The organism is Desulfitobacterium sp. PCE1, from assembly GCF_000384015.1.
Taxonomy (GTDB): Bacteria; Bacillota; Desulfitobacteriia; order Desulfitobacteriales; family Desulfitobacteriaceae; genus Desulfitobacterium; species Desulfitobacterium dehalogenans.
The window spans coordinates 3373802-3489144 of the sequence record NZ_KB913023.1 but is presented as its reverse complement, the minus strand read 5'-3'; the positions used below and the strand labels follow the sequence as shown (position 1 = coordinate 3489144).

At 46.9% G+C, this 115343-nt stretch carries 118 protein-coding genes, 3 tRNA genes and 1 other RNA gene (1 of these 122 cut by a window edge); 114 read left to right on the top strand and 8 right to left on the bottom strand.

Going from position 1 to position 115343, the window contains the following annotated elements; translation table 11 throughout:
* Positions 1-329 precede the first annotated feature (329 nt).
* From dnaG to DESPCE1_RS0117440, 10 genes are all read left to right on the top strand, one after another.
* The gene (gene dnaG / locus DESPCE1_RS0117480) at positions 330-2234 is read left to right on the top strand and encodes a DNA primase (RefSeq protein ID WP_019851173.1); all 1905 of its coding nucleotides are present in this window, start codon (positions 330-332) and stop codon (positions 2232-2234) included.
* Entirely contained in the window at positions 2221-3405 is a 1185-nt protein-coding gene (gene rpoD, locus DESPCE1_RS0117475; protein ID WP_014795326.1) for an RNA polymerase sigma factor RpoD, read from the top strand. Before dnaG ends, rpoD begins: the two co-directional genes overlap by 14 nt.
* Before the next feature lie 109 nt (positions 3406-3514).
* Positions 3515-3589: transfer RNA gene (locus tag DESPCE1_RS0117470), tRNA-Asn, on the top strand.
* 10 nt (positions 3590-3599) lie between these two features.
* Positions 3600-3674: transfer RNA gene (locus tag DESPCE1_RS0117465), tRNA-Ile, on the top strand.
* Positions 3675-3684: 10 nt separating this feature from the next.
* Positions 3685-3760, top strand: a tRNA-Glu gene (locus DESPCE1_RS0117460).
* Positions 3761-3824: 64 nt separating this feature from the next.
* The gene (locus tag DESPCE1_RS0117455; RefSeq protein WP_019851172.1) at positions 3825-4622 is read left to right on the top strand and encodes a class I SAM-dependent methyltransferase; all 798 of its coding nucleotides are present in this window, start codon (positions 3825-3827) and stop codon (positions 4620-4622) included.
* Positions 4601-5767, top strand: coding sequence for a Nif3-like dinuclear metal center hexameric protein (locus tag DESPCE1_RS0117450; protein WP_019851171.1), 1167 nt, complete (start codon positions 4601-4603; stop codon positions 5765-5767). The genes DESPCE1_RS0117455 and DESPCE1_RS0117450 overlap by 22 nt, the downstream gene beginning before the upstream one ends.
* 380 nt (positions 5768-6147) lie before the next feature.
* Entirely contained in the window at positions 6148-6306 is a 159-nt protein-coding gene (locus DESPCE1_RS23425) for a hypothetical protein (RefSeq protein WP_019851170.1), read from the top strand.
* Positions 6307-6374: 68 nt separating this feature from the next.
* Positions 6375-6768: RNase P RNA component class A (gene rnpB / locus DESPCE1_RS22165), an RNA gene on the top strand.
* Between the two features lie 209 nt (positions 6769-6977).
* On the top strand, positions 6978-8108 hold the full coding sequence (locus DESPCE1_RS0117440; RefSeq protein ID WP_019851169.1) for a zinc-dependent alcohol dehydrogenase: 1131 nt from the start codon (positions 6978-6980) through the stop codon (positions 8106-8108).
* A gap of 77 nt (positions 8109-8185) precedes the next feature.
* Here the strand turns inward: DESPCE1_RS0117440 and DESPCE1_RS0117435 are convergent, their stop codons facing one another.
* Complete coding sequence (locus DESPCE1_RS0117435; RefSeq protein WP_019851168.1) at positions 8186-8557, bottom strand: YueI family protein; 372 nt, start codon at positions 8555-8557, stop codon at positions 8186-8188.
* A 73-nt stretch (positions 8558-8630) separates the two neighbouring features.
* Entirely contained in the window at positions 8631-8918 is a 288-nt protein-coding gene (locus tag DESPCE1_RS0117430) for a hypothetical protein (protein ID WP_014795320.1), read from the bottom strand.
* 252 nt (positions 8919-9170) lie between these two features.
* On the opposite strand from DESPCE1_RS0117430, the gene citD reads away from it, so the two are divergent.
* The 4 genes from citD (at position 9171) to DESPCE1_RS0117410 (ending at position 12240) form a co-directional block, all read left to right on the top strand.
* Positions 9171-9458, top strand: coding sequence for a citrate lyase acyl carrier protein (gene citD / locus DESPCE1_RS0117425; protein ID WP_014795319.1), 288 nt, complete (start codon positions 9171-9173; stop codon positions 9456-9458).
* Positions 9459-9531: 73 nt separating this feature from the next.
* Positions 9532-10236 (top strand): CoA ester lyase, encoded by a 705-nt coding sequence (locus DESPCE1_RS0117420; protein WP_014795318.1) that lies wholly within the window; start codon positions 9532-9534, stop codon positions 10234-10236.
* A 33-nt stretch (positions 10237-10269) separates the two neighbouring features.
* A complete protein-coding gene (gene citF, locus DESPCE1_RS0117415; protein WP_014795317.1) occupies positions 10270-11814 on the top strand; it encodes a citrate lyase subunit alpha in 1545 nt (514 codons plus the stop codon).
* A 234-nt stretch (positions 11815-12048) separates the two neighbouring features.
* Entirely contained in the window at positions 12049-12240 is a 192-nt protein-coding gene (locus DESPCE1_RS0117410; protein WP_014795316.1) for a hypothetical protein, read from the top strand.
* Positions 12241-12331: 91 nt separating this feature from the next.
* Here DESPCE1_RS0117410 and DESPCE1_RS0117405 read toward each other — a convergent pair whose 3' ends face one another.
* From DESPCE1_RS0117405 to DESPCE1_RS0117395, 3 genes are all read right to left on the bottom strand, one after another.
* Positions 12332-12631: a hypothetical protein gene (locus DESPCE1_RS0117405; protein ID WP_014795315.1), complete on the bottom strand. Its 300-nt coding sequence runs from the start codon at positions 12629-12631 to the stop codon at positions 12332-12334.
* 367 nt (positions 12632-12998) lie between these two features.
* Positions 12999-13793 carry a protein-glutamate O-methyltransferase CheR gene (locus DESPCE1_RS0117400; RefSeq protein WP_014795314.1) on the bottom strand — a complete coding sequence of 265 codons (795 nt, stop codon included), beginning with the start codon at positions 13791-13793 and terminating at the stop codon, positions 12999-13001.
* Between the two features lie 83 nt (positions 13794-13876).
* Complete coding sequence (locus DESPCE1_RS0117395) at positions 13877-14314, bottom strand: YaaR family protein (RefSeq protein WP_014795313.1); 438 nt, start codon at positions 14312-14314, stop codon at positions 13877-13879.
* Between the two features lie 39 nt (positions 14315-14353).
* Between DESPCE1_RS0117395 and DESPCE1_RS0117390 the strand changes: the two genes are divergently transcribed.
* Positions 14354-15394 carry a M28 family metallopeptidase gene (locus DESPCE1_RS0117390; protein WP_019851167.1) on the top strand — a complete coding sequence of 347 codons (1041 nt, stop codon included), beginning with the start codon at positions 14354-14356 and terminating at the stop codon, positions 15392-15394.
* A 4-nt stretch (positions 15395-15398) separates the two neighbouring features.
* Here the strand turns inward: DESPCE1_RS0117390 and DESPCE1_RS0117385 are convergent, their stop codons facing one another.
* Both DESPCE1_RS0117385 and DESPCE1_RS0117380 read right to left on the bottom strand, forming a co-directional pair.
* Positions 15399-16238, bottom strand: coding sequence for a flagellar motor protein MotB (locus DESPCE1_RS0117385; RefSeq protein WP_014795311.1), 840 nt, complete (start codon positions 16236-16238; stop codon positions 15399-15401).
* 49 nt (positions 16239-16287) lie between these two features.
* Positions 16288-17082: a flagellar motor protein gene (locus tag DESPCE1_RS0117380; protein ID WP_028305617.1), complete on the bottom strand. Its 795-nt coding sequence runs from the start codon at positions 17080-17082 to the stop codon at positions 16288-16290.
* Between the two features lie 480 nt (positions 17083-17562).
* Between DESPCE1_RS0117380 and flgM the strand changes: the two genes are divergently transcribed.
* The 74 genes from flgM to mobB all read left to right on the top strand — a co-directional run bounded on the left by flgM (position 17563) and on the right by mobB (position 87601).
* Complete coding sequence (flgM, locus tag DESPCE1_RS0117375; protein WP_014795309.1) at positions 17563-17838, top strand: flagellar biosynthesis anti-sigma factor FlgM; 276 nt, start codon at positions 17563-17565, stop codon at positions 17836-17838.
* 33 nt (positions 17839-17871) lie between these two features.
* Positions 17872-18351 carry a flagellar protein FlgN gene (locus DESPCE1_RS0117370; protein ID WP_014795308.1) on the top strand — a complete coding sequence of 160 codons (480 nt, stop codon included), beginning with the start codon at positions 17872-17874 and terminating at the stop codon, positions 18349-18351.
* A gap of 12 nt (positions 18352-18363) precedes the next feature.
* A complete protein-coding gene (flgK, locus tag DESPCE1_RS0117365; protein WP_019851165.1) occupies positions 18364-19962 on the top strand; it encodes a flagellar hook-associated protein FlgK in 1599 nt (532 codons plus the stop codon).
* A gap of 24 nt (positions 19963-19986) precedes the next feature.
* The gene (flgL, locus tag DESPCE1_RS0117360; protein WP_019851164.1) at positions 19987-20970 is read left to right on the top strand and encodes a flagellar hook-associated protein FlgL; all 984 of its coding nucleotides are present in this window, start codon (positions 19987-19989) and stop codon (positions 20968-20970) included.
* A gap of 71 nt (positions 20971-21041) precedes the next feature.
* Complete coding sequence (locus DESPCE1_RS0117355) at positions 21042-21593, top strand: DUF6470 family protein (RefSeq protein ID WP_019851163.1); 552 nt, start codon at positions 21042-21044, stop codon at positions 21591-21593.
* Positions 21594-21642: 49 nt separating this feature from the next.
* On the top strand, positions 21643-22101 hold the full coding sequence (fliW, locus tag DESPCE1_RS0117350) for a flagellar assembly protein FliW (RefSeq protein WP_019851162.1): 459 nt from the start codon (positions 21643-21645) through the stop codon (positions 22099-22101).
* Between the two features lies 1 nt (position 22102).
* On the top strand, positions 22103-22336 hold the full coding sequence (gene csrA / locus DESPCE1_RS0117345) for a carbon storage regulator CsrA (protein WP_019851161.1): 234 nt from the start codon (positions 22103-22105) through the stop codon (positions 22334-22336).
* Between the two features lie 112 nt (positions 22337-22448).
* The gene (locus DESPCE1_RS0117340) at positions 22449-22847 is read left to right on the top strand and encodes a flagellar protein FlaG (protein WP_019851160.1); all 399 of its coding nucleotides are present in this window, start codon (positions 22449-22451) and stop codon (positions 22845-22847) included.
* Positions 22848-23102: 255 nt separating this feature from the next.
* Positions 23103-24260: a flagellin gene (locus DESPCE1_RS0117335; protein ID WP_019851159.1), complete on the top strand. Its 1158-nt coding sequence runs from the start codon at positions 23103-23105 to the stop codon at positions 24258-24260.
* A 73-nt stretch (positions 24261-24333) separates the two neighbouring features.
* Positions 24334-26241 (top strand): glycosyltransferase family 2 protein, encoded by a 1908-nt coding sequence (locus tag DESPCE1_RS0117330; RefSeq protein ID WP_019851158.1) that lies wholly within the window; start codon positions 24334-24336, stop codon positions 26239-26241.
* Between the two features lie 76 nt (positions 26242-26317).
* Positions 26318-27112, top strand: a complete 795-nt coding sequence (gene rfbF, locus DESPCE1_RS0117325; RefSeq protein WP_019851157.1) for a glucose-1-phosphate cytidylyltransferase — start codon at positions 26318-26320, stop codon at positions 27110-27112.
* Positions 27113-27132: 20 nt separating this feature from the next.
* Complete coding sequence (locus DESPCE1_RS0117320; protein ID WP_019851156.1) at positions 27133-28047, top strand: glycosyltransferase family 2 protein; 915 nt, start codon at positions 27133-27135, stop codon at positions 28045-28047.
* An 18-nt stretch (positions 28048-28065) separates the two neighbouring features.
* Positions 28066-28884 (top strand): radical SAM protein, encoded by an 819-nt coding sequence (locus tag DESPCE1_RS0117315; RefSeq protein ID WP_019851155.1) that lies wholly within the window; start codon positions 28066-28068, stop codon positions 28882-28884.
* Positions 28885-28899: 15 nt separating this feature from the next.
* The gene (locus DESPCE1_RS24100; RefSeq protein ID WP_019851154.1) at positions 28900-29775 is read left to right on the top strand and encodes a CatB-related O-acetyltransferase; all 876 of its coding nucleotides are present in this window, start codon (positions 28900-28902) and stop codon (positions 29773-29775) included.
* A 2-nt stretch (positions 29776-29777) separates the two neighbouring features.
* Positions 29778-30782, top strand: a complete 1005-nt coding sequence (locus DESPCE1_RS0117305) for a radical SAM/SPASM domain-containing protein (protein ID WP_033422391.1) — start codon at positions 29778-29780, stop codon at positions 30780-30782.
* Between the two features lie 68 nt (positions 30783-30850).
* Positions 30851-32134 (top strand): polysaccharide pyruvyl transferase family protein, encoded by a 1284-nt coding sequence (locus tag DESPCE1_RS0117300; protein WP_207643856.1) that lies wholly within the window; start codon positions 30851-30853, stop codon positions 32132-32134.
* A 1-nt stretch (position 32135) separates the two neighbouring features.
* Positions 32136-33383: a glycosyltransferase gene (locus DESPCE1_RS0117295; protein WP_019851151.1), complete on the top strand. Its 1248-nt coding sequence runs from the start codon at positions 32136-32138 to the stop codon at positions 33381-33383.
* A gap of 265 nt (positions 33384-33648) precedes the next feature.
* The gene (fliD, locus tag DESPCE1_RS0117290; RefSeq protein WP_019851150.1) at positions 33649-35130 is read left to right on the top strand and encodes a flagellar filament capping protein FliD; all 1482 of its coding nucleotides are present in this window, start codon (positions 33649-33651) and stop codon (positions 35128-35130) included.
* Positions 35131-35144: 14 nt separating this feature from the next.
* The gene (gene fliS / locus DESPCE1_RS0117285; protein ID WP_019851149.1) at positions 35145-35537 is read left to right on the top strand and encodes a flagellar export chaperone FliS; all 393 of its coding nucleotides are present in this window, start codon (positions 35145-35147) and stop codon (positions 35535-35537) included.
* Between the two features lie 15 nt (positions 35538-35552).
* Positions 35553-35885: a hypothetical protein gene (locus DESPCE1_RS0117280; RefSeq protein WP_019851148.1), complete on the top strand. Its 333-nt coding sequence runs from the start codon at positions 35553-35555 to the stop codon at positions 35883-35885.
* A 38-nt stretch (positions 35886-35923) separates the two neighbouring features.
* A complete protein-coding gene (locus DESPCE1_RS0117275) occupies positions 35924-36301 on the top strand; it encodes a flagellar protein FlaG (RefSeq protein ID WP_019851147.1) in 378 nt (125 codons plus the stop codon).
* 728 nt (positions 36302-37029) lie between these two features.
* The gene (locus DESPCE1_RS0117270) at positions 37030-39225 is read left to right on the top strand and encodes a chemotaxis protein CheA (protein ID WP_019851146.1); all 2196 of its coding nucleotides are present in this window, start codon (positions 37030-37032) and stop codon (positions 39223-39225) included.
* A 64-nt stretch (positions 39226-39289) separates the two neighbouring features.
* Complete coding sequence (locus tag DESPCE1_RS0117265; protein WP_014795285.1) at positions 39290-39733, top strand: chemotaxis protein CheW; 444 nt, start codon at positions 39290-39292, stop codon at positions 39731-39733.
* Complete coding sequence (locus DESPCE1_RS0117260; protein WP_019851145.1) at positions 39720-40934, top strand: chemotaxis response regulator protein-glutamate methylesterase; 1215 nt, start codon at positions 39720-39722, stop codon at positions 40932-40934. The genes DESPCE1_RS0117265 and DESPCE1_RS0117260 overlap by 14 nt, the downstream gene beginning before the upstream one ends.
* Before the next feature lie 5 nt (positions 40935-40939).
* On the top strand, positions 40940-41470 hold the full coding sequence (gene flgC / locus DESPCE1_RS0117255; protein WP_019851144.1) for a flagellar basal body rod protein FlgC: 531 nt from the start codon (positions 40940-40942) through the stop codon (positions 41468-41470).
* Positions 41471-41477: 7 nt separating this feature from the next.
* On the top strand, positions 41478-41822 hold the full coding sequence (gene fliE, locus DESPCE1_RS0117250; protein WP_019851143.1) for a flagellar hook-basal body complex protein FliE: 345 nt from the start codon (positions 41478-41480) through the stop codon (positions 41820-41822).
* Positions 41823-41970: 148 nt separating this feature from the next.
* Positions 41971-43572, top strand: coding sequence for a flagellar basal-body MS-ring/collar protein FliF (gene fliF, locus DESPCE1_RS0117245; RefSeq protein WP_028305616.1), 1602 nt, complete (start codon positions 41971-41973; stop codon positions 43570-43572).
* Between the two features lies 1 nt (position 43573).
* Positions 43574-44578, top strand: a complete 1005-nt coding sequence (gene fliG, locus DESPCE1_RS0117240; RefSeq protein WP_014795280.1) for a flagellar motor switch protein FliG — start codon at positions 43574-43576, stop codon at positions 44576-44578.
* A complete protein-coding gene (locus DESPCE1_RS0117235) occupies positions 44562-45461 on the top strand; it encodes a FliH/SctL family protein (RefSeq protein WP_019851142.1) in 900 nt (299 codons plus the stop codon). The genes fliG and DESPCE1_RS0117235 overlap by 17 nt, the downstream gene beginning before the upstream one ends.
* On the top strand, positions 45445-46746 hold the full coding sequence (fliI, locus tag DESPCE1_RS0117230; RefSeq protein WP_019851141.1) for a flagellar protein export ATPase FliI: 1302 nt from the start codon (positions 45445-45447) through the stop codon (positions 46744-46746). The genes DESPCE1_RS0117235 and fliI overlap by 17 nt, the downstream gene beginning before the upstream one ends.
* Positions 46747-46764: 18 nt before the next feature.
* The gene (locus tag DESPCE1_RS0117225) at positions 46765-47208 is read left to right on the top strand and encodes a flagellar FliJ family protein (protein ID WP_019851140.1); all 444 of its coding nucleotides are present in this window, start codon (positions 46765-46767) and stop codon (positions 47206-47208) included.
* Entirely contained in the window at positions 47205-47417 is a 213-nt protein-coding gene (locus DESPCE1_RS0117220) for a flagellar FlbD family protein (RefSeq protein ID WP_014795276.1), read from the top strand. The genes DESPCE1_RS0117225 and DESPCE1_RS0117220 overlap by 4 nt, the downstream gene beginning before the upstream one ends.
* Positions 47417-47839: a flagellar basal body-associated protein FliL gene (gene fliL / locus DESPCE1_RS0117215; protein ID WP_014795275.1), complete on the top strand. Its 423-nt coding sequence runs from the start codon at positions 47417-47419 to the stop codon at positions 47837-47839. The genes DESPCE1_RS0117220 and fliL overlap by 1 nt, the downstream gene beginning before the upstream one ends.
* A gap of 108 nt (positions 47840-47947) precedes the next feature.
* Positions 47948-48943 (top strand): flagellar motor switch protein FliM, encoded by a 996-nt coding sequence (fliM, locus tag DESPCE1_RS0117210; RefSeq protein ID WP_014795274.1) that lies wholly within the window; start codon positions 47948-47950, stop codon positions 48941-48943.
* The gene (fliY, locus tag DESPCE1_RS0117205) at positions 48936-50216 is read left to right on the top strand and encodes a flagellar motor switch phosphatase FliY (RefSeq protein WP_019851139.1); all 1281 of its coding nucleotides are present in this window, start codon (positions 48936-48938) and stop codon (positions 50214-50216) included. The genes fliM and fliY overlap by 8 nt, the downstream gene beginning before the upstream one ends.
* A 53-nt stretch (positions 50217-50269) precedes the next feature.
* Positions 50270-50632: a response regulator gene (locus tag DESPCE1_RS0117200; protein WP_014795272.1), complete on the top strand. Its 363-nt coding sequence runs from the start codon at positions 50270-50272 to the stop codon at positions 50630-50632.
* A gap of 1 nt (position 50633) precedes the next feature.
* Positions 50634-51119, top strand: a complete 486-nt coding sequence (gene fliO / locus DESPCE1_RS0117195) for a flagellar biosynthetic protein FliO (RefSeq protein ID WP_019851138.1) — start codon at positions 50634-50636, stop codon at positions 51117-51119.
* On the top strand, positions 51116-51895 hold the full coding sequence (fliP, locus tag DESPCE1_RS0117190) for a flagellar type III secretion system pore protein FliP (RefSeq protein ID WP_019851137.1): 780 nt from the start codon (positions 51116-51118) through the stop codon (positions 51893-51895). The genes fliO and fliP overlap by 4 nt, the downstream gene beginning before the upstream one ends.
* A 17-nt stretch (positions 51896-51912) precedes the next feature.
* A complete protein-coding gene (fliQ, locus tag DESPCE1_RS0117185) occupies positions 51913-52185 on the top strand; it encodes a flagellar biosynthesis protein FliQ (protein WP_014795269.1) in 273 nt (90 codons plus the stop codon).
* Positions 52186-52203: 18 nt separating this feature from the next.
* Positions 52204-52986, top strand: coding sequence for a flagellar biosynthetic protein FliR (gene fliR, locus DESPCE1_RS0117180; protein WP_014795268.1), 783 nt, complete (start codon positions 52204-52206; stop codon positions 52984-52986).
* Positions 52983-54035, top strand: coding sequence for a flagellar biosynthesis protein FlhB (gene flhB, locus DESPCE1_RS0117175; RefSeq protein ID WP_019851136.1), 1053 nt, complete (start codon positions 52983-52985; stop codon positions 54033-54035). The genes fliR and flhB overlap by 4 nt, the downstream gene beginning before the upstream one ends.
* 18 nt (positions 54036-54053) lie before the next feature.
* Positions 54054-56120, top strand: a complete 2067-nt coding sequence (flhA, locus tag DESPCE1_RS0117170; protein WP_014795266.1) for a flagellar biosynthesis protein FlhA — start codon at positions 54054-54056, stop codon at positions 56118-56120.
* Positions 56110-57351 carry a flagellar biosynthesis protein FlhF gene (gene flhF, locus DESPCE1_RS0117165; protein ID WP_019851135.1) on the top strand — a complete coding sequence of 414 codons (1242 nt, stop codon included), beginning with the start codon at positions 56110-56112 and terminating at the stop codon, positions 57349-57351. The genes flhA and flhF overlap by 11 nt, the downstream gene beginning before the upstream one ends.
* Complete coding sequence (locus tag DESPCE1_RS0117160) at positions 57344-58228, top strand: MinD/ParA family protein (protein WP_014795264.1); 885 nt, start codon at positions 57344-57346, stop codon at positions 58226-58228. The genes flhF and DESPCE1_RS0117160 overlap by 8 nt, the downstream gene beginning before the upstream one ends.
* Before the next feature lie 39 nt (positions 58229-58267).
* Positions 58268-58912 (top strand): flagellar brake protein, encoded by a 645-nt coding sequence (locus DESPCE1_RS0117155; RefSeq protein WP_019851134.1) that lies wholly within the window; start codon positions 58268-58270, stop codon positions 58910-58912.
* A gap of 3 nt (positions 58913-58915) precedes the next feature.
* Positions 58916-59512, top strand: coding sequence for a chemotaxis protein CheC (locus DESPCE1_RS0117150; RefSeq protein WP_014795262.1), 597 nt, complete (start codon positions 58916-58918; stop codon positions 59510-59512).
* Complete coding sequence (locus DESPCE1_RS0117145; protein WP_014795261.1) at positions 59509-59991, top strand: chemotaxis protein CheD; 483 nt, start codon at positions 59509-59511, stop codon at positions 59989-59991. The genes DESPCE1_RS0117150 and DESPCE1_RS0117145 overlap by 4 nt, the downstream gene beginning before the upstream one ends.
* Positions 59992-59994: 3 nt before the next feature.
* A complete protein-coding gene (locus DESPCE1_RS0117140; RefSeq protein ID WP_014795260.1) occupies positions 59995-60426 on the top strand; it encodes a hypothetical protein in 432 nt (143 codons plus the stop codon).
* A gap of 28 nt (positions 60427-60454) precedes the next feature.
* Complete coding sequence (locus tag DESPCE1_RS0117135; protein ID WP_014795259.1) at positions 60455-61201, top strand: FliA/WhiG family RNA polymerase sigma factor; 747 nt, start codon at positions 60455-60457, stop codon at positions 61199-61201.
* Between the two features lie 63 nt (positions 61202-61264).
* Positions 61265-62749, top strand: coding sequence for a flagellar hook-length control protein FliK (locus tag DESPCE1_RS0117130; protein WP_019851133.1), 1485 nt, complete (start codon positions 61265-61267; stop codon positions 62747-62749).
* Positions 62750-62758: 9 nt separating this feature from the next.
* On the top strand, positions 62759-63310 hold the full coding sequence (locus DESPCE1_RS0117125; RefSeq protein WP_019851132.1) for a flagellar hook capping FlgD N-terminal domain-containing protein: 552 nt from the start codon (positions 62759-62761) through the stop codon (positions 63308-63310).
* A gap of 55 nt (positions 63311-63365) precedes the next feature.
* Positions 63366-64637: a flagellar hook protein FlgE gene (locus DESPCE1_RS0117120; RefSeq protein WP_014795256.1), complete on the top strand. Its 1272-nt coding sequence runs from the start codon at positions 63366-63368 to the stop codon at positions 64635-64637.
* An 85-nt stretch (positions 64638-64722) separates the two neighbouring features.
* Entirely contained in the window at positions 64723-65712 is a 990-nt protein-coding gene (locus tag DESPCE1_RS0117115; RefSeq protein WP_014795255.1) for a flagellar hook-basal body protein, read from the top strand.
* A gap of 5 nt (positions 65713-65717) precedes the next feature.
* Complete coding sequence (gene flgB, locus DESPCE1_RS0117110; RefSeq protein ID WP_019851131.1) at positions 65718-66119, top strand: flagellar basal body rod protein FlgB; 402 nt, start codon at positions 65718-65720, stop codon at positions 66117-66119.
* A 40-nt stretch (positions 66120-66159) separates the two neighbouring features.
* The gene (gene flgF / locus DESPCE1_RS0117105; protein ID WP_019851130.1) at positions 66160-66915 is read left to right on the top strand and encodes a flagellar basal-body rod protein FlgF; all 756 of its coding nucleotides are present in this window, start codon (positions 66160-66162) and stop codon (positions 66913-66915) included.
* Positions 66916-66933: 18 nt separating this feature from the next.
* The gene (locus DESPCE1_RS0117100) at positions 66934-67389 is read left to right on the top strand and encodes a chemotaxis protein CheW (protein ID WP_014795252.1); all 456 of its coding nucleotides are present in this window, start codon (positions 66934-66936) and stop codon (positions 67387-67389) included.
* A gap of 19 nt (positions 67390-67408) precedes the next feature.
* Positions 67409-68257 carry a lytic transglycosylase domain-containing protein gene (locus DESPCE1_RS0117095; protein ID WP_014795251.1) on the top strand — a complete coding sequence of 283 codons (849 nt, stop codon included), beginning with the start codon at positions 67409-67411 and terminating at the stop codon, positions 68255-68257.
* Between the two features lie 362 nt (positions 68258-68619).
* On the top strand, positions 68620-69699 hold the full coding sequence (locus DESPCE1_RS0117090) for a sulfate ABC transporter substrate-binding protein (protein WP_019851129.1): 1080 nt from the start codon (positions 68620-68622) through the stop codon (positions 69697-69699).
* A gap of 62 nt (positions 69700-69761) precedes the next feature.
* The gene (gene cysT / locus DESPCE1_RS0117085) at positions 69762-70610 is read left to right on the top strand and encodes a sulfate ABC transporter permease subunit CysT (protein WP_019851128.1); all 849 of its coding nucleotides are present in this window, start codon (positions 69762-69764) and stop codon (positions 70608-70610) included.
* Positions 70611-70625: 15 nt separating this feature from the next.
* The gene (gene cysW / locus DESPCE1_RS0117080) at positions 70626-71450 is read left to right on the top strand and encodes a sulfate ABC transporter permease subunit CysW (RefSeq protein WP_019851127.1); all 825 of its coding nucleotides are present in this window, start codon (positions 70626-70628) and stop codon (positions 71448-71450) included.
* Positions 71447-72520, top strand: a complete 1074-nt coding sequence (locus DESPCE1_RS0117075; RefSeq protein ID WP_019851126.1) for a sulfate/molybdate ABC transporter ATP-binding protein — start codon at positions 71447-71449, stop codon at positions 72518-72520. The genes cysW and DESPCE1_RS0117075 overlap by 4 nt, the downstream gene beginning before the upstream one ends.
* 102 nt (positions 72521-72622) lie before the next feature.
* Positions 72623-73843, top strand: a complete 1221-nt coding sequence (locus DESPCE1_RS0117070) for an ROK family transcriptional regulator (protein ID WP_019851125.1) — start codon at positions 72623-72625, stop codon at positions 73841-73843.
* 359 nt (positions 73844-74202) lie between these two features.
* Positions 74203-74988, top strand: coding sequence for a phosphoadenylyl-sulfate reductase (locus tag DESPCE1_RS0117065; RefSeq protein WP_014795245.1), 786 nt, complete (start codon positions 74203-74205; stop codon positions 74986-74988).
* Positions 74975-75856, top strand: coding sequence for a sulfate adenylyltransferase subunit CysD (cysD, locus tag DESPCE1_RS0117060; RefSeq protein ID WP_019851124.1), 882 nt, complete (start codon positions 74975-74977; stop codon positions 75854-75856). The genes DESPCE1_RS0117065 and cysD overlap by 14 nt, the downstream gene beginning before the upstream one ends.
* 1 nt (position 75857) lies before the next feature.
* Entirely contained in the window at positions 75858-77654 is a 1797-nt protein-coding gene (locus DESPCE1_RS0117055; RefSeq protein WP_019851123.1) for a GTP-binding protein, read from the top strand.
* Between the two features lie 146 nt (positions 77655-77800).
* A complete protein-coding gene (locus DESPCE1_RS0117045; protein WP_019851121.1) occupies positions 77801-78673 on the top strand; it encodes a 4Fe-4S binding protein in 873 nt (290 codons plus the stop codon).
* A 419-nt stretch (positions 78674-79092) separates the two neighbouring features.
* A complete protein-coding gene (locus DESPCE1_RS0117040; protein WP_019851120.1) occupies positions 79093-79692 on the top strand; it encodes an HD-GYP domain-containing protein in 600 nt (199 codons plus the stop codon).
* Positions 79693-79865: 173 nt separating this feature from the next.
* On the top strand, positions 79866-80375 hold the full coding sequence (locus DESPCE1_RS0117035) for a hypothetical protein (RefSeq protein ID WP_019851119.1): 510 nt from the start codon (positions 79866-79868) through the stop codon (positions 80373-80375).
* The gene (locus DESPCE1_RS0117030; RefSeq protein ID WP_019851118.1) at positions 80365-81468 is read left to right on the top strand and encodes a DUF362 domain-containing protein; all 1104 of its coding nucleotides are present in this window, start codon (positions 80365-80367) and stop codon (positions 81466-81468) included. Before DESPCE1_RS0117035 ends, DESPCE1_RS0117030 begins: the two co-directional genes overlap by 11 nt.
* 139 nt (positions 81469-81607) lie before the next feature.
* Positions 81608-82189: an adaptor protein MecA gene (locus DESPCE1_RS0117025; RefSeq protein ID WP_014795238.1), complete on the top strand. Its 582-nt coding sequence runs from the start codon at positions 81608-81610 to the stop codon at positions 82187-82189.
* A gap of 617 nt (positions 82190-82806) precedes the next feature.
* Positions 82807-84027: an LCP family protein gene (locus DESPCE1_RS0117015; protein WP_019851117.1), complete on the top strand. Its 1221-nt coding sequence runs from the start codon at positions 82807-82809 to the stop codon at positions 84025-84027.
* Positions 84028-84078: 51 nt separating this feature from the next.
* Positions 84079-85857 carry a DUF342 domain-containing protein gene (locus tag DESPCE1_RS0117010; protein ID WP_014795235.1) on the top strand — a complete coding sequence of 593 codons (1779 nt, stop codon included), beginning with the start codon at positions 84079-84081 and terminating at the stop codon, positions 85855-85857.
* Positions 85858-85894: 37 nt separating this feature from the next.
* Entirely contained in the window at positions 85895-87109 is a 1215-nt protein-coding gene (gene glp, locus DESPCE1_RS0117005; RefSeq protein WP_019851116.1) for a gephyrin-like molybdotransferase Glp, read from the top strand.
* On the top strand, positions 87110-87601 hold the full coding sequence (mobB, locus tag DESPCE1_RS0117000) for a molybdopterin-guanine dinucleotide biosynthesis protein B (RefSeq protein WP_014795233.1): 492 nt from the start codon (positions 87110-87112) through the stop codon (positions 87599-87601).
* Positions 87602-88341: 740 nt separating this feature from the next.
* Here mobB and DESPCE1_RS0116995 read toward each other — a convergent pair.
* Complete coding sequence (locus tag DESPCE1_RS0116995; RefSeq protein ID WP_019851115.1) at positions 88342-89259, bottom strand: Na/Pi symporter; 918 nt, start codon at positions 89257-89259, stop codon at positions 88342-88344.
* A gap of 140 nt (positions 89260-89399) precedes the next feature.
* On the opposite strand from DESPCE1_RS0116995, the gene DESPCE1_RS0116990 reads away from it, so the two are divergent.
* The 25 genes from DESPCE1_RS0116990 to murD form a co-directional block, all read left to right on the top strand.
* A complete protein-coding gene (locus DESPCE1_RS0116990) occupies positions 89400-89876 on the top strand; it encodes a GNAT family N-acetyltransferase (RefSeq protein WP_019851114.1) in 477 nt (158 codons plus the stop codon).
* 310 nt (positions 89877-90186) lie between these two features.
* A complete protein-coding gene (locus DESPCE1_RS0116985) occupies positions 90187-91680 on the top strand; it encodes a TldD/PmbA family protein (RefSeq protein ID WP_019851113.1) in 1494 nt (497 codons plus the stop codon).
* Positions 91677-93002 (top strand): metallopeptidase TldD-related protein, encoded by a 1326-nt coding sequence (locus DESPCE1_RS0116980; RefSeq protein WP_019851112.1) that lies wholly within the window; start codon positions 91677-91679, stop codon positions 93000-93002. Before DESPCE1_RS0116985 ends, DESPCE1_RS0116980 begins: the two co-directional genes overlap by 4 nt.
* Positions 93003-93017: 15 nt before the next feature.
* A complete protein-coding gene (locus DESPCE1_RS0116975) occupies positions 93018-93776 on the top strand; it encodes a histidinol-phosphatase HisJ family protein (RefSeq protein ID WP_014795228.1) in 759 nt (252 codons plus the stop codon).
* Between the two features lie 75 nt (positions 93777-93851).
* A complete protein-coding gene (locus DESPCE1_RS0116970) occupies positions 93852-94523 on the top strand; it encodes an HD-GYP domain-containing protein (RefSeq protein ID WP_014795227.1) in 672 nt (223 codons plus the stop codon).
* A gap of 78 nt (positions 94524-94601) precedes the next feature.
* Entirely contained in the window at positions 94602-95327 is a 726-nt protein-coding gene (locus tag DESPCE1_RS0116965; RefSeq protein ID WP_019851111.1) for a hypothetical protein, read from the top strand.
* Between the two features lie 67 nt (positions 95328-95394).
* Positions 95395-95769 (top strand): YlbF family regulator, encoded by a 375-nt coding sequence (locus tag DESPCE1_RS0116960; protein WP_014795225.1) that lies wholly within the window; start codon positions 95395-95397, stop codon positions 95767-95769.
* Between the two features lie 160 nt (positions 95770-95929).
* Positions 95930-96814, top strand: coding sequence for a MoxR family ATPase (locus DESPCE1_RS0116955; protein WP_019851110.1), 885 nt, complete (start codon positions 95930-95932; stop codon positions 96812-96814).
* Between the two features lie 13 nt (positions 96815-96827).
* Positions 96828-98162, top strand: a complete 1335-nt coding sequence (locus tag DESPCE1_RS0116950) for a VWA domain-containing protein (RefSeq protein WP_014795223.1) — start codon at positions 96828-96830, stop codon at positions 98160-98162.
* Between the two features lie 74 nt (positions 98163-98236).
* Entirely contained in the window at positions 98237-98392 is a 156-nt protein-coding gene (locus tag DESPCE1_RS23420) for a hypothetical protein (RefSeq protein ID WP_005809802.1), read from the top strand.
* Positions 98393-98528: 136 nt separating this feature from the next.
* Positions 98529-98699: a DUF362 domain-containing protein gene (locus DESPCE1_RS22750; protein WP_005809805.1), complete on the top strand. Its 171-nt coding sequence runs from the start codon at positions 98529-98531 to the stop codon at positions 98697-98699.
* 292 nt (positions 98700-98991) lie between these two features.
* The gene (locus DESPCE1_RS0116940) at positions 98992-99426 is read left to right on the top strand and encodes a Fur family transcriptional regulator (RefSeq protein WP_014795222.1); all 435 of its coding nucleotides are present in this window, start codon (positions 98992-98994) and stop codon (positions 99424-99426) included.
* A 138-nt stretch (positions 99427-99564) separates the two neighbouring features.
* Positions 99565-101688, top strand: a complete 2124-nt coding sequence (locus DESPCE1_RS0116935) for a beta-galactosidase (RefSeq protein ID WP_028305613.1) — start codon at positions 99565-99567, stop codon at positions 101686-101688.
* Positions 101689-102104: 416 nt separating this feature from the next.
* Positions 102105-102302 (top strand): DUF1858 domain-containing protein, encoded by a 198-nt coding sequence (locus DESPCE1_RS0116930; RefSeq protein WP_014795220.1) that lies wholly within the window; start codon positions 102105-102107, stop codon positions 102300-102302.
* A 214-nt stretch (positions 102303-102516) separates the two neighbouring features.
* Entirely contained in the window at positions 102517-103806 is a 1290-nt protein-coding gene (locus DESPCE1_RS0116925; protein ID WP_014795219.1) for a methyl-accepting chemotaxis protein, read from the top strand.
* Positions 103807-103819: 13 nt separating this feature from the next.
* The gene (gene lpdA / locus DESPCE1_RS0116920) at positions 103820-105205 is read left to right on the top strand and encodes a dihydrolipoyl dehydrogenase (protein WP_019851108.1); all 1386 of its coding nucleotides are present in this window, start codon (positions 103820-103822) and stop codon (positions 105203-105205) included.
* 248 nt (positions 105206-105453) lie between these two features.
* Positions 105454-106866, top strand: a complete 1413-nt coding sequence (locus tag DESPCE1_RS0116915) for an NCS2 family permease (protein ID WP_014795217.1) — start codon at positions 105454-105456, stop codon at positions 106864-106866.
* A 293-nt stretch (positions 106867-107159) separates the two neighbouring features.
* Positions 107160-107591, top strand: a complete 432-nt coding sequence (mraZ, locus tag DESPCE1_RS0116910) for a division/cell wall cluster transcriptional repressor MraZ (RefSeq protein WP_019851107.1) — start codon at positions 107160-107162, stop codon at positions 107589-107591.
* Between the two features lie 17 nt (positions 107592-107608).
* Complete coding sequence (gene rsmH, locus DESPCE1_RS0116905; RefSeq protein ID WP_019851106.1) at positions 107609-108541, top strand: 16S rRNA (cytosine(1402)-N(4))-methyltransferase RsmH; 933 nt, start codon at positions 107609-107611, stop codon at positions 108539-108541.
* 28 nt (positions 108542-108569) lie between these two features.
* The gene (locus tag DESPCE1_RS0116900; RefSeq protein ID WP_014795214.1) at positions 108570-109049 is read left to right on the top strand and encodes a septum formation initiator; all 480 of its coding nucleotides are present in this window, start codon (positions 108570-108572) and stop codon (positions 109047-109049) included.
* 53 nt (positions 109050-109102) lie between these two features.
* On the top strand, positions 109103-111151 hold the full coding sequence (locus tag DESPCE1_RS0116895; protein WP_014795213.1) for a stage V sporulation protein D: 2049 nt from the start codon (positions 109103-109105) through the stop codon (positions 111149-111151).
* 44 nt (positions 111152-111195) lie between these two features.
* Positions 111196-112683 (top strand): UDP-N-acetylmuramoyl-L-alanyl-D-glutamate--2,6-diaminopimelate ligase, encoded by a 1488-nt coding sequence (locus tag DESPCE1_RS0116890; protein ID WP_028305612.1) that lies wholly within the window; start codon positions 111196-111198, stop codon positions 112681-112683.
* Positions 112673-114139, top strand: a complete 1467-nt coding sequence (gene murF, locus DESPCE1_RS0116885) for a UDP-N-acetylmuramoyl-tripeptide--D-alanyl-D-alanine ligase (protein WP_014795211.1) — start codon at positions 112673-112675, stop codon at positions 114137-114139. Before DESPCE1_RS0116890 ends, murF begins: the two co-directional genes overlap by 11 nt.
* Positions 114140-114161: 22 nt before the next feature.
* A complete protein-coding gene (gene mraY / locus DESPCE1_RS0116880) occupies positions 114162-115169 on the top strand; it encodes a phospho-N-acetylmuramoyl-pentapeptide-transferase (protein WP_014795210.1) in 1008 nt (335 codons plus the stop codon).
* 60 nt (positions 115170-115229) lie between these two features.
* Positions 115230-115343, top strand: the beginning of a protein-coding gene (gene murD, locus DESPCE1_RS0116875) for a UDP-N-acetylmuramoyl-L-alanine--D-glutamate ligase (RefSeq protein ID WP_014795209.1). The gene runs 1251 nt beyond the window's last position; the window shows 114 of its 1365 coding nt (coding positions 1-114); the start codon lies at positions 115230-115232; its stop codon lies beyond the right edge, outside the window.

Sequence of the window (115343 nt, the reverse complement as noted above, 5' to 3'; positions counted from 1 at the left end):
TAGCCATTAATTCATTTTAGCACGAAAAGAAGAGGAGGAAAAGCGATCAGCCGCGGCTGGCGGTAAGAAGGAAAGAAAAAGTCGAAATGAAGGAGGAAATAGTTAAGGAAGGTAGAATAATATTTATAGACCCTAAATATATCTAGAATATATATTGTACACCAAAAAAGTCTGATTTTAAAGAAAGATTTTATAGAAAACTTGGCTGGTGGCAAGCCTCTGGCGCAGACAGCTGCCTAGTTGCACTTATGCAGGAGGAAAGTATGCAACGAAGTTATGCTTTACGAAAGTGAAAAAGAGGATTCTTGAGTTTTTTGGCGAAACAATAAATGTATTATTATCTTGACAATCTGTCAAAAATATGGCATAGGGGTGGCGAATTACAATCAGTGGACTATAGAATTCCTGAGGAAATCGTTGAAGAAGTCAGATTGCGTTCCGATATCGTGGATACAATTTCCGAATATGTACGACTTCAACGGAAAGGGAAGAATTACCTAGGCCTCTGTCCGTTTCATTCGGAAAAGACCCCGAGTTTTACGGTAACCCCGGATAAACAGATTTTTTATTGCTTCGGTTGCCATACGGGTGGTAATGTATTTTCTTTTTTAATGAAAAAAGAAAACTGGAATTTTGTCGAAACGGTGGAGCATTTAGCTCAAAAACACGGTATTGTTCTCCCGGAGAAAGAGCTTTCACCCCGTGAGAAAGAACAACAAACCCGTCGACGTCGTTGGGAAGAGATTCACGATTGGGCAACGGGTTATTTTCATGAAGTCCTATTGCATAAACCTGAAGGAGAGCCTGGAAGGCTGTACTTTAAGCAGCGAGGGATAGATGAAGAGACCATAAAGCAATTTCGTTTAGGGTATGCTCCCGAACGATGGGACGGACTGATTGAGGCACTCAGTGCCCGGGGAGTAAACCCCCAGGAGTTGGCTCAAGCCGGACTTGCCTTGGAACGAGACCATTCGGAAGGGAAATCCCGCGGCTTCTATGACCGTTTCCGGAAAAGGGTAATCTTTGCAATACTTGACTCGCGTCAAAAGACCATTGGCTTTGGAGGGCGAGTTTTAGATAATTCTACACCAAAATATCTGAATTCACCAGAGACTGCTTTTTTTAACAAGGGACATCATTTATATGGAATGCACCGAGCTCACCAGGGGATCCGGGAACACGGATTCGCTCTTCTGGCAGAAGGTTACATGGATGTTATCGCCTTACAAAAAGCAGGCTTCAAAAACGCAGTAGCCTCTTTGGGAACAGCCTTAACCCGGGATCAGGCAAAATTGATCCATCGCTACACTGGGCGGGTAGTGATCGTTTATGATTCGGATCAGGCTGGAACTCAAGCAACACTTCGAGCGGGTGAACTATTGCGGGATATGGGTTTTCGGGTAGATATCTTAAGTCTGTCCGGAGCTAAGGACCCGGATGAATACCTAAAAACCTTCGGAGTGGAAGAATTTAATAAAGCGTTAGCTCAGGCAGAGCCCTATATTCAGTTTAAATATCAGGTCCATGTCAAGACGAAACCAACTCTATCGGCTCCGGAGAAAGCAGAATTGGTCCGTGAATTAGCCTCGGATATTATAAAAGTGCAAAGTCCTGTGGAGCGGGAAGGGTATGAGCGGTTTCTGAGTCTGGAGTTGGGTTTAACTTTAGATAGGGTTCAAGCGGAAATTGCAGGATTTGACCGAAAACCTTCGAAAAGGGCCTCTGAAGAGGAATTATTTCCTAACAAACAGGATATTTCTGTAAAAAAAAGGGATAATATCAATAGGTGTGCAAATCCGACTCAAACTGGAGCATCAGTACCTGATGGAGTGATTCGAGCTGAGCAAGTTCTGTTACGTCTTTTGCTTGAACAATTGATTCCTGTCTCAGAATTCAAGGAACAATTCGAAGAGGGATTTTGGAAGGTAGCTTATCATCAGCAGATATTTGATTATATTGAAAAAGCACGCTGTATTGGAAAAGGAGCTATGCCCAGTATGGAATCCGACGCTTTGCAAAGCAAGGTTGCCCAACTCATGCTGGAAGATATGGAGCTATCTAATCCAGAACGACTTTTCCATGATTGTATTAAACAGATTCGTTCGATAAATGAAGAAGAAACTGTGGAAGAGCTTCAGGCTCGAATGGTTGAATTAGAAAAATCCGGCGATTTGACAGGTGCTTTAGCCCTGTTAAAAGAGATAGGAGAGCGGTTGAGAAGTGGCGAAAAGTAAGGTCATGAGCACACAGAAAAATGAAACCAAGAAGGGAGGGGAATCTATGAATGATGACCAATTAAAGGTCGATGCGGTGAAAGAACTGATACAAAAAGGCCAGAAAAAAGGTTCTTTGACCTACCGGGAGATCATGGATACCCTCCAAGGAATTGAGCTCACAGCCGAACAGATTGACGAAGTGTATGAACAGATCGGCCGGATGGGGATTGATATCATTCCTGAAGCGGGTGAAGTGGAAGCATTGGAAAAGGCCACTGATGAAATCCCCGACGATGTGGATGACCCTGATGCTGAGGAAGAGGTGGATGTGGATGTGGATCTTTCCATTCCCGAAGGGGTAGGGATTGATGATCCTGTCCGTATGTACCTTAAAGAGATTGGTCGAGTTCCCCTTCTTACGGCAGAAGAGGAGATTGAACTGGCCAAACGCATGGAACAAGGGGACGAAAGTGCTAAACGCCGTTTGGCAGAAGCCAATTTGCGTCTTGTTGTCAGCATCGCCAAACGTTATGTAGGCCGGGGGATGCTTTTCCTGGATTTGATTCAGGAAGGTAACCTGGGACTGATTAAGGCTGTGGAAAAATTTGATTATGTAAAAGGCTTTAAGTTCTCAACCTATGCCACATGGTGGATTCGCCAGGCTATTACTCGAGCTATTGCCGATCAGGCAAGAACTATTCGAATTCCTGTGCATATGGTAGAAACCATCAATAAGCTGATTCGGGTATCACGCCAGCTCCTGCAGGAATTAGGACGTGAACCAACCCCCGAGGAAATTGCTGTTCAAATGGATATTTCAGTAGAACGGGTCCGGGAAATTATGAAGATTGCCCAAGAGCCGGTATCCTTAGAGACGCCCATTGGAGAAGAAGAAGATTCCCACTTAGGGGACTTCATTCCTGATGAGGATGCCCCGGCGCCCTCGGAGGCGGCTTCCTTTATCCTGTTAAAAGAACAGCTGGAGGAAGTATTAGAGACTCTGACTCCCCGGGAAGAGAAGGTTCTGCGTTTGCGTTTTGGTCTTGATGACGGTCGTACCCGGACTTTGGAGGAAGTAGGCCAGGAATTCGGCGTAACTCGGGAACGGATTCGTCAGATTGAGGCCAAAGCCCTGCGGAAACTTCGTCATCCCAGCCGCAGCAAGAAGCTTAAGGATTACCTTGAATAAGAACCAAGGGGATAGGTCAAAGGCTTCTCACTATTTAGAACAAAAAAACATCAAATATAAGCTTGACTAGCTAATACGAATCTCGTATAATAAACTCTGCAAAGGGCATTCCTCGATAGCTCAATGGTGGAGCAACCGGCTGTTAACCGGTAGGTTGCAGGTTCGAGTCCTGCTCGGGGAGCCATTTTTTTATTGGGCCTATAGCTCAGCGGTAGAGCGGCCGGCTCATAACCGGTTGGTCCCAGGTTCGAATCCTGGTGGGCCCACCACTATAACAATGGCCCGTTGGTCAAGCGGCCTAAGACACCGCCCTTTCACGGCGGTAACACGGGTTCGAATCCCGTACGGGTCACCACTTAAGAACGAATGTAGCGAGATGTATTAAGCATCTCGCTATTTTTGTTGAAAGGAGTTAACCTATGGCTGTTTCCGTAAATTTGGGACCACGCCTTCAATGTGTGGCGGCATTTGTTCCTGAAGGTTCCCGGCTAGGGGATATCGGGACCGATCATGCTTATTTACCGATTTTCCTATGGGAGAATAAAAAGATTATAAAGGCTGTGGCAGTGGATGTTCATGAGGGACCTTATCGCTCCGCTTGCTCAGCTATCGAAAGCCGAGGGTTGCAATCGGTCATTGATGTCCGGTATGGAGATGGATTAAAGTCCATTCAGGTAGGGGAAGTGGATACTCTCACTTTAGCCGGAATGGGCGGGAATACGATGCTGGAGATTTTTGCCGCCCGGCCGGAAGTTTTGTCTCAGGTTAATGACCTCATTCTCCAACCTCAAGGAGCTGAGGGGAAAGTGCGCCTGACCTTGCTGCAAGCAGGCTGGCAGATGAAGCAAGAAGAGTATGTAGCTGAAGAAGGCCGAATCTATGGGGTGATGCATTTCTCGCGTCGGGAAGGATATGCCTTGGAGGAGCTGCAGCGCAAAGTACAAAAGTGGCAGGATCGGGTTTGTGAGGCGTTGGGTGATTCCCAGTGGAGTGAAAGCCTTCTTACAAAGTGGATCTGGGAATTTGGTCCCCTTGCTTTAGATTCTCCCAGTGAAGAACTTAGAGTGCTTATACTGGAGCAGATACAAACACTGCGGAGAACTAACCATGAAATGCAAAAGTCCAACCAGGAGAAAGTGCAAAAGCGCATTCAGGAGTACGTCATGTCCATCAAAGTATTGGAGGAGTTGGAAAAATGCCTGTTTCCGTTGGTTTAATTGCTCAAACCATTGAAAAGATTGCCCCCAAGGCTTGGGCTGAGGAATGGGACAATGTAGGGCTGTTGGTGGGGGATTTTGCTGCCCCTGTAGAGCGAATTCTGGTAACCCTGGATGCTACTCCGGAAGTCCTGCAGGAAGCCCGGGAAAAGGATGTACAACTGATCATAGCCCATCATCCCATCCTGTTTAGAGCCCTGAAAAATCTCCGCTCTGACAATCAAGGAGCAAGATTACCTATCCAAATGATTCAATCGGGAATCGCCTACTATGCAGCCCATACTAATTTGGACCAATCTTCCTTGTCCTCCAGCTGGAGTCTGGGAAGGGCTTTAGAGCTGGAAAAGATGGAGCATTTTAAAATATCACATACAGAAAAGCTTGTTAAATTGGTTGCCTTCATTCCTAAAGACCATGCCGAGGAGGTTCGCCAGGCTCTCGTGAAAGCAGGGGTTGGGGAAGGGATCACAGACGGCCCCCATGCTTCTGAGTATGCCGAGTGCTTCTTTGCCGGAGAAGGAACGGGAATGTTCCGGCCTCTGGGAGAGGCTCAGCCCATCATCGGTGAGATTGGCGAACTGACGCGAGTAGAGGAGATAAGGCTGGAGAGCATTATCCCTGAGCACCGCATAGACCGCGTGGTGAAAGCTTTGAAAAAAGCACACCCTTACGAGGAGCCCGCTTATGATTTAATCCCTCTCTATAACACGGGAGCAAGCCGGGGCTATGGTATTATGGGTTATTTAAAAGAGCCCGAGAGTCTGGGTAGTTTTTCTCTTAAACTCCCTACGAATTTAAAAAAACTTGCTCCTATCTCCTTGGCAGAGGAACCTACCGTACGCATTTCTGGAAGTCCTGAGCAGATTCTTCGCAAAATAGCCATTGTCAATGGGAGCGGAGGGAGCTTTATCTCCAAAGCACTATTCAAAGGGGTCGACCTCTTGATCACCGGAGATGTGGGTCATCATGAAGCGTTAGATGCTCTTGAAGCAGGACTGTCCATCATGGATATGGGGCACTTCTGGGGTGAAATCCCTATGGTGAAGGCCTTGGCAGAGTATTTAAAAGGGGAAAAAGCTTTGGCAGAGGTTGAAGTGATCATCAGTGAAAAAATGAAAAATCCATGGAGAACGCTGAATACTTAGATTTTGTAAAGGCATTTCTATTGTTAAATAGAAGTGTTTTTTTTAACTCGAAAATCTTCTGTAATTGCTTATAACTAAAAAGAAATAAATAGCAAAATGCGAAGCATTCTATCAGCAAGAAAAGAGGGATTATTCTGAATATAAATTATTGACACACAAAGTCTTTTGTTGTAGAATAATGTCGTAAGGAAGTCGAAGTTATTCCAAATGTTATAAAAAGAAAAGCAGTATTGTCTGGGTATTTTTAATAGAGTGATTGGAATCACGGATTTAAATACGAAAGCATGCTAAAGTGTAATTACTGAAAATTTCCTTTAATAACAATTCATTGTTTTCACTGCATTAAGTATATGGAATGGAAATATAAGGGGGACTACATTATGAGCCGTACAGAATTTTTACGTCTAGAACGGGACCGCATTTTGAAACAACTCTCTCAAGGTCCCGAGAATAAAGCAAAGTTGCTTACATCTCTGATGGATATTGATGCTGAAATGGAACAAATGCGTCAACCACAAAAGAGTTTTGCCAAAAGCTAAGTAGGTTGGAAATCAATCCATTTAAATCTATTTGACCAAAAGGTCAGAATCAAGTAAGATAGTTAAGCAAAGCCAATTGGATGGTCGCGGAAGTAAGAACCGAAAGGTTGCTTCTGAGGAAAGTCCGGGCTCCATAGGGCAAGGTGCTGGGTAACACCCAGTGGGAGAAATCCTAAGGACAGTGCAACAGAGATATACCGCCGATAGCGGAAGTTGGTCCCTGAGACTGACTTTTCGAGTAGGTAAGGGTGGAAAGGTGAGGTAAGAGCTCACCGGCAGCCTGGTGACAGGCTGGCCCTGCAAACCCCACTTGGAGCAAGACCGAATAGGGAGACTATGAAACGGCCCGTTTTTGTCTCCGGGTAAGGTCGCTTGAGGCCGTTGGTAACAACGGTCCTAGATAGATGATCATCACCTTCTGAAAGGAAGGTACAGAACCCGGCTTACAGATTGGCTTTGCACTGCATTTTGACCGATGAGTTTAAAAACTTTCGAAAATAGTCCTCTTCGTGAGATTTCACGCTGGAGGGCTTTTTTGTATTGGCATGCTTGATTGGCATGCTTAATTGGTATGGGTATAAATATTAAGGCGCAGAAGTTTAGGTCTTGAATAGATCCACGCCAGCGGGAGAAAGCTATGTGCAACTATCTTTCTGGAAGGTGTAATTAATATGAAAGCAATCGTCTATGAAGGAGTTCGAGATGTGAAGGTCAAGAATGTAGGGGACCCGGAAATACAAAAACCCGACGACATCATTGTCAAGGTTACATCCACAGCCATATGCGGCTCGGATCTCCATCTTATTCATGGTATGGTCCCTAATATGCCTGAGGGATTTGTCCTTGGCCATGAGACCATGGGTATCGTGGAAGAGGTAGGCAAGGATGTCTATAAGGTCAAAAAAGGAGAACGGGTCATCGTTCCTTTTCCTATCGCATGCGGGCATTGTTGGTACTGTGAGCATGACCTATGGAGTCAATGTGATAACGCGAACCCGGAAGTGGAATCGGGAGCGTATTTTGGCTATAGCAGCACCTTTGGGGGTTATGATGGAGGACAGGCAGAGTATCTGAGAGTTCCTTATGCTAACGTGGGACCCAGGGTGGTTCCGGAGGAGTTAACCGACGAGCAGGTCCTCTTCTTAACAGATATCCTACCGACCTCTTACTGGGGAGTGGAAATCGGTGGGGTAAAAAAGGGTGATACAGTGGTAGTTCTGGGGTGTGGACCGGTAGGTCTATTGACTATCAAATGGGCCATTTTCCAGGGGGCCAAACGAGTCATTGCTGTGGATCACATTAGCTACCGGTTGGATCATGCCTATAGGCATTACGGGGTGGAGACTATTAACTTTGAGGACCACGACAACACTGGAGAGTATATTAAGGAGATAACTCGCGGAGGTGCGGATGTGGTTATCGACTGTGTGGGTATGGATGGAAAAGCATCCACCCTAGAGAAAATCGAGACCTTGCTTAAACTCCAGGGGGGATCTAAATCTGCCATTGAGATTGCCACTCAAGCGGTAAGAAAAGGCGGGACCGTAGCTTTGGTAGGTGTCTATGGGTCAAAGTACAATCTATTTCCTCTAGGGGATTTCTTCTCCAGGAATATCACCTTGAAGATGGGGCAATGTCCGGCTCACTCCTATGTGGATTCTATCTTGGGATTAATCAAAACAGGCCGATTCGATGCAACGGATATCATTACTCATCGGCTTTCTTTGGATAAAGGAGAACATGCTTATGAGATTTTTGATGAGAAAAAGGATAACTGTATTAAAGTTGTGTTGAAACCATAGGAATGGAGATTTAACTCAAAAGCTTAATATAAAAAGGGACGGACCAAAGTTTTTTTGCTTTGAGCCGTCCTTGATTTTTACTTAACCTCAATCTTATCTACATCCACGGCATGGTCAGCGACCACGACTAAACCTGCGTTGCCTTTAAGGCTGGGGTCATTGACCACAGTATAAGGCTTGCTGTGCTTGCGAGCGATTTTTATATATTTATCACGATATCTATAAGCCAAATCCCCGTTAAGGAGAAGGCGTATGGCACGAGGGTCCTTAAGCGCTTCCTCGATTTCGGGATAGACATGATTATCCTCCACTTGGTTTTTCGTCAGCAACCGTATTATCCGTTCGCGGAACTGACCAAGGTGCTGCACTTTCTCATGCTGTTTGAGTTCAGGCGTTCCGTGCAGGCCCACCATAAGACGTTGTTCGAGTTCGCTTTGCTTCTCACTCATACATAGATCCCCCCTTACACAGGATAAATAACCTTCTATAGAGTGCCCTGATTATCCTTCTTCTATAGGAAATCTAAATGATGGATTCAGAAATCTTGCGATGGACTTTAGCCAGACGGCTATTGCGAAGGTAGAGAAGAAAGTCTGCCGAGACCATAAGAAGGTTCAGTATATAAAGGTAGATGACCAGATCATACTGGTAAAAGAGCTTGTGCAGGATGCCTGCGATATAACCGAAGATGATGATAACGAGAAAGAAAGGGCTTTTTCCTTCCATGGACCGGGATATATAGGATTTGTAAATGGAAAAAGGCCATGCGGCTCCAAAACTAAGGAGCATAAGGGCTTCAAAGATACTCACACAAACGCCTCCTAGGGGAATAGTATGCAGTTCATGCTTATTTTCATAGAACTCATTCTTAAATTATACACTTGTTCCAGAGAACTGTCTCCGGAATTTAGATATTCGAAATATTGCGAACCTTCCTGAAAACCTATATTCTATTGTCAAAGTGGGAATGACAGGTTTACACTTAAAAAAGATAGTGCGCACATATTGCATAAATGATGGCAAGAGCATGCAATACTTAAGAGGTGTAAGGAGGGAATTTCTATGAAGATCAGCACTACGGCACAGGCAGGGGCACTGGAATCCAACGATGTATTGGTGACAGTGATGCCCAATGACCAAGGTGGAGTTCAAATTCAATTAGAAACCAAACGAGTCATCTTCAAGCAATTCGGTAAACAAATCGAGGAAGTTGTGCGAGGCAAGGTGTCTGAAATGGATGTGGATGATGTCATCATTAAAGTCCAGGACAAAGGCGCTTTGAACTATACCATTCGGGCACGAGTTCAGACGGCTTTGGAAAGGGCGCTTGCTTCTGGAACGCGTGATTAATTTTTATAGCCTGATTTTGAAACGATGTTTAGCTTAGCTTTTTAGGGTTTTCTTATGAAGGGAGACGCTTTTAATGATGAAGAGAAGAAGAAGCCTTTTGATACTATCCGGAAACAGTCCGAAAAGCATGCAGGATGCACCTGTGTTTGAACCTGATGTGGTTTTGTTCGATTTGGAAGAAAGAGTCCTTCCCCAAGAAAAGGATAGTGCCCGTCATCTGGTCAGAGAAGCACTCAGCTTCTTGGACTACTCTAAGGTCGAGGTCATGGTCCGGATCAATCCTCTGGACACAGAAGAAGGGCAAAAGGATATGGAGAGTATCCCCCGGGTAAAGCCGGGGGCGCTGGTTATCCCTAAGGCCAATCCGGAAATCATCCGACAAGTGGATAGTATACTTGCGGCTATAGAAAGTGAAGAGGGATTTCTTAAGGGTGGTATTGAATTGATTCCTGTCCTGGAAACGGCTCTTGGTATAGAGACTATGAACACCCTTATCAGGATTTCTCCCCGGGTTACCGGGGTATGGCTTAATGCCGAGGGTCTCATGGCCGAGTTTGGAGCAAAACGCACAAAAGAAGGGGATGAACTTCTTTATGTCCGTGGCCGAGTGGGCATCGCCTGCCGGGCAGCTGGTATCCATGCCATCGATACCTGTTTTACTGATAGCAATGATAACGAGGGTTTGGAGAAGGATGCCTTAACGGCGAAAAGACTGGGCTTTACAGGCAAATTAGCCCTGGATGGCCGCCAGATTGATACCCTGAATACCATCTTCTGATACAAAAGGATCTAGAGAAGGGAAGAAAATGCTATGAAGAATAACCTTGGAAGAGAGATCCCGGATTACATAGAAGGCTACGGAACAGTCAGACCATTCATGGGGGCCTTTGCCAATTATGGTGAACGGGCTAAGGCTTCAGTGACTTTGCGCTCGGTTAAACCCGGCGAGAAGAAGCTGCTGGCCACTATTGAAGAAGCTCTGGATAAAGTGGGAATCCAGGATGGGATGACTGTATCCTTTCATCATCATTTAAGAAATGGGGATTATGTCCTTAACCAGGTAATGGCTGCTATCGCCAAACGTGGAGTCAAAGATATCCATGTGGCGGCAACAGGGATTTTCCCTATTCACGAGCCCCTTGTGGAGTATATAAAAAAGGGAATCGTGACTAAGATTTCCGTCAACTATATTTCCCCTGGGCCTGTGGCTAAAGCTATTTCCCAGGGTTTCCTGCAAAAGCCCGCCGTGTTTATGAGCCATGGAGGACGTCCCCGGGCGATTGAAAGCGGGGACCTTCATATTGATGTAGCCTTTATTGCAGCTCCCACAGCCGACGCCTATGGAAATATCAATGGAGTGGGCGGACCTGCCGCTTGTGGTACCTTATCCTACGCTGTGGCCGATGCCTTCTTTGCGGATAAGGTCGTGGCGGTTACCGATCATTTAGCTCCATACCCGGCCTGTCCTATTGAGATTACCCAAGACTTTGTCGATTATGTGGTCCAGGTGGATTCCATCGGTGATGCCAATGGCATCGTCTCGGGAACTCTTACCGTGACCAAAGATCCTGTGGGGCTGCGGATTGCCAAAATGGCCGCTCAACTTATCAATGAAGCCGGGTATATCCAAAATGAAATGTCCTTCCAAACAGGAGCCGGTGGGACATCCTTAGCTGTAGCTGCTGAAGTACGCAAATTCATGAAGGAAAAGAAGGTGGTCGGGTCCTTTGCTGCCGGCGGAATCACAGGCTATATCGTAGACATGCTTAACGAAGGGCTGTTTCGAAACCTTTTCGATGTGCAATGCTTTGATCTGAAAGCAGTGGCATCCTATCGGGAAAATCCTCGCCATCAGGCCATGTCCGGTTCGCTCTATGGGAATCCTCATGACAAAGGAGCCATCGTTAATAACCTGGATATCATGATCTTAGGAGCCACAGAGATCGACACGGACTTTAATGTGAATGTGGTTACCGGCTCCGATGGGATCATCATGGGAGCTTCCGGGGGGCATAACGACACAGCAGCGGGCTCCAAGATCGCCATTATCGTAACTAATCTGACCAAGGGGCGGCTGCCGGTAATTAAAGATAGAGTCACGACAGTGACCACCCCTGGGGAAACCATTGATGTCTTAGTGACAGAGCGTGGTATTGCCATCAATCCCAGACGAACCGATCTTTTGGAAAAACTCAAGGATAGCAAACTTCCCATCATAACTATTGAGGAACTCAAGAAAATATCGGAAAGGCTGACAGGGGTTCCTGAAACTATCGAGTTCACTGAGCGGGTGGTGGCTGTGGTGGAATACCGTGATGGGACAGTCATTGACGTGGTAAGAGAACCCAAAGATTAAAGGAAAAAAATCAACAACTCTGGGTGGAAATGCAAGTTGCATCGCCCCGGTGAATAGGATATTATTATCTTAACGAAGGGTCGACAAAGTGCTAACAAGCACTGATATTGACTGGAGTTAGTCTTTCTAAAAAAGACTTAAAGATTCAAAAAGAATTGGAAAACTGAATACGTACTCCAAACTCCCGAGATTTACCTAAAAGAGAGAAAAAACGGTATAAGGGGCGTGTGCATTATGAAATTTCAAGACATGGGACGAAGCGCGCGTATTGAACTGGCGAAGATGGCGAAGCAATTGGGGATGAAGTATATCGGCTATAATCCCACAGCCCAGCAGGTGTCGCTGGAGTACAAAGGTAAAGGGGTTACTTACCATGTGGATGAGTTGGTTGCAGCCTACCAACAATCCAATCATATGACTTCATGAAAACTTAAATTATAATACAAAAAAGGGACTCTAAAAGTCCCTTTTTACGTGCAAATTAAAAGGCGCATACGGTTTTCAGCTCTTTTCACAATTAGCCATGAGCAAGCATGGGCTGTTGCATTAAATAAGCTGATTTGCGTTTGCGCCTCAAATGCATATTAATAGGCATACGTTTAACATTGTATGTGGTGGAGAAGGTAACAGGAAGTGGACGATAGGGTTCGACCACATCCAGGGCACGTGCTTCCTCAAAGGCACGGTACTCCTGCCAATGGGCATAGAATTCCTCCTTGCTTACATCGCATACCTCCCCTCCTGTCAGCTGGAAGAGATAACGATCGTTATCGGGGTCTTGGACATAACAGATGATAAGATTGTCGTGGAAGTACAATAGAAATCCCACCTTCCTCTTAGTTTTAGTTAGCCTTTTGACCAATTATTCCTCTCTTGGTTTTAACATTAGTTTAACAAACTATTAATGAATTGAAAAGTGAAATATCCGACAAAATCAACCCACCCTTGAGCACTGTCCACTCGTAAGATTAAACTTCCGGGAAGAAAACTTCAAATAAACGGATTTATACTCGATTCCTGACGAACGATTTTTTTAAAAACCCCTGTGTCATCCCGAAAGAGTATCACTACCTTCAGATGACACAGGGGTAAATTCAATAGCTGCTTTCCCGCAGGTTTTGCACACGACTCAATAATTTATGCTGCAACGGCATCCTATTCAGTTATAATGGGATAGTGTTTGTTTATACCTTTACTTGCTTTTCGTAGAAGAATGAGGAGATCAGCTTAAAGCCTAGATGGTTCATACCAAAGAGATGTTCCGTGCTTCCGGTGAAGAGAATTCCTCCCGGATTCAAGGAGTTAGCGAACTTACGATAGAGCATGTCTTTGGCCTCTTCAGTAAAGTAAATGACCACATTGCGGCAGGCCAGAAGATCGAAGCCTGAATCAAAGCGATCGGTGAGAAGGTTTTGCCGTTGGAAGGTTACAGAGCGTTTGACCTGTTCCTTGATTTGGTAGCCGCCATCCACAGGAGTAAAATACTTCTTGATAATCTCCGGGGGAGTACTGGCGAAATCAGCTTCCTTATAAATGCCTTTTTTCGCTTGCTCCAGGACATTGACATCAATATCAGAAGCCAAAATACTGAAACGAGCCTGAGGGAAGTACTCCATTAATGTAATGGCCATGGTATAAGGTTCCTGCCCGCTGGAACATCCTGCGCTCCAGATTTTTAAGGAGGGCTTCTTCTCAAGAAGCTTCGGGAGAATCACTTCTCTTAAGGTCTTCCATTGGTTGGTGTCCCGGAAAAACTGGGTGACATTGATGGTTAAATGTTTAAAAAAGGCGTCATACAATTCCTTATCCTGATCCAATGCCTTAATGAAGTCCGGGAAGGTCTTGTAACTATGTGAGGTCATAAAGCTCCTGATACGCCGCTCCATTTGATTTTGCTTATAAAAATTAAGATCGAGCCCGCTTTTCGGGTGGAAAGCTTTGATAAACCACTCATAAGTATTGGTATCTAAGTTTGCCAAGGAAGCACCTCTTTTCATCTCTATTAGCCTATTTAAATTCTAACTTTAAGCATAAAGAAGGAATTTTGCCCGGTCAAGATGAATCATCCAAATAGGTCAATGATAAGTCCGCGAATTTCATCGATTTGATTAAGAATCTCTAAAGGCTTAGCCTGTGTATCCAGTACTTTCTGCCCGAGTTCTTCAAGGGCTTTATCAATATCGTTGATTCGTGAGAGAACCTTGGGCCGTCCTTGGAAATCCCAAAAGGATTCTTCAGAGACCCGACGGCTTTGCCCGAAGGTTGAGCGTAAAAAGGATTTGACCAACTCTTTAAAATCAGATAAATCTCGCAGGGAGAAGCTTTCGGCCAATTGCTGGCCCTTCTTCTCCAGGCGGGTCAAAAACTCCTGAAGCTCCTGACCTTGCAGCTTCCGAGTCTGGCTCATAATTTGATTGAAATCCAGCTCCCCTTTTTGGGATGAGGGGCTGGGGCGGGTCAGGGACTCGGGTTGTTGAGCTCCGTTAATTCGTATAGGCATTGCCATTCCCCCTGTAAAAGACTTGAAAGGACGCTGTACATGCAAACACGACGCTTTTTTTTGAAAATGTTATTTGGTCTTGGAGCCTTTACTTTACCATGGATTGGCTTTGACAACAAGTTAAAAGCAGCTATTGAACCCTTAATGAAGCAACCCAGAGCCAAGCTCTATGTGGTCCCGCCGGAAGCTCAAACGATTTATGAGTATTTCCAATCGGCAAGCCTCAGCAAAACAGCCATGGATGATATCCTCGCTTTGAGTTCTCCGGAGATGGAGGGCAGACGGACCGGTCAAGCCGGAGAGGGAAGAGCTTCCCAATATTTGTCCAGGGAACTGAGCATGCTGGGCCTGAAGCCCATGGGAGATAGCAATAAGAGCTTTGCCCATGCCTTTACGATTCATGAAGTTAAGGAAACTATGGTAGGTAACCGCTTAACCTTTGCTGTGGGTAACCCTGACACTCTCCGGGCTCCCAGCCTGAACATTCTTGGCGGCCTTAAGGGGGAAACGGAGGAGATTATCCTGGTTTCGGCCCATTATGATCACCTGGGAATTTTTGAAGGACAGTTGTATCCGGGGGCCAATGACAACGCTTCCGGAGTGGGCTGTGTCCTTGATGTGATTAGACGGCTGGTTCGGGAGAAGGCGGCTCCCAAAAAGACTTTGGTCTTTGCCTTCTGGAGCGGCGAAGAGATGGGCTTTTTGGGTTCTAAAGCGTTTGTAAGGAATCCCAGTTTTCCCTTAGATAGAATAAAGGCCGTTATCAACGTAGATACCATTGGTAACGGCATGATTGGAAATTTCGGTCTTTGGGCGGATGATAAAGCCAAGATAGCTGCTGAGGCTGTTCAAAAGGCGGCCGCTGAGGTAGGAGCCAGTGCGATGATAGTTCAAAGCAATGGTCATAACAGCGACCAAATCACCTTTGCCAAAGCGGGTATCCCCGCGGTGACCCTTCTGGCTCGGGAGTGGTTGGAGAATAATCACACCACCCAGGATACGATTGGGATAGTTAAAAGAGAACAGGTTCAGCTGGCTACGGAAATCGTGTATCGAGCGGTCAAGAGCCTTGCTTTTTAGAAGTCTAATTTGACGGAGTTGCGGATGTTCCTGAGGTCGGATCGGCTGCCAGGGACTGTCCGGGCTCCGTTAAATCATATTTGGAGCGGAGGATGACCAGGTCGACGCGACGATTTCTTGCCCGGCCGGCTTCGGTGTTATTTGATGTGATAGGACGGTACTCCCCATAACCGGTAGCGGAGAGCTGTTCGGCAGGGATGATCTCCTGCATGATGCGAACCACGTTGGTGGCCCGTAGTACGGAAAGCTCCCAGTTGCTGGGGAACCGGCCGGTGTTAATGGGAAGATTATCCGTATGTCCTTCTACTTTAATGTAGTTTGGAGCCGAGGCCAGGACGTTGTTGATTTTATCGAGGATTTCCCGAGCTTTGGGGGTGATTTCCGCAGCTCCGCTCTCGAAAAGGAGGGTATCCTGAATACTAATGACCAGCCCGCGCTCTTCAATGGAGGAGACCAGCTTAGCCTCGATACCATTGTCTGAAGCAAATTTATCCAGCTTTTGCTTAATGGCTTCAATAGTCATATTCTCCATATCGGTACCGTCACCTTTGCCATTTCCTTCGCCATTCTCGGGCCCTTTTCCTTCCTTCGGCTTGTTGACGGGGTAAGTTTCAATCAGGTTCGGCCCGGAGGGAGAGGTGCCGATTTCTATCTGAGCAGGGGTGCCTCCACCTAAAGCGATGCTGAGGGACTCAGCGATGGCTTGGAATTTATTCGCATCCACCTGGCTCATGGAATACATAACTACAAAGAAAATCATGAGCAGAGTGATGAGGTCCGAATAGGTCAGGAGCCAGCGTTCGGAACTATCTTTTTCAGGTTCTTCAGTTCGTTTTCTCGCCATGTGTTCACCTTAATTCTATACTATGTTTGGTTACAGTGTTATTCTGAGCTTATGCGAAAGTTCTTTCCCCTGACTCATTTCGTGGGATCGCCGGCTCAGGCATATTACCAAGATGGGTTTTTAACTTTTCTTTGAGAATAGAGGGGTTTTCCCCGGCTTGAATGGAGAGAATCCCATCCATAATCATTTCCATAGAGGCTACTTCGATTTTATCCTTTTGCTTGAGTTTTGTGGCAATGGGTAGATAGAGAAGGTTGGCAAAGCATACACCATACAAGGTTGCCAAAAATGCTCCTGCGATGGATTTAGAGAGGGACTCCGGGTCCGTAAGATTACCTAAGACGTGGACCAATCCCATGACAGTACCGATAATCCCGAGGGTGGGGCTATAACCCCCTGCGGCTTCGAAGACGGAGATGCCGACTTTATGGCGTTTTTCCATCACGGCAATATTGGATTCAAGGATTTCCCTGGTAATATCCGGATCCGTGCCGTCGATGACCAGCTGCATCCCCTGACGTGTAAAACGATCCTCCACCTCTTCAAGCTCTTGCTCAAGACTGAGCAGACCTTCACGACGGGCCTTTTCGGCAAAGCGAATGAGAGTCTCATAAGCTTCTATCGTGCCATAGCTTTTATCAGTAAAAGCAATCTTCATCCAAGTGGGAAATTTCTTCATTTCCTTCAAGGGAAAACTGGCAAAGACTGCTCCGAAGGTGCCGCCGAAAACAATAATGGCCGGAGGGAGAAGAAAGAGCGCGCTGATATGCCCCCCTTCGAGGAGAAAGCCCAGAATTAATGCTCCAAAACCGATGAGAATCCCTAATAATGTTGAAATGTCCATCATACTTGGCCGGTGCTTACTCTTAAAGACACAATAAACTAAAGTACCGGCTACCCCCTTTGCTAAGATTTTTGCATAGAAATTTTTAGGTAAAAAAAGACACCATTCTATTTATCGAAAAAAAAGGCATAAAACTTTATAGGGCTAAAGGCCTATAACATAAGAATAAGTACGCTTTAAGATGTCGTCCGAGTCGATGTTATTGTTATATATTATTATAGTAGAAAAGGTAGTGGACTCGTCAAGGCCAAGGCCCAAATTTCCAAGCGCTTGGAAATTTGGGCAAGTCCGATTTGCGGTCGGTCTTAATCTGGTAAAAGGAAACACAAAATTATCTGGGTCAAGGGATAGCCTTGATATTCGGAGAAAAATGGAGAAATTCTAATGCTGATGAATATAATCCTGCTAAATAACCTCTCATCTTTCCGGAGAGAATGTCGATAACAAAGATAAGATAGTGTGTACGGGAGTGAATTCGAAATGAAAATAGATGGAACGTCAATGTCCTCGATCGGTAGTATCCAAGCGACCAACCGAGTGGCATCCATCGCTAAAAAAGCTGCAATACCTGGTCAGGAACAAGACGGCATCAAAGTCTCCGACAAGGGACAGCTCTATCAAAATCTTTTACAGAAAGTCAAGGAGATTCCTGAAGTTCGTGAAGAACGGATTCGAGAAATTACAGAGCAGATCAATAAAGGTGAATTCAAGATCGATGCGCAGTCCATTGCCGGTAAGCTGCTCGGTCAAGAATGATCCGCATTCTTTGCCCCAAAAGGAGGTTTTATTGTGCCTGATATTAAGCAGTTGAATGAAAACTTAAAGCAACAAGCGTCTCTCTATAAAGAACTCAAGCATTATGCTCAGATGAAGCAACAGGCACTGCTCAAAAACGATCTCCATGAGATTGAAGCCACGACAATTCAGGAAGAGCAGCTTCTTCTCGAAGCCTCCCGTCTGGAAAAGGAGCGGCTTCTATGGGCAGAGCAGATCGCCCAGCACTTAGGGAAAGCTCCCGAAAGCATTACTTTAAAAGAATTAGCAGAACGTTTTCCGGAACTGACCGATGTTAAGACTGAATTGGAAAACGTTGTGATGAATTTGAAAGAAGTCAATGAACTCAATAATCAACTTCTTAAGCAGGCCATGAAAGTGATCGACCTAACCCTTAGCGTGATTACCGCACAACCCAGCGGCAGTACCTATAACCGCCCTGGGGGGAAAGAGAGCGAAGCGAAGACGGTTCACTTTCTCGATCGAAATATTTAGAGGAGGATTCGTATGCGCTCCACATTTTCTGGTTTAGAGTTAGCGAGGCGGGCACTGGAATCTCAGCAGATCGCTTTGGATACCACAGGGCATAATATTGCCAACGCCAATACCAAAGGCTATACCCGCCAAGTGGTTAATTTGCAGGCAACATTATCCGACAGAATCCCCGGCATGGGGAACTACTTGAGCATTGGTACAGGGGTCACCGTCAAAAGCATCGAGCGGGCCCGGGATATTTTTATCGATCGGCAATTCCGTTGGGAGAATTCCAAATACTCCTATTGGGCAGCCCGTGAAAATACCCTGATGAAGATCGAAGGGCTTCTTAATGAACCTTCGGATAACAGTTTAAGCAATGATTTGACTCAATTTTGGAATTCTTGGAGTGTGCTTGCCAATAATCCGGAAAACTTAGGCGCCCGTTCCGTCATTTTAGAAAGAGCGGCCACTCTCGCCGACACCCTCCATCATATCGACCAACAGATTACCGAGTTGCAAAAAAGCCTCGACTCCAGCGTGCGAGTCCAGATCGGCCAGATTAATAACTATGCCAAGCAAATCCAGGAACTAAACCATCAGATTAAGAAAGTCCAAGTCTCCGGGGACAATCCCAATGACCTGTTGGATCAACGGGACGCCTTGGTGGATGAGCTTTCCAAGCTGGTCAATGTCCGGGTTGTGGAAAGCCGGGATCCTAACTTTACAGATCGAGAGGTCAATATCTTTAAGCTCTATATCGGTAATGAAAAAGCAACCGACCAGATCCTTGTCGATGATACGAAGGCCTATCAGCTGGCGACACCTGAGGCGGCCGGAGCGGATGGGGAGCCTTTTGCTGAAGTAAAATGGGGTGCGGGACATCCTTTAGCCGGTGCTTCCGTTAATTTGGGTGAAGGCTCGGGAGAGCTCCATTCCAGCATCTTATTGCGGGGTTCCGGATTTGATTATGATACCGCTAACGGTGATACTAAAGCCACTGCTCACCTCGCTTATTTGCGGGATCAGTATAACCAGCTGGCCAAAGGTATTGCTGAAGCGGTGAATGCAATTCATAAGACAGGGATAGATAGGGATAATAATTCTGGTCTCGATTTTTTCGATACCAGTGTAGGAACGATCACTGCCGCTAATATTAAAGTGAATGCAGCACTGATAAGTGATCCCTGGAAAATCGCCACCGGAAAAGTTACACAAGATGAAAACGGGAACCCGGTGGGAGCTTATGGTAACGGAGAAGTTGCTAAAGCTATTAGTTCTCTGTCCACAGGCTGGACCGGGCTTGCTGGTTTGACAGACCCTGTGACCGGGGCTCCTATAACAACTCCGCCCCCTCCTCCTTTATCGGCAGCTTCTATTGGTGATTATTATGGGGCAGCTCTTGCCGAGCTGGGGGTCGATGCCCAGCAAGCGACCCGGATGAAGGAAGGCCAGGCAGTCCTTGTCACTCATATGTATAATCAACGGGAATCCGTGGTCGGAGTAAACATGGATGAGGAAATCACAAATCTGGTCAAATTCCAGAAGAGTTACACTGCGGCAGCGCGGATCGTGACCATGCTGGACAGTATGCTGGATACTATCGTCAATGGAATGGGTATTACCCGTTAGAATAAGAAAGGGCGGTGAACCGCTTTGCGAATTTCCAATAATATGCTTTCCCGCAATCTGCTCCTAAATCTCCAGGCGGCACAAGGTCGCTTGGATAAACTGCAGAATCAGTTGTCATCAGGACAAAAGATTAACCGCCCCTCCGATGATCCTGTGGGGACGGAGAATTCGCTGCGCTTTAAAAGTAACATTTCCTACCTGAACCAACTGAAGGCCAATGCCAAGGAGGGCATAGCCTATATGGATACGACAGATGATACTATGGGTGAGATGAGCCTTATGATCCAACGGGCTAAAGAGTTGGCCATTCATGCTATGAATACATCCACGGTGAATGATGAGGACCGCAAAAAGATCGCCATTGAAATCGATCAAATCCGGGAGCATGTCATCGAGTTAGCCAATACCAAAGTAGGTACCAAATATATTTTTGGCGGGACAGCCAATGTGGAACCCTTTCCCAAAGGAGCTACCGGATGGCAAGGCTCCGATGATACGAAGAAATTCCAGGTAGGCAGTGATTTAAGTATCGAAGTCTCGGTCAATGGGAATGATTTATTTGGAGCAGGCTGGGAATATCTCGAAAAGACCCCTTCCACCGATCCTCCCACCTATGAGTACAAGAAGACCGGTGCTTCAGGCATTGCCATGTTTGATACTCTGGCCCAATTGAGCAAAGCTCTGAACGAATCAAACATCTTTGGAGTGGATGATGGCACAGGGACGGAAGAAGACGGCGTACAGGTCTTAATCGCTAAAATGGAACTTCAAGCGGATCACATCTCTGATGTACGCGCTCAACTGGGTGCACGGCAAAATCGTATGGATTCGGTCTATACCCAGCTGGATTCCACCGCTGCCAATCTTGGAGATTCACTCGCTACCGTTCTTTACGCCGATATCGCGGAGACTCTGGTGAACTTTAAGACCCAGGACAGCGTTTATCAGGCTGCCCTCTCTGTGGGAACGAAGATTATTCAGCCCTCCCTGGCAGATTTCCTGAGGTAAACCAGGACTCGGATAAATTCAAATAAATGGTATAGATGATAAAAAGCGACAGCTTAAGGGGGTGTTGCCGGATGCTCCGACTCAGCATGAGGAGTTACCCCATTCGCTTGGAGTATACGATACAGAATGCCCGGTTAGATATGAAGAAACATCTTCCCATGGTTGAGATGGAGAACATCCGTCCCCAGCTGCAGATCAGCCAACCAGCCGGAAAATTGACCATTGACAGTACGGAATATTATCATTCCATAGGCATCAAAACCAGGGCTGCCCTTTCCCAGGAAAACTACGATCGCGGGAGGAAAGCTGCATTGGAAGGTATCGCCGCCATCGTGGAAAAGGGAAACCGTCTGGCGCAGATCAGTAATCCTGCCACCAATGCCATCGCCGACATGGCTTTTGAATCCTGTTTTGCGGAAAAAGGCGAGCTCAGCTTTGAGCCCATCGTCCCCCCCTCTGTCCGCTATGAAGCCAGCCCGGCTCAGATCGAAGTCATTCCGGGCAAAATTAACTACAACCTGGTGAGGGGAAAAGTAGATGCGGATTACCGGCCCGGAAAGGTGAACATCCAGGTGACTCAGTATCCCAGACTTGATATTTCCGTAGTAGATGTTAAAGTGTAGCAGTCATTTTCTGCATATATTGCAACCTTATTTCCAAGGAGGAAACGAAATGAAGATAGAATCCACACGATTTGGAACCCTTGAAGTGGCCCCTGAGCAGATCATTCATTTTCCTCATGGAATTCCAGGCTTTCTCGACGAGAAAGCCTTTGTCCATTTACCCCATGATGAAAATAGTCCTTTTTCCTTCCTTCAATCCACTGCAGAAGCGGATTTGTCCTTTCTGCTGGTTGATCCCTTCCCCTTTATTCCGGAGTATGAGTTTGTCCTTGATGATGAGCTTGTCGGGGAATTGGAACTTTCGGAAGAAAACCCTCCTCAGGTTTTTCTGATTGGCACCGTAAGAGAAAAGATAACCGACATGACAGTCAATCTCTTGGCTCCCATCGTTGTCAATAGGGATAAGGGTATCGGTAGACAAATTATTCTGGATAAAACGGAGTATTCCGTCCGCCACAAGCTTTTTCCTGAGGCCCAAGCTCAGGGAACTCCTGAAGGAGGCGAGTAAGATGCTGGCACTCACCCGTAAAGCAGGAGAGCGCATCGTGATCGGTGATAACATCGTCGTAACCGTCGTCGCTATTAAAGGGGACAGTATCCGCCTCACCATTGATGCCCCGAAAGAGATCAAAATCTACCGGGGTGAGATCTATGACGCTATCGCGGCTGAGAATAAAGAGGCCGCTATCCCTGCAGATCTGTCGGAACTAACTGTTTTAAAGGGGTTTCACATCAAAAAGTAGATTAATAGAGGGGAATTCAGGCAATCGCCTGAATTCCCCTCTTAAGTATTGCTCTTGTTTTGCCGATAATCTATATAAAGAATTTTGTGACAAAAGGAGAGAGGATAGGCATATGGATATGACTGTAGTAAAACAACCCCCGGTTCAAGCAACTGCGAATAACTATGCGGCGAATCCGGAGATTGCAAAACCCGATGATCTGGCGTTGAATAAACCCACGGCGGCCAATAAATCGGAAGCTGGGAAAAACCAATCCCAACCTGGGGATAAGGGTAAGGAAGAACTTACTCGTGAGGATGCTAATAGATTGACCGAACGTCTGAATCAATTTATCGTAACTATTGATTCGGATTTGCAATTTGAATTACATGAAGAAACTCAGCGACTGATTGTTAAATTTATCAACAAAAAGGATAATCAGGTTATCAAGGAATTCCCCCCCCATGAATTGCTGGACACTTTGGCAGCCATCCGGGATTATGTGGGACTGCTTTTGGATAAGAAAGTATGAAGTGGTGATAAAGATTTAGAAATAAGGGCTTAATATCGAGAAAACGAAAGATAAATCGAGTAATAACAGTAATACAAGCGATTATCGTCCGCAAATCGTCCTAAGTAAAATCCTTAAATCTTACGATATAAAAGATAAGCAGGAAAAGTAGAATACTTCTCCCCTACCGGCCGGAGGGCAGAAGTTCTATACCCCGCACTAGTGAAAATGCACGGGCAAGGATGCCCGGCATCATAATCAAGGAGGAATACACTTATGATTATTAACCACAATATGTCGGCTATCAACACCTATCGTCAATTGACCACCAACAATACCAATAACGCCAAATCTTTGGAAAAGCTCTCTTCCGGTCTCCGTATCAACCGTGCCGGTGACGATGCTGCCGGTCTGGCTATCTCCGAAAAAATGCGCGGCCAAATCCGTGGCTTGGACCAAGCTCAGCGGAATGCCCAAGACTCCATCTCTCTTATTCAAACCGCTGAAGGTGCTTTGAATGAAACCCACAGCATTCTCCAACGGATGCGTGAGCTGGCTGTTCAAGCTTCCAATGATACAAACTCCACCACCGACCGTGATGAGATCCAAAAGGAAATCAACCAATTAACAGATGAGATCGATCGTATCGCTAACACTACTGAGTTCAATACTCAGAAGCTGTTAAATGGTGACAAAAAAGGTTTGGTTGCAGCTGCAGATGCTAAAGCTGAAATCGAATTGAATACGAAAGCCGATATAAAAATTGATACGGTTACAGCTAGTGCCGCAGCAAGTGCAACGATTATTATTACGCGTACGAATAGTTCTTCTACTGGTTTTGTAGGCACTGATTTCACCATCGGTGATCCTTCTACGACAGGAGCTACTTCGGCAGACGGAATAAAAATTACTTTAGATAATGGTACAGAAGTTACCTTAACAGGTGATGATTTGTCTAAGCTTGCTGTTGGAGAGAGCGTTACAATTAGCATTAAGAAAGCAGTGGACGCAAATAACAATGTGGAAGATGCTTTCAGCATGCAGATTGGCGCTAATAGCGGACAAAATATTCTTGTAGGTATGAACTCCATGAAAGCCGATGACATCGGAGTGCGTGGTTCAGATGGCAAGGCCCTTGATGTAAGTGATTATAAGAATGCAACAGCGGCCATTAAGACTATTAACAATGCCATCGAACTAGTATCCGCGGAGCGCTCTAAGCTAGGGGCTGTACAAAATCGCTTGGAGCACACCATTAACAACCTGGGAACATCCTCTGAAAACTTAACCGCTGCTGAGTCCCGTATCCGTGACGTAGATATGGCGAAGGAAATGATGAACTTCCAGAAGAACAACATTCTTTCACAAGCTGCTCAAGCGATGCTGGCTCAGGCCAATCAACAACCTCAAGGTGTTCTTCAGCTTCTCCGCTAATTTTAATTAAGCAAACCTTTAGAGGCCAGAGTTTTTATCTGGCCTCTTCTTATAGAGAAAGAGGATTTGGACGATGAGACTATCCGCATGCATGATTGCTAAAGATGAAGAAAAAAATATTGCCAGATGCATTGAAAGCTATAGAGATGTGGTAGATGAGATTGTCGTAGTAGATACCGGTTCTACGGATAAAACTATAGAAATAGCCGAAGCCTTGGGTGCAAAAGTCTATCATTATCAATGGAATAATCATTTTGCCGATGCAAAGAACTATGCTTTGGATCGAGCTAAGGGAGATTGGATCATTTTTTTGGATGCGGATGAATATTTTGTTAAGGATACAGCCCTAAATATTATCCCTTTAATTCGACGTTTGCCTTCCCAGTATAAAGCAATTGCCTGCAAAATGAAAAATATCGACTATACCAATGGTAAACTATTGGATGAAATAACCCATATAAGGATTTTTCGCCGAGATAGAAATATCCGCTATAAAAACAGCATTCATGAATGCCTGTTCTATAAAGTGAAAAATAAAACTATAGAGGCATTCCTTGCCGATGAAAAGGAACTGCTTATTCATCATGAAGGTTATTCTCTTAGTGACCGAGGAAAAAAGTCCAAAAGGAATTTGGAACTTCTTCTCCAGCAACTGGATAAGGCTTTGGAAGGCCCGTCAATATACCACTATATTAGCGATTGCTATTTTGGCATGGAAGATTGGGAGCAATCTATTAAATACGCCAAGATGTTTATCGACAGTGGTGCCAGATTAGTGGGCTATAATGTAAAACCCCGTCAGAATATTATTGACTCTATGCTGCGCTTAAAGTGCAATGCTGATGATATTCTTAAAGAGATTTATGTAGGTATCAATGAGTTTCCGCACCATCCGTCGTTTCACTTTTATTTGGCCAATATGCTGTATGATTTGAAAAAATATGATGAAGCCTATAAAAAATATGAAAAAACTTTACAGTTGCAGAAGGATTATAGGGATATAGAAATTAACTCTATCATGCCAAATCTTCCCCATATATATTATTATATGGGGGTCATCGCATCCCATAGAAATGATAATGAGGATGCATTTAATCGTTTCGTGGGGTCTTTAAGACTGGAAAAAACACGTCAGCCCGACTGCTTGCGCCGGCTTTTGCATATAATAAAAGATTTTCCTGATGAAGATATTATCTTATTGTTGAATAGCCTTTATAATAAGGATGATAAAGAGGATCTGGATTTTATCGTTTCCACTTTAACGGAGATTCCTCTTCCTAAAGTGCTTGCCTATTATTCAGCTTTGCGCATAAAGAAATATGGCAGTGATGATTTGACTGTGGTTTACATGCTTTTGGCCAACAGCCAGTATGATAAAACCTTTGACGTTGCTCAAAAGTGCCTGCTTGAGGATCCGAAAAACAAAGCTTTTGAAAAAATAGCATTAATATCTGCACTTATGAGTGGACGCAGAGAATATCTTAACTGGGTAGAAACAAATGCTTCTGAGCCCATACAGCGTTTTGTAAAAAGAATGATTAAGCATGAGATACCCGCATTTTCTCAGGAAGATAAGGAAGAATATTTAAATTTTATTATTCATCTATACCTTTTTGGAAATAAGGAAGTACTTAATAGAGGGATTCAACTGGCTAAGTACTTCAGTAATAAAATTATTTATGCGGAATTAGGGAACATTTTCTTTAAGCAGGAGTGTTATACCGAGGCGGTAGAACTATACCAACAATATATTAATCTGGAAGAAATGAAGAAAGAGGAGCTAATCAACCAGATCTATGCTAAAGGTATTTGTTGGTATAAGCTGCGGGAATATGAGAAGGCGGCAGCTTCATTGATAGAGGCCTATGAACGGGGATATAGACAAAATGATATCTATGAGTTTCTTCGCTGGAGTGTGGACAAATTTCCAAGTGGAAATAGCTTGGAGGAACGCTATTTGGAGATAATACTCAAGCCCTAGTGCCTTCAAAATAAAACATTATAAACAAAAGCATTAGTTCTGAATGAGGTAAATTTTTGTAAGCGAGTGACATGAAATGAAAGTTGTTATTTTAGCAGGCGGATTTGGCACGCGAATCAGTGAAGAAAGCCATTTGAAGCCTAAACCAATGATTGAGATCGGGGATGCCCCTATTTTGTGGCATATAATGAAGTATTACTCCTATTATGGATTTAATGATTTCATAGTATGCTGTGGATATAAGGGGTATGTGATTAAGGAGTATTTTGCTGACTACTATTTGCATAGGTCCGATGTAACTTTTGATTTTTCACAAAACAATGAAATGACAATTCACAGTAATGTCGCAGAACCTTGGCGAGTTACCGTTGTGGATACGGGATTAAAAGCACAGACTGGAGCAAGAATCAAACGAATTCAGAAGTATATAAACGACGAAGCTTTCATGATGACTTACGGCGACGGGGTTTCCGACGTTAATATAAATGAACTTCTTGAATTTCATAAGAGCCACGGGAAAATTGCAACCATGACAGCAATCCAGCCGGGCGGCCGTTTTGGAGTTCTGGATATTGACGAACATCAGTCGGTTCAGAAATTCTCCGAAAAGGCCAAAGAGGACGGGGGCTGGATCAATGGTGGATTTATGATCTTGGAACCGCAGGCGTTCGACTATCTGGATGATTCAGAAGATCTGATATTCGAGCGCAAGCCATTGGAAAAGTTAGCGATGGATGGAAATCTGTTGGCATATAAGCATAAAGGGTTCTGGCAATGCTTGGATACGCTTAGAGATAAGGGCAGATTGGAATATTTGTGGAATTCCGGGGATGCGCCGTGGAAGATTTGGGAGGATAAAAAAGTGCTATGAAAAGAGAAGGGATTTAAGATATGCCTGCAATCAGCGTAATTATGCTGACATATAACCGTGAAAACCTCGTTGGACGAGCAATTGAGAGTATACTTTGTCAAACATTCCGCGATTTCGAGTTTATTTTGGTCGATAATGGCTCAATAGACGATAGTGGGGTAATCTGTGATAGCTATGCTGAAAAGGACAAGCGTGTTAGGGTTATTCATCGTAAGCGTGGAAATATAGGTAGTGGTCGTAACATTGGTCTGGATGCGACAAAGGGTAAGTACATAGCGTTCATTGACGACGACGATTACGCGGAACCGGATTTCTTGGAGTTTCTCTATAATCTCGTGAGCGAGAACGATGCGGATGTTTCTATTTGCGGTGCGGCAGACAAAGCGTTTAACGAGAAGCTCGTAATGACCCCCGAAGAAGCCCTAATTGAACTGATGTGGCGCAAACGCTACAATATGGCCTTTCCGACAAAAATGTTCAAACGTATTCTTGTGGAGGATTTGCGGTTCTCCGAGGGAGATAAATATGACGACATTGCCTTGATGTATAAACTGCTGGCGAAGCCGAAGCGGGTTGCGTATCATGGCTTGCCGAAGTACACATTCTATCGGCATCCAGGCAACAACTCTGCATGGACGACTAATCATACTCTGCTGACGAGGGAAACTCTTGACGAATATCTTAGAACTTACCGTGAGCGAACGGAATGGCTGAGTGAACTGTTTCCTAACAGTGCGGCAGTATTTCGGTACTTCGAGTGGTCGTTTATGATTTCAATGATTGAAAAGATTAACCGTTATAAGCTGTCGGAGTGCGACGAGCTGCTGGATACGATGAAGGCCGAGTTGAAAGCACATAGAGATGAATTTCTGAACAGCGGTTATGCTCAGCAATTCGAGAAGGAATGGACGGAACAATATATTAAATTTACCTGATTTAAGGGGAGTGTGATTATGCTCTATCGTGTATCTTTGGATGTCACCCACAGATGTAATCTAAAGTGTAAGCTATGTGCAATACACGCACCGTACTTTAAAGATGCTTGGCATCCTTCACTTGACTTCTTAAAAGAATCAATTGACCGGATTTTTGAGTTGACACCTACGCTTAACAGACTTATCCTTGCCGGTGGAGAACCACTAGTGCGTAAGGATCTCTGGCAAATTCTTGAGCACTGCCTCAATTATACTGATAATGTGGAAAACCGATTTGAGGTGATTACAAATGGTTCAATATTACCTCCTCATGAACTTTTGGAAGTATCGAAAAAGTTTGGCAATAAGATTTACTATATAGTTGACTATTATGGTGAGGAGTTGTCGCCAAAGTTACGGGAGTTTGGAGAACTCCTTAAGCAAAATGAAACTCCCCATGAACTGAGAGATTACCATGATGACCCACATTGTGGTGGTTGGGTGGATTTTGGCGACTTTTCACATAAGCGTGATTTGAACGGAGCAAAGGAATTGTACGCAAAATGCAGTCATCCGCAGAAACTGAATCTTTGTGTTAAGGTGTTTAACGGCAGGGTAGATCCATGCTCTCAATCGATGCATGCTATGAGGTTGGGGCTTTTCGATTCTCCTGAAGAGTATTTTGATCTCTTTGACGATTCCGTCAGTTTAGAGGAGAAACAGCATAAAATAGAAAGCTGGTACTCCGTAGATAATTTTACCGCATGCCAATATTGTGACGGTATGTGTGATGACAGTGTCCGTTTTCTTCCAGCGGAGCAACTTACAAACGAGGAACTTGAGCAACTCAGAAAATAAAAGAGAGTGAAAATTATGCCTGATAGTTTTGTAGCTTTACAGAAGCGTCTCCGCGGCCGTAAACTAGTTATTTATGGCATCGGTCTAATTGGTTTTGAGGCCTTGACTATTATTGAGCTTATAGGGAATATGCGGGTGGATTCTTTCGCTGACCGTAAAGCGGATACAGTTAATTTTGCTTTCGGAAGAACAGTAATAAGCAAGCATTCTCTCTCGCCAAAAGAGCATTATTGTGTCATTGCGCCTCCGAATTACTTTTCTCAAATTGCGACTGAACTTAATGAAATCGGCTATTCGAAAAATGACGACTATTGTTCTTACAGTGAACTTCGAAATAGTGGTGTTGTATTTGACGGAGTGCCTTTGGGGAAGCACACTAACGGTTTTTCTGCGTATGCGGATTGTTTGGGTCATACCACCAAGGACTACATTGAATCCATTGGAAGTTTTTGCTCGATAAATAAAACGGCATTTATGGGTGCAGATCATAATTTTTTACTCAGCACTTCACATGAAGTCTTTCGACTTAATAAATTAGGCAAACAGCGGATGCCGGGCGGAGCAGCGGTCAGTGCGAACCGAGTTTCAATTGGCAGCGATGTTTGGATAGGTGCTAATACTTTCATCAATGCATCCAAAGTGAAGACAATCGGCGATGGTGCAGTTATTGCGACAGGGGCAGTGGTGATTGAGGATGTTCCACCATACGCTATTGTAGCCGGTGTACCCGCAAAAGTTAAAAAATATCGTTTTTCTCCGGAGCAAATTGATATTTTATTACGGGTAAGATGGTGGGAATGGTCAGACGACGATATTGCCTCTCACTCTGACCTGTTTTACGATTATAGTTTATTTTTTGAAAGATACAAGATGTATGGAAAGGATAAATAAATATGAAAGCACCTTCCTTTGACGTAAATCGCAGTTGCTTAGGTGAAATACTCCCCTTAAACACTCCGTTCAGACTTATATTGGATTCAAGTGAGGCGTGCAATTTCAAATGTACATATTGCTTTCGTTCAGTATCGCCTTCCGAAACTTGGGGATATGCTGTAGACAATGGAATTATGTCAATGGAAACGTTTGGAAGGGCCGTGCAGCAAATTCTGAAGTTTCCGGAAGCCCCACGAGTAATTTCATTGTCTGGAATGGGGGAACCGCTGTGCAACAAGAATATTCCGTTAATGGCAAAAAGACTGAAGGAACTTGGAATAACAAGTAAAATCGAGATTCACACCAATGCCTCTTTGCTCACTCAAGAAAGCGCAAAAGTAATTGCATCATGCGGTATCGATAAAGTCGTTGTTTCTCTTCAAGGTCTCGATGCTGAAGCCTATAAAAAAGTTTGTGCGTTTAATCTTAACTTTGATACGTTCTATAAGAATTTAGAAATTTTATATAAAAACAAGACCAATAACCTGGAAGTTAATATAAAAATTGTTGATGAGGCATTACGCGATGCCAAGGAAGAGGAAAAATTTTACGCGATGTTTTCTCCGATAGCTGATAAGACATTTATTGAGAATACGATAGCTCTTTGGCAGGAGCAAATTGTTTATGACGAAACATCAAACAATAAATCCAACAAATTTGGTGAGGATTTTGGGGAGATCATATGTTGTCCAATAACATTTTTAAATTTGACCATATCTCCCGGTGGCGATATATACCCTTGTTGCGTAATTGACCCGCCGTTTTCTCTTGGTAATGTAAAGGATACAGAGCTGACGGAAGCATGGAACAGTTCTCGTCGAAAAGATTTTCTGCGCAGTACTTTAATAAATGGGCGTAAAAGCCACAAACGCTGTGAAACATGCTATTTCCCCAAGGGTTATGTCAAGACTGAGGCGGATATAATTGATGGATATCGTCAGAACATTTTGGAAAGGATAGACTAATTATGAGATACGCTAATTTGCGAGACCATATTTCAAATAGTATCAATTTTGGAGATTACTTGCAATTTATGGCTATTCAATCACTTTATGATCGAATGGGTATTTCCTCAAGTGATGTTTCGTACATTGGTGGCGCCGATGTTGCAACGTATCGTGGTGAGAAATTGGTGCTGCCATTAAATTTTATTTCTTCGATCATCGTCCGAGACAATAAAATTGCAGTATCGAGTGATATTATTCCTGTCTTCCTTGGGTTTTCGCTAAGCAGTGTTATTGACGAGCTTATCCCAGAAAGATTCTTCTCTATAGATGAAAATCTGGCTTATTTTCGCAAATTTGCACCAATTGGCTGCCGAGACCAATACACATATGATATCTTCAACTCACTTAAAATACCTGCATATTTGAATGGTTGCCTGACCGCAACGTTTCCAAAACGCGAAATAATGAAAAACGAAACCAAAGTTATCTTTGCCGATGCTCCAATGGCTTTAAAAAAGTTTATACCAAAAAGATTGTTTGATAACTGCGAGTTTACTACTCAGCAAGCCTATTTTTCGGATGAGGATCTGAAAGAATCAACAAAAATATTTGATTTTGTCCGAGAACACTACAACTATTATAAACAAAATGCCTCGCTGATTGTAACGTCGCGTCTTCATGTCGCGATTCCATGTGCGGCTATGGGTATTCCCGTTGTTTTTGCAAAAGATTTTATAGACCAAAGATTTTCTTGGGCCGAAAAACTCATTCCTCTGTATTCCGCCGAACAATATAAAGAAATTAACTGGGACCCCAAACCTGCTGAATACGAACCCGTAAAACAAAAAATAGCGTCTTTGGCCATATCTCGGGTTAAAGGTGTAGCTCAATCTATTTCGACAAATAGTGACTATATAGAATATGACGAAAAAACTGCTAAAGAAATAACGGATTATTATTTTAAGCGAAACAAAGTTCTTTATTATGACAGCCATTCTGTTACCCACAAAAATATATCGCGGCTGGAACTAGCTTTAGATGCACTGACGCAACCGGAAAATACAATAAAGTATGCTCTATGGGGGGCAAATAAGAATTTAGGCTTCTGGATTGATTTTATATCCTCAAAATATCCTACAACTGTTCTGACTGCTATAATTGACAGTTACAAAACAGGATATTGGGAAGGTTTTCCGATACATAAGCCAGACTATCTGCGTGAATATAAGCCGTATGTAATTGTTACCGCTGTTAGTGCAACGAGTTATGCAACCCGGTTTTTGGAGGGAATTGGATACAAACCTGAAGAGTATTTGGTCGTTGCCGATGAGTTTATAACTGAACGTGAAGACCAGGAGGCATTATCATAATATGACAAGGAAAGTAATATTTCGTACATTTGTATTCCGCGGTGGCAATGTACTATGTCAGGCGACTGAAAGCCTATTGAAGCAGACGTATTCCAATTTTGCTTGGCATGTTCTGGATATTTCCGGAAATGGGCTAAATAAAGAACTCTTGAGTAAATATAACGATAGCCGGATTATTTACGTGGATTTGAGCTCTTCCCATACACGTAAGGAAATTATACCCAGTACATATTTAGAAAAAATACTTGAAATCTATAGTGATGACGATTATTTTGCCGTTCTTGATGCTGATGATATCTACACTCCTAATTTTGTTGAAAAAATGCTAAATTATATGGAGGATAACAATCTTGATGCTGCTGCATGCGGTAGTGACTTTATTGATATGCAAAGCGGCAAACTTCATGATATTCGCATACTCAAGCAAAACTTAATTTGGGAAAGTTCTGCTGATTTTCAAAGGTATTTCACAACATATTACCAGTTTATGCGTACGGTCTGGGGTAAAATTTTTAAATTGTCGTGTCTTCGAAAGTGTGATTTCGGTGAAAAAAGGGTGTATGGTAATGACACGCTTTTTACGATGGAAGCGTTTCGGAATGCTAAGAGAGTGGGAATCCTTGCCGAATCATTGCATAAATACTATATGTCACAAAAATCCGTTTCTTATCACTTCGACCCAATTCGCATCCCATCTGATAGCATACTATACGATGCTGCGTTGAAATACTTGAGGTCGAAGTGTGGCGTAGTTACTCCTTTCAATGAAGATTTCCTGTTAGCCGTGTATATGAACGCCATCAAAGACACCTTGAACGTTCTGTTAAACGCAAAAATTAGTCTTTCAGAAAAATTGGATGGCTTATGTAAGATATTTACTAGCAACCAAATGAAGCAGCTTGCAGCGCGCGAAGATTTTGGGACGTATATCATGGAGGGGGCTTACATGCGGAAACAGCGACAGGAGCTGTTTTCTGATGTCGCAAACTGGCTCCTCGCCTTGAATGAGGTGCCGGACGAGCAAGTTGAGAGTTTCGTTGATGTCGGCGAATTCGTCTGTGCCGCCGCCCAATATGCTGATGGATGGATAGTTTTTAAAAAGCTGCGAATGTGCTTCTTTATCGGACAAGAACGTTGGGATGATATGGTGATAGATTTGACCGAACTGGAAGAGTTGTTACCAAATGATGAGGAGATATTAGAGTTCAGGAAAAAGTTGAACTCACTGTCCCCTAGTGTTGATATATAATCAACGTACATTTTGCTACACTCTGAAAATGAAAAATAAAAAAATATAGGGACCTTGAACATCAATATCAATCGTAAACTACCTTCTACATCTATCTGATAGAGAGCTTAGACTTATAGCAAAGGTCTCTTATTTTTAGTTTTGTGTTTTTATCCTTAAGTTTTACTTAGATTAATTCGATAATCCTTATAGAGGAAGTTCAACAGTTAGGCTTAGTGTACCAAGCGGGTAAAGATAAATATTGAAGTGTAAGGGAGGACTATATATGGCAATACGTACCTATGGTTTAAGCGGTTCTGGCATGGATGTGGATCAAATGGTTAGAGACATCATGTCTGCCCGTCGGGAGCAATACGATAAACTCTGGCAAAAGAAAACTCAGCTGGAGTGGAAAAAAACCGATTATAATACCATGTACAACACAATACAGAACTTCCGAAATACCACGGCTTTTAACTATCGGCTGTCCAGCACCACAATCCCCAAGACCGTGACATCATCGGCGGAGAGCATTGTTACCGCTACAGCCAATGCCGACGCGGCCAATGTAAGTCGCAGTATCAACGTGATCAATCTGGCGGAGGGAGCGAAAATCACCAGTGGGCAAATAGGCTCAGGAGCTATTAAAGACAGCCTGGTTTCTCAGCTTAATCTGGCGGAGGGAAAGTTTAACCTGGTGATCAGCGATGGTGTTGGAAAGGAAACCATAGAAGTGGATCCAACCAAAAGCATCTATGACTTTGTCAGTGACTTGAACAAATCAGGTTTGAAGATTAGAGCCAGCTATGACGCTGCCCTGGATCGCTTTCAGATAAGCACGACAGGAACAGGGAAGGATGTGGCTATTGATTTTGGAGAGACAACGGATCCTGCCGGTATAGATTTTCTTACCGATAAGTTAAAGCTAGATATTGCGAGGGTAGAGGGTAAAGATGCTAAGGTCGAACTAGATGGCGCTGAAATTACCCATTCCGGCAACACCTTTACCGCCTTTGGCGTGACCTATACTCTGAAAGCAAAAGGCGAGGCTAACATCCATGTCTCGGCCGATAATGGGAAAGCCGTATCTGCGGTCAAGGATTTCATTGAACAATACAACAGCTTGCTGGAAACGATCAATAAGGAACTGAATGAGGCAAAATATAAAAGTTACATGCCCTTAACCAATGAAATGAAGGGTGCACTGGGCGATTCTCAGATTACTCAGTGGGAAGATATGGCGAGAAGCGGCCTTCTGCGCAATGATTCTACTCTGCAGTCCTTGATCTATAGGCTGCGCAATGATATAGCGAGTCCTATCAGTGGAATTGCGGGCAAATACAATTCTTTATCTTCTATAGGTGTGACCACAGGAAAGGATTATCTGGAAGGCGGCAAGCTTTATCTTGATGAAACCAAGTTGAAGGAAGCTCTGGAAGCCGACCCGGATATTGTGAACAAACTGTTTGGTTCTTCCGGAGAGGATCGGAGTACCCAAGGGGTAGCGGTACGCCTCTATGATAGCTTGAAATCAGCTATGGATAACATTAAGGAAACAGCAGGCGTCACCAGTACCATTAAAGGTGATACGGAAAGTACTCTGGCAAAGCAAATTCGCGATTATGAAGATAGTTTAGATCGCATGAACGACCGCCTTGCCCAAATGGAAGAACGCTACTATAAACAATTTAATGCTATGGAATTAGCTTTGAGCAAGTTAAGCCAACAAAGTAACTGGCTGGCGAATATGTTTAGCAGTGGAAATTAAAAGGGAGTGAAAATATGTTGAATTCCCAAATGGCGGCCGCTTACAAAAACCAGCAGATCATGACGGCTTCCCCGGAGCAGTTAACCTTGTTGCTTTATAACGGCGCCTTAAGATTCCTTAACGAGAGCATCCAGGCCCTGGAAAGCGGCGATAAGGAAAAATCTCACCACTCCAACCTCCGCGTGCAAGCGATTATTCGCGAATTCATGGATACCTTGGATATGAATTATGAGATCGCCAAGAATTGGACAGCTCTTTATGAGTATATCGAGCACTGCTTAATTGAAGGCAATATAAAAAAAGACGTACAGCAGCTGCGTAACGCTAAAGAAATCCTGGAAGATATGCGCAATACCTGGCAGGAAGCCATGAAGCTGGCCCGACAAGACAAAGTGGCCGGGGTTTAGAGGAGGAAACAGGGTATGACTGAGAAAACTCCGGAATCCTTATGGCAGGACTACCTTTTTCTCACCAAAGAAATGCTGAAATTTCTTGACAAACAGGATATGGAGCTGTTCCATGATTTGATGAACCAGCGGGAACGGATGCAGACTCTCATTGAGGAGACTCCGGACCAAGGTTTCAGAAGTTCCCCTGAGGGGAGAAAGCTCCTGACTGAGATCCAGGGGGAAGACCAAATCCTCATGAGTCACTTTCAAGCGACTCATAGTAAAGCAAAACACCATCATCAAGTAGCGGAAGCCTACTCAGGTGGGAACCAGCGTCCTGTGAACCACAGAAACTGGGTGCGCTAACCTGACTACCCAGTCCAGTGCTGGAAGGAGGAATTCTCATGATCGTTATTGAGCCAATTCAGCCTAATAATCAGAAGACCATGATGCCTGTGGATGCCTATCCTGGTCAAAAACTGGAACGATCTCAAGAAATACCCCGGCCGGTTGTCGAGCGTAAGAATGAGATTCCCAATGCCCGGGAAGAGATTCCCCGTGAGGAAGTTGAGAAGGCAGTGGATAAATTGAACCGCTTTATGGGCCTGATCAATAAAGGAATGCGGTTCGAGGTTCATGAAGAGGACGCGGAGGAGATCCTGGTGCGGATCGTGGACCAGGACTCGGAGCAGGTTCTTAAGGAATCCACGCCGAAATGGGTGATGGAGCTGCTCCATAATCTAACCGATGTTGCCGGATTATTTGTCGATCAAAGAGTTTAACAGGTTCATTGTTAAAATGCCTCAATCCTTGGTGTTCTAAAGGATTGAGGCGCTTTTTGTGTCTGTTGTGCCATCGAATAAGGGCTCCGTCAGGACATACTTTCGGAAAGCTCAAAGCAGTATAATCTAATCACTTAGTTGTTCTTTTTCAAATACTGGTTGAATACATTATTATGATATAGCTGCATTGTAAACTTCGTATTATTTCTTCGTAAATTCCATGTGTGACTCTTTCAGTTATCCATAAAATCCCAATTAATATTAGGTATCGTCATCATAATAATAGTCGAAAGCAAAAAACACTTCGCTTTTCGGAGTGTTTTTTGCTTGGCTGGGAGAAATTAGGATGAAAGTCCTATATAAACAGGACACGTTTATAAGTAAAATAGAATTTGTATTCCAAAGAAAATGTAGTAATGTTTTATTTACACTTGGATTAAGGGAATGTTAGTATAATTAAAGCGGAAAAAAAGATATATTTGGGAAAAGCAAAGATTTCTTGATAGACTCCTTGCTTGGAGGAATTACAAAAAGCGTGGCGAATAAAGAACAATGGATGCCTCTGCCCATGGGGCTTCCACCGATTACATAACGGAATTGGGTATAGTGTTTGGCTTATTTTTTCGCATATCTGAAAGTCATATCTGCGGTGCACTGAGGCAACCGGCGACTTCAGTCAGGTTTTTCCGTGTACAATGAAGAAGCAAAAGTTAGGGGTGGAGCTGCATATGAGCCAGGAAGATAATCAAAACTTGGGAGTCGATTTGGGAGAATTTCTGGATTTTTATCTTCTCGATTCACAAGAGCAAATTGAAAAGCTTGCAGCGGGTTTGCTGCAACTTGAGAAAGAAGGCAATAATGTCGGGCTGATTAATGATCTCTTTCGTTCTGCACATAGTTTAAAAGGAGCCTCCGGAACCATGGGGTTTACTTCCATAGTAGCATTGACTCATTCTGCTGAGGATTTACTGGATCGGCTGCGTCAAGGCAAGATGGAAGTTTCACTCTCCATGGTTGACGTTCTTTTAGCGGTTACGGACCGTGTCAAAGAAATGTTAGGCCAGGTGGAAAAGCGAGAGGAAATCACCGTCGAGTATCAAGACTTGGTGGATGAAATGCGGGCACTCATGGATGGCAGAACCCCGACCGCGGTTAAAGAAGACAGTGACAGCCGGAATGAGGGCTCTGCTTCAGCCACGAATTATACGCGGGTAGATTTTCAACTGTCTGATGAAGTAGCGGAACAGGTTGAAGATTCTCAGGATATGGGACATGGAGTGTATCAAATCGATATTAGATTTGCTCCCAATACTTTGATGAAAGCAGTCCGCGCGGTCATGGCGGTGCAACGGATGGAGAATCTGGGTAAAGTAGTCAAACTTCGTCCCAGCGTGGAAGAACTGGAAGTGGGCGGACAAGACGGATTTGCGATGCTGATTTTATCCGATGATCCCCCTGAAGAGATTCGTTCGGAAATTCTCTTGGTCTCCGAGCTGGCAGAGGTAGAGATTCATCCTTACCTCATGGGTGAGGCGATTAATAGTCCTGTTATCGAAGAAGTGGCGGCTGCAGCTCAGGCGGCTGAACTACTCCCGGTTGTGGAACCGACTCCTTCCCAGCCTGTGCAGCCCGAGGTAAAGCCTGTTCAAGAAACACCGGTCAAGGTGGTAGCACCGCCTTCCAATAAGCCTGCTGCCAGCAACGGAAACAATGCTGCCGTAGATGGGAACAATCAAGTACATACGATTCGGGTCGATACTGTGCGTATGGATAATCTGATCAATTTGGTGGGCGAGATGGTGATTACTCGTACTCGCCTGGTTCAAATCGGCCAGGAGCTTAAGGAACAGTATCGCATGGATGCTTTAGTGAATAATCTTAATGAGACTACAGTGTATCTTGGGCGCTTGATGAGCGATTTGCAGGAAAGTGCTATGCGTTTGCGCATGGTTCCTATCGGCACTGTATTCAGCCGTTTCCCCCGTTTAGTTCGCGATCTCGCCCGTAAGACTCAAAAGGAGATGGAACTGGTCCTCCGGGGGGAAGACACAGAGTTGGATAAGACGGTAGTGGAAGTCATCGGCGATCCCTTAATGCATTTAATCCGCAACTCCGTGGATCATGGCATTGAGACTCCGGAGGAACGCCGGGCAGCCGGTAAACCGGAAGTGGGCACCATCACCTTGGATGCCTATCATGAAGGGAATCATATCGCCATACTGATTTCCGATGATGGAAAAGGCTTGGATCTGAACAAGATTTACGAAAAGGCTCTCAGCCGTGGGCTGGTTAGTGAAAGGGAAGGCCTCTCGGATCGGGATATTGCCAATTTAATTTTTATGCCGGGATTTAGTACAGCGGACAAAGTGACGGATATTTCCGGTCGGGGCGTGGGCATGGATGTGGTTAAAAAGGCCTTGAATAATTTGGGCGGAATGATCGACATTACTACCCGCCAGGGTCAAGGGACCACCTTTACCATTCGTCTTCCCTTAACCTTAGCTATTATCCAAGCCTTATTGGTTGAAGTGGGTACAGAGATTTATGCTGTTCCCCTATCCTCTGTCTTAGAGACCTTGCTGGTTGAGAGCAAAGACATCAAGAATGTGGGCGGATTGCCCATGGTTCAGCTTCGTGGTAACACCCTTCCCCTCATCTCACTTCGGGACAAATTCGCACTTCCTGCACCTGAGGCAGAAGCTGAAGAAGTCTTTGTGGTGGTAGTAGGGCTGGGAGATAAGGCTCTGGGTCTGATTGTGGACGGGTTGCGCGGTCAGCAGGAAGTAGTGATTAAATCTTTAGGCGACTTCTTGAATAACTTACCGGGTATTGCCGGAGCAACGATCCTAGGGGATGGAAAAGTTACCTTGATTCTTGATATCGGGAGTTTGATTCAGGATATCCTTGTAGCAAGGAAAGGCTAAATATGACTACGTAACTTGGTATTAGAATATAATGGTACATCTGATTATAGAGGAGGAGACTAGGATGGCGGAAGAACAATTAGTGACATTCGGTCTGGGTTCAGAAGAATTTGGTGTAGATATTATGTGTGTACAGGAAATTATTCGTATTCCTCCCATCACCCGAGTGCCTAAGGCCCCGGAATATGTGGAAGGGGTCATCAATCTGCGGGGCAATGTTATTCCTGTGGTGAGCCTACGGACCCGTTTTGGGATGGAACGTGTGGAAGAAAGCGATTTAAGCCGGATTATTGTCCTTCAAGTACAGAATAAAGTTTTTGGGATTCGGGTGGATGCTGTGACAGAAGTTCTGCGTTTGGATACCGAGTCCATTGAGCCGCCACCGCCTGTCGCCTTAGGGATGGACTCACATTTTATCCGCGGAGTAGGCAAGATAGGAGAACGGTTACTGATTCTTCTCAACCTCGATCATATCATGGGTGGAGAGATGAATCATGAATCAGCCTAAATCCCCAATCACCGTTTTGATTGTGGATGACTCACCCTTTATGCGCTTAACTTTGCAAAAAATATTAAGTCAGGATCCGGATATTAAGGTGCTGGATACGGCTCGGGATGGCAAAGAGGGGATTGAAAAGCTACAAGTTCTTCGCCCTCAAGTGGTGACCATGGATATTGAGATGCCTCAGATCGACGGACTCCAGGCATTGAGTGAAATCATGCGTTGGCAGCCTACCCCTGTCATTATCCTCAGCGCTTTGACCACAGAGGGAGCCCAGGCCAGTGTTAAAGCCTTAGAAGCCGGAGCCTTCGATGTGGTTGCCAAACCCTCCGGGGGACCGGGTGCAGATATCCAAGCTTTAGCTCGGGATTTAATCGACAAAGTTAAAGCTGCTGCTCAAGTGGATCCGGGACGATTAAATAAAAAAGGATCCGTAAGCAGAACTCCGACGAACCCAGGAAGCCGGCCGGCCTGGACAGCTGGAACCGCTGGTGAAAATGTTCCTCGTGCCGGTACGAGTACTTATCAGAGTCCTCCCCAAGGATTATCATCCCCAGGGAATGCGGGTTCTATCTTAGGAAATCCGAAAGGACGCTCCCTGGATGGCGGAGAGGGCTTGCCCAGATATCCTGTCGAGATTGTCGCGATTGGTACCTCCACCGGAGGGCCATCCGCTTTGCAAGCTGTATTAACCCAGCTTCCAGGTAATTTTCCGGTACCGGTGCTGGTGGCACAGCACATGCCTCCTGGCTTTACCGCCCCCTTGGCCCAGCGCCTTAATGGGATGTCCCCCCTCACCATACGAGAAGGGGTTCATGGGGAGGTTTTGAAAGCAGGAACCATCTATTTTGCTCCCGCCGGTAAGCAGATGCAGGTTCAAAGCCGTGGCTCTCAGCTCTTTCTACATATCGGCGATGAATCTCCGATTACCACCCTCTATCATCCATCGGTGGATGTGATGTTTCTGTCCTTAGCGAAAGAGGTAGGTAAAGGTACCCTGGGTGTGGTCATGACCGGAATGGGAAATGACGGGCTCAGGGGAATGCGGGAGATCAAGGAACGGGGAGGCTATGCTATCGCAGAAGCTGAAGAGACTTGTGTAGTTTATGGTATGCCCCGGGCCATTGTGGATGCAGGATTAGCCAACCGGGTGGTTCCTTTGGGGGAGATCGCCCGGCATATTGTTGAATGTGTGCAAAGGAGGTAACGACCATGGGTATTTTCGGGTCGATGGATATTAGTGCTTCAGGATTAACCGCTCAGCGGTTGCGCCTGGACGTCATATCCAATAATATTGCCAATATCAATACCACACGAACAGGACAGGTAACCGAAGCAGGAAACCAAATCCCTTATCAGCGTCAGATGGTTGTGTTTAAAGCAAGGGGTACGGAGTCAAGTTTTGCTGAGACTTTGAATCAAGCTTTGCAGGGCAGAAATGTAAGTTCCGCTGCTTTACTTCAGGGGCAATCCACTCAGGGTGCCACCGGCAACGGTGTAGAAGTTCAGGCGATTGCCGGAGATACCTTGCCATTTCGATTTGAGTATAATCCGGAATCCCCGGATGCCGCGCAAACTCCTGAAGACGGGATTCCCGCCGGTTATGTGCGCTTGCCCAATGTGAATATCGTTACCGAAATGGTGGATATGATTTCGGCTTCTCGGGCCTATGAAGCCAATGTTACAGCATTGAACGCTTCCAAATCCATGATGAGCAGAGCTCTTGAGATTGGGAAGGGGTGATTAATCCATGGCTATTAATCCAATTGTTCCTGTCAATCCTTTAATGATGAACCAAACCATGAATTCCATCCAGGAGAATAATCCTGTCGGGGATAAAGGGTCTCAAGTTCCTGCCGGGGCAGGTAAAGTGGGGGCTGATTTTAGGCAGTTTTTGCAGGAAGCCCTTCATAAAGTAGACAATCTTCAAAAGGAAGCCGATGTGGCCAGTCTCGGCTTAGCCACCGGACAAATTCAGGATCTTCATACTGCGGTGCTTGCTATAGAGAAGGCCGGTCTTTCGTTATCCTTAACTGTGGAAGTTCGCAATCGGGCTTTAGATGCCTATCATGAAGTCATGAGGATGCAAATATAATCTATGTACATTAATTTATGTACATATGTTAATACGGTTTTCCATGAAGGAAATTTGGGGTCTAAGATGAGTTAATATATAAAAATATTATCTATTTATGAGGGTTCTATTAACGGATAATTAATGTTTGAGGAAAGGAGGAGCGATGTTGAATTTTTCGTGGGCTGAAATCAAAAAATCAATTCTTGAATTTTGGGGCAAACTCTCTCGCCCACAGAAGGTCATTACCGTTGCCGCTCCTCTGGCAGTAGCAATTGCACTGATATCATTGCTTTATTGGGCAAGCCACCCCAGCTATGTAGCCATTTTTACGGAATTGACAGATATCAAAGCCGGAGAAATCACTTCGGAATTAGAAGACTTGAAGGTTAATTATAAATTAGGAAGTAATGGTTCTGCTATTTTGGTTCCTGAAAAAGAGGCGGCGGCGATTCGCCTGAAGCTGGCTAATGCAGGTCTGCCTAAGGGGAGCCAGTTTAGCTGGAGTGAGAGCTTAGACAAGACGCGCGTCGGGGAGACGGAATCCGACCGGCGGCTGCGTTACAACCTCGGTTTACAAACTGAGCTGGAGACCACCCTGAAGACCTTAAGCAGTGTCAAGGACGCCCGGGTCCATTTGGTCATACCTGAAGAGACCTTGTTTATTGAGCAACAGGAAGATACTAGGGCAGCAGTAACTCTGACCCTTAAAGAAGGCAGCTCCATTAGTGAAGATCAGATCCGGGGGATCGCCAATTTATTGGCCGCTTCGGTGAAGGGTTTAAAATTTGAAAATGTGACCATCGTGGATTCCAATGGAAATACTCTTTCCGATGTTCTGAACGAAGACAGTCAGCCGGGAAAAATGACCGCTACCCAAATTCAGCTTAAGCAGCTTACAGAGGAAAATATTCGTAAATCTGTGCAAAGTATGTTGGATAAAGCATTTAGTGCAGGAAAAACCATCGTCAGGGCTAATGCCACCTTAAACTTTGATCAAGTTACTACAGACACTGTAACTCATGGTCCCGGCGCAGTGCTCAGTGAATCCCATACCACAGAAACGACGACCAATACCTCACCCGGAGGAACAGCTCCGGGAGTCAACACCAATGTGCCGGGCTATTTGGCGCCGGACGGGACATGGATTACTTCATCCTCCGAAAAAACTTCGGACACTATTAATCATCAAGTGGATACGACCCAGGAACAACGGATTAAAAACCAAGGAGACATCGGACGCCTCACTGTTTCCGTGCTCCTGGATGCTGACAGCATAAGTGAAGATCAGATAGAGCAGATCGAAGCCATCGTCGCTTCCGCTGCCGGAATTGATCGTAATCGCGGAGATGAGATTCAAGTGGCTGCTTTGCCTTTTGATAAGACAGGTGCCCTGGAGCAAGAGCAGGCATTGGCGGAAGCAGCTCGTAAAGAACAAATGCGTACCTATATCGAATGGGGTGTAGGGGCACTTTTAGCCTTAGGGTTCATATTGGTTCTTTTCCGTATGCGCTCCAAACGCAAGCAAGATTCAGAGTCCATGGGGCTTGGTCAAGAGCTTCAGCCTGTTCCACTGGCAGCAGCCGAAGAGCTTCTTCTTGCTCAGCAGGAAGCTGAGAGGGAAGTCGAGCTTAAGCTTGCCCAACAAAAGCAGAAGTCTGCTGAAGAAATTCAGCGCCAGAAGATCAAGGAATCTGTGGATATCTATGTGCAGAATAATCCTGATGAAGTGGCACGTCTTGTTAAAACTTGGTTAGCGGAGGAAAAGTAAGATGACCCAGCAGCTTACTGGAATTCAGAAAACGGCCATCCTTATGATTGCATTAGGGCCAGAAAAATCAGCGAAGGTGGTACAGCATTTAGCGGAGAATGAAATCGAACAGCTGACGCTGGAAATGGCCAATGTACGTAAGATTTCATCAGAACAGCGGGATAAGGTCATAGACGAGTTTTATCAGATGTGTGTGGCCAATGATTATATCGCTCAGGGTGGTATTGATTACGCCCGGGAGGTTTTGGAGCGGGCACTCGGTGAGCAGCGGGCCTTTGAGATCATCACACGTCTCTCTTCTTCCTTGAAGATGCGTCCTTTTGATTTAGTACGACGCACAGACCCCAAACAATTGCTTTCTTTTATCCAAGGAGAGCATCCCCAAACCATCGCCCTGATTATGACTCATTTACCGCCGGATAAAGCGGCCATTCTCTTATCAAGCCTACCCCAGGAAAGACAAGCGGATGTAACCAAGCGGATTGCCTTAATGGGAAGAACAAGTCCTGAGGTCTTAAAAGAGATTGAGAAGATACTTGAACGCAAAATATCCAGTCTCGCTCCTACGGATTACACCACATCCGGTGGGATTCAAAGTGTGGTGGATATTCTTAACCGCAGCGATCCCAGCACCTTGAAGGTAGTCATGGATTCTCTGGAAGTGGATGATCCCGAACTGGCTGAACAGGTTAAACGTCAGATGTTTGTCTTTGAAGACATTGTTATGCTGGATGACCGGGGAATTCAGCTGGTGCTTCGTGAAGTGGATATGAAAGACCTGGCCCTTTCCCTTAAGGGCTCCAATCCGGAAGTGGGACAAAAGATCATGGCCAATATGTCATCCCGGGCATCCCAAAACTTGCGGGAGGATATGGAATTTATGGGTCCAGTCCGCTTAAGAGATGTAGAAGAAGCCCAACAGCGTATCGTTAAAGTAATTCGCCGACTCGAGGAAACAGGTGCAATCGTCATTTCAAGAGGTGGCAGTGATGAGATTATATACTAGGTCGAGAGTGGTCAAAAGCCATACCGTAGAGGTCAGCATGCCCTGTATCGTGGAATCTCAGACGGAGGTCTTTCAATTCCTAAGCAATCGTCTTTCCGTAGTTCGTGATCGGAATGAAAGTCTATCTCAGGGAGAGGAATTTCCCCGGCTTGAAGGGGAGGAAAAATGGGAACCTTCAGCCGCCGCGATCCATGACGAAGACGAAGCCTTGACAAAGGCTCGACTTGAGCAGGAAGCCAGAGCTAAGGAAACCCTTGCCGAGGCTGAAGCCCTCCGTGCTCAGGCTCAAACAGAACTTGAAAAGGCCCAGGAAGAAACCGTTAAGATTCTGGAAAGAGCACGAGTGGAAGGGGAAGAAGCTGCTCTGAAGCTTCGCGAGGAAGTCTCTCACCAGGCTTATGAAGAAGGGCTCGCCCAGGGATTAGCCCAAGGGCTTCAGGAAGGCATAGCTCAGGGAAAACAGGAAGCTGAACAGATGAAGATAGAAGCCCGGAACATCCTTGCCCTTGCTCAAAGGGCTGCTCATGAGGAATGGAGTAAAGTGGATGGAACACTGCTCCAGATGGCTTTGAAGGTTGCTGAGAGAATTCTTCGTGTCCATATTCTGGAGCACCCCAAGCAGTTGCTTCAGCGTATTCGTGCCCTGTCCCTGCTCCCCGAAGAGCGGGAGGGGTGGAAGCTCCATGTATCCACCGCGGACTACCAGTGGCTCTCCCAATGTTCAGAAGAAATCAACATCCCCCTTTTGGAGGATCAAACCTTAACCTCTGGAGACTGTTTCCTCGAATGCACCGAAGGTATTTTTGATGCTCGTGTAGAGGCTCAGCTGGAACGCTGTGAACAACTCCTGAGAGAGGAGCTAAGGCATGACCGATTGGAATAATCTGCTTCATAGAATAGATGATTTGGATTTGATCGTCTCTCATGGCCGGGTGGCCAAAATCGTGGGGCTGATGATTGAATCCGACGGTCCTCGTGTCAGTGTGGGAGAATACTGTAAGATCCATACCCAGCAGGGAAAAGAAATTCCGGCTGAAGTGGTAGGCTTTCGCAATTCCACCACCCTGCTGATGCCTCTAGCTGAATTAGAAGGAATCGCTCCGGGGGATCGGGTGGTTCCTCAACAACATAAGCTGGAAGTCGGAGTCGGGCAGGCCCTTCTGGGTAGAATTCTCGATGGACTGGGCCGGCCTTTGGATGGGCGTCCTATGGTTACTCATAAGGATTATCCATTGCAAAATTCTCCTCCCAGTGCTTTTCTAAGACCAAGAATTCGCGACCCTCTCAGTGTGGGGGTTCGCACGGTGGATGGGATGCTAACCATTGGCAGAGGACAGAGAATTGGGATTTTCGCTGGTTCAGGAGTGGGTAAAAGTACCCTGCTGGGAATGATGGCAAGGAATACCACAGCTGATGTGAATGTCATTGCTCTGGTTGGAGAACGGGGAAGAGAACTTCGGGACTTTATCGAGAAGGATCTCGGCGAAGAGGGCTTAGAGCGTTCCGTACTCGTGGTAGCAACCTCTGACCAACCCGCCTTGGTTCGCCTCAAGGCTGCTTTCACAGCCACGGCCATCGCCGAATACTTCCGGGATCAAGGCCAGGATGTACTCTTAATGATGGATTCCGTGACCCGCTTTGCCATGGCTCAACGGGAAGTGGGGTTGACCACCGGGGAACCGCCGGCAACCCGTGGCTATCCGCCTTCAGTATTTGCTTTGCTGCCCAAACTTCTTGAGCGCTCCGGCATGAGCGAGGTCGGAAGCATTACAGGGATTTACACAGTCCTTGTGGATGGGGACGATCATAACGAACCTATCGCCGATACAGTCCGTGGAATCCTGGACGGACATATCGTCCTAACCCGGGAATTAGCCATGCAGAACCATTATCCGGCCATTGATACGCTCCAATCCGTAAGCCGGGTCATGAATGATATTATCTCACCGGAACATAAAGAGCTGGCCGGAAAACTCCGGGAGCATCTTGCTATCTATCATGATGCTAAGGATTTAATTGACATCGGAGCCTATGTGGCAGGGAGCAACCCCCGTATCGATGCCGCAATCCAGCATATAGAAGGAATCAATGGTTTCCTCCGTCAGGACGTGGAGGAGAAAGTCTCCTTCGACGAAATGATCCAGCAACTTCATCAGGCCCTTATGTAAGATAAGGAGGCGATCCGATTGGCCAAATTCAGATTTCGCCTCGAAGCAGCTCTTAGGCTCGCCGAACGCAGCCTCGAAGAACAGCAGCGGCTCCTTGCTCAGGAAATCCAAAAGCTGTCCTCTCTCCAAAAGGCCTGTCAAAACCAGGAAAAAGTGTGGCAGTTTGCTTTGCAAGGTCAAGAGGAGGCGTGCAGAACCTCGCCTCAGGATCTAAGTCTATGGCAGATTTTTAGTCAAAAGCAAATTGAACTTCTACGGCAAATAGAAAAGGAAGTTTCCCAACAGGAGTGGGTGGTCGCTCAGCAGCGGCAAAGGCTCCTTGAAGCCCATCAGGATGCCGAGAAGTTGAAGAAATTGAAGGAAAAACAAAGGGTAGTATTCAACCTTAAGGAACAGCGGCGTGAACAAGCTGTCCTGGATGAAGCAGGCCAAATAATTTTTGGACGGAGGAATAGCTTATGATCGAAGTCACCCGCATCAATGGCAAAAGGTTGGTTCTTAATTCAGACCTGATCGAAAGCATGGAAGCAACCCCGGATACGGTTATTACCTTAACGGGAGGAAATAAATACGTTGTCACTGAAACAACAGAGGAGCTCATTCGCAGAGTGACGGAATATAAGAGGCATTGTCATCCGTTATTTCGGGAAGAAGGGGAGATATCAGAGTAATGGACCGTAAGTTAATTATTACAATTTTTATCGCGGGATTTTTGGGATCTACTATTGGTGTCGTTGGAACACTGGGTGCCCAGAAAATATTCTTCTCAGAAAGCCCTACACATCAAGGAGTAATAAAAAAGGAAGAAGGCCCGGTGATACCTGTTGGAGAATTTACCGTCAATCTCCGGGGAGGAGCCTTCCTTAAGACTGCTATAGCACTCGAAGGGATGAACGAAAAATCGGAAGCAGCGATCACGGCCAAGGATGCCTTTATCAAGGACCGGATTAATACCGTTCTTTCCAGTAAAACACTAGAGGATATGCAACCAGAGGTTCGTGAAGATCTGAAATTCGAGCTGATTAACCAACTTAATGAAGTAACAGGCAATCAGGTTCAGAGCATTTTCTTCTTATCCTTTGTTTATCAGTAAATACTTACCCCGGAAATGCTGCTCACCAGCGAAAAATACTATGATTTATAACCTAACTGCTTTAATATAAAAACATAAAAATAAGAATGTTTGGAGAGGGGGGATCTTATGGGAGAGGTATTGTCACAGGAAGAAATTGATGCCTTACTGAACGCGCTTTCTGATGGACAAGTGGATGCTGAGGAAATTAAAACAACAAAAGTACAAAAGAAAGTCCGAGTTTACGATTTTAGACGACCGAACAAATTCTCCAAAGATCAGATTCACTCCCTCCAGAATATTTATGAGAATTATTGCCGGTCATTGACGACTTACTTATCGGGACATCTTCATTCTATTATTGAGACTAAGGTGAGCTCCATTGAGCAAATAACCTATGATGAGTTTATTCGTTCCCTGCCTAATCCGACAATCCTCAGTTTATATGCTCTGAATCCCTTGGAAGGGACTCTTCTGATGGAGATGAGTCCGGCACTGGCCTTTGCTATCATTGACCGGCTGCTGGGCGGGCAAGGACAAGGTTCGGAGAAGAATCGGGATCTGACAGAGATTGAACGGACGATCATTTCCCATCGAGCGGAACAGATGATTACCTTAATTGGGGAGGCTTGGACTGAGGTTCTTCCTACTGAGCCGGAATATATGGTCTTAGAAACCAATCCTCAGTTTACTCAGATTGTTGCGCCCAATGAAATGATTATCCTTGTCACCTTAGAGGTTAAGGTCGGCGAAATGGTAGGAATGGTCAATATGTGCCTGCCTTATCTGGTACTGGAGCCTGTCTTGGATAAACTCAGTACATTATTCCTTTTTTCTACTCAGTCCAAAGTAACCTCGAAAGAACAGGTCAACGCTATTCGCAGGAAAATTGAATGGGCGAAAGTGGATATGACCACCATGCTGGGACATTCGGAGATTTTAGTTCGTGACCTCTTGGAATTGGCACCAGGGGATGTTATCCCGCTGATGCAAAACGTTAAAGAAGCGCTCCCTGTTTACGTTGGGAATTTTAGAAAGTTTAAAGGAATTCCTGGTCTGCATGGGGAACATCTCGCTGTTCAAATAACAGAAATCGTTGAGGAAGGAAGGGATCAGGATGGGTAACGGGATGCTTTCCCAGGAAGAAATCGATGCCCTGCTGGGAGGGAATCTTGAGACGGATCCCCCAGCGGAAAATGAACCCAAAGTAGAGTTTAGCGATATGGAAAAGGATGCCATAGGAGAAATAGCCAATATCTCCATGGGAACTGCAGCGACAACCCTTTCCCAGCTCTTGGGAAAGAAAGTTGAAATCACCACCCCCAAGGTGGATATGGCAAGTGCGGAGCAAATCCGCAAGGATTATCCGATTCCCTCGGTCATCGTCGATGTCCGGTATAAAGCGGGGATTGAAGGATCTAATCTTCTCATTCTCTCCCAACGGGATGGGGCAGTCATTGTGGATCTGATGATGGGAGGAACAGGTGAAAACCCGCCTTCAGAACTCTCAGAGCTTGGAATCAGCGGTATTGCCGAAGCTATGAATCAGATGATGGGTTCGGCGGCGACCTCCATGTCTACCATGTTTAATTCCGTCGTGGATATCACCCCACCCCAGTTAGTCTTAAATGATATGTCTCCCAAAGATGATGATATCATTACCAATGTGCTCCAATCCCACGAAGAACTCGTCAGAATTTCCTTTAGGATGGTCGTGGAAGATGTCATTGACAGCATTTTAGTTCAAGTGATTCCGATTCATGTGGCGAAGGGAATGGTTAATAAGCTTCTCGGAACAATGGGTGGAACCGGTTCCAAACCAGAAGCAAAGCTCACTCCTCCTCCTCGGGTGGAACAACCCCAGGCGCCCAACACCGGCTATGCCCAACCCACGGCACCAATCCCCGGTCCTTCTATGCCGTCACCACAAGGAGCCTATGGAAACCAACCTCCTCAAGTTCCTTACATACCTCAGCCTCAGCCGGAGTATCCTCAGCAACAACAAGGATATGGCGGACCTGCCTATGGACAAAATCAAGGAGGTTACTACGCTTCAGGATATGGGGCTCCCCCGACATCGGTACAACCGGCTCAATTCGTCCCCTTAAGGCCTGCTGATCCCATTCACGGGCAAGAGAATCTCGAGCTTATTCTGGATGTCCCCTTACAGGTCAGTGTAGAGTTAGGGAAAGCTAAGAAAACCATCAAGGAAATCCTTGAATTAGGACCCGGATCGGTTATTGAGTTGGATCGCCTGGCTGGGGAACCGGTGGATATGATCGTCAATGGTAAGCTTGTGGCAAAATGTGAAGTTGTGGTCATCAATGAGACCTTTGGGATACGCATTACGGATATTATACAGCCCAGTGAACGTATGACTAAGGCCATTGGACTTTAGAAGAATTCAGGAAAGATTAAGATTTATTCCGTTTTTATTAAGGAGGAAAAATTGTGGGTGCTAATGTTTTAATTGTTGATGATGCTGCATTTATGCGGATGATGGTCAAGGATATCTTAACAAAGAACGGCTTCACAGTGGTTGGCGAGGCTGAGAATGGGGCTGTGGCCGTCGATAAATTTGCTGAGCTGACTCCAGATTTGGTCATCATGGATATCACCATGCCTGAGATGGATGGACTACAGGCCGTTCGTGAGATTCGCAAGCGCGACCCTCAAGCCAAGATCATTATGTGCAGTGCCATGGGCCAGCAAGCGATGGTTATCGATGCCATTCAATCCGGCGCCAAGGACTTTATTGTGAAACCCTTCCAAGCAGATCGGGTGGTTGAGGCTGTAAAAAAGGCGCTGAAGTAAAATGCCAAAAATAGATAATACCACGCCCTATCCAGACACAATTCCTGCTTCCGCAGATCTGTCAGGAGCCGATCCTTCCTACTGGGGGGGGATCATAGGGACGATTCTTGTCTTTCTCCTTATTCTGGTGGTTGCTTTATGGGTCATCCGCAAAATGAACCAGGCTTCTTTCCGGGGCATGCAGGCGCCTTGGGCGAGAGTTCTGGATCGGCAAATGCTCAATACCAGCCAATCTCTCTATCTGGTGGAAATTGCGGGAAAGCTCCAGATCCTGGGGGGAACGGATCATCATTTGACGAAGATCGATGAGATCGATGACCCTGAGCTGGCGGCTGAGATCCTGGATGAGCTTGCCCACCGGCCCACTGAGCGTGTGGAGGGCATTCTATCCGGAATTGCCCAGCGCACCTTTGGCGGTAAACGGCGCCGGGGGAAAGAACCCTTTGCCGATGAGCTTGAACGTTTGCTTGAGGAGGTGGACCAATGATAGCCACCGTGAAGGCATTGGGTTCAGCAAAGAAGCGAAACCTAAAAGCTTTGCTGCTGTTCTTCTTGATTTTGGGCGGAATACTGGTGAATACGGATTCAGTTTTGGCCGCAGGATTAACCCTTGATTTCGGGACGACAACGGCTGAGCAAACCAGTTCAACCCTGCAAATCCTGCTTTTATTGACCATACTCTCCATCGCTCCGGCGATTCTTGTTCTGATGACCTCTTTTACCCGGACGATTATTGTGCTCTCCTTTGTACGCAATGCCCTTGGTACACAGCAGCTGCCGCCGAATCAGGTGATTATTGGGCTTTCATTATTTTTAACCTTTTTCGTCATGGCACCCACTTGGAATGAGATCAATACCCAGGCTCTTCAGCCCTATATGCAAAATCAAATGACTCAGGCAGAAGCTCTGCAGCAAGCGGAAGCCCCTTTAAGGCAATTTATGTTTGAGCAGACCCGGGAAAAAGATCTCAAGCTTTTCGTCGGTCTGGCCAGAATGGAACAGCCTCAGACTTATGGGGATATCCCCACCTATGTCCTCATTCCTGCTTTTGTAATCAGTGAGTTAAAGACAGCTTTTCAGATGGGCTTTGCAATCTTTATCCCCTTTATGGTGATCGATATGTTGGTGGCTTCTGTTCTCATGTCCATGGGTATGATGATGCTTCCCCCCATGATGGTTTCATTGCCCTTTAAGATTCTTTTGTTTGTTTTGGTGGACGGTTGGCATCTTGTAGTCCAGTCACTTGTCACAAGCTTCTACTAACCTAAGGATGTGTATTGATGAATCAAAGTGACGTACTTTATCTGGCCAAAGAAGCCTTGATGACAGCCTTGATGATTGGGGGTCCTGTACTGGGTGTGAGCTTGCTTGTGGGTTTAATGGTCAGTGTGTTTCAGGCCATGACTCAGATTCAAGAGCAGACCCTCACCTTTATTCCCAAAATCCTGGCCATCGCTCTTGTCATGCTTTTATTGGGCCCGTGGATGCTTAATGTGATTACAGGTTTTACTACCAATCTCTTTAACGATCTGGCTATTTTTGGTAAATATTAATCATCTCGGAGGAGTGACATGGGCTTAGCAGAATTTTTGCAATGGAATCTCACGTTGTTCCTCCTTATTCTCTCACGTTGGGCAGGCATGATTATGCTGGCCCCGGTGTTTGGAGCCCGCGGAGTTCCTGCCATGGTCAAGTTGGGCTTGGCGGTAAGTATTTCGCTCATCCTCTATCCGATCATCATGGCCGGCGGACCGCAGATTCCCAGCGAAACACTGCCCTATGCGGCACTATTAATCAAAGAGATTGTGGTTGGCCTTGTGATCGGTTTTGTCATTTATGCCATTACTGCCGTGTTAGAAGGAGCAGGTCAATTGATTGACATGCAGATGGGCTTTAATATGAGCGGAGCCATCGACCCGATTTTTGGTGTGCAAAGCGCTATGATGGGTAATTTTCAAATGATTTTGGCCATTATGCTGCTCCTTGCCACCAACTCCCACCATTATCTTATTGCGGCCATGGTCAAGAGCTATACTTATGTCCCTATTAATCCGGGGGCTCTCCCTCAAGGACTTAATTATTATATCTTTCTCATTCGGGAAATCTTCACCTTGTCGGTACAACTGGCTCTCCCCGTCATAGGTGCGTTGGTTCTGACGGATATCGGTGTGGGACTCTTGATGCGCACTGTGCCCCAGATGAATATTTTTACGGTCATCTTTCCAGTAAAAATCATCTTTGGTTTTATCATTCTTTTTTTGGGAATCGGTTTTTTTGGAGAAACAGTCAACATGCTCTTTGGGCGGGCCATGACCTGGCTCTTAGAGTTGTATAAAGGGTGGCAAGGAACATGAGTGAAAAAACGTTTCAGGCCACGCCCAGGCGAAGGCAGGAAGCACGTAAGAAAGGCCAGGTCTTCAAGAGTACGGAAATGGTTTCCGCACTCATGCTGGTCAGCTTTATTGGGCTGTTAAAGTACTATGTACCCACCATGGTGGAAAAGGTTACCCAAATCTTTCCTTATGTCTATGGGCTCTCTACTGAATGGACGGCCCGCTCCATTTCCAGCCTGATGGTGGATCTTCTCTGGCTGGGTATACAGATTGTAGCTCCTTTGTTAGTAGTGGGTGCTGTCGTCGCCACCGGCGCCAATTACCTTCAGGTACGCTCCCTTTTTACTGTGGAGCCCTTAAAGCCCCAATTGAGCCGAATTAGCCCGATTAGCGGCGCTAAACGGATGTTTGGGGTGAAAGCCTGGGTGGAACTTCTCAAGTCCCTGCTCAAAGTCACTTTTATAGGCTATTTCCTCTACGCCACCATCCGGGATAATTTCGAAGTCTTTCCGACAATGGCTCGTTTCACAGTAGGCCAAGGGGCAGTCTTTATCGGCGGATTAATCATCAACCTGGGCTGGAAAATCGCCTTATCCTTCTTCATCATTGCGGCCATCGATTTTCTCTATCAGTGGTGGGATTATGAGAAAAATCTTAAGATGTCCCACGAAGAGTTGAAGCAGGAATATAAGCAAACGGAAGGGAATCCTCAGCTTAAAGGGGAGATTAAAAGAAAACAAAGGGCCATGTCCATGCGCCGTATGATGCAGGATTTAAAAACTGCCGATGTGGTGGTGACCAACCCCACCCACTATGCTGTAGCCCTGCGTTATGACCCCAAAGAAAGTTCGGCCCCGGTCGTGGTGGCCAAAGGTGCCGACGAAATCGCCCAACGGATTAAGCAGCTGGCCAAAGAATATGGGATTGTAACGATGGAAAATAAGCCGCTGGCCCGGGCCCTTTTCGCGCAAGCGGAAATAGGTCAGGCTGTGCCTGCGGATCTCTATAAAGCCGTGGCGGAGGTCCTCGCCTTCGTGTACCGGCTTAAGCGCAAGAAATATACCGGGTAAGAAAGGAGGAATCCACTCATGGCCACAAACGTAAGCCGCCGCTGGTACAGCAACATTGACGTCCTCGCAGCTATTTTCATCGTCTCCATTGTTGTCATGATGGTTGTACCCATTCCTCCACTGATGTTAGATATTCTATTGACCATTAGCATTTCTGCCGCCGTACTTACTTTGATGATTGCGGTCTTTACCAAAGACCCTTTGGAATTTTCGGTGCTTCCTTCCTTGATTCTGATTTTAACCCTGTTTCGTCTCTCCCTTAATGTGTCCACCACCCGCTTAATTCTCTCAAATGGTCATGCCGGTGAAGTCATTCAGCAGTTCGGCGAGTTTGTCGTCAAAGGCAGCGCTGTGGTCGGCTTTATCATCTTTGCCATTTTGGTCGTCGTGAACTTCATTGTTATTACCAAGGGTTCGGAACGGGTATCTGAAGTAGGGGCCCGCTTCACCTTGGATGCAATGCCGGGGAAGCAAATGAGCATTGATGCCGACCTGAATGCAGGGATGATTACCGAAGTGCAAGCCCGAGACCGCCGCAAGAAGATTCAAGCTGAAGCTGATTTTTATGGGGCCATGGATGGAGCCAGTAAGTTCGTCAAAGGAGATGCCATCGCTGCCATTATCATCCTCTTTATTAATATTATCGGAGGATTTGTTACCGGGGTCGTTATACGGGACATGGACATGATGGAAGCCTTGCATACCTATACTCTTTTGACCATTGGGGATGGACTTGTAACACAAATTCCAGCCCTTTTGATGTCTACAGCCACAGGTTTGGTGGTCACTCGGGCAGCTTCAGAAACCAACTTAGGTGAGGACCTCTCCCGACAACTTTTTCACACCCCGAAAGCTCTCTACATAACCGCAGGGGTAGCCTTAATCCTCGCTCTATTTGGACTTCCTCTCTTGCCCTTACTTATTGTTGCCATTGTTCTTGTGGTGCTGGGAAGGGTTATGGATAAAGGCAGTCAAAAAGCAGTGGTGGAAGAGTCCGCGGCGGCGCGGGAAACAGCTATTGAAGAAAGTAAAAAGCCGGAGAATGTCCTTAACCTTTTAAATGTGGATAATATGGAGCTGGAACTGGGATATGCCCTTATCGCCTTAGTTGATGTCCAGCAAGGGGGCGATCTCTTAGACCGTATCGTCTTGATCCGGAGACAGGTGGCCAGCGAACTGGGCTTTATCGTTCCGGTAATTCGCGTCCGGGATAATATGAATCTGCAACCCAATCAGTATTCAATTAAAATTCGCGGTGCCGAGGTGGCCGGGGGAGAAATTTTGGCCGATCACTATCTTGCCATGAGCAGCGGCCTGGGAGATGATACTATTCCGGGCATACCCACAAAGGAGCCTGCCTTTGGGCTGGACGCCAAGTGGATTAATGCCGTTTATAGAGAAGAAGTGGAGATGAATGGCGGGACTGTGGTGGATGCTCCTACAGTCTTAGCGACTCATTTGACAGAAGTCATTAAGAGCAATGCCTGGGAAATCTTAAGCCGTCAGGATGTCAAAACCCTTCTGGATCATGCTCGTGAGCAAGCACCGGCTGCGGTGGATGATGCTATGGAGCATTTGAATCTGGGACATTTACAGAAGATCCTCTCAAATTTGCTGAGAGAACGGGTTTCCGTCCGGGATATGGTGACCGTCCTGGAGACTTTAGCCGATTATGCCTCATCCACAAAGGATTTGGATCGCTTAACTGAGTATGTTCGTCAGTCCTTAGCCCGACAAATTGTCCAGCCTCTCCTGGGAATGGACAAACAATTGCCGGTGCTTACCCTGGAGCCGAAGCTGGAACAGCAGATTCTGGATAGTATTCAGCCTTCGGATTTCGGGAGCTATCTGACTCTGGATCCTCGTGTGTTGCAGGAACTTATGCAATCCTTAGTCCGGGAAATAGAAAAAATGGCCTTTAAAGGATATAACCCTATCTTGGTCTGTGCTCCGGTCGTGAGGATTAATCTAAAACGGGTTACGGAGCGTCAGTTACCACAGCTCATTGTTTTATCTTATAACGAGCTTGTTCATGGTGTACAAGTTCAGGCAGTAGGGATGGTGACGACTGGAAATGCGAGTTAAACGATTTGTTGGAGATACAGTGGCCGAGACCATGGGCAAGGTGAAGAAGGAATTGGGAGCCGATGCTGTCATCCTTCAGACACGGCAATTCAAGGAAGGCGGGTTGTTAGGGCTTTTCGGTAAGCCCAAAGTGGAAGTTATGGCTGCCATTGAAGAGGAACCTGTGAACAAAAAACAAGTTCCTGTGAAATCTTTATACCCGTCGAATCCATATACAGTCCGGAAAGAAGCCCCTTTGGCGCATAATGAAGAAAAAGAGATTTACCCACATCGGTTCGTTGAGAGCATTCCTACAGAAAGAACTCCCAGAGCTGAGGTAAGCACTCTCAAAAATGGAGAAGTCAACACCTTAGAAGTAGAACTTCAATCCATGCGTAAATTACTGGAGAGCATGAACCGCCAAATTGAAGGTTTGGATGGTGAACAGGGAGTATGGCCCGTACCCCTGCAAAAATGGGCCGATATGCTCAAAGAGCGGGGAATAAACCCAAAGTTAATCAAGAGACTTCTTCGCTCAGTCCAGCAAAATGTTCGTGAAGAAGACTGGGTTGAGGACCATCGGGTCAGATCCTGTATAAAAGAAGCCGTGCGTCAGATTTGCGGAAATACGGCGGCTATTCAGCCAGGAGTCCGTAAACCACGGATAGTTGCCTTAGTCGGACCCACAGGGGTAGGAAAAACCACCACCATCGGAAAACTAGCAGCGGGCTTTAGTATCGTGGATAAACGGCGAGTTGCTCTGATCACTGCAGATACCTATCGGGTCGCTGCCGTGGAGCAGCTGAAAACCTTTGGGGAGATTATTGGGGTACCTGTAGAGGTGGTCATGACTCCCTCCGGACTGCGGGAAGCCATCCAACGCCATGAGGATAAGGAACTTATTTTTATTGATACGGCGGGGCGTAGTCCTCATCATGATCTTCATATGTCAGAATTGAAAGCGTTTCTAGAGAAGGCTCAGCCGGAATTAACCATGCTCGTCATGAGTGCCGCCACTCAGGCTCCGGATCTGGCCAAGATTTACGAACGCTTCGAAGCGTTGACGACTCATCTGATTTTTACCAAGATGGATGAAACAATCAGCGGGGGGACCATTCTTAATCTTTTGGAAAGAACAGACCTGCCTGTTGCATATATTACCAATGGGCAAAATGTTCCTGATGATATAGAAGTTGCGACCCCAGAGCGTCTGACTCGGTATATTCTGGGGGAGGGGGATCGACGTGAATGACCAGGCAAAAGTATTGAAGCGTATCGCCTCTCGACATAAATCGAACTCTACCTCGAACCCGAATTCCCAACAAGGTCTTCGTGTATTTGCAGTGACCAGCGGCAAGGGTGGAGTAGGGAAGACCAATTTCAGTGTGAATTTGGGCTTGGCATTAATCGATTTAGGCTATCGGGTCATCCTTTTGGATGGTGATCTGGGACTTGCGAACCTGGATATAGCTTGTGGCGTTACTCCCCGTTATACTTTTGAGCATCTTCTCAATGGTGAAAAGGATATTGAGGAAATCCTTATCTATGGCCCTAAAGGGATAGGAATATTACCGGGGGGCTCAGGGGTCCAGGATCTGGCTAACATTGAGAGGGATCGGTTGGAAGAGGTAGTTAGAAATCTGGGACGCTTAGAAGGCTTGGCTGATATTATTATCATCGATACAGGCGCAGGTTTAGGATATACTGTACTCAATTTCCTGAGGGCGGCGGATGATATCATCTTGATCACCACTCCAGAGCCAACCTCTTTAACCGATGCATACGGTCTGCTGAAGGCTTTGCAGAAGGTTAAGGATAATTTCACTGTCAATGTGGTAGTGAATCGGGTGCAAAAGGAGTCGGATGCTAAGGACACCTATGAGCGCCTGGAAAGTGCTGCGAAACGGTTCCTGAATGCTTCGGTCAATTTGTTAGGATGGGTCTATGAGGACATGTCCGTGGGCAGAGCCATTATGAAACAAGAACCCATCGGGGTCTCCTATCCTCGAAGTACGGCCTATCAATGTATCCAATGGATTGCCAGCTCGGTGTCGGGACTTTATCTTAGTCCACCGAGACAAGCGGGGGGAATTCGTGGCTTTTTGACCAATCTTTTACGGACTTTTTAAATACTCTGCTTTCACAATTTTGCTTAGGGGGTGAGGACAGTGCAATATCTCGATAAATTAGTTTCCGGATTAGCCATTGAGTTGCACGTTCCAGAGAGCGACTATCAGGGGAATTACAAAACACATATCGATGAAGTCGGCAAAACACGCATATCCGTATATGCACCCCATCAGCAAGGAATGATCATTCCCCTGCAAGAGGGTACTCTTGTAGAAGTTACCTTTTGGGATGAAGTGGCTTCATACTCTTTCAATTCCTCCATTCTTCAGCGTATCGCGGTACCCATACCGGTGTTTGTCCTGAAGATGCCGGAAAGTATTAAAAGGGTCCAAAGGAGGAACTATGTTCGAATTCCTGCCTTTTTTCCCATAACCTATCAAGTGGTGGAAAAAGAAGGTTTAGGGGATATACAAAAGGGGAGTATGTTGGATCTAAGCGGTGGAGGAATGCGTTTCCAATCCAAGGTCAAGCTGGAGAAAGGCACCATCCTCTATGCCTATCTTGAATTTCCCTTTGGTACTATAGGGACTCCGGGTCGGGTATGTCGGATGGAGGCTATCGAAGATACCAAGTTCTTTTCCGTGTCCGTAGATTTCTATCAAATTTCCGAACGAGATCGCGATCGCATCATACGATGTGTTTTTGATATTCAAAGAGACCTGCGTAAGAAAGGATTGATCTAAATTATGGAAATCGATCAAATGCAATTGGATGCATTGCGTGAGATTGGAAATATTGGCTCCGGACATGCTGCTACAGCATTATCCACCATGCTTAACCGCCGAATTGAAATGTCCATTCCTGAGGTTAGAGCGATAGAATTTGAGAATGCTCCCACGGTGATCGGTCATCTGGAGATTCCTCAAGCTGTTATCTACGTTAAGGTCGAAGGGGATGCCCCTGGTAAAGCGGTGTTTTTCTTTCCCTTGGAAAGCGCTGAAATATTGGTACAAGCCTTATTCGGTTCCAATGAACCCTTTAATCTCTTTGATAATGAGATGGCTCAATCTGCCCTTAAAGAGATAGGGAATATTATGGTGAGCTCCTTCCTCATCGCCATAACTGAATTTTCGGGAATCCCCCTTCTGCCTTCGGTACCTGCCTTAGCAGTGGATATGGTGGGGGCGATTTTTGATGCGATTCTTCTGGAAGACGGAATACTTGAGGATACGGTTCTCTTTATTAATACTCAGCTTTCCGGAATACCGCAAATTGAAGGAAAGTTCGTTTTCTTACCAGATGAGGGATCGTTGAGAAAGTTGCTGGGAGCTTTGGGACTATGAGCAATGTAATTAGTGTTGGAATGGCTGATTTAAAAACGACAAAAGCACCTAATATTTTAATGACAGCAGGATTAGGTTCTTGTATTGGTATATGCATTCATGACCCCATTCAAAAGGTGGGGGGCATGGCGCATATTATGCTGCCCACTGCTGGGAGTGCCAATGGCGGAAATCCTGCCAAATATGCTGATACGGCTATGGATGTTCTGGTAACGGAGATTCTCCGTTTAGGTGCCTCTAAATCACGCCTGCGTGCCAAAATGGCCGGAGGCGCTCAAATGTTTTCCTTCCCAGGGAAGCCTCCTGTCTTAAAGATCGGGGATCGTAATGCTGAACAAGTGATTATAGAGTTAAAGCGCCTGGGGATCCCTCTCCTTGTCTCTGATGTGGGGGGAAGTTTTGGACGGACCATTCATTTTGATGTCGGCACAGGGGACCTTAAGGTTCGGACCATTAACCACGGCGAAAAGGTGATTTAGTAGATGATGGATAAATTACGTCTCTGGGCATGGTATTTTGCACTTGTCGTTTCAGCTGTCTTAGCACTGATTAGTTTCTATACAGGGGAAAGCCTTATCCACGTTGTCCTCAGTGCCATTATTGGCTTTACCCTTATTTATGGCATCAGTATAGCCAGCATAACGATTTTTGAAAAGACCGGCATTGAAATGGATCCGGGTAAGTTGGGCGGCCTTTTAGACATTGCCGTAGGACAGGAAGATGACTTGGATTTGGGCGACCTGGAGCAAGAGGCCCGGAATTTAGAAGGAATGGGTCCTGAACAGGCTCTCTATACGAAAAGCGGCCAAATTCCCCCTGCCAGAGCCGGTCAATTGAATCAGGAATTTGCTGAAGGGGAGCCCAGTGTTGAGAAGCAGGCAGAAATAGTGAGAAGAATGGGTTGGGGAGAGTAGATGATTGTAAGGGAGGGGGGCCAACAAGATGTCGAATCCTTATGAAGCGGCCAATCGAGGATCATGGAGAACCGAGCAAATCGAAATGTATTTGTCGCTAGTCAAGCGTATCGCCGGTCGGTTGGCTATTTCCTTACCTCAACATGTGGATGAAGACGATTTAATCGGCTATGGTGTGTTTGGATTGCTGGATGCTTTAGATCGGTTTGACCCCGTCCGGGGAGTGAAATTTGAAACCTATGCTACCCTGAGAATCCGGGGAGCTATTATCGATGGTTTGCGGACTATGGACTGGGTACCTCATTCAGCTCGGCAGAAAATTAAACGCATCCAGGATGCTTTTACTGAAGTGGAAGCACAGCATGGTCGTCCTGCCCGCAACGAAGAGGTGGCGGCCTTACTGAAGATGGATCTGCGGGATTTGGAAGTCGCTGTACATCAAGGGCAAATGCTGACCTTGACTTCGCTTGATGAAGTGGCTGTTGGTGAGGAAGGAGAAGTCCATACCCCCAGGACACAATTGACGGACCCCATAGCCCAGGAAGCCTTCCAGGAAGTCGAACTCAATGAACAAAAAAAGATACTGGCTGACGCCGTCGAAAAGCTCCCTGAGAAGGAAAAGCTTGTCGTGGCCTTGTATTATCAGGAGGATCTCACCCTGAAAGAAATCGCAGTCATTATGAAGCTTTCGGAATCAAGAATATCTCAGCTTCATTCCCAAGCTATACTACGCTTAAGGGGACGCCTCAGTCGCCAAAAAAAGAATTTGTTCTAACCTAAAGTTCCGAGGAACTTTTGTCGATAACCTATATAGATTCAGTATAGTGGAGGTGATGCCATGACAGGAATTAATGCCCTATCCACGAGGGGAGCCATCACAAGCACTGAAGATGGAGCTTCCTTCACAGGTAGTTCACTGCCAGGTGCAGACTCAGCTGCGATGATGTTTGCAGCAATCTTTGGCGGTTGGCTTAACCAAATTGGACAGGGACAAGACTCTGGCAACCAGAGTAATGAACCGGCAGGCAAGGATGCCAATTCCGGACGTCACGCCTTATTGGGTTTGGATGGGTTACAAGGACTTATGGGGATACTTCAAGGAAACGGAGGTTTCCAAGGGGAAGGGGAACAGGGAGCCGATTCGGAGCAACTGAAGATTCTTCTGACTCAGCTCGATGCCCTACGGAGTCAAACGCCCTCATCAAATTCTTCAGGCATAGTAGAGGATGTACAGCTGTCAGGGATGACAGAACAGCCTCAGGGGAAGGCTTCCCCCCAGTCGGAGTTGGATTTATATAAAAACGTGATATCCAATTTACTTAAAGAAATGTCAGGGGAAATGAGGATTAAATCACCGAATCAGGCGGAGTTTAATCCTTTAGATCAGCAGAAATCGGAAATTGCTGTGCAACGCTATAACAGTGGTTTATTTATCCCTATGGATGAAGAAGCACAAGCAACAAAGGCAATGACGGATTCTGCAAAGACACAAGAACATAGTTCTGTCGAGGTTAATCAAGGCACATTGCTTGCTGCCTTATTAGGTAAGTCAAAGCCCGGTTCCGGTGAGACAGGATCAGATGAGAACCTGGTTAAGCATAGGACAGGTAATGGACTTGAAGGGGCAGGGAAGAACCCGGAAATTAGTACGCTTCTAAAACAAGATGAAGCAAAGAACACAGCAATGCATGGCGTACTGGAAGAAAAGCCGGCAGAAGGCGAATCCCTCCTTTTAAAAGAGAGAGTTACTAAAGGGCTTCAAGAAAATGAACGTCCTGCGGAATTGAGCAAGGCGAATAAATCTACCATTCAAGATGTTGCGGCAGGCAATCTAACCCATCAAGCCAAAGATATCGCTCAAGTTCAAGGGAAAGTTGCCGACAAGAGCAATCAGCCCATATGGGCCCAAGTGGCTCGAGACATCTTTGACAAGGCTTATCTGGCTCGTCCCCAACTTCGCGAATTGACCATCCAATTGCACCCTGCCCATTTAGGAGCAATTAATATCTCCATGAGTTGGGATGAGGGACAAGTTCATCTGCGCATGGTGGCTTCGGATGGGGGAACAGGACAGATCCTCCAGCAGAATCTGTCTGAACTGAGAGACAATCTGACTCAGCTAGGCATCCAATGCGGACAGATGGAGATGGGCTTGGGAGAGCAAAAAGAAGGTGCTCAGGAGCATCAGGGCCGGGAAGGTTCAGGCCGCTCTCAGGAGAGCGGGGATGACGCTTTAGAGTCGCTTAATAGTGAAGAGCTTGAGAGAATACTGGGTAATGATGAAGTGATCCCAGGCGCTAATCGGATTAATATCAAGGCCTAGGAGGGAACTATGGGGAATACAGTAGATACAAATTATAAGGGTTATAGTAAATACTCCTCCACCTCAGAATCCAAGCAAAGCAATGCAGTCTCTAACGCTACAAAAGATGTTCTGGGTAAGGATGATTTTCTAAAGCTGTTGGTTGCTGAACTAACGAACCAGGATCCTCTTTCGCCTATGGATAACAAAGATATGATTACCCAGATGGCTCAGTTTAGTTCACTGGAGCAAATGAATAATATGTCCAAAACTATGGAAAATCTGACCGCTGGCTTTACGGCATTGTTTCAGAATTCTTTGCTCAGTCAAGGAGCCGCTTTAATCGGCAAGCACGTAGAGGGAATGAATCTTGAAGGAACCGGCTTTGTGAATGGGATCGTCGAATCCGTTCAATGGCTGAATGGCAATCCTCAGTTGATACTGCGTTTAGAGGATGGGAGCAAGGCTGCTGTAGAGATGAACGAAATCACCTTTGTGACGGACCCTAAGGAGAAGGATCCTGTGCCTGATCCGGATAAAGAAGAGGATGATACTTCTAAGGATGATATTCCCAAAGATTAACGCGGATGTTAATGGAACGAAAAAGTTTAAATAAAAGAAATGGGGGAATACCTCGATGCTACGTTCTTTGTATTCAGCTATCTCAGGTTTAAAAAACCACCAGATAAAAATGGACGTGATCGGCAATAACATTGCCAATGTCAATACCACAGGCTTTAAGCGCAGCCGTGTCACCTTCTCCACCATGCTGAGCCAAACCATGAAGGGTGCCGGCTCTCCCTCAGCGAATCAAGGGGGAACTAACCCCGCCCAGATCGGCCTGGGTTCCATGGTGAGTTCCATCGACCAGATCATGACTCCCGGAAGCTCACAGAACACAGGCAAAAGTACGGATGCCATGATCCAAGGAAGAGGCTTCTTTGTCTTTAGGAATGCAGGACAGATCGTTTATGGCCGGGCCGGTGCTTTCTCTCAGGATCAAAATGGCTACCTTATTGATCCGGGGACAGGGGCCTTCGTTTTGGGCCAAATGTGGGGAGCTAATGACAGGGAGGTTCTCGAATGGGGAAGCACACCTTTGACACCCTTAAGGTTCAATATAGGCTCATACCCTCCTGAACCTGAGGGGAAAAAGATTGATATTAATCTCGGAGATTTTGTGCAGAACGGAAGCAACTATGAATATGTCAATCCGGCATTAATCGGTGCTTCAGCAACAGTTCCCACTGGTGGAACTCTTGATCCTACGACGGGAAAAATAACCTTTACTGCGGCTCCGACGGGTACTGGGACGCCTCCCGTTGTTAGTATTACCAACATTGACTATGATAAGCTTACCCTTACGCCGGGGGATTTTGTGCAAAAGGGAAATGTTTATGTCTATGAGAATCCGGACTTAGTCGGTGCTACACTAGGTGCGATAACAGGAGGCTCCTTTGATCCAAAAACGGGAACAATAACCTTGAATGCGGCTCCGCCATCTGCCGGTGTTGCGATTACCGGTGTAGATGGGAGACTCCGGGCAAAATTAGATGAAGTCACTATAGATGGCAACGGTATTATTACCGGGATATACAGCAATGGCAAAGGATCTGCGTCCCGTCGTATCGGTCAGCTGGCCATTGCTAACTTTGCCAATGACGCTGGCTTGCAGAACGTAGGTAACAATTTCTATTCGGCTACCAACAACTCCGGTATAGCAGACATCGGTGCTGCCGGAACAGCGGGACGGGGAAATATTATCCCCAATTCCGTAGAGATGTCCAATGTGGATCTCTCTCAGGAGTTTACAGATATGATCGTCACCCAGCGGGGATTCCAGGCCAATTCCCGGGTAATCACCGTATCCGATTCCCTGCTTCAGGAACTGATCGACCTTAAACGCTAATCATACGCCTAGGACTTAGGTATAAGGGTAAAGCCTTATACCCAAGTCCTTTTCGGCATTTCTTTTCTGAGAGGAGGCGCAGGATTTGCGCATTTTGAATACGGCGGCTACCGGGGTCCGGGCTCAGCAGACAGCTTTGGATATACTGGGCAATAATATGGCTAATGTCAATACGCCGGGATATAAGGCTCAGCGGGTGAATTTCGCCGAAGCTTTGGCTGCGGAAATGCGGCCGGCTGAACGTGAATTTAACGGACAGCCTGTGGGAGAGCGGATCGATGTGGGGGCCGGTGTGATTTATCCGGCTATAAGTACGGATTATCGGCAGGGAATCATCCGGGAGACGGAGAACCCCTTTGATCTGGCTATTGACGGGGAAGGCTTCTTCCCTGTGCGGACAGCTAATGGGGAGAGCCGCTATACCCGGGTGGGAAACTTTGAGCTGGACGGTCAAGGCAAATTGGTTAATTCCGACGGCTATATTTTGGAAGTAAAGATTCCAGCCGACGCTATGGATTTGTATGTTGATGAGACAGGCAATATCACGGGATTTATCGATGAAGAGGAAAGAGTGTTGGGTCGGGTTGTGGTCAATGACCCGGAAGGAGAAGGGTATCCGGTAGGGCCGATTGATATGGATGAATTGGGCCGTCCCTTGGATTGGAATGGAGATATTTTACCCACAGCCTTTGCCGTTCCGGAAGGGGCTGAAGACATCCAGATCAGCACGGAGGGCGTTCTTAGTGCCACCATCGATGGCAACCGGGAGATCCTTGGACAAATCAATATAATTACCTTTGCTAATCCGGAAGGGTTAGTCAGGGACGGGGATAATCTCTATTTTGCTCCCGACGCGGCCGGGGTGACCGGGGACGAATTGGTTGGTGCGCCGGGCAGCCAAGTGGAAGAACGGACCTTGGGTAAGCTCAAGACCCAATCCTTGGAGCAATCCAATGTGAACCTTGCTTCAGCCATGACGGAGATGATCCAGGTGCAGAGAGCCTATCAGCTCAATGCTCGTATGATTACCAACGGGGACCAAATGTGGAGCATGGCTAACTCCTTAAGGAGGTAAATTAGATGTCGGATTGGTTGAATACACCGGTTATGAGTATTTTGGAAAAGAGCCTTGATGCGTCCAGTCTGAGGTATAAAGTCCTGGCGAATAATGTTGCCAATGTGGATACCCCGGATTTTAAACGTTCTGATGTGGATTTTGACCTGCTTCTTGGCGAAGCTATGGGTCAGACTAGAGAGGAACTTCCCCTTAAAGTGACATCAGAGCGCCATCTCCAAAAACCTGGATTTAATTCCAGTGGGGTTGTGCAAGATCAAGGAACGACCTATCGAAACGACGGCAATAATGTGGATATCGATAAGGAAATGGTCAATGTGGCTGAAAATGGGATTTATTATAATTCCGTCACCCGGGCAATTTCTGCTCAATTGTCCCATCTGCGTACCGTGATCACCCAAAAGTAAAACGATTTGTGCTATAGAAAGATGATGAAGGTGACGATCCATGATTAAAGGATTATATACAGGGGCAGCGGGAATGCTTGCTGCTCAAACCCAAAGCGAGATTATCGCGGATAACGTCGCAAATATCAGGACTCCGGGTTATAAAAGGGAGGAGTCCAGCAATAAAGCCTTTCCCGAAATGCTTATGATGAGAACAAGCACGCAAAACGAAATCCCGGGCAATACACTAATCGGTGGTATAGGTACCGGGGTTGTCGTCGATCAGGTTACTCGGATGAATGTTCAGGGAGTTCTGCAAACTACGGGCATCCCTACAGATCTGGCCATCATTGCGGAGGAAGCTTTCTTGGTGGTGGATACCCCTAACGGTGAGCGCTATACCCGTAATGGACAGCTGCAACTGAATTCTGAAGGAATTCTGCAAACAGCCGATGGCTATCCTGTTCTTGGTGAAGAGGGACCTATTGGACCGTTAAGTAAGGATTTCCAAGTGGATGCTCAGGGGAGAATTACCGATCAGGGAGTCACTATAGATCGCTTGCGATTGGTGCAACTCCCGGCGGTCGGCCTTCTTCGTGAAGGGCAGTCCCTGTATGCCTCTAATCAGCCGGTACAAGAGTTTGCCGGTAATGAGGCCGTGCTTCAGGGTACTCTGGAGGGCTCCAATGTGAATTTGCCAAGCCAAATGGTTAAGATGATCACGGTAATGAGAGCCTATGAAGCCAATCAAAAGGTGATCCAAACCCATGATGCAACTTTAGAAAAGGCTGTTAATGAAATTGGTAGAATTGTATAAAGTGAGGAAGTGGCTATCATGGGAAATCAAGTGGTCATATTCGGACTAGGCCAGGAAGAGTATGGAATGCCCATTGAGATCGTCAGAGAAATTACCCGGTTGGGGGATATTCGCCCGATTCCCAAGGCACCCGACTGTGTCAAGGGATTAATCAATCTGCGGGGGTCGGCGATTCCATTGATTGATTTACATGTTCGTTTTGGTGTGGAAAAGAGCCGGACCGTTGCCAAGGACGCGGAAGCCGCCAAGGAAGACTTTGCCTTGATTACAGAAGTCAATGGCGAGCTGGTGGGATTTGCGGTCGACCAGGTGAGAGAGGTTCGTATCTTAGACAATATAGCACCGCCGCCTCCCTTAGTGACAGCTCCATTTATTGGCGGTATCGTGAATCTTCCCGACCGTATTATCATGGTGTTGATTCCTGACAAGATTTTAGACAAAGATGAGCTTGAGGGAATTGCTAAGCTCGTTTGATATCAGGAGGGGATAATCAGTGAATACGGCAGAACTATTGCTGCTTTACCAGCTTCAAAGCATGAATCAGGCCTGGCAGGATACTTCAAGGAGTGAGTTTGGAAACAAGGATGGCTCCCAAGCCCTCCTCTTTGCCACATTGCTCCAGTCCGCCCTTTCAGGAAATGATGGCTTCGGCTCCAGCTCAGGATTAGCATTGGAAGCTTTTGCCGGACAAGAATTAGGGTCCGGTTCTGAGCAAGGGTCTCAGTCAACTGAGAATTCACAACTTCTTGCCGCAATGTTACTCGGAAATCTTTTTTCCGGAAAGGATTCTCTTTTATCTGAAAATCTTCTCTCATCCATGAGCCTTACCGGAATGGGGCAAAATTCATGGACCTCTTCGACTTCGGCATATAATCCTTACTCCGGTATAATGAACTCTCTCCAAGTGAACTCCTTAAGTTCTCAGCGGAGTTCGGATTACCGTGCTGATCAGCCGGCCATGGAACAGCTTATCGCGGAAGCAGGTCAGCGGCATGGGATTGATACGAACCTGATTCGGCAGGTGGTCATGGCCGAATCCAGTTTTAACCCCAATGCGGTGTCCTCAGCGGGAGCTATGGGTTTAATGCAGCTGATGCCTGGTACGGCAAAGACTTATGGCGTGACGGATCCTTTTGATCCGGCCCAGAATCTTGATGGGGGTACCCGTTTTTTAAAGGATTTGTTGGAGAGATTTAAGGGAAATATCGCCTTTGCTCTAGCGGGCTACAATGCAGGTCCAGGGGCGGTGGATAAATACAACGGGATTCCGCCTTATAAAGAAACGCAAAATTACGTAAAAAAAATACTCTCTGCACTAGGAAAAGTAGATACACAAGCATAAAAAAATCAGGCGCATGTACATCATGCGACCTGATTTTTTTTACTATCAGAAAGTATAAGCTTGCGCTATATACTTTCTAAGCATAAGGGCAACCAACGACTCCGCCTCACTGGAGGTATGCATTAAAGGCTCAGCGAAGCCGGGTTTTCTTTAATACTAATCACTGCTGCTCTCATTGGTTTAAAGAGTAACGCTCGTCACGAAGAGATGGTGAGGGAATTTTTATACTTTTATAGCCGAGTAAATAGATAGAAATTATTATATTTTTTCTAAAACCTATTGACTTGGTTAAAAGTCCCTATTAGAATTTAACAAAATCTATAGGAATACTATATATTAGTAAATCTAAGGGGGAAGTAAAAGTGGAAAAATTCGAGAACCTGAAAGCAAAATCTGTGGCCTGGAAAAAATTCGGCACAGGCGTCCTGATTGCGGCGTTGATTGTTGCTCTGACCGGCTGCGGCGGCAACGCGACACCTGCCGATACAGCCGCCGGTAGCAAACCGCCGGTGTCCCTGCTTAATGTCTCCTATGATCCTACCCGTGAGCTTTATCAGGAATACAATACGGCTTTCAGCAAGTACTGGAAAGAGAAAACCGGCCAGGATGTGACCATCCAGCAGTCCCATGGCGGCTCGGGCAGTCAGGCCAGAACGGTTATTGACGGCAATGAAGCGGATGTGGTCACTTTGGCGCTGGCCTATGATATCGACTCCATCAACTCTCAAAAGGGCCAGATCAATCCGGAATGGCAAAAACGTCTGCCCGACAATTCGACGCCCTACACCTCTACCATCGTCTTTCTGGTGAAGAAGGGCAACCCTAAAAACATTAAGGACTGGGATGACCTGGTGCAGCCGGAAGTATCCGTGATCACTCCCAACCCGAAAACCTCCGGGGGTGCTCGTTGGAATTACCTGGCGGCCTGGGCCTATGCCTTGGAACACAATAATAATGACGCTCAAAAAGCCAAAGAATTTATTGAAGCCCTCTATAAAAACGTACCGGTACTGGATTCAGGGGCCCGGGGCTCCACCACAACCTTTGTGGAGCGGGGGATCGGTGACGTGCTGCTGGCCTGGGAAAATGAGGCCTTCCTCTCCTTGAGGGAATTCGGGGAGGATAAATTTGAAATTGTGGTTCCTACCCTCAGCATCCTGGCTGAGCCGCCGGTAACGGTAGTGGATTCCGTGGTGGACAAGAAAGGCACCCGGGAAGTGGCGGAAGCTTATCTGGACTATCTCTACAGTGATGAAGGCCAGGAAATCGCCGCCAAGAACTTCTACCGACCCAGAAATGAAGCTGTGGCCCAAAAATATGCCGATCAGTTCCCCCAAATCAATCTCATCACGATTGATGATGTGTTCGGTGGCTGGGCCAAAGCCCAGCAGGAGCATTTCGCCGACGGCGGTGTCTTTGATCAAATTTATGTAGAAAAATAAGCTTAAGGTGGTTCCGGACCAGGAGTCCGGAACCGGCCTATCCTGTTTGATGAGGTGAAACCATGCGGACATCATTCTCCCGCTTCAGTCTGAAACACTACAGTGTCCTTCCGGGATTCGGGATCACCATGGGTTTGTCTTTGATGTATCTCAGCTTCCTGGTCTTCATCCCCATCACCATGGTGTTCCTGAACAGCTCTCAGCTGGGTTGGGGGAAATTCATGGAGATTGTCCTATCAGCCAGAGTCCTGGCCTCCCTGAAGGTATCCTTCGGCGCTTCCTTTTTGGCGGCCGCCGTCAACGCGGTCTTCGGACTGCTGTTGGCCTGGGTTCTGGAACGGTATACCTTTCCGGGCAAGAAAATCGTCGATGGCTTGATCGATCTGCCCTTTGCGCTGCCTACGGCAGTGGCAGGTATTTCCCTGACCACTCTTTATGCCCCTAATGGCTGGATCGGCCGGCTCTTTGAGCCCCTGGGACTGAAAATCGCCTATACCCCTTTGGGAATTACCATCGCCCTGATTTTTATCAGCCTGCCCTTTGTGGTGAGGACAGTTCAGCCGGTTCTGCAGGGCATGGACCGGGAAGTGGAAGAAGCGGCAGCCTGTTTGGGAGCCACCAGGTTTCAGACCTTCCGCAAAGTGATTTTACCGGTTCTGCTGCCGGCGGTTATCACCGGCTTCGCCCTGGCTTTTGCCCGCTCTCTGGGGGAATATGGTTCGGTGGTCTTTATTTCCGGCAATATGCCCATGTATACGGAAATCACCCCTCTGCTGATCCGGACCAAGCTGGAACAGTACGATTATGCCGGTGGTACGGCCATCGCCGCCGTGATGCTGGTGATCTCCTTTCTCATGCTGCTGGTGATCAATCTCATTCAGTGGTGGGCGGGCAACCGGGATAAAGGCTGATAAGGAGAGAGAAGGATGAAGAGTAATAAGAACGGGATTCAGTGGCTGCTGACCGGCATTGCTTTGTTGTTTTTTATCACCATGCTGATTTTGCCCCTGATCCTGGTGTTCACCAGGGCTTTTGAAAAGGGGGCGGGAGTCTACCTGGCCGCTATTCAGGACCCGATGGCCCTGAAAGCCATTCAGCTGACCCTGTTGACCGTGGGAATCGCGGTACCTGTCAATACAGTTTTTGGCTTGGTAGCCGCCTGGGCAGTGGCCAAATTTCAGTTTAAAGGCAAAAATCTGCTCCTGACCCTGATTGATCTGCCCTTTGCCATTTCCCCCGTGGTTGCAGGCCTGATCTTCGTGCTGCTGTTCAGCACCACTCATGGCCTGCTGGCTCCGTTTTTGACGGCCTGGGGACTGAAGATCATTTTTGCCCCCCCTGGGATTATTTTGGCGACCTTGTTTGTCACCCTGCCTTTCGTGGCCCGGGAGTTGATTCCGCTGATGGAGGCCCAGGGAACAGCAGAAGAGGAAGCGGCTTTGACCCTGGGGGCCAGCGGCTGGCAGACCTTTCTGCGCATTACCCTGCCCAATATCAAATGGGCTCTGCTTTATGGCATCATTCTGACGGCAGCCAGAGCGGCCGGGGAATTCGGGGCGGTCTCTGTGGTCTCCGGACATATCCGGGGACTGACCAATACCATGTCCCTCCATGTGGAGATCCTGTATAACGAATATCAGTTTTCCGCTGCTTTTGCGGTAGCCACCCTGTTAACCGTGATCGCCATCATCAACCTCCTGGTGAAAAATATTGCCGGCTGGAAAATCAAACGGATGGAGGAAAAATCATGAGTATCGAAGTTTGCCAGGTCAGCAAGACCTTTGATTCTTTTACGGCTTTGCATGAACTCAATCTGAAGATCAATACTGGAGAGCTGGTGGCTCTGCTCGGCCCTTCCGGTTCCGGCAAAACCACCCTGCTTCGGATTATCGCTGGCCTGGAACCTCCGAACACCGGCAGCATTATTTTTGACGGAGAGGACAATACGGAGAAAAGCACCCAGGACCGCAAAGTGGGCTTTGTGTTTCAGCATTATGCCCTTTTTAAAAACATGACCGTCTTTGAAAATATCGCCTTTGGCTTAAAGGTTCGACCGGCCAAGCTCCGCCCCGGCAACGAAGTGATTCGCCAAAAGGTTCAGGAACTGCTGGCTCTGGTGAAGATGGAGGAACTGGCTAACCGCTATCCGGCTCAGCTTTCCGGAGGTCAGCGCCAAAGAATCGCCTTGGCCCGGGCTCTCGCGGTGGAGCCCAAGGTTTTATTGCTGGATGAACCCTTCGGAGCCCTGGATGCCAAAGTCCGCAAAGACCTGCGGCGCTGGCTGAGAAAGCTCCATAACGAATATCCGATCACCAGTGTCTTTGTGACTCACGATCAGGAGGAAGCCCTGGATGTGGCCGACCGCATCGTCATTCTCAATGAGGGAAAGATCGAGCAGATCGGAACCCCGGAAGAGGTTTATGACAACCCGGCCAATCCCTTTGTCTACAACTTCTTGGGCAATGTCAATTTGTTTCACGGCCGGATGCACGACGGCAAAGTGGAGCTGGGCTCCCTGCAACTGGAGGCACCGGAGCATGCCGGAACCGGCACGACTGATGTTGTCAGCTATATCCGCCCCCATGATATTGAAATTTGCCTGGAGGATGAAGGACAAGGCTTTATTGCCGCTGAGATTTTTTTTATCCGGGCGGTGGGACCCATCGTCAACCTGGAGCTGAAGCGCTTGGATAACGAGGAGTATATCGAAGTGGAAATCAGCAAAGAGGTTTATAGAAGCCTGGAGCTGAGGGCCAAGCAGAAAGTCTATCTCCGGCCTCGGGATTTCAAGGTGTATGTTCCTGAAGATTATGTTATTTGATATCTCAAATGACATACCTCAGATGTGTCATCTGAAGCGGGTGCACCCTATATTTTTATGATGACTTGTTGCTAATTCGGTTAAAAGTTCTGGAGAAAAGAGATGAGGACAGGAGTGCTGATTTATAAAGATGTTTTAAGCAGCCTGAGTCCGGAAGCTAAAAAGATATTGGGCCTGATCATGCATAAGGGAGCGATGACTAAAAGTCAGCTGGCCAAAGTGGCGGGATTAAAACTTACCACCTTGAACCGGATGATGCTCCCTCTGGAGAAGGCGGATCTCATTGTCCGCACGGAAACCGGTGAGTCCACCGGCGGTCGGAAACCGGTCATCTATGATGTAAATTCCCGCCGATATTATGTGATCGGGATTGATATTTCCCGTCTCTACTCCCAAGTTGTTCTGACCAATCTGAAAATGGAGCTTCTGGAGAAAGATCGCTTTGATATGGACCGAAACTCTTCCCCGGAAGCCACCCTGAACCGGATTCTGGACTGGGTGGGAAGGGTTCTGGAAAAGCGGGAGCACGGATATGTGATCGGCGTTGGGATCGGTACGGTGGGGCCTTTGGACCGCAAAAGCGGCATCATCCTCAACCCGGAAAACTTTGAGGCCCAGGGTTGGGAGAATATCCCCCTCAAAGCCATCATGGAAGAACGAACGGGCTTGCCGGTCATAATCGATAACGGCGCCAACGCAGCGGTTCTGGCAGAAACCCGTTACGGAAGAGGCAAAGGGATGAAAAGTGTGATCTATCTGAACTGCGGGGTGGGAATCCGAACCGGTGTCATCTCCTCAGGAACCCTGGTCAGGACAATCAACGATGCGGATGATACCTTTGCCCATATAGTGATCGATGTAAATGGCAGACCGTGTCGTTGCGGCAATCAGGGCTGCGTTGAGCGCTACTCCTCGATTTACGCTATTATGGAAGCCTTTGCAGAGGAAATGGCCCAAGGAAGGGACCGTCGGAATCCCAATGCCGACCTCCCGGTCTCCTACCTGGAGCTCTGCCGGGAGGCTGAGGAGAATGATACCACCGCCCGGCAAGTGCTGCAAAATGCCGCTGTACGGATGGGTACGGGTTTGGCTAATTTCATCCAGTTGCTCAATCCAGGACTTGTGGTTCTGAGCGGGCCCCTCATTTTGCATTCCAAGCTCTTCTATGAGGTCTGTGTGGAAGCCGCCAAGCGAAAAAGATATTGGGATAAAGGGGGGCACTTGGTGTTCAGCCGAGGCGGAGCCTTTGAGGAGAATGCCATCTCCATCGGTGCGGCCGCTTTGGTGATGGAGCATTATTTGGAACCGGAGGCTCTCGGGTGAAGGGCCGGGCAGCTTTATGATTGTCTTTCACAGTAGGCAGTCATGCTGCGGGGCGGCACCCGCAGAGGATGAAAAGTGTTGTCCGGGTCGTGTCGCTTTACGCACATCGCTCACTCAGCAGCTCCAGGGCTGGTCAACTCGCTTTCTTAACAGCTCTGCCAAACCTCCAGGTAATACCTGATGTGAACCATGGCTTCGCAACGTTAAGAAAGCCTCGTTAACCCTACCGCCCCTCCGCTAAAATTGTTCGCTCCTGTTCGTTAAGCTACGCTTGCGGGTTTTCTCGTGTAAAGACTCCCCTACCACAGACAGTGCGGACTGAGGATGGGGGAATACAGAAAGAGAGAAGGAGAAATGAAATGGACAGACTGGATCATAATTTGGATCTGAATGAAATAAACCGAGCCTTTGCCGGTGAAGATCCCCGCAGGCTTTTGGCCCATGTAGTGGAAAAAATCGGTCCGGCGCGGATTGCTCTTGCTTCCAGCCTTTCCATCGAAGATCAGGTGCTGACCCAGATGCTGCTGAAGATCGATGCCCGGGCCCGGATCTTCTTTATCGATACAGGCCGGAATTTTCAGCAGACTTATGATCTGATGGAAGAGACCATGGGTCGCTATGAGTTTCATTATGAGGTGTACGCGCCGGAGAATTCGGAGCTGGAGCCGTTTCTAGCGGAATATGGCCCCAACGCTTTTTATGACAGGGTCGAACTGCGCCAAAAATGTTGTGAGCTGAGAAAAGTCAGGTCCTTGCAGCGGGTCCTATCAACCGTAGATGGCTGGATTTGCGGGCTGCGCAGGGAGCAGAGCCCCACCCGCCAGGAAATCGATTTGCTGGAATGGGATTCTCACCACGCTATCTATAAAGTGAATCCTCTGGCCGCCTGGAGCGAAGAGCAGGTTTGGGCTTATATCCGCCGGGAAAACATTCCCTACAGCTCCCTGTACAACAAAGGTTTCCGCAGCATCGGCTGTCAGCCCTGTACCCGGGCGGTGGCTCCTGGGGCGGATGTACGCAGCGGAAGATGGTGGTGGGAAGAGCCGGGAAAAAAGGAATGCGGGCTGCATCCAGTGGACATCCAGTCCTTAGATCAGACCCTGAACCCGTCGCAAAGGAGGAAAAAAAGCCATGAACCATCTTGATAAACTGGAGGCTCAGAGTGTCTATATCCTGAGAGAGGCTTACCGGGAATTTAAAAATATCTGTATGCTCTGGTCCATCGGCAAGGACAGCACCGTCCTGTTATGGCTGGCCCGCAAGGCTTTTTTCGGGCATGTACCCATTCCCCTGGTGCATATTGACACCCACTATAAAATACCGGAGATGATCCGTTACCGGGACGAATTGGCCCGGCAATGGCATCTGACCATGATTTACGGGGAGAACAAAGAGGCCTTGGACGCGGGCAGGACTTTTCCGGACGGGAAAACGGACCGGATCAGCTGCTGTCAGGCGCTGAAAACGGAGGCCTTGAAAAATACCCTTTCCGGGGAGTGGCCCCGCTATATTCTGGATCTAGAAACCGGCAAATATCGGCCCGATCTTAACCGGGAAAAGTACACCGGGGTGATTGTGGGGGTACGGGCGGATGAAGAAGGAAGTCGTTCCAAAGAGCGGTATTTCTCCCCCCGGGATAAGGAAAATGACTGGGATGTAGGGGATCAGCCCCCGGAATTCTGGAATCAGTTCAAAACCGATTTTGCCCCCGGCACCCATATCCGGATCCATCCCCTTCTGGACTGGACGGAGCTGAATGTCTGGGAATATATCGAGCAGGAGAAGATCCCGGTGACATCTCTTTATTTTGATCAGGGGCAGGGCAAACGCTACCGTTCCCTGGGCTGTTATCCCTGCACCTTACCGGTGGAATCCCCGGCCCGCAATGTGGAAGAAATTATTGAGGAGCTGCGCAGCGGCAAGTTTGCCAACATCGCCGAACGGTCGGGACGGGCCCAGGATAAGGATGACGGGGGCGGGCTGGAAACCTTGCGGAGAGGCGGGTATATGTAAGATGGACAACAGAGAACAGATGAACATCGTTATTGTAGGCCATGTGGACCACGGCAAAAGCACGGTTATCGGCAGGCTGCTGGCGGATACCGGTTCCCTTCCCGAGGGCAAGCTGGAAGCGGTACAGGAATATTGCCGCAAGAATGCCCGGCCCTTTGAGTATGCCTTTCTACTGGATGCTTTAAAAGACGAACAGGCTCAGGGGATTACCATCGATACGGCCCGTAGTTTTTTTAAAACCGGCAAAAGGGACTATATCATCATTGACGCCCCCGGGCATATCGAATTCCTGAAAAATATGGTGACGGGAGCTTCCCGAGCGGAGGCCGCCCTGCTGGTCATCGACGCCAAGGAAGGAATCCGGGAAAACTCCAAACGCCACGGCCATATTGCGGCTATGCTGGGCATCCGCCAGGTGGTGGTGCTGGTCAATAAAATGGATCTGGTGGATTTTGACCGGCAGGCGTTTGAGACTATCCGCCGGGAATTCGGTGAATTTTTGCATAAGCTCAACATCCAGCCGGTTAATTTTATTCCCCTCAGCGCCTTTAACGGAGACAATATCGCGGTTCGCTCCCAGCGCACTACGTGGTATGAAGGGCCGACAATCCTGGAACAGCTTGACAGCCTGAACAACCGCAAAGGCAACCAGGAACTCCCTTTCCGGATGCCAGTTCAGGATATATATAAATTTACTGCGGCCGGAGATGACCGGCGCATTGTGGCCGGGACGATCCTCAGCGGCACCATCCACAGCGGGGATGAAGTGGTCTTTCTCCCCTCCCGGAAGAGAAGCGTGATCCAGAGCATAGAGGGATTTAATGTCCCTCATCGGGATATGGCCTATGCCGATGAGGCTGTGGGGCTGACTCTCAAGACCCAGATTTATATCAAACCCGGGGAATTGATGGTCAAAGCCCAGGATAAACAGCCCCTGGTGGGGTCCCGTTTTAAGGCCAATATCTTTTGGGTGGGCAAAGCACCCCTGATTAAAAACAAAACCTATAAGCTGAAAATCGGCACCCTGAAGATCGGGGTGAAGATGGTGGAAATCCTCAACATCATTGACGCGGCGGAGTTGAATATCGACACCTTCAAAGATCAGGCGGAAAAGCATGATGTGGCGGAATGTATTTTTGAGACCGCCAAGCCTATAGCTTTTGATCCGGTGGCGGAAATGGAGCAGACCGGGCGCTTCGTGATTGTGGATAATTACGAAATCTCCGGCGGAGGAATTATCCTGGAGCAGGCTGATGACGACCGCAGCAGTCTGCAGGAGCATGTGCGGCAGCGGGAGACCCAATGGGAAAAAGGGCTGATTCAGCCGGCACAGCGGGCGGGGGTCTATGGACATAAAGCCAAGTTCATCGTCCTGACCTCCGGCAGTGCCGACCATGCCCCAGTGATCGAAACCATAGCCCGGGAACTGGAACAAACCCTCTTCCGGCTTAATTACAAAGCCTATTATCTAGGGGTCAGAAATCTTCTGCACGGTTTGGCGGCGGAAGAGACAGTAAAAGACTGGAGCAGGGACCGGGAGATTAGGCAGGTAGGTGAACTGGCCAGAATTCTCACCGACTCCGGGCAGATCTTTATCACCACGGTCTTTAATTTGGATGATGATGAAGCGGAAAAATTAAAGCTGCTTAATCAGCCCAGTGAGATTCTGGTCATCAACATCGGGGAATCACCATTCTATTCTTTTCAGCCGGATGCCAGCCTTGAGGTGGAGGGGGCTGTGGCGGCCGTGGGCGGCCTTTTGCAGAAGCAGGAGATTATTTTGGATTATTATTTGTAGGGTTTCTACGGCTTTTTCACGGGTCATTTTCAGAGTAGTCGGTCATGCCGCGGGGCGGCAAAAGCATTTTGATCAAAAAAGATGTAGTAGAAGTAGAGGAGATCATTTTAGAAAAAGAGTTTAATTTATGCGAGGAGGAGTAAGCTGTGGCAGAGGTTGATTACAAGGCTCTGAAAAAAGGCGGCTTTATGCAGCAGGTCCAAAAGGACCATTTTGCTCTGCGGCTGCACATCGTGGGCGGTCAGATCCCAGCGGGACAGTTGCAGAAAGTAACGGAGGTTGCCCAAAAATACGGGCAGGGTTATATCCATATGACCTCAAGGCAGAGTATCGAAATTCCTTTTATCCGGCTAGAAGACGTGGAGGCTGTGATAAACGAGCTGAAGAGCGTCGGGCTGGAACCCGGTGCCTCCGGCCCCCGGGTCAGGACGGTTACAGCCTGCCAGGGAGCGGCGATCTGTCCCAGTGGTCTGATCGACACCACCCGCTTGGCTAAGGAGTTGGATAACCGCTATTTTGCCAGAGGACTTCCCCATAAATTCAAGCTGGGAGTTACAGGTTGCGGTAATAATTGCCTGAAGGCGGAGGAAAACGATCTGGGTATCAAAGGAGGAGTCAGACCCCGATGGCAGCAGGACCTGTGCATTTATTGTGGTTTATGCCAGGCGGTTTGCCTGGCCAAAGCCATTGAGGTTCGGAAGGAAGATAAGGCCCTCAGCCTGGATCGCGACTTGTGCACCTATTGCGGCAAATGCGTCAAGTCCTGCCCCACTTTGGCCTGGGGGGGAGAACGGGGATTCCTGCTTTTCTTTGGCGGACTGTTCGGCAACCGGATTGCTATTGGTAAGCGCATCCTGCCTCTGGTCATTGCCGAGGAGCATCTTTACCAGGTGATCGACAAAACCTTAGAATTTTTCCAGACTTACGGCAAACCAAGGGAGCGGTTCAGAAATACCCTGGATAGAGTAGGCTGGGAAACCTTTACTAAAGAGCTGGAGGGATTAGGCCTTGAACACTAAAAAAGCGGATCTGACGGTGGATATCACCGGCGTGGTCCTGCCCGATCAGCCAAGCTAACATCAGCTCCGATCAAGAGCGTGCATTTGAAAATTCGGCTGTTTGAGATTAACTAAGCTAGCTTAGAAGATCTAAAAGAGTCGGATTTTGCTTTTGATAAAGGTCGGGACTACATGCTGGAGTATACGAAATGAACGTATCAAAGCCTCAGTGTAGTAGGCCCATTTGGGGTACCCTGGCAAGCTAGCTTAGTCAATTTCAAAACAGCTGATTTTAACCCAAAGGATTTTTGCAATAATTTTTAGATTGTAAAAGTTGTTTCTATCACATATAATAATAGTGAAAATAAGAATATTTAATGCTTGCGTAGATAGAGATAAGCAAGATTTTCCTTCAAAATGAACATAAAGGAGGAAAAGGGATGAAAGCAGAGTGGATTGAATTAAGTGAGGAATGTCAGTCTACCCCATGGATTCTAAATCGTTATCTGTCAAAAAATCACAGCCTAAAAAGACATTCTCAACGGGTGTCCTCCTTATGCCAAAGTATGGGGCGAGTTTTAGAATTAAGTGAAGAAGAAGCTGCCCAGCTGGAAAAAGCGGCTCTGCTCCATGATATTGGCAAAGCCTTCATTGATTCCAGTATTATTGATAAACCGGGTCAGCTCAATGAAGAGGAATGGGTGGAGGTCAAAGGCCACCCCGGGAAAGGTTTTGACATACTTTGTGCTTTTGGGGATATGGAAGTCACAGCACCGCTTATTCTGGCACATCATGAGCGCTGGGATGGGAGAGGTTATCCCCGAGGACTAAAAGGGGAAGAAATCCCCTTCTTGACCAGGATAATCTCCATCGCAGATACATATGACGCTATGACCAGTTCACGCAGCTATCGGAAGCCCTTATCAAAACGTAAAGCCATTGAAGAATTGAGACGCAATGCAGGAACGCAATTTGATCCTGATCTGGTACATATCTTCATTAATAAAGTTGTCGTGGGTGAAAGAGAGAGAGTCCGATAAGAAAAATATAGAGTGAAATATGAAGTTCATAGGCTTTAACTAGTGAAAAACCGATCATATCAATGATCGGTTTTTTTGCACGACAATAATCGGATAAGAAGTATTGTTTGACCTTAAATGAAAGAGAATTTATAATAACTCTAATGGAAGAACTTTCTGTCGTAGGGGGAACAATGGTAAATTATTATCAGTATTTATGGAAGACGACGTGGATTGAGGCTTTAGGGATTCTTGTGCTGGGCTTATTTATCTTAATTCAATATACTTGGAAGGTCTATGCCAAGGCACAGAATCCGTTACGACCCCTGGATAAATGGATGCTGGCGTTCAAAGGTATAGGGTGGCTCCTCATCTTCGGGACTTATCTTCTCATCTTCAATACCAGCGAGCCGGATTGGTTTGCTAAGCCTGTTCAGGTGCAGGGGGAGATACAAGGGAAGAGCATGGTTTCCAACAGCCGTTATCCCTATAATGTTGAGATTGAATGGGATTCAGGAAGAGAGGTATTCCATTTAGATCCTTATACATACCAAGAGCTGAAAACCGGTCAAAGAGTAAATGTGACTTTTCTCCCCCATCGTATGCAGGTGATATCCTGCGAAATCCTTCCGCCCGATGAGGATGAGAATGAAAAAAAGCTGCTGAATCCAGTCAAAAGAATGGAGGGGGATTATGATATCTGAAGTCTACTTTACCAGTATGAAAATCAATCAGGGTCAAAGCCTGCTGACTAAACTCGAAAAGCTAATCAATCGGTCAGGAATCTTGCAAGGAATTGAGAAGAATGACATGGTCGCCATCAAGGTGCATTTTGGAGAACGGGGTAATTTAGCTTATATCAGACCACAGTTTATGCGGAGAGTCGTGGATCAGGTTAAAAAAAGAGGCGGCCGCCCATTTTTAACCGATGCCAACACTCTCTATGTAGGATCCCGGTCCAATGCCGTTGACCATTTGGAAACAGCCATAGAAAACGGCTTTGATTATTCTGTAGTGGGGGCCCCCCTGGTGATTGCCGATGGACTGAACGGGAAAGACTATGTATCGGTACCTGTGAATTTGAAGCATTTTCAAGAGGTTAAGATCGGGAGCGCTGCGGTCCATGCGGATGCCCTCATTGCTGTCTCTCACTTTAAAGGCCATGAAGCCACAGGCTTTGGGGGAACATTGAAAAATCTTGGGATGGGGTTGGGCAGCCGGGCCGGTAAACAACAACAACATTCGGATATCCTGCCTAAAGTCAATGAGGAGCGCTGTACAGCTTGTGGAAAGTGCAGAAACTGGTGCCCTGCCTCCGCTATTACCGTCGAAAGCAAAGCCCGGATCGACGCCAATCTTTGTATCGGTTGTGGGGAATGTGCAGTTACCTGTACCTTCAAAGCCATCGCTGTCAATTGGAAGACGACACCGGATGTGATCCAGGAGAAGATTGTAGAGTATACAGTGGGTGCCTTAAAAGGGAAGGAAGGAAAGACGGGGTTCATTACCTTTGTTAATAATGTCTCACCCCTATGCGATTGCGTGAGCTGGAATGATGTCCCCATCGTTCAGGATATCGGTATACTTGCTTCCAATGACCCTGTAGCTATCGATCAAGCGGCCGTTGACCTTGTGAACCAAGCTCATGGGAATCCCCATTCTGTTTTGGGTGAGCGTCATCATGAGACAGACAAGTTCCGCGTGATTCATCCCGAAGTGGATTGGTCTGTTCAACTGGAGTACGGAGAAAGGATAGGCTTAGGGTCACGTCAATACAAGCTTATTACATTGGATTAAATGCAAAGACTGCAGGCAGAACTACCCAATACTTGTAAAAATCTACAAAATATTCTCGCCTTTTAGCAACACAGAAGTGTCGTAATATGATATCATAAGAAATAAACTAGTGATAAGACTGGAAAGGAGAGGTGGGGTAATGCGTATTCAAAAAGTCAATGAAAATACAATCCGCATCTTCATCTCCTTTGCCGAACTTGCCGACAGAGATATTACTATGGCAGATTTATTTCAACGTTCGCAAAGAAGTGAGCAGCTGTTTTGGGAGTTAATCTCTCAGGCAAGGGAAGAAGTGGAGTTTAACCTGGATCAGCCCTTTTGGATACAGGCCACGGCGTCATCCAATGAAGAATTCGTGATTACTGTAATCAAACAAGAAGATACAGCAGAGACCTCAACAAAAGAAAAGGAAAACAAACGACCAAGTCGTTCCAAGGTGATGGAGTGGGTGTATGCATTTGCCGATATTGAGGATGTTTTAGCTGTTGTTCAGCGTATTCCCGATTTTTCCCGTGTGCGTTCCAGCCTTTTTGAATTTGATGGGGAATATTATCTTACGGTCAGTCATCTGGGTACGGGTAAGAAAAAACAAGTGGCAGAGGCTTTATTTGACGAGTATGGCGAGCTTGTGGATGTAGCTAAGCTCTTCCTGGAAGAGCACGGAAAAGTTATATTGAAAGAGCGCGCTCTGCAAACCTTAAAAACCCATTTTAAGTTTTAATTTGTAATGTATAAAAGGAAGTCTGGGGACTTCCTTTTTCCATGCACATCCTATGTAATTCTAATCGGATTTAAGCATAAAGTTGTTAATGACTTTTCTAAGGGTAAATTATGTGACATAATGGGAATGTATTGAAAATAATTCAGGAATATTCTGCAAGCAATGGGAACAGACAGCTTTTCCTTTGAAATTTTGTAAGGGAGATGTAGCGTTACAGAAAATACAGTGCTGAACTTCTTTTTGGCGCTTAAAGGTATCAAAGAAGAGGAGTGCCCCTTGATTGGGATTGTTTTTTTGTTCTTTGGTATTTTGAAGTGGCAGAAGACTAGAATGCATTAATACTCGTACCTCCTGTTTAACGATATTGCTATAATATGCTATATCGGGTGTCGAAATCCTAAAAAGCCTGCGGGAAGATTATTAGAGATTCGGTCGGGAAATAGATAGTGTTTGCTATGAGTAAAGGACAGGAAATAAGAGTACAAAGCCTGGTTAAAACAATTGTTCAAGGATCAAGGGATTAAAGTATTTGAAAAAATCAGTCCAATAATGCCGAATAAAAGGTATAATAAGTTGTAAGATGAGATTTTTTTATTAACTACTTGTGGAGTGATATTGTGCAAAAAAAATCTGCTTTCAAAAAATCGGCTTTCAGGAGATTAGGTTTAGCCCTAGTGGTTATGGTACTACTCGTAGGAGGAATCCTTCTTGGCTTCAGTGAATTCAGCATGTCCAAATCGAAACCCCTGCCAGGTAATCAAGCGCTGACGGAAGAGGAGCTTAAAAATCGTATCAGTGTCCTTTTAATTGGTGCAGATCAGCGTCCCGGAGAAAAATCATTCAATACTGACACGATCATACTGGCTACGATTGATCCCAAAAGCGCTCGGGTCAGTTTGTTGTCCATTCCTCGCGATACTCGTGTTTCTATACCAGGGCACAAAGATATTAAGATTAATGGGGTAGCACCTTTGACGGATTTGGAAAACCTGGTGGATGTGGTTTCCGATCTGGTAGGCATACCTATCTCCGGCTATATTCAAACGAATTTTAATGGTTTCAAGAAAATTATCGATACTCTAGGCGGAATCACCGTGGATGTAGAGAAGAATATGTATTATGAGACCGGAGATGATGAAGACGGCTATATTAATCTAAAAAAAGGTCTTCAGAAATTGGATGGCTCCAAGGCTTTGCAGTACGCACGTTTCCGCAATGATGCCTTAGGAGATATCTCACGCACCGCCCGGCAGCAGGTTGTTCTCAAGGCTGTAGCCGGGGAAATGCTCAAGCTGAGCACCCTGCCCAAGCTGCCTTGGCTTATTCCACAGTTGAATGAAGCAGTCAATACTAACCTTCAGTTAGGAGATATGCTTAAGATTGCCAAGACCGCTGTTAAATTTAAAGATGTGGAAATCCACACTCAGACCTTACCGGGGAGTTTCCATGATATGAATGGTATCAGTTATTGGGATGTGGATCCTGAAGAAGTGAGAGAGGTGGTTAGCAATCTTCTTCGGGGCATCACTACGGATAAGGTCATCGGGGACACGATTATCGACTTGCTTAAACCTATAGAACCCAGTAAAGAACCCGGCAAAGAGCCCCCTTTGCCCCAAGTGCCGGGAAATGCTAATGATCCGAATGGACAGGAGTCTCCCGATTATCACGAAACCAACCCTGATAATGAGGCTGAGAAGCCCGTGGATGACGGTATAGATGATGCATCCGGAAAGAAACCGGGAGTTGAATCAGGAGAAGGTTCGGGAGAACAATCAGGAATACCTGAAGAACCCAAAGCACCAGGGGGATCAGGTCATAATTCAACACAGGAATAGGTCGCAAAGATAGTGAGGAAAAAATCTTAAAGGATGAGTGAGGTGACGGATATGTCGGATATAACAGATAATTATCCATCGAATGTCTGCCCCGTCTTCTGGAAACCAGAAGACAATAAATTTCTCATCAGAGTAGGAGATTCTGTCAAATTTGTTGTGCCTTTTCCCCAAGGGGGTATGCTTTACCATAAAGGCGAAAGTCAAGAAACTGCTTTTAAAGTGGATGACGGTGACATCCTTGAGTTTTATCCGAAGTTCTTTCAGGGAGAGTTGACTTGGGAGATCGAAGTTCGGGACCAAGGATTGAGTGCGGTCGCTAAGGTGAGTCATCTGGAGCCAGGATTCTATGCTCTTCCAGAGACCCTCCCCGATAGCATTACCCTTCGCTTGCAGGACCTCCTGATCTGGCAGGATGGCAAGCCCCAAGGCATATACTGGGATCAAACGAAGCTCCAGGGAGACCTCCTGGCTCAAGGGATCGTTTATGGGGTTTTGCCGGGGGTATGGCAGAGCATTTCTAAGGTGCAAGGAAGAGGAGAAGTGGTCATTGCCCAAGGGAAGCCGCCTACCTTATCTGTTGACGCGCGGCTGATTGACTTGTTAGAGAGCAAAAAACCCGAAGTCAAAGAAGAACAGCGGGTTGACTATTTTGCATCAAAGTTAAAATTAGTTCATGAAGGGCAGGCTTTAGCCAGGAAAATTCCTGGTGTACCGGGGGTTCCGGGGAAGAATGTAAGAGGGCAGGAGATACCGCCACCAAGGCCTAAGGATTTTCAATTTAAACTGAAAAAGAATGTCCGATTATCGGAGGATGGGCTGGAAGTTCTGGCCACGGCGCCTGGATTACCACTTCGCATGGATGAACTGACTTTTGGCGTGGAGCCCGCTTATGTTCTGAATCAGGATGTGGATTTGGCTGTGGGCAGTATTGAATTTCCGGGGGATGTATTTATTTCAGGAGATGTCCATGATGGGCTGCATATTTTCTCCGGGGGAAAGGTGGAAATTCGTGGCTCCACCTCCCGGGCAGAGATTCGGGCAGAGAAGGGACTGTTCATTTATCGCAATGCTTTGGCGGGCAAGCTGGTCGTTGGAGCGCGATATGTGGTCCGCTCCAAGCTTCTTCATGATTTACAAGCCCTTCATGATGATTTATTAGCTTGTTTAATGATTACGGATGATTTTGTTAATTCACCTCATGGCAGGAATTTGAAGGCGGGTCAGTGTCTCAAATTGATTATTGAACGCAGGTTCCCTGATTTGCCCAAGATGGCTAACGAACTTGAAAAATTCCTTTTATCCACCAAGGATGAACTGATTCAGCAAGATTTAATCATTTCTGTTCGCACGGCCAAGCATTTTTTAAGCGGTTTAGGGCCTCTTGACCCTCAAGCTCTTCCTCTTCTTGGACGAGTAAGTCAGGCTTTAGAACAAATCATCGGTAATATTACCCTGGATGTTCCGGAAAAGCTTGAATGTCATGTGGACTATGTTCAAGGTGCTTTAATTGAGTGTGCGGGTAATTTTTTCTGCAGAAAAGGAACCTACAACTCGATTATTCAAGCCGCCGGGGACATTAGTATCGAAGGGGTTTGTCGGGGGGGAAGGATTATTTCCGGAGGGAATGTTGAAATCAAAGAACTGGGAGGATCCGGAATTACTGCTACGACCGTACAATTCCCAGGAACTAAACGGTTAAAAGTGGGCTATTGTTATGCTAATGTAGTTATTGTTGTGGATAAGGAGATCATAACTATTGACGAGCCTTATAAATCCCTCGAGATTTACCGTGAGCATGGCAGGGTGGAAATTGAGCGGTTAAAGGGTTAAAATGCCACGGATGGAATCTCTAAAAGGGGTGGAAGTTATGGAAACAATGATTTCTCTGGAACGGGCCTTGGAGGTTGTCCTCCAGCGGGTAAAGGCCCTTGGGGTTGAAAAAGTGGGTTTAGGACAGGCCTATAACCGAGTGATAGCAGCTGATGTTCAAGCGCCAATGGATATGCCGCCTTTCGATCGTTCTCCCTTGGATGGGTATGCTTATTGCGCTCAGCCAACAGACAAAGCTCCCTTGACCCTCAATATCGTCAGTGAGATTCCTGCCGGGACATGGTCTGAGCGGGAAATTCAGCTTGGGGAATGTGCCCGGATTTTTACCGGGTCACCACTTCCTAAGGGTGCGAATTGCGTGGTAAAACAGGAAGATACGGAACGCCTGGGAGACCGAGTGAGAATCAATCAACCTGTTGCCCCTCAAGCCAATGTAGTCTATCAAGGGGAAGAAACAAAATGCGGTGATATCGTTTTAAAAGTAGGGGACTACCTTTCTCCTGCCGCCGTAGGGTTATTAGCTTCCTTAGGTGTTGAGGCGGTTGAAGTGTATCGCCGTCCCAAAGTAGGAATTCTGTCCACGGGCTCAGAGCTCCGGGATGTGGGCAGTCCATTGCCTCCAGGGAAAATCTATAACAGCAATACTTATACCCTCAAAGGCCTTCTCCTGGAAGCGGGATGTGAGGTGAAGGTAGCCCCCTTTGTGGAGGATGATTTGGGGGAGACCATTGAGGCTTTAAAGACTTTGGAAGACACGGATCTTGTGGTTACTACCGGAGGAGCTTCAGTGGGCGAATACGATCTCATCCGCGATGCCTTGGCAGGTGTGGGCTGTGAACTCCTCTTCTGGAAGGTTAACTTTAAACCTGGAACCCCTGTGGCCCTTGGAGTCAAGGGGGAAAGGCTATATTTCTCTTTATCGGGAAATCCCGCGGCGGCGGTAGTGAATTACGAACTCTTAGTCCGCCCTGCCCTGCGCAAACTTATGGGCAGAACATCTCATGAACGGGTTTTTCCCGTCTATATGGACGGTGATTTTGGGAAATCCGGCAAACAGAGAAGATTCTTACGGGCTCGGGCTGTCTTTCGCAACGGGGAGATATGGGCGGATCCCAGCTTTGCTCAAGGTTCCGGCGTCCTCCGCTCAATGAGGGGAAGCCATCTCCTGGTGGATGTTCCTGGTGGACATGGACCGGTTCAAAAGGGCGAGCGCCTGCAAGGCCGCTGGATTGCTTCATGGGAGGAAGATTAAATGATTCCAGTGGTATCGATCGTCGGGCAACGCTCGAACTCAGGTAAAACCACCTTGCTGGTTAAGCTCTTAAAAGAAGCCAAAAACCGGGGCTGGAGAGTTGCCGCAGTTAAGCATGATGTTCATGGATTTGAGATGGATAAGCCGGGGAAAGATACTTGGCGGTTTGCCCAGGCAGGGGCGGATGTGGTCGCCATATCGTCCCCGGAAAAAATGGCTATCCTTGAAAAAGTCCAAGAGGAGCAGACCTTGGCGCAAGTACTGGAGCGCATAAATAATGTAGATCTCATTTTTACTGAGGGGTATAAGCACGGGAATCAGCCTCGGATAGAGGTTTTTCGCTCAGAGGTCCATCAGGAGCTCCTATCCAAGCCGGAGCAGCTGATCGCCATTGCCAGTGACGTCCAATTTGAGCTGGGGGTACCTTGCTTCGACTTGGATGATGCCCGGGGAATCTGTGATTTTCTGGCAAGTAAATATGGATTAAAGTGAGACAGGGAAGGTCCTGTCTCACTTTTTTTGGAGGGGCTGACCATGCCGCTCAAGAGGCGTCGGCAGAGGGGGAAAAGGCTCGCAGAGGTCGTGTAGCTGAATGCAGAGTAGGCGCAGGTCGTGTAGCTATACGCACAACGCTCACTCCATAGCTCCGGGGCTGGTCCACTCGCTTTCTTAACAGCCGAGCCAAACCCCGCTGTTTTCTGCATGCTAACCGGTGGCTCGTCTAAGTTAAGAAAGCCTCGTTGACAAGACCGCCCCTCCGCTAAATCCGTTCGCTTTTGTGCGTAAAGCTACGCTTGCGGGCCTCCTTTCAGCACTGTTTTGGGTCCTGGGGCCTTTTGTGAGGAATTCCTAGGGTCATCTTCAGGGTCCTTCTTAAGGTAGCCGACCCTGCCGCTCAAGCGGCGTCGGTAAAGACGGAAAAAGCGGCTCGGGTCAGGCGACTTGCCCCACATCTCCCACAACGTCCCGCTTGCTCAAACCCGAAAAACAGCCCAAGGATTTTGCTTTACAAAAGGAAGCGAATTTAAGCGAGCGGAAACAAAACTTCGCGAAAAGCACGCAGCGGAGTCGGGTTGGAAACAGGACGTTTCCAACCGCCCATTGAGAACAAGTGCGAAAGCAGTGCTTTCGAGGAGCGATTTGGGCGGGGACCCGACGGAGCGGAGAGCTTGAGCGTTAGTTTTGTCCGCGCAGCTTATGGAGCGACCGGTGTAAAGCAAAATCCTGGAGATTTAGCGTATCCGCTCCAAAAGCCGAGCCGCCAGAGGCAGAAAAGGCATGGCAATGAGAGAAGACAGCACATTGAAAAGGGTATGGGCATTGGCGACCTGGAGGCTGACAGGTCCTCCGATCCATTGAAAAAAAAGAGCAAGAGGTGTTAGGAAGGGAAAGAAAAGAAGTGCGCCGAAGAGGTTTAAAAGGACGTGGAAAAGGGCTACACGTTGGGCTGCCCGGTTAGTGGCTAATGAAGCTATGACGGCTGTAAAGCAGGTGCCGATATTGGCTCCGAATACGAAGGCAATGGCTGTAGGAAGAGTAATCCAACCATCTGAAGCCAGAATCATGACAATCCCGGTGGTGGCTGATGAGGAATGGAGGACGGCGGAAAGCAGAGTACCTGCGATAATGCCTTGGAAGTGATGATCTCCCAGTTGATGGAGTAATTCCTGCACCCTCTCTACCTCGGCTAAAGGAGCCATACCGCTTTCCAAAAGATTTAAAGCAAGAAAGAGAAAAGCTAAACCTAAGCAGGAGAGGGCAAGATAACGCCAGCGATGGGGAAAGAAAAGATAGCCTAGCCCACCAATCAAAAGGGCATAGGGTATCAGGGGTTCCAAGGGTAGGGCCAGAAGCTGGGTGGTCACGGTTGTGCCGATATTGCTTCCTAAAATCAACCCTAAGGCGTTTCGAAAGGAAATAAGGCCGGAATCCACAAAAGAGACGGCCATAACTGTCAGGGCAGTACTGGATTGAAGAGCAGCCGTGGCAAGGGTTCCGCTCCAGAAGCCCCGCCAGGGGGTGGCGGTCATTTGATGGAGAAGATCGCGGAAGGTGTCTCCGGCAAAGGCTTGAAGTCCGTAACGCAGAATATGCATACCATAAAGCAGAAAAGCAAGTCCCAGGATTAAGGCAAGGAGAATGGTCAACATCGCGGCCTCTCCTTTCTTTTATAGCTTACCTCCATCCGCCCCCGCACAGGCGCTCCCTAAAAGTATATGGGTAAATTTCGTGGTCCAGAACAGGAGCATCTCTTCCAGTAGGAGCGTAAATTAACCCAAGGGGTGATGGTATGCTCATTCGCCAAGGGACGGTAAAGGATTGGCCATTTATGTATGAATTGGCTAAGAAAGTTATTCCTGTGAATATTTCTCCATGGCGTCAACAGCCCATGGAAGAAACAATGAAGTACCGAATAAAAATGTTGAAAAACTTTTGGACATGGATCCAACAAAGTAACTCCAAAGTGTTTATTGCCGAGATGGACCCAGGAAAGCCGGCAGGCTTTTTGGTCCTTTATCCAGATGCTCAGGAAGAGCTGACGGGGTTACATCAGGGATGGGTTATGGATATTGCAGTTCTCGAAGAATACCGTAACCATGGAATCGGAAAGGTTTTGATGGAGGAAGCGGAAGCCTATTGCCGGGAGAAAGGTATTCAATATCTTGGTTTAGCAGTAAGTTCTCACAACGTCCAGGCCTTAAGGCTTTATCAGAACCTGGGTTTTGCAGAAGAGCGTAAGCTTATGGTTAAGGTTCTAAAGGACTAAACAGAAAAAATGCAGGGAAATTATTAGACTTCCCTGCATTTTACTGGTTTTGCTAAAGAAAACCCGATAGCACTGAGAATAAAAAAAGCTTGCGACCATGAGCCGCAAGTGAAGTAAAAGAGAGGAGTGGGGATAAAAAATAATTGGAAAACGTGAGACTACTTAAAGTGTTTCCCAGGAAATTTGCCAATATACATGCCGGTTGAAATTTTCTGGTAGAGAAAAGTATTTCTCAGAATTATCATTATGAAGATTATGTTCATGAAGGAGAGTGGTATAATAGAGAAAAGTTTGTTAATGGAGGAATAGTGTGGATCGGAAAGAAATATCAGAAATTGTGCAAAAGATCCTGCATGACACTCAAGCCCAGGAAGGTAGTTATTGCATTATCCGTGCCCAATCGAGGCGTGAATGGTCCCTAAGACTTAACAATGGGCGTTTTGAAAGAGTGTCTACCGCCAGAGAAAGCGGAATCGGGGTCCAAGCCTTTACTTCGGAAGGAGCCTCAGGATTTGCCTCAGTGAATTCGTTGACGGTGGAGGCCGGAAGGGAGGCAATGAAGCGGGCAATTTCTCTTGCTGAGCATAACGCAAGGCTCGGAGCAGAATTAAACCGCGCCATCTATAGCGCATCCCCTTTAAAAGCTGAAGGCCCAAATCCAGCCAAACTGGAGTTTGACCATTTCTCTTTAACAGAATTGCAAGAACAGGTTATGTTTTTACATAAGCGCTTGCTGAGCCGAAGTTCAGAAAACTCCTGGCAGACCAGTTATCGTCAAGTGGAGGATATCTGGTGTATCGGACGAACCGATGGAACCTTAGTCTCCTATGTCGTTCCACGGGCAGTGCTTATGCACCAGGGGACAGTTAGGGTGCAGGGACGGGCTAAAAACACTCTTGTTCAACGAAGCGGCGTGGATGCTGGTCTTCTCCTTTTAGAAAAAGAAGATTCCAGCCTGGAGAAAAGAGGAATTGAACGAGGGGATTTTGCCAAGAAGGTTTGTGTGGCGCCGAATTTGCCAAGCGGACATTATCCTTTGATTATTGACTATGGCTTGGCAAAGGGATTAGCCCATGAAGCCTTTGGACATGCTGTGGAATCGGATCATATGAAGGAGTCCGTGCTGGGGGAAAAAGGGAAGTTGAAGAAAGGTCTGCAAGTAGCTCGCCCCGGTGTACATATTATCGACGGTCCCTTAGAGGGGGATTGGGCTTATCAGCCTTTTTCCGCTAATGGTCTGGTGCGGGAAACCGTTGAGATCGTAAAAGATGGTGTGCTGCAAGCAGGCCTCGGTGATATATTTTCTGCTCAAGAGGCTGGAATGCCTGTCTCAGGGGCGGGGAGAGCGGAAAGCTATGGACATATTCCTCTCCCAAGGATGACCAATATCCGGTTGCTGGTGGATGATGTTCTTCCCTTAGCCCATACCTCCGGTTTGATGGAAGAGGTCTCCCAAGTGCGCCGGACTCTGATGGAGGCAGGTGAACTTCAAAAGGAAGGAAAGCATCTCTTGCTTTTAGGGTACCGGGGAGGTCAGGTTAACCCTAAAACCGGTGATTTTGTCTTCCAATGTGACGGAATCATCGATGTTGCTGATCCCAATTTAGCCATCTACCAGCCCAGCATTTTTAGTGGCAAGATTCTCTCGGCTCTGCAAGCGATTCGTGCAGGAGTGGGCGGGGGATGCTATGACGCGATTGGAACATGCGGCAAAGGAGGACAATCGGTTCCCTCCAGCGGAGGAAGTCACCGCTATCTTCTTCTCGATCGGGACGAAAATGTTACTTTGGGAGGAGAGCAATGATGAAACTTGTGACACAGCTTGAGGGATTCCTCCAAAAGGCAAAAAGGACCCCCGTAAAAGATGAACTAAGAATCCGGGATTGGAGATTCATGGTCCAAGAGGCCAAGCTCATATCCCTGGGAATTAAAGAAAACTCACCGGGCAGTGTCTATACTCCTCCGAGCAACCGTCAGGGAGAGAGTGGAGAAGTCTATATTATCTGGGAAGATGGACGATTGACCCAGGCTCAGGTTCAGGCCCCTCCCCCACATGAGGGCAGTGCATATTGGCAGAATCAGCTGGAGGAGTGGCGTCAGGCTTCTTACGAAGATCCTGAGGGAGCAGACATCCCAACCCCCGAGCCTTTGCCATTAGTTACTGTAGAGGATCGGGAAATAGAGAGGATCTTGGCTGGAGAGGATAGAATTCTATTCGAGCAACTGGCCAGGCTGTTAGGGGATACTCCGTCGGGAGTTCATCTCAATGCCGGTCTTCAAGCAGGTTGGGGGTATCGGCACAATCGGAATTCCCAGGGCTTGGCTGTCAGCTACCAGCAGTCCCAATATACACTTTCTTATTCTTTTGATAGTTTGGTCGGAACAGGATTTGCTAAACGCAGGCTGATTCGTCCTGAAGAATGGGATACACTTTGGAAACGGACCCTTGGCTATTATGAGGCATTGCAGAAGGAGTCCTTCGGGATTAATGACCAAACGGTGGTGGTATTTTCGCCAAGCGTTGTAGGGGATCTCTTTGGACAATTTATCTACCCAAATCTTATGGGACAAAGCATCCTGGAAGGTCAAAGTTCTTTTAAAGTCGAAGATTTCAGAGATCATAAGATGATTTTTCATGAGGATTTGAGCCTCTATGTGGATCCTCTTCGCCCCTTTGAATGGAGTTCCTATCTTTTGACACCTGAGGGAGTGCCGGCTAAGAAAACGGTACTGATTCAGCAGGGAAGCCTGCAAAGCCCCATACTGCGGCTGAAGGATGCAAAGGCTTGGGGAGCACCTCCAACCGGTGTTTCCTATGGAACTTCAGGTCTCTATCTTAAGTCCTCTCGGGAGAAGCCCTGGGGAGAGGTCCTTGACCGTATTGACGATGGAATTCTTATCCTCTCAGTCTTAGGGATGCACACCCAGAACAGTGTCTCAGGGGATTATTCCCTCAGTGCCCCGCAAAGCCTGCGTATCCGGGAAGGAAAAATTGTTGGCAAGAGGGATGTGAAGCTCAACGGGAACTTTTTTAAGGATCTGGCTTGTGCTGAGACCATCCTGGGGAAAGCGGAGATTGAGCTGAAGCCTTATCTTGTGGTGAAGACTGGGGTTCAGAATAGTTAAACGGAGGACCAAGGGATGTTAGATATGCACGTACACCTTACCGGCCACGCAGACCGCTTGGCAACTGCCGGGAATATACGGGAGTTTCTGGACCAAGCCCGGAGGATGGGCCTGAAACAGATAGGCTTTGCAGACCATGACTATTATTATAAAGATCTGAATCTGCCACTGATACGGGAAGTGGCTGAAGAGTATCCTGATCTGAAGGTTGCCATCGGCTTGGAAGTGGATTATCGACCGTCGGATGAAGGCAAAATCAAAAACCTTCTGGAGCAATTTCCTTTTGATTTTGTCATTGGCTCTGTTCATGAGATGAATGGATGGGTTTTTGATTTTCCCGAGGAAGAAGCTGTCCATCATCAGAAAGATCCGGACAGGATGTATAAGGAATATTTTCATTGGGTAGAGATGGCGGCTGCCAGCGATCTCTTTACCACCATTGGTCATTTCGATCTCATAAAACTCTTTGGAGTCCGGCCCCAGACGGATATCCTTCGTTTAGCAGATGCTGCATTGGAGCAGATTCAAAAAAAGGGACTGGTCATCGAGCTTAATACGGCTGGACGTTATAAACCGGTAGGAGAATATTATCCTGAGGTAAAAATAATTCAAGAGATTAAGCGTCGGGGAATTCCCATGACACTGGGCTCAGATGCCCATGGAGCAGAATATGTAGGACGTGATTTGGAGAGAGCCGCTCAACTTCTGAAAAATCTGGGGATAAAAGATATAATCGGATTCAATCATGGACAAAAGGAATATTACCCGCTGTGAAAACCGATCGGCAGCAGTGGGCGAAATGGGGCAAGGAGCCTCCCCTGTTTCGGAATGGCAGAAAGGAAATCATGTATGTACAGTAATGAAATTCGACAGCTTCTCAATGATTTGGCGTGGGTCGATGATATAAGCTATTACCATAGCTTAAGGGTAGGCTATCTTATGAGCCGCTTTGGGGAGGTGGACATAGGAAAGCAGTTTGTAAAGCAGGCTTGGGTTACTCGAAATGAATTTGTAGCGGCAGGACTTTTGCATGATATCTCCAAAATCCGCTGGCCCAAAGAAATACTTCTTTCAGGTGAAAGCCTAAAAGACATCGAGCGGGAGATGCTGCTCAAGGTATGGGGCTATATGATCGAGCATCCTCTCGTCTCAGAAGAGATAGTTATGGACTATTATAAAAAGACCGGCAATCGCTTCTGGGAGAGAATTGCTAAAGGAGTGGTATCCCATCACGAGAACTATTCCGGAGGCGGCTATCCCTATCGCCTGAAAGGCACAGAGATACCGCTATTGGCACGGGGGCTGCGGGTTTTTGACCATTATGTCACGGATATTGAGGTCCGCCGGCATAAAAATAAATCTCAGGACCCCGGAGCAGTTATTAAAGAGATGCGGTCAGCGTTAGGAATACATTTTGATCCCTATTGGGGTGAAAAAATATTGGACTATTTGGAGACCATTTCCGTCCTTCCCGGTAATCTCGACGAATGGTTCGATGAGGAATTAAAGAAGAATTTTTAGCCACGGTGAATTCTCGGATAGAAATCCTGATCCTAAGCCAAACTATGGAAAACATATGATCAGGATAGGTGAGAGTGTATGCCGTGGATGGAATTGTCCTTAAATCCCTTGCGGGATTGGGATGAAGAAGGCCTGACCGATTGGGCTGAAGCCTTGGGGGCGTTTTTAACGGAGCGGGGAAAGGAAATAAAAACCTCCTTACAGCTGCTCCCTGGATATCAGATTCTTCGCATGGGGGAAGAAGAAGAGGCGGGGGAGCTTCTGATTAGTTCTTCGGAACGATTAATCGTCATGATGGGATTATCTGTCAAGAATTCTGCTGAGCGTGAATTCGCCGAGATGGTCACCCGATTTGCTCGACAAATGGGAGCTATGGCTTTGCGAGCTCCGATAAACTATGTTGCTGAAAAGGAGTTTTGGCGAGGGCTCGGTGCTTGGGATGTTCAGGAACCTATTCTTTTGCGGGAAGAGGTTCAAAGAGAAAGAGTAGGGGTAGAGCCCTTATATAAACAAAGTTTGCTAGTGACTTACAAAGATAAACCAGCACTATGTTTGGAGCCGATTTTTTGTACGGCTCGCCCCAATGGTCCTGTAAGTTTGGCAGCCCGAAGGCTGGAAAAGCTTTTTGGCGGGGGGCGTCCTATAGGATTTGCCAGCCGGGTATCGGCCTATTCACCCTGGGAATTCGAAAGAAGGAAATGGGATGATCTTCTGGCTTACAGCCGCCTTAAGGCCTATGAAGTGCTGGAGCAGCTCATTATCCAAAGCCTTCCCATGGAGTATCCTGCCCCTTTTAATGGCTAGGCGCAGGATTTTAAAAGGGGAATATTGAATATTAAGGTTAAAGAGGAACAGGAGAGGGGTTGGGAAGATGTCTATTTATGAGACAGCCCAGCAATTGGCTCTACAAATCAAAGAATCCGATGAGTATCGTGACTTTATAGTCGCAAAAGAGTCGATGAAAGCTGATGAAGGCCAATACAAAATGATTCGCGATTTCCAGATGAAGCAATTTGAAATCCAACAAGCACAGCTTTTTCAACTGGACATTTCACAGGGTAAGCAGCAGGAGCTTGAGCGCTTATATAGTTTATTAAGTCTTAATCCGGCGGCTCGGGAGTACTTAGAGGCGGAATTTCGTATATCACGGATGATCAATGATGTACAGAAAATCATCGGAGAAGCCATCATCGATGTCTTGCCCATAGGCTTTGATGACAATGATCAACCCCAAATATTGGCTTAAAAAAGAAGATTAATTGCGAATCATAAAAATCCGTAAATTCCTTTGGGGAGTTACGGATTTTTCACTAAGGCAAATTAAAAGTAAAAGTTTCACGATGAAGTTTCTGAATTTTCATAATGTTGGTTTCGTGCTATGATAGGAACATGGAGGAGGAGAACTCATGAAATTGGATATTTCGCTGGATCAATTTGAAGAGGAATTGACAAAACAAGGCTATATAACGGAGAAAGAGGACCGAATCGCTCTTACAGCCTATTTAGCCGCCCAACTGGAAAAACCAATTCTGGTCGCCGGGCCCCCTGGTGTGGGAAAAACGGAAATTGCAAAAGTGTTGAGTCAGGTGTTTTCGGCTCCTCTCATTCGTCTCCAATGCTATGAGGGGCTGGATGAGAACAAAGCTCTTTATGAATGGAATTACCAAAGACAGCTGCTCAGAATTCAGATGAAAGAGGAGAGCCTAAAGGAAGAGGATTTATTTGGGCTGGATTATCTCTTGCCCCGTCCCCTTTTGCAAGGGCTAATGAGCGATGAGCTTACCATTCTGCTTATTGATGAGATCGACAAGACCGATGCAGAATTTGAGGCGTTTTTACTGGAAGTCTTAGGTGAATTCCAGGTAACTATTCCCGAAATGGGAACGGTCAGAGCCCGAAAGCGTCCCTTTGTGATTCTAACTACCAATGGTGAACGGGAATTATCTGACGCTCTCAAACGGCGCTGTATTTTTCTCTATGTCAATCCTCCCACAGTGGAGAAGGAAGTTCGAATTCTTCGTGCCAAATATCCGGAGTTGCCGGATAAGTTGGCCTTTCAAGTGGCTAAGGCAGTCAGTATTCTTCGGGAAAAGCTGGCTTTGCAAAAAATTCCTTCCATTGCCGAGACCATGGATTGGGCTAAAGCCTTATTGGTCATGGGAAAAACTGACCTTGACCCTACCTGGGTGGATGCTACCCTGAATCTGCTTCTCAAAAGCAAGGAAGATCTGGAACTTTTCTATCGTGAGATGGGAGCAGAGCGGCTCCTTTGGGAGACGAAAGGAATGTAAGGAGGGGCCCTGAGTGCAACGAAGCGAACTGGATCGTCATCTGCTGGAGTTTATTGGTCTTCTTCGTGAAGGGGGCATCTCGGTCAATCTCACTGAGGTTCAGGATGCATTGCAAGGATTAACTCTCATCGGGATGGAAGATAAGTCCCGGGTGGAGGGGATTTTGCAGAGCACTTTAGTAAAGTCTGTGAATCAGCTTCCTTGGTTCCATGAGGTCTTCCGCGTGTTTTTTGCGCCACCTGAGGCTAAGTCGACCTGGCAAAAGGAAGCTCAAGAGAAGGTGGAGAGTTGGGAAAAAGGAGTGGCTCAGAGTCGGGAAGAATTGCGTTTCCAGGGGGAAGAGCTGAAGTTTTCCGATGAACAGCTGGCAACGTATATGAATCTTCCGGAAGAGGAAAAAGAGCGGCTGAAGCAGTTTCTTGAACGTTCGGAAGAGGGCACGAGAAATGGGATGCAGCTGGATCACTCTTTTCAACCCATGGTGGAAAAAATGCTCCACGGCTCCCTGGAATACTGGAAGCGCAAGCTGGGGGAAGATTTTCCGATGTCACCTCCGGGGCAGGAAGGATTATTGAGCGAAGCCCAGCGGGCCATGCGCCAAAAGGAGATGCATTACCTGACCAAGGACTTGAAGGATATACCCCCTGAGGAATGGCCAGAGGTCAGTAAACTAATTCGGCGCCTATCCCGCAGGCTTGCTTCCCAGGTCTCCCGCAGACTGGGACAGGGAAAACGAGGAAGCCTGGATATGCGGCGCACCGTTCGGGAAAACCTGCGTTACGGAGGAGTATTATTAAAGCAAAGTTATCGTAAACGGCGCAAAGGAAAGCCTAAATTTGTGCTGGTTTGTGATATGTCGGGATCCATGCTGAAATACACGGAGTTTATTTTGCAATTTGTCTATGGCTTAACCAGCTTAGTTTCTGGAATTGAGACCTATGTCTTTGCCAATCATTTAGTTAATATTACTTCCAAACTAAGAGGTGCCCAAACCTTTCAAGGGATGCTTAATACTTCAATGACGGACCTGGTGGGGGAATTTGGCGGGGGTACTAATTTTGCAGTGTCCCTGGAGGAACTTCACGAGCATTATGGGAGTTCCCTTAACCGCCGAACCGTTCTCTTTATCCTCAGTGATGCTCAGACTCTCGAGGGGGAGAAGGCTGCTTTAAATTTGAAGAAGACCCGCGGCAAGGTTAGGGAAATCATCTGGTTGAACACCTTACCTGAGAAACGGTGGAAAGATGTCAAAACCATAGAGCTTTTCCGACCCTATTGCCAAATGTTTGAATGTAATACTTTAGGTCATTTGCAGGATATCCTGAAGAAATCGCCGGGGTTTGTTTAAAGACTGGATTTGTGAGGCATACTATAGGTATAAACACATCGTTCATAAGCTCACAAACTAGGAGGTTAGTCAGGGTGTTAGAAAAATGTCGTTCCTGCGGATTTGAACATGAAGATTTGGACAGAGTACTTTTTCGGAGAAATCATGTCAGCAATCGGATGCTGCCCTATTGTGCCCAGTGCATGAGGAGACTGTATCAGGTTCCTTATCGGCCGGATCGGGATCTGTAAGATTCTGATTGTTTGGGATATTAGAAAAAGAATATGTTCTTCTTGTGCTGGACAAAATATTAAATTACATATTGCCTAACTTTCTTTCTTTATGTTATAGTGACAATTGAGAATGGGGAGAAAGGGGTTGTATACAATGGCATATGTAATTAATTCTGAGTGCATCAGCTGTGGAGCTTGTGAGGCAGAATGTCCGGTAGGTGCTATCAGTGCCGGAGATGATCTTTACGTCATTGATGCCGATACTTGCACTGATTGTGGTTCTTGTGCTGGAGTTTGCCCAACTGGCGCTCCAAATCCAGCTTAACTCATGTTCTAAAAAAGGGAGTCCCAAAAGACTCCCTTTTTAATTGGCTTTCTAAAGCCCAATGAAGACACGATCATGTATACACAGAAATAATCTTGGTTCAAGATACTCCCTTTATCCCTTTGCTAAGACAAAAAATCAAAACAGCATTCCATCCTGTTGTATGTACCAAACAACTTAATAGGACTAAAGTCCTATTTTAATCAAATATTTCGTTTTTTGTATTGACAGTCTCTATTTTTTTTACTAGACTGAAAGTAATAATCATTTTAAAATGCAAGGAGATGAGTTTATGACTGCCATCGAAATTCTTAAGCAGCTAAAGGACAAAGGGGTACGTTTTACGCCCCAGCGTCAAGCTATTTTAGAGTTTCTTTTGGGTACGGATACTCATCCGACAGCTGAGGAGATCTATCATCATGTCAAGGCGAAATTTCCCGGTGTAAGCTTGGGAACCATATATAATACCTTAAACATGCTGAAAGAACATGGGCATATCTTGGAGCTTTCCTACGGAGATATGTCAAGCCGTTTTGATGGGAATCCTAGCAATCACTATCATGTGGCGTGTACTGAGTGTGGGAAAATTGTCGATTTCCATCGCCCCCTGCTGGAGTTGGAGAGAGAAGTAGAATCCCATACAGGCTTCCAAGTCCATGGACACCGTCTGGAGTTCTATGGGGTATGTCCCGAATGTGCAGTACGCGACGTAAAAAAGATGAATTAAGAGAAGGTATTAATTAAAGTCTGGTCATTGATCGGGCTTTTTTTATTTTACAGATTTTTCTTAATAACGATTCTTTGAAGGAATTTAACAGATTGCCTAGAAATTAAAAACGAACAAAATGAAAGGTTCACACCGACTATGTTTAATAGACGTCTTTACTTATTGGTTTTGACTTTTGCTATAGCTCTGGGGCTATTGATTTGGAATTGGAATTCTACCCCCGGGGTTTTCCTGAAATCCTCCTCTTCCTTAGCTAGTGTCGGACGATGGGAAATGGACCTAGGGGGGCAGTGGAAGATGTATCCTTCCTTGCGTCAAGCCTGGATGACAGAGACGGAGCAGGAAGGGAAGGGGATCGACTCGCCCATCACGGGTGGGGGATATGGTTATCTTCCTTCAAGCAAGGAATTTGAGGTTGCGCTGAAAAACTTTAAAATTCCGGCTGAGTGGAATGCCCGAAGTCTTATACTCCAGATCAATGGGGTATATGGCCATTGTGATGTTTATCTTAACGGGATGGAAAGCAGCCAGCGAATTGGCAGTGTAGTCAGCGAGGGCGGGAGTGGGCGACTCCAAATTCCCATTACAGCGTTAAACTATGGCCAAGATAATCTGCTGCTGCTTGAGCTTACGGCACCTTCTTCTCAGAAAACCACTTTTTTGGGATCCGGCTATCCGGACAAAGGCAGGATTACAGGGGGTATTTCTTTACAGGCAGTCATGGAGACCAGTATTGAAAACCCCCGTACTCAAGTGACTTGGGAGGAGCATATTGCTCAGGTTCAAGTAGATTTTCAGCTGAGTCATCATGGGTTCTCCGAATATGGACCATGGACTGTTCAGGGTGTGATTTCAGATGGCTCTGCAGAGATTGCTCAAGCCATAACTCAAGTTCATTCCGATGAAAGCTCTGTACAGCCTGTGAGCCTTACCTTTCAGGTTCCTGATGGGCATCCCTGGACTCCGGAAGACCCTTATCTATACCAAGTGTATTTGACCGTTAGCAACACGAAAGGGGATCGTGACGATATTGCCTTTGCTTTAGGTCTTGCCTCCTTGGAGTATCGGGAAGGACTATTTCTTTTAAATGGGAAGGAGCTGCCCATCAAAGGGTTGGCCCTGTCTCCGGAAAAGGAATATGAACTGAGAAATCGCGGCGATGTTGCGGACTGGCTAAACGAATGTAAGACCCAAGGCTATAATCTCATCTATTTTCTCGGACATCGTCCGGATGAGTATTGGCTGCAGGAGGCAGATCGGGCAGGGATAGGACTGTGGGTAGAGTTGCCCGGCAGTGCCATGGTCCCAGCTCAGCGCCTTCCCGAGCCTAAGGTGTGGGAGGAATGGACAAAAGTATCCAGCCTTCACCCATCAGTGTGGGCTTATACTTCCGGAATTGGCTTGGAATATAATTCCCAGTCCTTGGTAAGGGCCTATGAGGAGGAAGTGCGGTCCATAACTGCTCCAATACCCGCATTCAATTTGAATTTGACAGATGGAGACTCGATTGTTGGACCTTGGGGAGAAATCGAGCAACCCAAGGAGGTCCAAGAGCTTCGAGAGGGATTATGGCCGGAAGAAAAGTGGGTCAGTATTATTTGGGCTGTCCTTTTGGTCATCGTAGCATGGTCAAATTTGGCAGCGGTGAATTGGCGTTACAAAGAGCTCCATAATAAAAAGCCCAAACGAGCCTTGCGTAAGGCATGGTTCTGGCAAGGCTTTGCTATGGTGACCCGGCAAATGACCCTGGCCGGTATACTGACAGCCCTTCTTTTTAACACTAAGGCGCCCTGGGCTCAATGGATTCCCAATCAATGGCCTTTATGGGAAGGAATAAAGCTTCAATCCCCTTGGTTGATCTGGTTGATTATGGGCAGTTTGTTTACTTTATTGCGTTTGCTTCAAGTGGGCGTGGTGGCACCACACATGCCTGGAACCCCTGATACAAAAGGTCTGGCAGCATGGCTGGAAAGAAGATACTTCTGGAATTGGACGGTTGGTGTGTTGTGGGCATTGCAATCCTGGGGGATACCCCGCGCCGTACCTATCTTAGTCTATATGGGTTTTAATCTTCTTTTCCTCCCTCTAAAAGTCCGGGATGTACATCGTATTGGCGGTGGCTATGCCGCTTTTCTATGGGTACCGGGTATCATTTTCTTGATATTTGGTGTGGTAGCGGCTTTCCGCTGGGAAGATATCTTTTATGCTATACAAATAGTCCAGCAATCCCATTGGCTGAAGCTGATCTTGTTTGGCAGCTGAAAGGGGGCCGAAAGCTGATTCTCCAGGATTTTGCTTTCGGCGTTCACTCCATAAGCTGCGCGGAGCAATCTAATCGCTCAAGACCTCCGCTCTGTCGGGTGCCCACCCAAATCGCTCCTCGAAAGCACTGCTTTCGCACTTGTTCTCAATGGGCGGTTGGAAACGTCCTGTTTCCAACCCGACTCCGCTGCAGTCTTTCGCGAAGATTGCTTACCTGCTCGCTTAGAATTCGTTCTCTGCCTTAAAGCAAAATCCTTGGGCTGCCTTTCGGGTCTGAGTGGCATGACCGGCTGCTCCGCAAGATGGGTTTCCACAGACACCACAGACATAAAAAGTTGAACAAGTCAGCAAAATAAGTTATAATAAATCCGACCATTTTAGTGAGAATTGTAAGAGGGAGCTAGGAGGTTTTGGCATTGATCACTAAGGACATGACAGTGGGTCAGGTTTTACGCAGCTATCCCCAGACTGTACAGACCTTTCTGGAATTAGGCATGCATTGTTTAGGATGCCCTTCATCCACGATGGAAAGTATTGAAGGAGCGGCGCTCACCCATGGAAAGAAACCGGATGAATTGGTAGAGAGGTTAAACCAAGCGATTGCATCAAATTAATATAGATTAGTCTAGATGGAATAGGAGAGCCTATTTTGTGTTGTACAGAATAGGTTCTTTTTGTAGGAAAGACTGAGGGAAGTTTGGGATAGCAACTAAAAATATTCAGAAATTTTAGTCTATTGGAGGAAAAATAAAATTCAACGAGAATCATTTAGACAAAAGAATAAGAAAAGTCTGGGATAAAATCACAGACCTAGGGGGGGTATCTCAAATGAGCCTTGCGATGAATGGCTCCAAGGATTTGAAACAGGTTAGTCTTTTTAAGTACATCGGGCAGACCTTGAAGGTTGTGATTCCTTCGGTCGTCTTGATTGCAGCTGTGATTCAATTTATTCTAAAATTACCTCAGTTTGAAATGTTAGTGGTTTCTGGGGGGTATCTGATAGCAGGTCTGGGAATTGCTGTGGCGGCCTCTTTTCGGAATTATAATCGTTTTTTAAAGCCTATTCAGCAGATGGAAATTGGGATATTGCATGTGGCAGAAGGTGAACTCAATACCCAGATTCAGGTTACCAGTGTGGACATGGCAGCAGTGGCCAATGCCTTTAATACCATGACCAGGAACTTCCGGGAGATTATTCACAAGATCAGAACCATGGCCAATGAATGGGTTGAAGCTATCGATGAACTTTCCGCAAACTCAGAGGAGATAGCGGCTAAGAATGAAGAAGTCAACCTACATATAGCGGGAATGTCCAATGGAATGGCTCAGCAAACCATGATTGTCTCCCAGGCCATGGATTCCTTCAGGGGTCTGAGGAATACCATTCAGATTATTGCAGAGCGGGCCAATTCTGTGTCCCAGGAAGCGGGCATCTCCCAGGGAAATGCCGAAAAAGGCTTAGAAGGTCTATCAGGGATTGTTAAGGCTATGCAAGATACCAATACCACGGTGGATGAAGCTTCCGGGAGTATTAAAAAATTGGATGAACAATCCCAGCAAATCGTGTCTATTACAGCGACTATCGCCTCCATCGCGCGCCAGACGAATCTTTTGGCACTCAATGCCGCCATCGAAGCAGCCAGGGCCGGTGAGCATGGCCGGGGTTTTGCTGTTGTGGCGGATGAGATTCGTAAGTTAGCGGAAGGGGTATCGGTCTCTACCGATGAGGTAGCCGAGATCACCAATGGTATCCAGGAAACCATTACGGCCACGGTGGATGCGATGAATTTAGCCGACTCGAAAGTGGAAAACTCATTACAACTGACCTTAGAAGCCCGGCAGGCATTAGAAATTATTGTGAAGTCCACCAAACAGGTGTCCAGTGATATTTCAGAAATTGCCGTTTCCGGTGAGCAAATCTTAAGCTATATGGAGGGGGTTTCCAGTCAATCCCAGCAAGTGGAACATATTGCGGCAGAGGCTGAAGCATCCACCAAGGAGATCGAACAGGCTTCCGCAGAGGTTGCCGCTAGTATGCAAAATATTGCCGGGGCTGCCCAAAGTTTGGTAAGTATGGCTATGGAACTCAGGGAACAGGTCGTCCGTTTTAAGGTATAGGGAGGAAGAATAAATGCAACACTATCAGGTTGGCATCTTAGGCGGAGGCCCCGGGGGTTATGTCTGTGCCTTACGCGCTGCCCAGCTTGGCTTATCCGTCGTTTTAGTTGAAGGAGAACGTCTTGGGGGAACCTGTTTGAACAAAGGGTGCATCCCCACCAAGACCCTAGTTAAAAGTGCGGAACTCTGGCGGGAAATAAAACATGCTGAAGAATTTGGTATTAATCTTGGGGATAGAGGAATCCATTACCCCCAAATTGCGGCAAGAAAGAATCAAGTGGTCAATACCTTAGTAAGCGGGATAGAGCAGCTGATGAAGGCCAAAAAAATCACAGTACTTAAGGGCTGGGGAGAAGTAAGAGAAGCCCATCGAATTGAGGTCACTACCGAAACGGAAAAGATTGAACTTCATGTGGAGAATTTGGTTTTGGCCACGGGATCTCTTCCAGCAAGGATTCCCGTACCGGGGGTGGACCTTCCCGGGGTGGTAACCAGCGAAGAAATTCTCGAACAGGAAAATCTACCGGATAGCCTGGTCATCATTGGTGGTGGTGTCATCGGTTTGGAATTTGCGTCCATTTACCATGAATTTGGAGTTAAGGTTAGTGTGGTAGAAATGCTTCCTTCCCTTCTTCCGAATATTGATGAAGAAATACCCAAACGCTTAACCCCCTTACTAAAAAGAAGTGGGCTGGAGATTCTGACCAAAGCTTCTGTAAGAGAGATCAATTCTAAAGAAGACGGTCTGGTGGTTACGGTAGAAGATGGAAAAGGATTGAAGGAACTCCCGGCCCAGCAGGTGCTCTTGGCCACCGGCAGAAGGCCAAATCTGCGCGGCATCCATACGGATGCCTTAGGACTTGAACTGGACCGGGGAGCCATTAAAGTTAACTCCCAGATGCAAACCTCAGTTCCCAAGGTGTATGCGCTTGGAGATGTGGTGGGGGGAGCAATGCTTGCCCATGTTGCCTCCATGCAGGGTATGGTAGCAGCTGAGCATATTGCGGGGCATCAGGCCAGTATGGAAGGGCGTACAATACCCAGTGCCATCTTCACCTATCCGGAGATTGCCACCGTAGGTGAGACGGAACAAGCCTTAAAGGCCTCAGGAAAACCCTATAAGGTCAGTAAATTTCCTTTCAGCGCCAATGGCAAGGCCTTAGCTCTTGGGGAAATAATGGGGCTAGTGAAGCTGTTGGCTGATGAAGATGGAATCGTGTTAGGTGCCAGCATTATGGGGCCTCAGGCCAGCAGCCTGATTCAGGAATGCGTTCTGGCAGTGGAGAAAAAAATAAAGGCCGAAGACTTGGCTAAGATCATCCACGCTCATCCCACCTTACCGGAGGCAATTATGGAGGCCGCTCATGGGATCGTGGAAAAGCCTCTTCACTTAGCCTAAGAAAGCACATATACAAAAAGTATCGGATCAAAATACGGATTGAGGAGTATAGGATGTGGGCATAGCCCCCTGACTATACTCTTTTAATTTTTCTAAGTAATAGGGATCGAGAAATATCCGAACGAAAGAAAAAAACTGTGGACTAATGTTCGGGGTTGAAGTATAATACATTCATCAAATTAAATGCTGTTGGAAGTCTTTTCTTGACGAAAAATGGCAAAGATAACACTAAAACAGGAGGAATCAGAGTGGAAAATTTCTTCAAACTTAAGGAAAGCGGCTCCAATGTCCGTACGGAGATCGTTGCCGGAATCACTACATTTTTCGCAATGGCCTACATCATCATGGTCAATCCGGCTATGCTCTCTCAAGCGGGTATGCCTTGGGGCGCAGTATTCCTGGCTACAATTGTTGCATCCGTCATCGGTACTTTAGTCATGGGCTTATTCGCTAATGTCCCTTACGCTCAAGCACCTGGTATGGGTCTTAACGCTTTCTTTGTTTTTACTGTGGTTTTTGGTATTGGTTTTACTTGGCAAGAAGCACTGGCTATGGTTTTCTTATGCGGTCTTATTAATATTTTAATTACAGTGACAAGCATTCGGAAAAAAATTATTACTTCCATTCCTTTAAGTCTGCAAAACGCTATCGGCGGCGGTATTGGTATTTTTATTGCTTATATTGGAATCAAGAACGCCGGCTTGCTTTCTTTTACCTCCGACCCTGGAAACTATATTCAATTGGGTGAAGGCGGAACTGTGATCGCGAACTCCAGTGCCGTTCCGGCTCTTGTTACTTTAAATTCTCCTTCCGTACTTCTGGCTCTCTTAGGACTTGTTCTTACGGTTATCTTGCTTGTTCGCAATGTTAAGGGCGCTATTTTGATTGGTATTATTGCTACCACTTTGGTAGGTATTCCTTTAGGCATTACTCATATGGGATCCTCCATGAGCTTCAGCGATGCCCTTGCTGAATTGCCTCAAACCTTTATGGCAGCCTTTGGAAATCCGGGATTAGTTTCCCTCTTCAGCGATCCCGCTAAGATTCCTCTCGTTTTGGTCACTATTTTTGCCTTCAGTTTATCCGATGTTTTTGATACGATTGGAACCTTTATTGGAACCGGCCGCAGTTCAGGGATTTTCTCTGAAGCTGATCTGAAAGCCATGGAAACCAGCAAAGGCTTCAGCTCCAAAATGGACAAGGCCCTCTTTGCCGACGCTATCGCTACCTCGGTAGGTTCCCTCTTCGGGACATCCAATACAACCACTTATGTGGAGAGCGCAGCCGGTATCGGCGCCGGCGGACGGACCGGATTGACCAGCATTGTGGTGGCTGTTCTCTTTGCAGCAAGTGCTTTCCTGGCACCGGTGGTCAGCGCGGTTCCCAGTGTGGCCACGGCACCCGCTTTGATCATCGTTGGTATCATGATGCTTTCTTCCTTTAAGGAGATTAAATGGGGAGATCTAAGCGAAGCCATTCCTGTTTTCTTTGCCGGTATCTTCATGGCTTTTTGTTACAGCATCTCCTATGGTATTGCGGCAGGCTTTATTTTCTATTGCATCGTCAAGGTGTTCAAAGGGGAAGCCAAAAAGATCAGTCCGGTATTGTGGATCGCCACTTTGCTCTTTGTCCTTAACTTTGTGCTTTTAGCGAGAATTTAATTACCGGAATTTAATTATTGTGAAAAGAGGGGATAGGTACCGTTATTCAAATAAGTTAATTTGAATAATAGGACTTGTCCCCCCTTTTCGTTTTCTCTGCTCTTATGCAAATTTCCAAACGTTTGGAAATTTGCATAAGAGCTTTTCTCGTTTTCAATAGGACTTTCTTCCCTATTTTCGATTTTCTCAAAAAAAGCTCTTGCAGTAAGAAGGAAAATCCTTATAAATGGAGAATAAGTGGGGTAAAGTGGGTTGAAGTGGGGCGAAGTGACGCGCTTGTGGGGTGACAAAGTATGTTCATGGGGGAATACCTCCATACGATCGATGGAAAAGGCCGGCTGATTGTACCGGCAAAATTCCGGGAAGCCTTAGGGGAGCGATTTATCGCCACCAAAGGCTTAGATCACTGTCTCTTTGTCTACCCATTAGACGAATGGAAAATTCTCGAAGAGAAATTACGGGCCTTACCTTTTACTCAACCTGATGCACGAGCTTTTGTCCGTTTCTTTTTTTCCGGGGCTACTGAATGTGAGTTGGATAAGCAAGGGAGAATTCTTTTGCCGGCTAACTTACGGGAATATGCTCAACTTGATAAGGATGCGGTGTTGGTGGGAGTCTCCTCTCGTGTGGAGATTTGGAGTCAAGCCCTTTGGGCAGACTATTCCCGTCAGGCTGAAGATGCTTATGCCAGTGCTGCAGAATCTTTGGTGAACCTGGGAATATAGAGAAGGGGTCGAATAGTTTGGAATTTCATCATGTCACAGTTTTGCTCAAGGAAACGGTGGACGGGGTTGTCAAGGATCCTTCGGGAACCTATGTGGACTGCACCTTAGGGGGAGCAGGGCATAGTGCTTTCTTATTAGGGATGCTGAGTGAAAAGGGAAAGCTGGTGGGATTCGATCAGGATCCCTTAGCTATAAAAAACGCTCAGGATGAATTTAAGGGAGACCCTCGGGTTCACCTTGTTAATCGCAATTTCGAGAGTTTGGAGGAATCTCTTAAGTCCCTGGAACTTCTTCCTGTTCAAGGCATTCTTTTTGATCTGGGAGTATCTTCCCCCCAACTGGATGAGGCTGAACGTGGGTTCAGCTATATGCAGGATGCGGAATTGGATATGCGGATGAATCCTCAGAATCCACTGTCTGCGAAGGTTCTGGTCAATGAAGGGAAGGCTGAAGAACTGGCTGAGATTCTCTGGAAATACGGAGAGGAAAAATGGTCCAAACGCATTGTTGAATTTATTGTGGAGGCCCGTAAACAGAAACCTATCGAAACCACGGGCGAATTAGTGGAACTTATCAAAAAGGCGATTCCGGCAGGGGCACGCCGAGAGGGGCCTCATCCCGCTAAGAGAACCTTTCAGGCCCTGCGCATAGCCGTCAACGATGAGCTGGGAGTCTTGGAGAGAGCTCTGGACCAAGTGATACGCTGTCTGGCTCCTGGGGGAAGGGTAGGAGTCATAACCTTCCACTCTTTGGAGGACCGGATCGTCAAAGAAAAGATGAATTCCTGGTTAGGCCGCTGCACTTGCCCACCGGTCTTCCCGGTTTGCCAATGCGGCGCTAAGGCGATGGCTCGTTTAGTCCATCGCAAACCGATTCTGCCCAGTCCCCAAGAGGTTGATGCCAATCCTCGGGCACGCAGTGCCAAGCTAAGGATTGCGGAAAAACTTTGATTCTAAAGAGAATGGAGGAGGAATACCTTTGGTATTAGCGCAGGAAAAAATTGAATGGGAGCAGCCCATAGAGAAACAACCCCGCAAAGCAAAAAAGCCTGTCCATAGGAAAAAGCCTCGTTCTCATTGGAAAAGTGTACTTATCCTGAGTTTAGTGGTTGCCGCATCGACAGTCTTTGCCGCGGAAACCATTAATCTGACGGTGGTCAAAGGAGCGCAAATCCGGGCGACCCAGAAGGAGATTGCCGACCTGAAGGCAAACAATGATCTTCTGCAAGCCCAAGTGGATAAATTGCGATCGGTAAGCCGGATTGAAAGTGCTGCACTTGCCATGGGCATGGAAAAACCTGCGGGAACGGTCTATGTGGCTGGAACCTTGCCTGTCGCCAAGATTGAAATGGGCGTCCAGTCAACACCGGCCAAAGAGGAAGAGGTCGTTAAGGAACCTTCCGCATTGGAACAGATTTCGCAGAAATTTACAAGCTTTTTTGCTTCCACACAACGATAAATAATAAAAGGCGGTAGAGTTCGCGGTGACGCCCTAGAATAGGGGGTGGGACGATGAGTCCTTATGTTGTCATGCGCAAACGTATCGCCTTTCTTTTTTTCTGTGTCAGTGCCTTTTTGGTAGTGCTGATCGTACGACTGGCTTTTGTACAGCTGGCTCAGGGTGCAATTTTAAGTGATAAGGCTGATGAAAGCCATTATCGGGGAGTCCCTGTAGCGGCCAAGCGGGGAAATGTTGAAGATCGCAATGGAGAGGTCCTGGCCATGAGTGTCAGTACTGAGACCGTGTATGCTGTTCCTGCCCAAGTCCGCTCTTCAGGAAGAGGGGAAGAGATCGCTCGTGCTTTATCCGGTCTATTGGAAATGGAGCCAGAACAGGTGCTGGAAAGGATAACCAAGCGTTCTGCTTTGGAGTATGTTAAGAAGAGAGTTACGGCGGAGGTGGCGGCTCAAGTTCGGGCCTTAGAACTGCCTGGGATTGGAATTACTGAGGATAGTGTGCGTTATTACCCCAATGGCACTTTAGCTGCCCATATTATTGGGTTTGCGGGGATTGACAACCAGGGGTTAGAAGGAATAGAGTTGACTAGGGATTCTGAGTTGAACGGAGTCCCGGGTGCAGTGTTGACAGAGTTTGCTGCCAATGGTATTCCCTTGCCCTTTGCTAATCAGATGTATGTTTCCCCTAAGAATGGAAATACGGTACGCCTGACAATCGATAAAAATATTCAGGCCTTTGCGGAGCGTGAACTCCAGAAGCTGATGTCCGGCCAAGGGGATAATATGAATGGCCAAGTCCCCAAGAGCGCCTCCATCCTGGTTATGGATCCCAATACCGGGCAAGTCCTGGCACTTGCCTCCGCGCCTACCTATGATCCTAATTATTACAATAACTATGACCAGAGTACTCGGCGCAATATTGCTATTCAAAATGGCTATGAACCAGGGTCTACTTTTAAGATCATCACTTTGGCAGCTGCCCTTGAGGAAAAAAAGATCCATCCCCAGGAAGGGTTTTTCGATCCGGGAGGAGTGACCATCCTGGGTAAGACCGTTCATTGCTGGAAGCGTGGAGGTCATGGCAGCCAGACCTTCACTCAGGTGGTTGAAAATTCCTGCAACCCAGGGTTTGTCGCCATGGGTCAGCGTTTAGGTATGGATAAATTCTATGAATATCTGTATAACTTCGGCTTTGGAAAGAAAACGGGAATCGAAATGTCCGGTGAGGCGGTGGGCATTTTAGCCGGTAAAAAGAGAGCCACTGCTTTGGATCTTGCCACTATGTCCATTGGGCAAACCAATAATGTAACGGCCATTCAGCTGCTTACAGCGGTTTCCGCAGTGGCTAATGGCGGGACGCTAATGAAGCCTCAACTGGTTAAAGAGATCGTCGGGCCTACCGGGAAAGTGGTGGAGTCCTTTGAACCTCAGGAAGTACGACGTGTTATTAGTGAGAATACCTCGAAAACTGCCCGGCAGATGCTGGAGTCCGTGGTCACCAACGGCACAGGGTATCGGGCCTTTTTGCCCGGATATCGGGTAGCAGGTAAGACCGGAACCGCCCAAAAAGTCGCCAATGGAGCGTACATACAAGGGGAGTATATTGCTTCCTTTATGGCCTTTGCCCCGGCTGATAATCCCAAGCTGGCCATCCTGTGCGTCATCGATGGTGTCCCCTTTTACGGGGGATCTGTTGCGGCTCCGCCGGTAAGAGGAGTGCTGCAGGATTCTTTAAAATATTTAGGGGTGGAAATGGATCTGAAAGCCCCCTTGACTCTGGGTAAACCCCGCTTGGATATGCAGATACCACCCGTAAAAAAAGCGGTAACGGTTCCTTCTGTTCTTGGGCTGCCCCTTGCCGAGGCCGAGAAATCCCTGAGGCAAGCCGGCTTTACCGTCCTAACGGAAGGCAGTGGGCAGGTTGTTCTGGATCAAATTCCTCATGGGGATTCTAAAGTGGAAGAAGGCTCTTCTGTGCTGCTTTATCTTGGCTCAGAGGCGGGAGCTCCTACTTCAGGAAACTGGTGGGCTGTGGAAGAAGAAGTGGATATTGACATAGAAGCCATGCTGCAAATGCCCTGGCGGCAGCCCTTGATCGAATGATTGCAATAGATTTTAACTGTCTATAATAGAGTTGAAAGGTAGTGATGAGGGTGAAGTCTGTTCGCAAAAGACTCTCAGAAATTATACCCGGAATTGAAATCACGAATACTGTTGGAGATCAAGAAACCCTGATCCAGGGAATGGTTATGGATTCACGCCAGGTTCAACCCGGAGACCTCTATGCTTGTGTACCCGGAATGAATGTTGACGGCCATGATTTTGCGGTCCAAGCCATTGCCAAAGGAGCAGTCGCTTTACTGGTGGAACGGATTCTCCCTCTTGATATTCCTCAACTCCAAGTAAACAATGTGCGGGAGGTGATGGGGTATCTCGCAGCCAATCTTTATGATCACCCTGCCGGCAAACTGGAAGTGGTGGGGGTAACAGGTACTAACGGAAAAACAACAATCACACATCTTGTGGAGCATATTGCCGCAAGGGAAGGAAAAAAGGTGGGCTTAATCGGTACTTTAGGAGCCCGCATCGCGGGAAGAGAGCTGCCGGGAAGCCGGACCACCCCGGAGGCTATTGATCTCCAGAAGCTTCTGAGGGAAATGGTGGACGAAGGGGTTCAATATGCCGTCATGGAAGTCTCTTCCCATGCCTTAGTCTTAGGACGGGTTAAAGGATGTGAATTTGACGCAGGTATTTTCAGCAATTTGACACAAGATCATTTGGATTATCATAAAACAATGGAGGAGTACCTTCAGGCTAAGGCCATACTTTTCAGCGGCCTTACAGGGGCCAAAGAGCCTAAGGTGGGGGTTATCAACGGGGATGACCCGGCTGGGTCGACCTTAATCCGGCTTTCTGCCGCTCCTGTGGTGACCTATGGGGTCAAAGCCGAACATTTGGATTATCGGGCGGAGGACATCCAGTTGACTGCCGATGGGGTGAAATTCACGGTTCGTTTTAAGGGACAATCGGTGCAGGTGGAGTACTCAACTCCTGGAATGTTCAGTGTTTACAATGCTCTGGCGGCTTTTGCCTGGGGAGTGGAGAGCGGAAGAAGTCCCCAACAGGTTCGCGAAGCCCTGGCATCGGTCCTTGGAGTCCCAGGACGCTTTGAAAGCGTGCGGATGGGGCAGCCTTTTCAAGTCATTGTCGATTATGCCCATACTCCGGATGGGCTGGAGAATGTCTGTAAGACAGCTCAGGAGTTTACTCAGGGACGCCTGATTACAGTATTTGGCTGCGGCGGGGATCGGGATAAAGGCAAACGGCCTCAGATGGGAGCCATTGCCGAGGAGCTCAGCGACCATGTGATTGTAACTTCAGATAATCCCCGTACCGAGGATCCCCGGCAGATTATCCGGGACATTTTAGAAGGGATTGAAGGGATCGATTATACCGCTAATGTGAACCGCCGGGAGGCGATCGAATGCGCCTGCCTTCTTGCCAAGGAAGGGGATACAGTGCTGATTGCCGGAAAAGGTCATGAAGATTATCAGATCATCGGCAAAGACGTGTTCCCCTTCGATGATCGGGAAGTAGCTCGGGAAGCCTTAAGGAGGCTCGGTTATGTGGGATAGCCAAAGGATTGCGGATTTGCTCCAAGGGGAATTGCTGGGCGACTTCCGGGTCCAGGCCCGTGGCTGCGCGATCGACAGCCGGGAGGTTAGAGAAGGAAATATCTTCTTTGCCTTATTGGGGGAAAAGGTGGATGGACATGATTATATTGAGGGGGCCTGGGATAAAGGCGCCTCAGTAGTTATTGGCGAGAAAGAGCGGCTGCAGCTTCGCCAGGAAGTCCGGGTTCCTGAGGGTAAAGCCCTTATCCAAGTGGGGTCCGGCCTTATCGCTATGCAAACTTTGGCTCAGGCCTGGCGCAAGGAGCTGGGGGCAAAAGTCGTTGCCATCACAGGGAGCAATGGAAAAACCACGACAAAAGATATGGTTGCGGCGGTATTAGGTGAAAAATACTGTGTGCATAGAAATTTAGAAAATCAAAATAATGAATTGGGTCTTCCTATGACCATTTTGAACGCGACCGAGAATACGGAAGTTCTTATTTTAGAGATGGGCATGCGTGGATTGGGGCAAATCGCTTTTTTATGTGATATAGCCCATCCAGATATCGGTGTAATAACCAACATTGGCACAACCCATATGGAGCTTTTAGGCACACAAGAAAATATCGCACGGGCTAAGTGGGAGTTAATCGAAGCCCTTCCTGAGACAGGGAATGCTGTCCTGAACGGGGAAGATGAGTGGAGTGTGAAACTAGCCAAGCATGACTCTCATCAGGCCTTCTTCTATGGCCTGGAAGGAAAATTCCACAAACCCGATCTGCGGGGAACGGATCTTACTCCCTTCGGCACCCTCGGAACCCGCTTCCAGGCAGAGCTTGAAAAGAACAGTTTTTCTTCAGGGAGCCCTTTGAGTTCGGGGAAAGCTGTGGAAAGGCTGGACACTTTACCGGTTACAGTTCATCTGCCTCTGCCGGGAGAGCACAATGTGCTGGATGCTTTGTCAGCACTTAGTGTAGGAGTTCTCTTGAATGTACCCTTGCAAGAGGGGTGCAAGGGTCTGGCTGCCATGGAGTTATCCAGGATGCGCCTGGAGCTTCATCCGGGAATAGGCAATAGCACCTTAATCAGTGATGTCTATAACGCTAATCCAACATCCATGAAAGCATCCCTGGAAGTATTACGGGAAAGAGGAGGGGTATCCACTCTTGCTATATTAGGAGAGATGTATGAACTCGGGGAAGCCAGCCGGGAGGGGCATTATGAAGTAGGGCAGGCGGTAGCCGACCTGGGAATCTCAGAACTGATCACCGTTGGCATACTTGCTGAGGAGATTGCCCGGGGAGCCCAGGAAAAGGGGTTATCACTCCAAAGGATTCATTCCTTTCCTGACCGCGAGGGGGCTATAAAAAAAGCCCAAGAGATACTTGCGGGTTTAAACCAAGGCACTTGGGTCTTAATCAAAGCCTCTCGTGGTATGAAAATGGAAGAAGTGACAAGGGCACTTCGCAAAGGTTAAGAGTAAAGGAAGGAATTAATCCATGTCAGAACGCATATTTTTGGCTGCTGCTTTAGCGCTGATTATCACTTTAATACTTGGACCATTGATGATTCCCGTTTTACGGGTGTTGAAATTTGGCCAAACTATACGTGAGGAAGGCCCCAAGCGGCATTTAGCTAAGGCTGGAACTCCCACCATGGGTGGCATTATCTTTTTAGTGGGAATTGTGGTTAGTGCTCTGGTCATGGCGGAAAAACCCACGTCTCTGGAAATGGTCATGGTGATTAGTGCCATGCTGGGATATGGTCTTATCGGTTTTATCGATGATTTTATCAAAGTGGTGATGCACCGCTCCTTAGGGCTGAGAGCATACCAAAAGTTAATTGGCCAAATCGCCTTGGCTTTTCTCTTGACCTGGGCAGCCAATCGCTTCCTGGGGCGAGGGACTGATCTTGTTATTCCCTTTACCTCGATTCACTTGGAATTAGGTTTGTTATACTATCCCTTTGTCGCTTTCATTATCGTGGGGATTACCAATGCCGTTAATCTGACGGATGGACTGGACGGTTTAGCGGCAGGTGCTACGACATTCAGTATGCTAAGCTATATCGGTATCGCTTGGCTGGCAGCTTCCCAAGGGGGCAGAGTGGCTATATTAGCCTATGAATCCGATCTTGCTGTCTTTGCGGCAGCTGTAGTCGGGGGTTGTCTGGGCTTTCTTCGTTTTAATAAAAATCCGGCCCGGGTCTTTATGGGTGATACGGGCTCCTTGGCCTTGGGGGGAGCGTTAGTCGGATTAGCTGTGCTAACCAAGACTGAGCTTATTCTCTTGGTTATTGGCGGGGTTTATGTGGTTGAGGCGATTTCCGTGATCTTACAGGTCATTTCCTATCAGACCACGGGTAAGCGAATCTTCCGCATGAGCCCATTGCATCACCATTTTGAACTGGGCGGTTGGAGTGAGCGGAAGGTCGTCATGGTTTTTTGGCTGGCCTCTATTCTTTGCGGTGTCCTTGGGGTAATAGCCTATATGGCTGGAATGTTCTAGGAGCACCGGCTATTATACCGCGATGCATAATCCCTATGACTTTTCCAAGAAGGTGAAAGAATGAATTTGAAAGAAAAAAAAGTACTTGTGGTTGGTGCTGGAAGAAGTGGATTAGCGGCGGTTAAAAGGCTGAAGGCCCTAGGCGCACGAGTCACCTTAACAGATCAACAGGAG

Excerpts from the sequence above, each read along its gene's own strand:
- dnaG (WP_019851173.1), top strand. The coding sequence starts at position 330 with ATGTATTATTATCTTGACAATCTGTCAAAAATATGGCATAGGGGTGGC.
- DESPCE1_RS0117455 (WP_019851172.1), top strand. The coding sequence starts at position 3,825 with ATGGCTGTTTCCGTAAATTTGGGACCACGCCTTCAATGTGTGGCGGCA.
- DESPCE1_RS0117450 (WP_019851171.1), top strand. The coding sequence starts at position 4,601 with ATGCCTGTTTCCGTTGGTTTAATTGCTCAAACCATTGAAAAGATTGCC.
- DESPCE1_RS23425 (WP_019851170.1), top strand. The coding sequence starts at position 6,148 with ATGAGCCGTACAGAATTTTTACGTCTAGAACGGGACCGCATTTTGAAA.
- DESPCE1_RS0117440 (WP_019851169.1), top strand. The coding sequence starts at position 6,978 with ATGAAAGCAATCGTCTATGAAGGAGTTCGAGATGTGAAGGTCAAGAAT.
- DESPCE1_RS0117435 (WP_019851168.1), bottom strand. The coding sequence starts at position 8,557 with ATGAGTGAGAAGCAAAGCGAACTCGAACAACGTCTTATGGTGGGCCTG.
- citD (WP_014795319.1), top strand. The coding sequence starts at position 9,171 with ATGAAGATCAGCACTACGGCACAGGCAGGGGCACTGGAATCCAACGAT.
- DESPCE1_RS0117420 (WP_014795318.1), top strand. The coding sequence starts at position 9,532 with ATGATGAAGAGAAGAAGAAGCCTTTTGATACTATCCGGAAACAGTCCG.
- citF (WP_014795317.1), top strand. The coding sequence starts at position 10,270 with ATGAAGAATAACCTTGGAAGAGAGATCCCGGATTACATAGAAGGCTAC.
- DESPCE1_RS0117410 (WP_014795316.1), top strand. The coding sequence starts at position 12,049 with ATGAAATTTCAAGACATGGGACGAAGCGCGCGTATTGAACTGGCGAAG.
- DESPCE1_RS0117395 (WP_014795313.1), bottom strand. The coding sequence starts at position 14,314 with ATGCCTATACGAATTAACGGAGCTCAACAACCCGAGTCCCTGACCCGC.
- DESPCE1_RS0117390 (WP_019851167.1), top strand. The coding sequence starts at position 14,354 with ATGCAAACACGACGCTTTTTTTTGAAAATGTTATTTGGTCTTGGAGCC.
- DESPCE1_RS0117385 (WP_014795311.1), bottom strand. The coding sequence starts at position 16,238 with ATGGCGAGAAAACGAACTGAAGAACCTGAAAAAGATAGTTCCGAACGC.
- DESPCE1_RS0117380 (WP_028305617.1), bottom strand. The coding sequence starts at position 17,082 with ATGGACATTTCAACATTATTAGGGATTCTCATCGGTTTTGGAGCATTA.
- flgM (WP_014795309.1), top strand. The coding sequence starts at position 17,563 with ATGAAAATAGATGGAACGTCAATGTCCTCGATCGGTAGTATCCAAGCG.
- flgK (WP_019851165.1), top strand. The coding sequence starts at position 18,364 with ATGCGCTCCACATTTTCTGGTTTAGAGTTAGCGAGGCGGGCACTGGAA.
- DESPCE1_RS0117355 (WP_019851163.1), top strand. The coding sequence starts at position 21,042 with ATGCTCCGACTCAGCATGAGGAGTTACCCCATTCGCTTGGAGTATACG.
- fliW (WP_019851162.1), top strand. The coding sequence starts at position 21,643 with ATGAAGATAGAATCCACACGATTTGGAACCCTTGAAGTGGCCCCTGAG.
- csrA (WP_019851161.1), top strand. The coding sequence starts at position 22,103 with ATGCTGGCACTCACCCGTAAAGCAGGAGAGCGCATCGTGATCGGTGAT.
- DESPCE1_RS0117340 (WP_019851160.1), top strand. The coding sequence starts at position 22,449 with ATGGATATGACTGTAGTAAAACAACCCCCGGTTCAAGCAACTGCGAAT.
- DESPCE1_RS0117335 (WP_019851159.1), top strand. The coding sequence starts at position 23,103 with ATGATTATTAACCACAATATGTCGGCTATCAACACCTATCGTCAATTG.
- DESPCE1_RS0117330 (WP_019851158.1), top strand. The coding sequence starts at position 24,334 with ATGAGACTATCCGCATGCATGATTGCTAAAGATGAAGAAAAAAATATT.
- rfbF (WP_019851157.1), top strand. The coding sequence starts at position 26,318 with ATGAAAGTTGTTATTTTAGCAGGCGGATTTGGCACGCGAATCAGTGAA.
- DESPCE1_RS0117320 (WP_019851156.1), top strand. The coding sequence starts at position 27,133 with ATGCCTGCAATCAGCGTAATTATGCTGACATATAACCGTGAAAACCTC.
- DESPCE1_RS0117315 (WP_019851155.1), top strand. The coding sequence starts at position 28,066 with ATGCTCTATCGTGTATCTTTGGATGTCACCCACAGATGTAATCTAAAG.
- DESPCE1_RS24100 (WP_019851154.1), top strand. The coding sequence starts at position 28,900 with ATGCCTGATAGTTTTGTAGCTTTACAGAAGCGTCTCCGCGGCCGTAAA.
- DESPCE1_RS0117305 (WP_033422391.1), top strand. The coding sequence starts at position 29,778 with ATGAAAGCACCTTCCTTTGACGTAAATCGCAGTTGCTTAGGTGAAATA.
- DESPCE1_RS0117300 (WP_207643856.1), top strand. The coding sequence starts at position 30,851 with ATGGCTATTCAATCACTTTATGATCGAATGGGTATTTCCTCAAGTGAT.
- DESPCE1_RS0117295 (WP_019851151.1), top strand. The coding sequence starts at position 32,136 with ATGACAAGGAAAGTAATATTTCGTACATTTGTATTCCGCGGTGGCAAT.
- fliD (WP_019851150.1), top strand. The coding sequence starts at position 33,649 with ATGGCAATACGTACCTATGGTTTAAGCGGTTCTGGCATGGATGTGGAT.
- fliS (WP_019851149.1), top strand. The coding sequence starts at position 35,145 with ATGTTGAATTCCCAAATGGCGGCCGCTTACAAAAACCAGCAGATCATG.
- DESPCE1_RS0117280 (WP_019851148.1), top strand. The coding sequence starts at position 35,553 with ATGACTGAGAAAACTCCGGAATCCTTATGGCAGGACTACCTTTTTCTC.
- DESPCE1_RS0117275 (WP_019851147.1), top strand. The coding sequence starts at position 35,924 with ATGATCGTTATTGAGCCAATTCAGCCTAATAATCAGAAGACCATGATG.
- DESPCE1_RS0117270 (WP_019851146.1), top strand. The coding sequence starts at position 37,030 with ATGAGCCAGGAAGATAATCAAAACTTGGGAGTCGATTTGGGAGAATTT.
- DESPCE1_RS0117265 (WP_014795285.1), top strand. The coding sequence starts at position 39,290 with ATGGCGGAAGAACAATTAGTGACATTCGGTCTGGGTTCAGAAGAATTT.
- DESPCE1_RS0117260 (WP_019851145.1), top strand. The coding sequence starts at position 39,720 with ATGAATCAGCCTAAATCCCCAATCACCGTTTTGATTGTGGATGACTCA.
- flgC (WP_019851144.1), top strand. The coding sequence starts at position 40,940 with ATGGGTATTTTCGGGTCGATGGATATTAGTGCTTCAGGATTAACCGCT.
- fliE (WP_019851143.1), top strand. The coding sequence starts at position 41,478 with ATGGCTATTAATCCAATTGTTCCTGTCAATCCTTTAATGATGAACCAA.
- fliG (WP_014795280.1), top strand. The coding sequence starts at position 43,574 with ATGACCCAGCAGCTTACTGGAATTCAGAAAACGGCCATCCTTATGATT.
- DESPCE1_RS0117235 (WP_019851142.1), top strand. The coding sequence starts at position 44,562 with ATGAGATTATATACTAGGTCGAGAGTGGTCAAAAGCCATACCGTAGAG.
- fliI (WP_019851141.1), top strand. The coding sequence starts at position 45,445 with ATGACCGATTGGAATAATCTGCTTCATAGAATAGATGATTTGGATTTG.
- DESPCE1_RS0117220 (WP_014795276.1), top strand. The coding sequence starts at position 47,205 with ATGATCGAAGTCACCCGCATCAATGGCAAAAGGTTGGTTCTTAATTCA.
- fliL (WP_014795275.1), top strand. The coding sequence starts at position 47,417 with ATGGACCGTAAGTTAATTATTACAATTTTTATCGCGGGATTTTTGGGA.
- fliM (WP_014795274.1), top strand. The coding sequence starts at position 47,948 with ATGGGAGAGGTATTGTCACAGGAAGAAATTGATGCCTTACTGAACGCG.
- fliY (WP_019851139.1), top strand. The coding sequence starts at position 48,936 with ATGGGTAACGGGATGCTTTCCCAGGAAGAAATCGATGCCCTGCTGGGA.
- fliO (WP_019851138.1), top strand. The coding sequence starts at position 50,634 with ATGCCAAAAATAGATAATACCACGCCCTATCCAGACACAATTCCTGCT.
- fliP (WP_019851137.1), top strand. The coding sequence starts at position 51,116 with ATGATAGCCACCGTGAAGGCATTGGGTTCAGCAAAGAAGCGAAACCTA.
- fliQ (WP_014795269.1), top strand. The coding sequence starts at position 51,913 with ATGAATCAAAGTGACGTACTTTATCTGGCCAAAGAAGCCTTGATGACA.
- fliR (WP_014795268.1), top strand. The coding sequence starts at position 52,204 with ATGGGCTTAGCAGAATTTTTGCAATGGAATCTCACGTTGTTCCTCCTT.
- flhB (WP_019851136.1), top strand. The coding sequence starts at position 52,983 with ATGAGTGAAAAAACGTTTCAGGCCACGCCCAGGCGAAGGCAGGAAGCA.
- flhA (WP_014795266.1), top strand. The coding sequence starts at position 54,054 with ATGGCCACAAACGTAAGCCGCCGCTGGTACAGCAACATTGACGTCCTC.
- flhF (WP_019851135.1), top strand. The coding sequence starts at position 56,110 with ATGCGAGTTAAACGATTTGTTGGAGATACAGTGGCCGAGACCATGGGC.
- DESPCE1_RS0117150 (WP_014795262.1), top strand. The coding sequence starts at position 58,916 with ATGGAAATCGATCAAATGCAATTGGATGCATTGCGTGAGATTGGAAAT.
- DESPCE1_RS0117145 (WP_014795261.1), top strand. The coding sequence starts at position 59,509 with ATGAGCAATGTAATTAGTGTTGGAATGGCTGATTTAAAAACGACAAAA.
- DESPCE1_RS0117140 (WP_014795260.1), top strand. The coding sequence starts at position 59,995 with ATGATGGATAAATTACGTCTCTGGGCATGGTATTTTGCACTTGTCGTT.
- DESPCE1_RS0117135 (WP_014795259.1), top strand. The coding sequence starts at position 60,455 with ATGTCGAATCCTTATGAAGCGGCCAATCGAGGATCATGGAGAACCGAG.
- DESPCE1_RS0117130 (WP_019851133.1), top strand. The coding sequence starts at position 61,265 with ATGACAGGAATTAATGCCCTATCCACGAGGGGAGCCATCACAAGCACT.
- DESPCE1_RS0117125 (WP_019851132.1), top strand. The coding sequence starts at position 62,759 with ATGGGGAATACAGTAGATACAAATTATAAGGGTTATAGTAAATACTCC.
- DESPCE1_RS0117120 (WP_014795256.1), top strand. The coding sequence starts at position 63,366 with ATGCTACGTTCTTTGTATTCAGCTATCTCAGGTTTAAAAAACCACCAG.
- flgB (WP_019851131.1), top strand. The coding sequence starts at position 65,718 with ATGTCGGATTGGTTGAATACACCGGTTATGAGTATTTTGGAAAAGAGC.
- flgF (WP_019851130.1), top strand. The coding sequence starts at position 66,160 with ATGATTAAAGGATTATATACAGGGGCAGCGGGAATGCTTGCTGCTCAA.
- DESPCE1_RS0117100 (WP_014795252.1), top strand. The coding sequence starts at position 66,934 with ATGGGAAATCAAGTGGTCATATTCGGACTAGGCCAGGAAGAGTATGGA.
- cysT (WP_019851128.1), top strand. The coding sequence starts at position 69,762 with ATGCGGACATCATTCTCCCGCTTCAGTCTGAAACACTACAGTGTCCTT.
- cysW (WP_019851127.1), top strand. The coding sequence starts at position 70,626 with ATGAAGAGTAATAAGAACGGGATTCAGTGGCTGCTGACCGGCATTGCT.
- DESPCE1_RS0117075 (WP_019851126.1), top strand. The coding sequence starts at position 71,447 with ATGAGTATCGAAGTTTGCCAGGTCAGCAAGACCTTTGATTCTTTTACG.
- DESPCE1_RS0117070 (WP_019851125.1), top strand. The coding sequence starts at position 72,623 with ATGAGGACAGGAGTGCTGATTTATAAAGATGTTTTAAGCAGCCTGAGT.
- DESPCE1_RS0117065 (WP_014795245.1), top strand. The coding sequence starts at position 74,203 with ATGGACAGACTGGATCATAATTTGGATCTGAATGAAATAAACCGAGCC.
- cysD (WP_019851124.1), top strand. The coding sequence starts at position 74,975 with ATGAACCATCTTGATAAACTGGAGGCTCAGAGTGTCTATATCCTGAGA.
- DESPCE1_RS0117055 (WP_019851123.1), top strand. The coding sequence starts at position 75,858 with ATGGACAACAGAGAACAGATGAACATCGTTATTGTAGGCCATGTGGAC.
- DESPCE1_RS0117040 (WP_019851120.1), top strand. The coding sequence starts at position 79,093 with ATGAAAGCAGAGTGGATTGAATTAAGTGAGGAATGTCAGTCTACCCCA.
- DESPCE1_RS0117035 (WP_019851119.1), top strand. The coding sequence starts at position 79,866 with ATGGTAAATTATTATCAGTATTTATGGAAGACGACGTGGATTGAGGCT.
- DESPCE1_RS0117030 (WP_019851118.1), top strand. The coding sequence starts at position 80,365 with ATGATATCTGAAGTCTACTTTACCAGTATGAAAATCAATCAGGGTCAA.
- DESPCE1_RS0117025 (WP_014795238.1), top strand. The coding sequence starts at position 81,608 with ATGCGTATTCAAAAAGTCAATGAAAATACAATCCGCATCTTCATCTCC.
- DESPCE1_RS0117010 (WP_014795235.1), top strand. The coding sequence starts at position 84,079 with ATGTCGGATATAACAGATAATTATCCATCGAATGTCTGCCCCGTCTTC.
- glp (WP_019851116.1), top strand. The coding sequence starts at position 85,895 with ATGGAAACAATGATTTCTCTGGAACGGGCCTTGGAGGTTGTCCTCCAG.
- mobB (WP_014795233.1), top strand. The coding sequence starts at position 87,110 with ATGATTCCAGTGGTATCGATCGTCGGGCAACGCTCGAACTCAGGTAAA.
- DESPCE1_RS0116995 (WP_019851115.1), bottom strand. The coding sequence starts at position 89,259 with ATGTTGACCATTCTCCTTGCCTTAATCCTGGGACTTGCTTTTCTGCTT.
- DESPCE1_RS0116990 (WP_019851114.1), top strand. The coding sequence starts at position 89,400 with ATGCTCATTCGCCAAGGGACGGTAAAGGATTGGCCATTTATGTATGAA.
- DESPCE1_RS0116980 (WP_019851112.1), top strand. The coding sequence starts at position 91,677 with ATGATGAAACTTGTGACACAGCTTGAGGGATTCCTCCAAAAGGCAAAA.
- DESPCE1_RS0116975 (WP_014795228.1), top strand. The coding sequence starts at position 93,018 with ATGTTAGATATGCACGTACACCTTACCGGCCACGCAGACCGCTTGGCA.
- DESPCE1_RS0116970 (WP_014795227.1), top strand. The coding sequence starts at position 93,852 with ATGTACAGTAATGAAATTCGACAGCTTCTCAATGATTTGGCGTGGGTC.
- DESPCE1_RS0116965 (WP_019851111.1), top strand. The coding sequence starts at position 94,602 with ATGCCGTGGATGGAATTGTCCTTAAATCCCTTGCGGGATTGGGATGAA.
- DESPCE1_RS0116960 (WP_014795225.1), top strand. The coding sequence starts at position 95,395 with ATGTCTATTTATGAGACAGCCCAGCAATTGGCTCTACAAATCAAAGAA.
- DESPCE1_RS0116955 (WP_019851110.1), top strand. The coding sequence starts at position 95,930 with ATGAAATTGGATATTTCGCTGGATCAATTTGAAGAGGAATTGACAAAA.
- DESPCE1_RS22750 (WP_005809805.1), top strand. The coding sequence starts at position 98,529 with ATGGCATATGTAATTAATTCTGAGTGCATCAGCTGTGGAGCTTGTGAG.
- DESPCE1_RS0116940 (WP_014795222.1), top strand. The coding sequence starts at position 98,992 with ATGACTGCCATCGAAATTCTTAAGCAGCTAAAGGACAAAGGGGTACGT.
- DESPCE1_RS0116935 (WP_028305613.1), top strand. The coding sequence starts at position 99,565 with ATGTTTAATAGACGTCTTTACTTATTGGTTTTGACTTTTGCTATAGCT.
- DESPCE1_RS0116925 (WP_014795219.1), top strand. The coding sequence starts at position 102,517 with ATGAGCCTTGCGATGAATGGCTCCAAGGATTTGAAACAGGTTAGTCTT.
- lpdA (WP_019851108.1), top strand. The coding sequence starts at position 103,820 with ATGCAACACTATCAGGTTGGCATCTTAGGCGGAGGCCCCGGGGGTTAT.
- mraZ (WP_019851107.1), top strand. The coding sequence starts at position 107,160 with ATGTTCATGGGGGAATACCTCCATACGATCGATGGAAAAGGCCGGCTG.
- DESPCE1_RS0116895 (WP_014795213.1), top strand. The coding sequence starts at position 109,103 with ATGAGTCCTTATGTTGTCATGCGCAAACGTATCGCCTTTCTTTTTTTC.
- DESPCE1_RS0116890 (WP_028305612.1), top strand. The coding sequence starts at position 111,196 with ATGAGGGTGAAGTCTGTTCGCAAAAGACTCTCAGAAATTATACCCGGA.
- murF (WP_014795211.1), top strand. The coding sequence starts at position 112,673 with ATGTGGGATAGCCAAAGGATTGCGGATTTGCTCCAAGGGGAATTGCTG.
- mraY (WP_014795210.1), top strand. The coding sequence starts at position 114,162 with ATGTCAGAACGCATATTTTTGGCTGCTGCTTTAGCGCTGATTATCACT.